Origin of the sequence: Micromonospora sp. CA-111912 (assembly GCF_050948415.1) — a bacterium.
In the GTDB taxonomy this organism is placed as follows: Bacteria; Actinomycetota; Actinomycetes; order Mycobacteriales; family Micromonosporaceae; genus Micromonospora.
The window spans coordinates 4,987,959-5,100,762 of record NZ_CP192007.1; the positions used below are offsets into that span (position 1 = coordinate 4,987,959).

Annotated in this window: 98 protein-coding genes, 3 pseudogenes and 1 CRISPR repeat array (2 of these 102 only partly in view); of the genes and pseudogenes, 41 read left to right on the plus strand and 60 right to left on the minus strand. The window is 73.2% G+C overall.

All coding sequences use genetic code 11. The features are described from left to right. Positions 1-1,354, minus strand: partial view of a CoA-acylating methylmalonate-semialdehyde dehydrogenase gene (locus ACQPZO_RS20495; protein WP_433351113.1) — the 5' portion only. The gene continues 131 nt to the left of window position 1, outside the view; the window shows 1,354 of its 1,485 coding nt (coding positions 1-1,354); its start codon is at positions 1,352-1,354; its stop codon lies beyond the left edge, outside the window. A 20-nt stretch (positions 1,355-1,374) separates the two neighbouring features. Further along, positions 1,375-2,682 carry an aspartate aminotransferase family protein gene (locus tag ACQPZO_RS20500; protein WP_433351115.1) on the minus strand — a complete coding sequence of 436 codons (1,308 nt, stop codon included), beginning with the start codon at positions 2,680-2,682 and terminating at the stop codon, positions 1,375-1,377. Between the two features lie 262 nt (positions 2,683-2,944). Here ACQPZO_RS20500 and ACQPZO_RS20505 point away from each other — a divergent pair, with 262 nt between their 5' ends. After that, the gene (locus ACQPZO_RS20505; protein WP_433343194.1) at positions 2,945-3,964 is read left to right on the plus strand and encodes a hypothetical protein; all 1,020 of its coding nucleotides are present in this window, start codon (positions 2,945-2,947) and stop codon (positions 3,962-3,964) included. A gap of 61 nt (positions 3,965-4,025) precedes the next feature. Here the strand turns inward: ACQPZO_RS20505 and ACQPZO_RS20510 are convergent, their stop codons facing one another. Beyond that, a complete protein-coding gene (locus ACQPZO_RS20510) occupies positions 4,026-4,700 on the minus strand; it encodes a Tat pathway signal sequence domain protein (protein WP_433343195.1) in 675 nt (224 codons plus the stop codon). 546 nt (positions 4,701-5,246) lie between these two features. Here ACQPZO_RS20510 and ACQPZO_RS20515 point away from each other — a divergent pair. Both ACQPZO_RS20515 and ACQPZO_RS20520 read left to right on the plus strand, forming a co-directional pair. After that, positions 5,247-6,029: a TetR/AcrR family transcriptional regulator gene (locus ACQPZO_RS20515; RefSeq protein WP_433343197.1), complete on the plus strand. Its 783-nt coding sequence runs from the start codon at positions 5,247-5,249 to the stop codon at positions 6,027-6,029. Between the two features lie 230 nt (positions 6,030-6,259). Next, a complete protein-coding gene (locus ACQPZO_RS20520) occupies positions 6,260-6,889 on the plus strand; it encodes a DUF6230 family protein (protein ID WP_433343199.1) in 630 nt (209 codons plus the stop codon). 18 nt (positions 6,890-6,907) lie between these two features. On the opposite strand, the gene ACQPZO_RS20525 is transcribed toward ACQPZO_RS20520, so the two are convergent. Beyond that, a complete protein-coding gene (locus tag ACQPZO_RS20525; RefSeq protein WP_433343201.1) occupies positions 6,908-8,116 on the minus strand; it encodes an RNA-guided endonuclease InsQ/TnpB family protein in 1,209 nt (402 codons plus the stop codon). A gap of 158 nt (positions 8,117-8,274) precedes the next feature. Between ACQPZO_RS20525 and ACQPZO_RS20530 the strand changes: the two genes are divergently transcribed. Then, the gene (locus ACQPZO_RS20530) at positions 8,275-8,856 is read left to right on the plus strand and encodes a DUF6114 domain-containing protein (protein WP_433343202.1); all 582 of its coding nucleotides are present in this window, start codon (positions 8,275-8,277) and stop codon (positions 8,854-8,856) included. A 156-nt stretch (positions 8,857-9,012) separates the two neighbouring features. Then, positions 9,013-9,990 (plus strand): NAD(+)/NADH kinase, encoded by a 978-nt coding sequence (locus ACQPZO_RS20535; protein WP_433343203.1) that lies wholly within the window; start codon positions 9,013-9,015, stop codon positions 9,988-9,990. Here the strand turns inward: ACQPZO_RS20535 and murD are convergent. Then, positions 9,987-11,336: a UDP-N-acetylmuramoyl-L-alanine--D-glutamate ligase gene (gene murD / locus ACQPZO_RS20540; RefSeq protein WP_433343205.1), complete on the minus strand. Its 1,350-nt coding sequence runs from the start codon at positions 11,334-11,336 to the stop codon at positions 9,987-9,989. The two genes, ACQPZO_RS20535 and murD, sit on opposite strands and share 4 nt — an antisense overlap. 87 nt (positions 11,337-11,423) lie before the next feature. On the opposite strand from murD, the gene ACQPZO_RS20545 reads away from it, so the two are divergent. After that, entirely contained in the window at positions 11,424-12,773 is a 1,350-nt protein-coding gene (locus tag ACQPZO_RS20545; RefSeq protein WP_433343206.1) for a hypothetical protein, read from the plus strand. A 192-nt stretch (positions 12,774-12,965) separates the two neighbouring features. Here ACQPZO_RS20545 and ACQPZO_RS20550 read toward each other — a convergent pair. After that, positions 12,966-13,400, minus strand: a pseudogene (locus ACQPZO_RS20550) (PucR family transcriptional regulator); the annotation flags it as partial. A 228-nt stretch (positions 13,401-13,628) separates the two neighbouring features. Continuing rightward, positions 13,629-15,053, minus strand: a pseudogene (locus ACQPZO_RS20555) (PucR family transcriptional regulator ligand-binding domain-containing protein); the annotation flags it as partial. Positions 15,054-15,175: 122 nt separating this feature from the next. Here ACQPZO_RS20555 and ACQPZO_RS20560 point away from each other — a divergent pair. Beyond that, complete coding sequence (locus tag ACQPZO_RS20560; protein WP_433343207.1) at positions 15,176-16,459, plus strand: serine hydrolase domain-containing protein; 1,284 nt, start codon at positions 15,176-15,178, stop codon at positions 16,457-16,459. Positions 16,460-16,548: 89 nt separating this feature from the next. On the opposite strand, the gene ACQPZO_RS20565 is transcribed toward ACQPZO_RS20560, so the two are convergent. Next, complete coding sequence (locus tag ACQPZO_RS20565; protein WP_433343209.1) at positions 16,549-16,797, minus strand: flavin reductase; 249 nt, start codon at positions 16,795-16,797, stop codon at positions 16,549-16,551. Continuing rightward, positions 16,794-17,075, minus strand: coding sequence for a hypothetical protein (locus ACQPZO_RS20570; protein WP_433343211.1), 282 nt, complete (start codon positions 17,073-17,075; stop codon positions 16,794-16,796). The genes ACQPZO_RS20565 and ACQPZO_RS20570 overlap by 4 nt, the downstream gene beginning before the upstream one ends. A 464-nt stretch (positions 17,076-17,539) precedes the next feature. On the opposite strand from ACQPZO_RS20570, the gene ACQPZO_RS20575 reads away from it, so the two are divergent. From ACQPZO_RS20575 to ACQPZO_RS20585, 3 genes are all read left to right on the plus strand, one after another. Continuing rightward, entirely contained in the window at positions 17,540-18,301 is a 762-nt protein-coding gene (locus tag ACQPZO_RS20575; protein ID WP_433351116.1) for a DUF5753 domain-containing protein, read from the plus strand. Continuing rightward, positions 18,288-18,476 carry a DUF397 domain-containing protein gene (locus tag ACQPZO_RS20580; RefSeq protein WP_433343212.1) on the plus strand — a complete coding sequence of 63 codons (189 nt, stop codon included), beginning with the start codon at positions 18,288-18,290 and terminating at the stop codon, positions 18,474-18,476. The genes ACQPZO_RS20575 and ACQPZO_RS20580 overlap by 14 nt, the downstream gene beginning before the upstream one ends. A gap of 99 nt (positions 18,477-18,575) precedes the next feature. Continuing rightward, positions 18,576-19,274: a CRISPR direct-repeat array (repeat unit 28 nt; unit sequence CTGCTCCCCGCGCACGCGGGGGTGATCC). 116 nt (positions 19,275-19,390) lie between these two features. Continuing rightward, positions 19,391-19,831, plus strand: a complete 441-nt coding sequence (locus ACQPZO_RS20585) for a hypothetical protein (protein ID WP_433343214.1) — start codon at positions 19,391-19,393, stop codon at positions 19,829-19,831. Positions 19,832-20,494: 663 nt separating this feature from the next. Here the strand turns inward: ACQPZO_RS20585 and ACQPZO_RS20590 are convergent. Beyond that, entirely contained in the window at positions 20,495-21,187 is a 693-nt protein-coding gene (locus ACQPZO_RS20590; RefSeq protein ID WP_433343215.1) for a hypothetical protein, read from the minus strand. 253 nt (positions 21,188-21,440) lie between these two features. On the opposite strand from ACQPZO_RS20590, the gene ACQPZO_RS20595 reads away from it, so the two are divergent. Next, positions 21,441-21,581 (plus strand): hypothetical protein, encoded by a 141-nt coding sequence (locus tag ACQPZO_RS20595; RefSeq protein ID WP_433343216.1) that lies wholly within the window; start codon positions 21,441-21,443, stop codon positions 21,579-21,581. Between the two features lie 249 nt (positions 21,582-21,830). Beyond that, the gene (gene helR, locus ACQPZO_RS20600; protein WP_433343218.1) at positions 21,831-23,984 is read left to right on the plus strand and encodes an RNA polymerase recycling motor ATPase HelR; all 2,154 of its coding nucleotides are present in this window, start codon (positions 21,831-21,833) and stop codon (positions 23,982-23,984) included. On the opposite strand, the gene ACQPZO_RS20605 is transcribed toward helR, so the two are convergent. The 4 genes from ACQPZO_RS20605 to ACQPZO_RS20620 form a co-directional block, all read right to left on the minus strand. Further along, a complete protein-coding gene (locus tag ACQPZO_RS20605; RefSeq protein WP_433343219.1) occupies positions 23,971-24,141 on the minus strand; it encodes a hypothetical protein in 171 nt (56 codons plus the stop codon). The two genes, helR and ACQPZO_RS20605, sit on opposite strands and share 14 nt — an antisense overlap. Then, entirely contained in the window at positions 24,138-25,838 is a 1,701-nt protein-coding gene (locus tag ACQPZO_RS20610) for an ABC-F family ATP-binding cassette domain-containing protein (protein ID WP_433343221.1), read from the minus strand. Before ACQPZO_RS20610 ends, ACQPZO_RS20605 begins: the two co-directional genes overlap by 4 nt. A 263-nt stretch (positions 25,839-26,101) precedes the next feature. Further along, positions 26,102-27,553, minus strand: coding sequence for an argininosuccinate synthase (argG, locus tag ACQPZO_RS20615; protein ID WP_433343223.1), 1,452 nt, complete (start codon positions 27,551-27,553; stop codon positions 26,102-26,104). A 61-nt stretch (positions 27,554-27,614) separates the two neighbouring features. Beyond that, the gene (locus ACQPZO_RS20620; protein ID WP_433351118.1) at positions 27,615-28,553 is read right to left on the minus strand and encodes a TrmH family RNA methyltransferase; all 939 of its coding nucleotides are present in this window, start codon (positions 28,551-28,553) and stop codon (positions 27,615-27,617) included. Between the two features lie 80 nt (positions 28,554-28,633). Here ACQPZO_RS20620 and ACQPZO_RS20625 point away from each other — a divergent pair, with 80 nt between their 5' ends. Next, the gene (locus tag ACQPZO_RS20625; RefSeq protein ID WP_433343225.1) at positions 28,634-30,472 is read left to right on the plus strand and encodes a thiamine pyrophosphate-requiring protein; all 1,839 of its coding nucleotides are present in this window, start codon (positions 28,634-28,636) and stop codon (positions 30,470-30,472) included. Positions 30,473-30,485: 13 nt separating this feature from the next. Here ACQPZO_RS20625 and ACQPZO_RS20630 read toward each other — a convergent pair whose 3' ends face one another. The 4 genes from ACQPZO_RS20630 to ACQPZO_RS20645 form a co-directional block, all read right to left on the minus strand. Beyond that, positions 30,486-32,753, minus strand: a complete 2,268-nt coding sequence (locus tag ACQPZO_RS20630; protein ID WP_433343226.1) for a transglycosylase domain-containing protein — start codon at positions 32,751-32,753, stop codon at positions 30,486-30,488. A 76-nt stretch (positions 32,754-32,829) separates the two neighbouring features. Further along, a complete protein-coding gene (locus ACQPZO_RS20635; RefSeq protein WP_433343227.1) occupies positions 32,830-33,648 on the minus strand; it encodes a hypothetical protein in 819 nt (272 codons plus the stop codon). A 151-nt stretch (positions 33,649-33,799) separates the two neighbouring features. After that, the gene (locus ACQPZO_RS20640; protein ID WP_433343228.1) at positions 33,800-34,906 is read right to left on the minus strand and encodes an SPFH domain-containing protein; all 1,107 of its coding nucleotides are present in this window, start codon (positions 34,904-34,906) and stop codon (positions 33,800-33,802) included. Between the two features lie 5 nt (positions 34,907-34,911). After that, positions 34,912-35,385 (minus strand): NfeD family protein, encoded by a 474-nt coding sequence (locus tag ACQPZO_RS20645; RefSeq protein ID WP_433343230.1) that lies wholly within the window; start codon positions 35,383-35,385, stop codon positions 34,912-34,914. Positions 35,386-35,499: 114 nt separating this feature from the next. Here ACQPZO_RS20645 and ACQPZO_RS20650 point away from each other — a divergent pair, with 114 nt between their 5' ends. Next, complete coding sequence (locus ACQPZO_RS20650) at positions 35,500-36,816, plus strand: serine hydrolase domain-containing protein (protein ID WP_433343232.1); 1,317 nt, start codon at positions 35,500-35,502, stop codon at positions 36,814-36,816. 85 nt (positions 36,817-36,901) lie between these two features. Here the strand turns inward: ACQPZO_RS20650 and ACQPZO_RS20655 are convergent, their stop codons facing one another. Then, entirely contained in the window at positions 36,902-37,717 is an 816-nt protein-coding gene (locus ACQPZO_RS20655; protein WP_433343233.1) for a DUF3097 domain-containing protein, read from the minus strand. A gap of 186 nt (positions 37,718-37,903) precedes the next feature. On the opposite strand from ACQPZO_RS20655, the gene ACQPZO_RS20660 reads away from it, so the two are divergent. Beyond that, positions 37,904-38,698 carry a hypothetical protein gene (locus tag ACQPZO_RS20660; protein WP_433343234.1) on the plus strand — a complete coding sequence of 265 codons (795 nt, stop codon included), beginning with the start codon at positions 37,904-37,906 and terminating at the stop codon, positions 38,696-38,698. A gap of 81 nt (positions 38,699-38,779) precedes the next feature. Here the strand turns inward: ACQPZO_RS20660 and ACQPZO_RS20665 are convergent, their stop codons facing one another. The 4 genes from ACQPZO_RS20665 to fabG all read right to left on the minus strand — a co-directional run bounded on the left by ACQPZO_RS20665 (position 38,780) and on the right by fabG (position 42,276). Beyond that, positions 38,780-39,559 (minus strand): HAD-IIA family hydrolase, encoded by a 780-nt coding sequence (locus ACQPZO_RS20665; protein ID WP_433343235.1) that lies wholly within the window; start codon positions 39,557-39,559, stop codon positions 38,780-38,782. Between the two features lie 76 nt (positions 39,560-39,635). Continuing rightward, entirely contained in the window at positions 39,636-40,667 is a 1,032-nt protein-coding gene (locus tag ACQPZO_RS20670; RefSeq protein ID WP_433343237.1) for a ferrochelatase, read from the minus strand. Positions 40,668-40,765: 98 nt separating this feature from the next. Continuing rightward, complete coding sequence (fabI, locus tag ACQPZO_RS20675) at positions 40,766-41,533, minus strand: enoyl-ACP reductase FabI (protein WP_433343239.1); 768 nt, start codon at positions 41,531-41,533, stop codon at positions 40,766-40,768. Between the two features lie 38 nt (positions 41,534-41,571). After that, the gene (fabG, locus tag ACQPZO_RS20680) at positions 41,572-42,276 is read right to left on the minus strand and encodes a 3-oxoacyl-ACP reductase FabG (protein WP_396674637.1); all 705 of its coding nucleotides are present in this window, start codon (positions 42,274-42,276) and stop codon (positions 41,572-41,574) included. A gap of 415 nt (positions 42,277-42,691) precedes the next feature. On the opposite strand from fabG, the gene ACQPZO_RS20685 reads away from it, so the two are divergent. Next, entirely contained in the window at positions 42,692-42,859 is a 168-nt protein-coding gene (locus tag ACQPZO_RS20685) for a hypothetical protein (protein ID WP_433343240.1), read from the plus strand. A gap of 437 nt (positions 42,860-43,296) precedes the next feature. Here the strand turns inward: ACQPZO_RS20685 and ACQPZO_RS20690 are convergent, their stop codons facing one another. The 3 genes from ACQPZO_RS20690 to ACQPZO_RS20700 are packed head-to-tail and all read right to left on the minus strand — an operon-like array spanning position 43,297 to position 46,360. Then, positions 43,297-44,247 (minus strand): VWA domain-containing protein, encoded by a 951-nt coding sequence (locus ACQPZO_RS20690; protein WP_433343242.1) that lies wholly within the window; start codon positions 44,245-44,247, stop codon positions 43,297-43,299. Beyond that, on the minus strand, positions 44,244-45,266 hold the full coding sequence (locus ACQPZO_RS20695; RefSeq protein WP_433343243.1) for a DUF58 domain-containing protein: 1,023 nt from the start codon (positions 45,264-45,266) through the stop codon (positions 44,244-44,246). Before ACQPZO_RS20695 ends, ACQPZO_RS20690 begins: the two co-directional genes overlap by 4 nt. After that, a complete protein-coding gene (locus tag ACQPZO_RS20700; RefSeq protein WP_433343245.1) occupies positions 45,245-46,360 on the minus strand; it encodes an AAA family ATPase in 1,116 nt (371 codons plus the stop codon). Before ACQPZO_RS20700 ends, ACQPZO_RS20695 begins: the two co-directional genes overlap by 22 nt. Before the next feature lie 238 nt (positions 46,361-46,598). On the opposite strand from ACQPZO_RS20700, the gene ACQPZO_RS20705 reads away from it, so the two are divergent. Genes ACQPZO_RS20705 through ACQPZO_RS20715 form a run of 3 tightly spaced genes read left to right on the plus strand, consistent with a single transcriptional unit; the run spans position 46,599 to position 48,920 of the window. After that, the gene (locus ACQPZO_RS20705) at positions 46,599-46,829 is read left to right on the plus strand and encodes a hypothetical protein (protein WP_396674645.1); all 231 of its coding nucleotides are present in this window, start codon (positions 46,599-46,601) and stop codon (positions 46,827-46,829) included. Between the two features lie 22 nt (positions 46,830-46,851). Next, positions 46,852-47,433 (plus strand): PH domain-containing protein, encoded by a 582-nt coding sequence (locus ACQPZO_RS20710; RefSeq protein WP_433343246.1) that lies wholly within the window; start codon positions 46,852-46,854, stop codon positions 47,431-47,433. Next, complete coding sequence (locus ACQPZO_RS20715; protein WP_433343247.1) at positions 47,430-48,920, plus strand: PH domain-containing protein; 1,491 nt, start codon at positions 47,430-47,432, stop codon at positions 48,918-48,920. The genes ACQPZO_RS20710 and ACQPZO_RS20715 overlap by 4 nt, the downstream gene beginning before the upstream one ends. Before the next feature lie 112 nt (positions 48,921-49,032). Here ACQPZO_RS20715 and ACQPZO_RS20720 read toward each other — a convergent pair whose 3' ends face one another. Next, on the minus strand, positions 49,033-50,127 hold the full coding sequence (locus tag ACQPZO_RS20720; protein WP_433343248.1) for a phosphatase PAP2 family protein: 1,095 nt from the start codon (positions 50,125-50,127) through the stop codon (positions 49,033-49,035). A 60-nt stretch (positions 50,128-50,187) separates the two neighbouring features. Here ACQPZO_RS20720 and ACQPZO_RS20725 point away from each other — a divergent pair. Both ACQPZO_RS20725 and ACQPZO_RS20730 read left to right on the plus strand, forming a co-directional pair. Then, positions 50,188-50,577 (plus strand): annotated as a pseudogene (locus ACQPZO_RS20725) (thioesterase family protein); the annotation flags it as partial. A 92-nt stretch (positions 50,578-50,669) separates the two neighbouring features. After that, positions 50,670-51,500: an MBL fold metallo-hydrolase gene (locus tag ACQPZO_RS20730; protein ID WP_433343250.1), complete on the plus strand. Its 831-nt coding sequence runs from the start codon at positions 50,670-50,672 to the stop codon at positions 51,498-51,500. A gap of 10 nt (positions 51,501-51,510) precedes the next feature. On the opposite strand, the gene ACQPZO_RS20735 is transcribed toward ACQPZO_RS20730, so the two are convergent. Beyond that, the gene (locus tag ACQPZO_RS20735) at positions 51,511-51,957 is read right to left on the minus strand and encodes a MarR family winged helix-turn-helix transcriptional regulator (protein WP_433351120.1); all 447 of its coding nucleotides are present in this window, start codon (positions 51,955-51,957) and stop codon (positions 51,511-51,513) included. A 176-nt stretch (positions 51,958-52,133) separates the two neighbouring features. Between ACQPZO_RS20735 and ACQPZO_RS20740 the strand changes: the two genes are divergently transcribed. Then, complete coding sequence (locus ACQPZO_RS20740; RefSeq protein ID WP_433351122.1) at positions 52,134-53,396, plus strand: multidrug effflux MFS transporter; 1,263 nt, start codon at positions 52,134-52,136, stop codon at positions 53,394-53,396. Here ACQPZO_RS20740 and ACQPZO_RS20745 read toward each other — a convergent pair. After that, entirely contained in the window at positions 53,376-54,311 is a 936-nt protein-coding gene (locus ACQPZO_RS20745) for a PfkB family carbohydrate kinase (protein WP_433343252.1), read from the minus strand. The two genes, ACQPZO_RS20740 and ACQPZO_RS20745, sit on opposite strands and share 21 nt — an antisense overlap. Before the next feature lie 415 nt (positions 54,312-54,726). On the opposite strand from ACQPZO_RS20745, the gene ACQPZO_RS20750 reads away from it, so the two are divergent. Continuing rightward, positions 54,727-55,842: a lytic polysaccharide monooxygenase gene (locus tag ACQPZO_RS20750; protein ID WP_433343253.1), complete on the plus strand. Its 1,116-nt coding sequence runs from the start codon at positions 54,727-54,729 to the stop codon at positions 55,840-55,842. A gap of 66 nt (positions 55,843-55,908) precedes the next feature. Here ACQPZO_RS20750 and asnB read toward each other — a convergent pair whose 3' ends face one another. After that, positions 55,909-57,870 carry an asparagine synthase (glutamine-hydrolyzing) gene (asnB, locus tag ACQPZO_RS20755; RefSeq protein WP_433343254.1) on the minus strand — a complete coding sequence of 654 codons (1,962 nt, stop codon included), beginning with the start codon at positions 57,868-57,870 and terminating at the stop codon, positions 55,909-55,911. Between the two features lie 111 nt (positions 57,871-57,981). Here asnB and ACQPZO_RS20760 point away from each other — a divergent pair, with 111 nt between their 5' ends. The 3 genes from ACQPZO_RS20760 to ACQPZO_RS20770 all read left to right on the plus strand — a co-directional run bounded on the left by ACQPZO_RS20760 (position 57,982) and on the right by ACQPZO_RS20770 (position 63,950). Next, positions 57,982-59,463 (plus strand): aminopeptidase P family protein, encoded by a 1,482-nt coding sequence (locus ACQPZO_RS20760; protein WP_433343255.1) that lies wholly within the window; start codon positions 57,982-57,984, stop codon positions 59,461-59,463. A 326-nt stretch (positions 59,464-59,789) separates the two neighbouring features. Continuing rightward, positions 59,790-61,643, plus strand: a complete 1,854-nt coding sequence (locus ACQPZO_RS20765) for a hypothetical protein (RefSeq protein ID WP_433343257.1) — start codon at positions 59,790-59,792, stop codon at positions 61,641-61,643. Positions 61,644-62,243: 600 nt separating this feature from the next. Further along, positions 62,244-63,950, plus strand: a complete 1,707-nt coding sequence (locus ACQPZO_RS20770; RefSeq protein ID WP_433343259.1) for a hypothetical protein — start codon at positions 62,244-62,246, stop codon at positions 63,948-63,950. 183 nt (positions 63,951-64,133) lie between these two features. On the opposite strand, the gene pulA is transcribed toward ACQPZO_RS20770, so the two are convergent. The 3 genes from pulA to ACQPZO_RS20785 all read right to left on the minus strand — a co-directional run bounded on the left by pulA (position 64,134) and on the right by ACQPZO_RS20785 (position 71,060). Then, entirely contained in the window at positions 64,134-69,635 is a 5,502-nt protein-coding gene (gene pulA / locus ACQPZO_RS20775) for a pullulanase-type alpha-1,6-glucosidase (RefSeq protein ID WP_433343260.1), read from the minus strand. Positions 69,636-69,926: 291 nt separating this feature from the next. Then, positions 69,927-70,316 carry a hypothetical protein gene (locus ACQPZO_RS20780; RefSeq protein ID WP_433343262.1) on the minus strand — a complete coding sequence of 130 codons (390 nt, stop codon included), beginning with the start codon at positions 70,314-70,316 and terminating at the stop codon, positions 69,927-69,929. A 78-nt stretch (positions 70,317-70,394) separates the two neighbouring features. Further along, a complete protein-coding gene (locus tag ACQPZO_RS20785) occupies positions 70,395-71,060 on the minus strand; it encodes a hypothetical protein (protein WP_433343264.1) in 666 nt (221 codons plus the stop codon). Between the two features lie 69 nt (positions 71,061-71,129). On the opposite strand from ACQPZO_RS20785, the gene ACQPZO_RS20790 reads away from it, so the two are divergent. Both ACQPZO_RS20790 and ACQPZO_RS20795 read left to right on the plus strand, forming a co-directional pair. Then, a complete protein-coding gene (locus tag ACQPZO_RS20790; protein WP_405116861.1) occupies positions 71,130-71,309 on the plus strand; it encodes a hypothetical protein in 180 nt (59 codons plus the stop codon). A 365-nt stretch (positions 71,310-71,674) separates the two neighbouring features. Beyond that, the gene (locus tag ACQPZO_RS20795; protein ID WP_433351124.1) at positions 71,675-72,289 is read left to right on the plus strand and encodes a GNAT family N-acetyltransferase; all 615 of its coding nucleotides are present in this window, start codon (positions 71,675-71,677) and stop codon (positions 72,287-72,289) included. 146 nt (positions 72,290-72,435) lie between these two features. Here the strand turns inward: ACQPZO_RS20795 and ACQPZO_RS20800 are convergent, their stop codons facing one another. Beyond that, positions 72,436-73,050: a hypothetical protein gene (locus ACQPZO_RS20800; RefSeq protein WP_433343265.1), complete on the minus strand. Its 615-nt coding sequence runs from the start codon at positions 73,048-73,050 to the stop codon at positions 72,436-72,438. An 883-nt stretch (positions 73,051-73,933) separates the two neighbouring features. Between ACQPZO_RS20800 and ACQPZO_RS20805 the strand changes: the two genes are divergently transcribed. After that, positions 73,934-74,596, plus strand: a complete 663-nt coding sequence (locus ACQPZO_RS20805; RefSeq protein ID WP_433343267.1) for a C39 family peptidase — start codon at positions 73,934-73,936, stop codon at positions 74,594-74,596. Positions 74,597-74,681: 85 nt separating this feature from the next. Here ACQPZO_RS20805 and ACQPZO_RS20810 read toward each other — a convergent pair whose 3' ends face one another. Together ACQPZO_RS20810 and ACQPZO_RS20815 are read right to left on the minus strand one after the other, a co-directional pair. Beyond that, a complete protein-coding gene (locus tag ACQPZO_RS20810; RefSeq protein WP_433343268.1) occupies positions 74,682-75,347 on the minus strand; it encodes a DedA family protein in 666 nt (221 codons plus the stop codon). A 101-nt stretch (positions 75,348-75,448) separates the two neighbouring features. After that, positions 75,449-75,595, minus strand: a complete 147-nt coding sequence (locus ACQPZO_RS20815; protein WP_433343270.1) for a hypothetical protein — start codon at positions 75,593-75,595, stop codon at positions 75,449-75,451. 159 nt (positions 75,596-75,754) lie between these two features. Here ACQPZO_RS20815 and ACQPZO_RS20820 point away from each other — a divergent pair, with 159 nt between their 5' ends. After that, positions 75,755-78,607: an aconitate hydratase gene (locus ACQPZO_RS20820; RefSeq protein ID WP_433343271.1), complete on the plus strand. Its 2,853-nt coding sequence runs from the start codon at positions 75,755-75,757 to the stop codon at positions 78,605-78,607. A gap of 98 nt (positions 78,608-78,705) precedes the next feature. Here ACQPZO_RS20820 and ACQPZO_RS20825 read toward each other — a convergent pair whose 3' ends face one another. The 8 genes from ACQPZO_RS20825 to ACQPZO_RS20860 form a co-directional block, all read right to left on the minus strand. Next, positions 78,706-79,314: a GTP-binding protein gene (locus tag ACQPZO_RS20825; RefSeq protein WP_350888155.1), complete on the minus strand. Its 609-nt coding sequence runs from the start codon at positions 79,312-79,314 to the stop codon at positions 78,706-78,708. Then, positions 79,295-79,681, minus strand: a complete 387-nt coding sequence (locus ACQPZO_RS20830) for a DUF742 domain-containing protein (protein WP_433343273.1) — start codon at positions 79,679-79,681, stop codon at positions 79,295-79,297. Before ACQPZO_RS20830 ends, ACQPZO_RS20825 begins: the two co-directional genes overlap by 20 nt. Before the next feature lie 5 nt (positions 79,682-79,686). Beyond that, positions 79,687-80,109, minus strand: coding sequence for a roadblock/LC7 domain-containing protein (locus tag ACQPZO_RS20835; RefSeq protein ID WP_350888154.1), 423 nt, complete (start codon positions 80,107-80,109; stop codon positions 79,687-79,689). 88 nt (positions 80,110-80,197) lie between these two features. After that, on the minus strand, positions 80,198-82,762 hold the full coding sequence (locus ACQPZO_RS20840; RefSeq protein ID WP_433343275.1) for a nitrate- and nitrite sensing domain-containing protein: 2,565 nt from the start codon (positions 82,760-82,762) through the stop codon (positions 80,198-80,200). 98 nt (positions 82,763-82,860) lie between these two features. Next, positions 82,861-84,594, minus strand: a complete 1,734-nt coding sequence (locus ACQPZO_RS20845; RefSeq protein WP_433343276.1) for a prenyltransferase — start codon at positions 84,592-84,594, stop codon at positions 82,861-82,863. Continuing rightward, positions 84,591-85,505, minus strand: coding sequence for a terpene synthase family protein (locus ACQPZO_RS20850; RefSeq protein ID WP_433343277.1), 915 nt, complete (start codon positions 85,503-85,505; stop codon positions 84,591-84,593). The genes ACQPZO_RS20845 and ACQPZO_RS20850 overlap by 4 nt, the downstream gene beginning before the upstream one ends. Then, a complete protein-coding gene (locus ACQPZO_RS20855; protein WP_433343279.1) occupies positions 85,502-86,890 on the minus strand; it encodes a cytochrome P450 in 1,389 nt (462 codons plus the stop codon). The genes ACQPZO_RS20850 and ACQPZO_RS20855 overlap by 4 nt, the downstream gene beginning before the upstream one ends. 161 nt (positions 86,891-87,051) lie before the next feature. After that, a complete protein-coding gene (locus ACQPZO_RS20860) occupies positions 87,052-87,969 on the minus strand; it encodes a GNAT family N-acetyltransferase (protein ID WP_433343281.1) in 918 nt (305 codons plus the stop codon). Positions 87,970-88,073: 104 nt separating this feature from the next. Between ACQPZO_RS20860 and ACQPZO_RS20865 the strand changes: the two genes are divergently transcribed. Beyond that, the gene (locus tag ACQPZO_RS20865) at positions 88,074-88,319 is read left to right on the plus strand and encodes a DUF2630 family protein (RefSeq protein ID WP_350888148.1); all 246 of its coding nucleotides are present in this window, start codon (positions 88,074-88,076) and stop codon (positions 88,317-88,319) included. A 52-nt stretch (positions 88,320-88,371) separates the two neighbouring features. On the opposite strand, the gene ACQPZO_RS20870 is transcribed toward ACQPZO_RS20865, so the two are convergent. The 3 genes from ACQPZO_RS20870 to ACQPZO_RS20880 form a co-directional block, all read right to left on the minus strand. Beyond that, positions 88,372-89,325, minus strand: a complete 954-nt coding sequence (locus ACQPZO_RS20870; RefSeq protein WP_433343282.1) for a serine protein kinase RIO — start codon at positions 89,323-89,325, stop codon at positions 88,372-88,374. A gap of 223 nt (positions 89,326-89,548) precedes the next feature. After that, positions 89,549-90,193 carry an HAD family hydrolase gene (locus ACQPZO_RS20875; protein WP_433343283.1) on the minus strand — a complete coding sequence of 215 codons (645 nt, stop codon included), beginning with the start codon at positions 90,191-90,193 and terminating at the stop codon, positions 89,549-89,551. 64 nt (positions 90,194-90,257) lie between these two features. Continuing rightward, on the minus strand, positions 90,258-91,115 hold the full coding sequence (locus ACQPZO_RS20880; RefSeq protein WP_433343284.1) for a carbon-nitrogen hydrolase family protein: 858 nt from the start codon (positions 91,113-91,115) through the stop codon (positions 90,258-90,260). Between the two features lie 147 nt (positions 91,116-91,262). On the opposite strand from ACQPZO_RS20880, the gene ACQPZO_RS20885 reads away from it, so the two are divergent. The 6 genes from ACQPZO_RS20885 to mug all read left to right on the plus strand — a co-directional run bounded on the left by ACQPZO_RS20885 (position 91,263) and on the right by mug (position 95,600). Beyond that, complete coding sequence (locus ACQPZO_RS20885; protein ID WP_433343286.1) at positions 91,263-91,835, plus strand: TetR/AcrR family transcriptional regulator; 573 nt, start codon at positions 91,263-91,265, stop codon at positions 91,833-91,835. 114 nt (positions 91,836-91,949) lie between these two features. Then, complete coding sequence (locus tag ACQPZO_RS20890; protein ID WP_433343288.1) at positions 91,950-92,861, plus strand: TIGR04222 domain-containing membrane protein; 912 nt, start codon at positions 91,950-91,952, stop codon at positions 92,859-92,861. Next, a complete protein-coding gene (locus ACQPZO_RS20895) occupies positions 92,858-93,751 on the plus strand; it encodes a DUF692 domain-containing protein (protein ID WP_433343289.1) in 894 nt (297 codons plus the stop codon). Before ACQPZO_RS20890 ends, ACQPZO_RS20895 begins: the two co-directional genes overlap by 4 nt. After that, positions 93,748-94,230 (plus strand): hypothetical protein, encoded by a 483-nt coding sequence (locus ACQPZO_RS20900; protein ID WP_433343290.1) that lies wholly within the window; start codon positions 93,748-93,750, stop codon positions 94,228-94,230. Before ACQPZO_RS20895 ends, ACQPZO_RS20900 begins: the two co-directional genes overlap by 4 nt. A 33-nt stretch (positions 94,231-94,263) precedes the next feature. Beyond that, positions 94,264-95,025, plus strand: a complete 762-nt coding sequence (locus ACQPZO_RS20905) for an SDR family oxidoreductase (protein ID WP_433343292.1) — start codon at positions 94,264-94,266, stop codon at positions 95,023-95,025. Continuing rightward, positions 95,025-95,600, plus strand: coding sequence for a G/U mismatch-specific DNA glycosylase (gene mug, locus ACQPZO_RS20910; RefSeq protein ID WP_433343293.1), 576 nt, complete (start codon positions 95,025-95,027; stop codon positions 95,598-95,600). The genes ACQPZO_RS20905 and mug overlap by 1 nt, the downstream gene beginning before the upstream one ends. A gap of 33 nt (positions 95,601-95,633) precedes the next feature. On the opposite strand, the gene ACQPZO_RS20915 is transcribed toward mug, so the two are convergent. The 3 genes from ACQPZO_RS20915 to ACQPZO_RS20925 all read right to left on the minus strand — a co-directional run bounded on the left by ACQPZO_RS20915 (position 95,634) and on the right by ACQPZO_RS20925 (position 98,806). Continuing rightward, positions 95,634-97,613, minus strand: a complete 1,980-nt coding sequence (locus ACQPZO_RS20915) for an ABC transporter ATP-binding protein (protein WP_433343295.1) — start codon at positions 97,611-97,613, stop codon at positions 95,634-95,636. A 151-nt stretch (positions 97,614-97,764) separates the two neighbouring features. Further along, positions 97,765-98,532, minus strand: coding sequence for an enoyl-CoA hydratase/isomerase family protein (locus ACQPZO_RS20920; RefSeq protein WP_433343297.1), 768 nt, complete (start codon positions 98,530-98,532; stop codon positions 97,765-97,767). A 46-nt stretch (positions 98,533-98,578) separates the two neighbouring features. Next, positions 98,579-98,806: a helix-turn-helix domain-containing protein gene (locus ACQPZO_RS20925; RefSeq protein ID WP_007462679.1), complete on the minus strand. Its 228-nt coding sequence runs from the start codon at positions 98,804-98,806 to the stop codon at positions 98,579-98,581. Between the two features lie 208 nt (positions 98,807-99,014). Here ACQPZO_RS20925 and ACQPZO_RS20930 point away from each other — a divergent pair, with 208 nt between their 5' ends. Next, positions 99,015-99,608 carry a cadmium resistance transporter gene (locus ACQPZO_RS20930; protein ID WP_433343298.1) on the plus strand — a complete coding sequence of 198 codons (594 nt, stop codon included), beginning with the start codon at positions 99,015-99,017 and terminating at the stop codon, positions 99,606-99,608. 109 nt (positions 99,609-99,717) lie between these two features. Here the strand turns inward: ACQPZO_RS20930 and ACQPZO_RS20935 are convergent, their stop codons facing one another. After that, on the minus strand, positions 99,718-101,322 hold the full coding sequence (locus tag ACQPZO_RS20935; protein WP_433343299.1) for an ABC-F family ATP-binding cassette domain-containing protein: 1,605 nt from the start codon (positions 101,320-101,322) through the stop codon (positions 99,718-99,720). A gap of 246 nt (positions 101,323-101,568) precedes the next feature. On the opposite strand from ACQPZO_RS20935, the gene ypfJ reads away from it, so the two are divergent. Then, a complete protein-coding gene (gene ypfJ / locus ACQPZO_RS20940) occupies positions 101,569-102,489 on the plus strand; it encodes a KPN_02809 family neutral zinc metallopeptidase (RefSeq protein ID WP_433351126.1) in 921 nt (306 codons plus the stop codon). Between the two features lie 76 nt (positions 102,490-102,565). On the opposite strand, the gene ACQPZO_RS20945 is transcribed toward ypfJ, so the two are convergent. Continuing rightward, complete coding sequence (locus ACQPZO_RS20945; RefSeq protein WP_433343301.1) at positions 102,566-103,903, minus strand: carbohydrate-binding protein; 1,338 nt, start codon at positions 103,901-103,903, stop codon at positions 102,566-102,568. A gap of 193 nt (positions 103,904-104,096) precedes the next feature. Between ACQPZO_RS20945 and ACQPZO_RS20950 the strand changes: the two genes are divergently transcribed. Then, positions 104,097-105,056, plus strand: coding sequence for a helix-turn-helix domain-containing protein (locus ACQPZO_RS20950; RefSeq protein ID WP_433343303.1), 960 nt, complete (start codon positions 104,097-104,099; stop codon positions 105,054-105,056). Between the two features lie 78 nt (positions 105,057-105,134). Continuing rightward, a complete protein-coding gene (locus ACQPZO_RS20955) occupies positions 105,135-105,983 on the plus strand; it encodes a carbohydrate-binding protein (protein WP_433343304.1) in 849 nt (282 codons plus the stop codon). Positions 105,984-106,075: 92 nt separating this feature from the next. Here ACQPZO_RS20955 and ACQPZO_RS20960 read toward each other — a convergent pair whose 3' ends face one another. The 8 genes from ACQPZO_RS20960 to ACQPZO_RS20995 all read right to left on the minus strand — a co-directional run. Further along, positions 106,076-107,392 carry a helix-turn-helix domain-containing protein gene (locus tag ACQPZO_RS20960; RefSeq protein WP_433343306.1) on the minus strand — a complete coding sequence of 439 codons (1,317 nt, stop codon included), beginning with the start codon at positions 107,390-107,392 and terminating at the stop codon, positions 106,076-106,078. 70 nt (positions 107,393-107,462) lie between these two features. After that, complete coding sequence (locus ACQPZO_RS20965) at positions 107,463-108,788, minus strand: helix-turn-helix domain-containing protein (RefSeq protein ID WP_433343307.1); 1,326 nt, start codon at positions 108,786-108,788, stop codon at positions 107,463-107,465. A 58-nt stretch (positions 108,789-108,846) separates the two neighbouring features. Continuing rightward, complete coding sequence (locus ACQPZO_RS20970; RefSeq protein ID WP_433343309.1) at positions 108,847-109,506, minus strand: acVLRF1 family peptidyl-tRNA hydrolase; 660 nt, start codon at positions 109,504-109,506, stop codon at positions 108,847-108,849. An 84-nt stretch (positions 109,507-109,590) separates the two neighbouring features. Continuing rightward, positions 109,591-110,217, minus strand: coding sequence for a LysE family transporter (locus tag ACQPZO_RS20975; RefSeq protein WP_433343311.1), 627 nt, complete (start codon positions 110,215-110,217; stop codon positions 109,591-109,593). Positions 110,218-110,544: 327 nt separating this feature from the next. Beyond that, positions 110,545-111,135 (minus strand): TIGR03086 family metal-binding protein, encoded by a 591-nt coding sequence (locus tag ACQPZO_RS20980; protein ID WP_433343312.1) that lies wholly within the window; start codon positions 111,133-111,135, stop codon positions 110,545-110,547. 208 nt (positions 111,136-111,343) lie between these two features. Further along, positions 111,344-111,784 carry a metal-sulfur cluster assembly factor gene (locus ACQPZO_RS20985; protein ID WP_433343314.1) on the minus strand — a complete coding sequence of 147 codons (441 nt, stop codon included), beginning with the start codon at positions 111,782-111,784 and terminating at the stop codon, positions 111,344-111,346. 76 nt (positions 111,785-111,860) lie between these two features. Next, on the minus strand, positions 111,861-112,334 hold the full coding sequence (gene sufU, locus ACQPZO_RS20990) for a Fe-S cluster assembly sulfur transfer protein SufU (RefSeq protein ID WP_350888128.1): 474 nt from the start codon (positions 112,332-112,334) through the stop codon (positions 111,861-111,863). After that, positions 112,334-112,804, minus strand: the 3' end of a protein-coding gene (locus ACQPZO_RS20995; RefSeq protein ID WP_433343316.1) for a cysteine desulfurase. It continues 834 nt past the right edge of the window; only the last 471 of its 1,305 coding nucleotides appear in the window; its start codon lies off the right edge, out of view — the gene reads right to left on this strand; the stop codon is at positions 112,334-112,336. Before ACQPZO_RS20995 ends, sufU begins: the two co-directional genes overlap by 1 nt.

Here is a 112,804-nt window from a genome sequence, read left to right on the forward strand (position 1 = left end):
ACGCCTTCCAGCCGCCGAACGAGTAGTACGCCATCGGCACCGGGATCGGCACGTTGATGCCGACCATGCCGACCTCCACCTCGTGCTGGTAGCGCCGGGCCGCGCCGCCGTCGTTGGTGAAGATCGCCGTGCCGTTGCCGTACGGATTGGCGTTGACCAGGTCCACCGCCTCGTCGTACGAGCCGACCCGCAGGACGCCGAGCACCGGGCCGAAGATCTCGTCGGTGTAGATCGACATGTCCGGGGTGACCCGGTCGAACAGGGTCGGGCCGAGCCAGAACCCGGCCGGGTCCCCGTCCGGGGCGACGTCCCGCCCGTCGACCACCGGGACCGCCCCGGCGGCCACCCCCGCCTCGACGTACCCACGCACCCGGGCCGCGTGCGCGGCGGTCACCAGGGGGCCCATGTCGCAGCCCCGCCGGCCGTCGCCGGTGCGCAGCCGGGCCATCCGCTCGGCGATCCGCGCCACCAGGGCGTCGGCGACCGGCTCCACCGCGACCAGCGCGGAGATCGCCATGCACCGCTCCCCCGCCGAGCCGAACCCGGCGTTGACCGCCGCGTCGGCGGCCAGGTCCAGGTCGGCGTCCGGGAGCACCACCATGTGGTTCTTCGCCCCACCGAGGGCCTGCACCCGCTTGCCGGCGGCGGTGCCGCGCTGGTGCACGTGCCGGGCCACCGGGGTGGAGCCGACGAACGACACCGCCCGCACGTCGGGATGGTCGAGCAGGGCGTCGACCGCCTCGGCGTCGCCGTTGACCACGTTGAGCACCCCGTCGGGCAGGCCGGCCTCGGCGAACCACTCGGCCAGCAGCAGCGCCGCGCCCGGGTCCTTCTCGCTCGGCTTGAGCACCACCGCGTTGCCGCAGGCCACCGCGACCGGGACGAACCACAGCGGCACCATCACCGGGAAGTTGAACGGGGAGATCACCGCGACCACCCCGAGCGGCTGGCGCAGGCTGTACGAGTCGACCTCGGTGGAGACGTTCTCGCTGAACCCGCCGCGCAGCGCCGAGGGGATGCCGCAGGCGTACTCGATGACCTCCAAGCCGCGCTGCACCTCGCCGGCGGCGTCGGCGAGCACCTTGCCGTGCTCGGCGGTGATCACCTCGGCGAGCCGGCCCCGGCGGGCGTTCACCAGCTCGCGGAAGGCGAACAGCACGGCCGTCCGCTTCGCCAGGGAGGCGTCCCGCCAGCTCCGCGCGGCCCGCCCGGCGGCCCGCACCGCCACCGCCACGTCCTCGGCGCAGGCCAGCGCCACCTGCCCGGTACGCCGGCCGGTGGCCGGATCGAAGACGTCGCCGCGCCGGGTGGACGTGCCGTCGACCCGCTCGCCGTCGACGAAGTGCCCGATCACCGGCCCGTCCCCCGTCGTGCTCACGCCGCCGCCCCGGGCGCCGCCGCCGAGCTGCGGATCGCCTCGACGAGGATGGCCAGCCCCTCGCGGGCCTCGTCCTCGGTGAGGGTCAGCGGCGGGCCCATCCGCAGCACGTTGCCGTACAGGCCGCCCTTGCCGACCAGCAGGCCGCCGGCCCGGCACGCCTCGAACACGAGCGCCGTCAGCGTCGGGTCGGGCTCGACGCCGCCGGGGTGGACGAACTCGACGCCGAGCATCAGGCCCTTGCCGCGTACCTCGGCGACGCAGTCGAGGCCGCCCACGGCGGCGCGCAGGCCGTCGCCGAGGATCGCCCCGGTGCGGGCGGCGTTGGCCTGGAGGTCGTGGTCGAGCAGGTAGTCCAGGACGGCGTTGCCGGCGGCCGTGGAGACCGGGTTGCCGCCGAAGGTGGAGAAGCTGATCGCCGGCACCGACTCCATGATCTCGGCCCGGCCGACCACCCCGGCCAGGGCGAAGCCGTTGCCGATGCCCTTGGCGAAGGTGAGCAGGTCCGGGGTGACGCCGTGCGCCTGGTACCCCCAGAAGTGCTCGCCGGTGCGCCCCCAACCGGTCTGCACCTCGTCGGAGATCAGCAGGATGCCGTGGGCGTCGAGTTCCTTCTTCCAGGCGGCGAACAGGCCGTCCGGGCCGTGCACGAACCCACCGACGCCCTGGATCGGCTCGGCGATCAGGCAGGCCACGTCGCCGGCCGTCTGGGTGGCGAGCACCTCGCGCAGGTCCTCCACCGCGGCGTCGACCCGGTCGGCCGGGTCGAGCCGGGACAGCATGCCGCGCAGCCGCTCGCCGGAGTGCAGCCAGGCCACCTGGAGAGGGTTGAGCGCGCTGGCCGACCAGCTCCGGTTCCCGGTGACGCCCATCGCCGCGTACGACCGGCCGTGGTAGCTGTTGCGCACCGCGAGGATCTGGTGCGAGCGGCGGTGGTTGGTGGCGGCCAGCAGGGCGGCCTCGTTGGCCTCGGTGCCGGAGTTGGTGAAGAACACCCGGGCGTCGGGGATGCCGGAGAGCCGGGCGATCTTCTCGGCCAGCTCGACCTGCTGGCGGATCAGGTAGAGCGTCGAGCTGTGCACGACGCCCGTGCGGAGCTGCCGCTCGACGGCCTCCCGGATCTCCGGGATGTCGTAGCCGATCATGTTGGTCAGCACGCCACCGAAGAAGTCCAGGTAGCTGCGTCCCCGCGCGTCGGTGACCCGGCGACCGGAGCCGGCGACCAGCTCGATCGGCTCGGCGTAGTAGAGCGGCATCCAGGAAGGCAGCACGGCCCGGTGCCGGGCCAGCAGGTCGTCGGTCATCGTCGCACCCTCCAGGGCGTTGGCGGTCACCGCACGCTCCCATCCGGACGGCGCGGGGACAACTGCCACTGTGTAGCGCACCGCCGACCACCGCCTGACACCACGTCAACCGACCACCACGATTTCCGGCTCGCTTCGGGCACCGGAGCGGCGATTCCGGTAGTCGGATCCGGCCGAGACGACTCTTTCCGCAACGGGGGCCGGGCGGCGCGCCGATGGGGCCGCGGCCTCCGGGCAGGCGGCTGCCGGTACGATCCGGCGAGTGCCGATCATCCCGGACGACCTGTCGGCGCCGCGCCAGCGGCACACCGGCGCCCACGGGGCGCTGCCGAGTGGCGGGGCGGGCACGACCCCGCAGGAGATCGCCGACGGCGTGCGGTCCTGGGTGACCTCGCCGCCACTCCGGGAGCTGGTGGCGCGCTTCGGCGGGGACTGGCCGGCCGGGAACCTGGCGGCGGTGCTGGCGTGGCTGGACGACTTCTCCGCCCGGCACTGGGACTTCCGGGGCGGCAGGGAGCGCCCCGAGGCCCGGGAGCCGGCCCTCGACCCGCGCACCGCCGGGCTGGTGCTCGCCGCGGCGTCCGCGCTCGGCCTGGTCCGCCCGGTCCCGCCGGCCCGCCCCGGCTACGCCCATCTGGTCGTCCTCGGCGGGCTGGCGCACGCCTGCCTGCGCCGGGTCGGGTACGCCGCGCACCTGCTGCGTTCCGGCACGCGGGTGGCCGGCGAGGTGGCCGTGCTGGGCAGCTTCCGTCCGCTGTCCGACGCCGAACTGCGGGCGCTGGCGGAGGCGGGCGTGACGGGCGGTGAGACCGAGGTGGACGCCCTCGACGCGGCGGTCCGGCTGGCGTTCCGGGTGGCCGGGCCGGCCGCGTCCGACGGAACGGACGCGGGGCACCCGCACCACTCCTGGTCCTCGCGGACCTACCGGCCGGCGGGGCTGCCCCCGGTGCGGGTGCTCGCCGCCCCGTCCAGCGAGCCGGACCGGCGGCGGGCGCACACGGCCGACACCCAGCGGTTCTGGGCCGAGCACGTGCGGCTCTCGCCGGGCGATCCGGTGCTGGTGGTCACCGCGCCGATCTACGTGCCGTTCCAGCACTGCGACGCGCTGCGCACCCTCGCCGTGCCGTACGGGTGCGCGATCGAGACCGTCGGCGTCGACCCGGAGGTGCCCGACCTGGCCCGGCTGCCCGAGCCGGCGCTCACCCCGGGCCGCCACCTTCAGGAGATCCGCTCGGCTATCCGGTCGATGCGCGCCCTGCACACCAGCCTCGCCGCCGGCTGAGGCGGCGCGGGCCGACGCCCGACGGGGATGTCGGACGCCGACCCGGACCGGGTGCGCGGGGTCAGTTCACGTAGACGATCGGGCTGCCGGCCTGGGTGGTGTCCCGGACCGGGGAGTACGTGGCGCTGAAGTACGCGGCCGAGAAGCAGGTGCCCGGCCCGGCGGACTTGGTGAAGGGCTGGTTGACGAAGGCGATCGAGGTGGTGGCGTTGGACGCCGTCCCCTTCACGGTGTTGCCGTTGGCCTTGTAGACGCAGGTGATGTTGCCGAGCAGGGTGCGCAGCGAGACGGTGCTCTGGATCGCCCCGGTGAGGGTGACCGCGCCGGCGCTGGTGACGGAGACGGAGTACGGCAGGTTGTTGACGAGCACGCTGTTGACGCCGAGCGTGCCGACCACGTTGGTGGTGCAGCTGGTGAAGGTCTGCCCGGTGAGGCTCTCGGTGGCGGTCCCCGGCGCGGCCGGGTTGGTCAGCACCTTGGCGGTGAAGGCGGACGCGGCGCACTTCACGCCGGTGGTGCCGGTGGCGGAGGAGTAGAAGTTGGCGGTGGTGGTGGCCGCCAGGCTGGCCTGCAGGACGTCCCCGACCGCCGCGGCGGTGCCGGCCGCGCTGCCGGTGGTGAGCACCGTGTTGGCGAGGGAGGCGGGCGGGGCTGCGGCAGCGGGGGCCGCCGCGACGAGGGAGCCGAGCAGCGCGACGGCGGCGAGGCCGACGACGGCGCGTCCGTACCTGGGCATGGTGGATCCTTTCGACGGTGGTGCGACGGTGGCGGCCGGCCGGGGTCGACCGTGCCCGGCGTGGACCGGGCGCGACCGGACGGCCGCTAGGGGGACGGCCGCGTAGGGACGCATCGCGGCCGATGGGCCCGTCGCCGGGGGACGGCCTCGGCGGCGGGTTGAGCCCGTCGCCGGGGACAGCCTCGACGGCGGGTTGGACGCCGCCGGGGACAGGCTCGGCGGCGGGTTGGACGCCGCCGGGCGGCGCGACGTGCGCGCCTCGGCGGCCGGGCGACCGGTGAACCACCGGGCCCCAGAGCTTCCTGCTCGTCAGCGGGCGGTGCGGGCTGGTGCACTGCGGCGCAGCCGCGTCACCTGCGATCTTCCGGCCTTGGGTACGAGGGTGCGGTCAGCGATAATGGCGAACATCGAGCCCTCCTTCGGCGCTGCTCGGTGCGGCCGTCCGGCGAAGATGACCATGAGTGACACGACCGGAACTCAACGTGGTGAAGTTATAAACCCCGGAGGGTCGCAAAGTCAATCGTCGATTCAGGGAGGTCGATGTCAATGTCGCTGGCACCGCACCCGGCGGCCGGGGCGACCCCCCTGCCCGGAGCCCGCCCCGGGCGCGATCCCGAACGGGCGATCAAACGCGGCCCGCGCCGCCTGTCCGCCGAGGTGGTGGCGGCGACCCAGCGCGACCGGCTGTTCGACGGACTCGTCCACGAGGTGGCGGCGAGGGGCTACGACAACGCCCGGGTCACCGACATCTGCCGCGCGGCCGGGGTGACCCGCCCCGCCTTCTACACCCTCTTCGCCGGCAAGGAGGACGCCTTCCTGGCCACCTACCGGCACGGCACCGCCGTCCTGCTGCGCCTGATGGACGACGCCTACGCCGCAGCCGGCCCGGACTGGACGGACACCGCGCGGGCCACCCTGCGGACCCTGCTGGAGGTGCTGGCCAGCGTGCCCGCGTTCGCCCGGATGGCGCTGGTGGAGATCGACGCCGCCGGCCCGGCCGCCCGGGGCGAGCGGGACCTGCTACTGGCGGAGTTCCACCGGTTCTTCCGCCCGCCCCGCCCCCGGTCCCCGCTGACCGAGGAGGACGACGAACTGCTGGTCACCGCCGTGGTCGGCGGCATCCACACCACCGTCCGGCAGCGGGTCGCCCAGGGACGCACGGCGGAACTGCCCCAGCTCCTGCCGGCGCTGACGTACGCCATGACGGCACCGTTCCTCGGCCCGGCCGCCGGCGGGCGGGCCGCTCAGGACTCCGGCGCGGACGCCACCCCGAGCGTCACGGCCCCTTGCGCGGCCGACCCGGCCCACTCGCGCAGGCCGGGCGCCTGACCGACCCGGCGGCCACGATCAGAAACCGCTGCGGTTTCTCACTATTGGCCGCATTTCGCAGATCCGTCGATTCCACCGGACGTCAATCTTGACCCGCCCTTTACTCGGCGGTAACTTCGCGGGGCAGCGACCCGAACAGCACAACGCGCAACCAATTCAGATCATCCCCCATGATCCGCGGCGCGTTCATCGCATTGTCGCGGACGAATCGATCTCGAAGAGGAGCCGTCATGTCGGACGACACCGTACCCATCGAGCCGGTCCCGCCCCAGGGCGGCGTGCGCTGGCGGCGGTTCGCGGCCAGCCTGGCCGTCGTCGGGGCCGGCGCCGCAGGAATGGTGATGCTGACCGCCCAGGGAGTGCTCAGCGCCCAGTTCGCGATCTCCGGAATGCCCTTCGTGGTCACCGCCGACAAGCTCAGCGGGACCGGGTTCGAGCAGTTCGCCACCCTCGACCAGATGATCGAGGACAGCCCCAACCAGGGCGACACGGGCGGCCAGGTCGTCGTGATCGTCTCGGCGATCGACAAGGCCGAACTCACCAACCTGTGCCAGAGCATCAACCTCGGCGGCATGTACATGAAGCTCACCGCCGGCGGCGACGGCAAGCCGGTCAGCGCCCGCACCCTGGTCGTGGACTCGGACGAGCTCTCCGGCAACGCCTCGTTCCGCAACATCGACATCGGGCAGGACGCCAGCACGCTGGATCAGGTGCCCGGGGTGCGGGGCAACCCGGGGGTCTTCGGCCAGCAGGCCGACACGGTGACCATCACCGACCTGCGGCAGAACAACTACGCCACCACGGCCGCGGTCTTCACCCTGCCGAACCTGCGGATGCGGTTCACCTCCGAAGGGTGCTGAGTTGACATCCTCCCCGCCCTAAAGAGCGGGGATTCCCTGGGTCGCCCCAGGGGTTTCCTGCTTCGTCGCCGACCGCCCTGTCCGGGAGGATTCCCGTTGAGGTCTTACACCGGTTCCACAGGCCGTCACCGCCAGCCCGGCGGCCAGAATGGTGCGCGCCGCGTTGACGTCGCGGTCGTGGGTGGTGTCGCACCGGCACGTCCACGACCGCACGCTCAACGGCATGGTCTCCGCGACCGCCCCACAGGTCGAGCACGTCTTGGACGACGGGTACCAGCGGTCGATCACGACCAGGTCCCGGCCGTACCAGGCGCACTTGTACGTCAGGAACTCACGGAACTGCCGCCAGGCTGCATCGGAGATGGCCCTGGCGAGCGAGTGGTTCTTGACCATGTTGCGGACGGCCAGGTCCTCGATCACGAGCGTTTGGTTGTCACGCACGAGTCGGGTGGTCAGCTTGTGCAGGTGGTCCCGGCGGCGGTCGGCGATGCGGGCGTGGATGCGGGCGACGGTGACGCGGGCTTTGGCCCGGTTCGCCGAGCCCTTCTCCTTACGGGCCAACACCCGCTGAGCCATCGCGAGGCGCTTGCGGTCGGCACGTTCGTGGCGGGGGTTGGTGATCTTCTCCCCGGTGGACAGGGTCAGCAGCGAGTCCAGACCGGCGTCGATACCGACCACCGCGCTGGTGGCCGGTGCGGGGGTGATCGTGTCCTCGCACAGCAGAGACACGAACCACCGGCCCGCGCTGTCGCGGGACACCGTCACCGTGGACGGGGTCGCACCGTCGGGCAGCGCCCTCGACCAGACGACGTTCAACGGCTGGCCCATCTTCGCCAGGACGAGTTGGCCGTCGCGGTAGCGGAACGCGCTGGAGGTGAACTCGGCCGACGCCCGCGACCGCTTTTTGCTCTTGAAACGCGGGTAGCGGGCACGCTTGTCCCAGAACACGACGAACGCGCCCTGCAGATGCCGCAGCGTTTGCTGCAACGGCACCGACGACACCTCGTTGAGGAAGGCCAACTCCTCGGTTCCCTTCCACTCGGTGAGCATCGCGCTGGTGGCGTTGTAGGTGACCCGCTCCTGCCGCTGCTGCCACGCCTCGGTCCGCGCGTGCAGGGCCATGTTGTAGACCTTGCGGACACACCCCAACGTCCGGTTCAGCAGGCCGGCCTGCTCGGGGGTCGGGTAGAAGCGGTACTTGTACGTCCGCTTCACCACCGAGGTCACGCTTCGGAAAGTACCAAATTGGACTGGAAACGGAGGACGCGGGCGACGCGGCAACATCTGTCCGCCTTGCCGGCGGACAGATGTTGCCCTGACCTGCTCCGCAGGACGTTCCGTCTCCTCCCCGGCCTGAGGGCCGGGGTATCCACGGAAGGAAACTGATGACCGACGGGGACATCCCGGCGCGCGCCGGCCGGGCGGCGCGGCCACCGGCGCGGCTGACCGGCGCGGGGCCGGGGGCGACGCGGCGACGGTGGCGTGCCTGGCGGCGCAGCCGCCCCTTCTGGGGCGGGCTGCTGGTCGCCCTCGGCGGCGCCGAGATCCTGGTGACCCTGCGCGCCCCGCTGCCGGTGATCCTGCACATCGGGCCGCAGGGGCTGGCCGGCTACCTCGTGCCGGTCATCCTGCTGCTCTGCGGCGTGCTGCTGGTGGCCCACCCGCCCCAGCGGCTCTTCTACGCGCTGGTCTCCCTGGTGCTCGCCCTGGTCTCCTGGCTGACCTCCAACCTGGGCGGGTTCTTCGTCGGGCTGCTGCTCGCGCTCGTCGGCGGCTGCCTGGCGTTCGCCTGGACCCCGGCCAGGAAGCCCCGCCCCGGCACCGCCCCGGCGACCCACCCCGCCGCGACGGACCCGGTGGACCCGGTGGGCGACCCGGAGCCCTCCGCCGACCCGGAGCCTCCCGCCGTGCCGGAACCCATTCCCGTGACCGAGGGGCGGCACTGGCGGGGCGTCGACCAGACGTAGCACGCCGGCTGGCGCACCGGACGGCGCCAGGTCCGGCGGGGTCCGGCCGGGAACGGCTTTCCCGGTGCTGCGGACCCCCGGGCCGTCCGGTGCGTAACCTGTGCCCTGATCGGGTGGCCCTGCGGACAGACCGGCCCCGCCCGGGACGGGAGAGGCATGACCGACGTGTCCACACCAGGCCGGGAGCCGTTCGTCCTGGGCCTGGTGGTTCACCCGCGCAACGACGTCAGCGAGTCGGTCGCGACGGTGACGCAGGCCGCCGCGCGTCACGGCTCACCCGTCGTGGCGCGCCCGGGCGACGCCGCCCGGCTGGGCGACGGCGTGCTGGCCATGGACGACCAGGAGTTCGTCGAGCGCGTCGACGCAGTGATCAGCCTCGGCGGGGACGGCACCATGCTCGGCGCCATGCGCCTGATGGCCGGGCGGCAGACTCCCGTGCTCGGCGTCAACCACGGCAACCTCGGGTTCCTCGTCGAGATCTCCCCGGCGCAGCTGCCCGCGGCGCTCGACGAGATGGTCAACGGTCGGTTCAGCCTCGAACCGCACAGCTGCCTGGAAGTCGACGGCCACACCGGCTCGCTCGGACCGGCGACCGCGTTCAACGACATCGTGCTCACCTGCGAACAGCCAGGGACAGCGGTGACCCTGGACCTGGAGATCAACGACGTCCGCCACGGCTACTACCGTTGTGACGCGGTGATCGCGTGCACACCCACCGGTTCCACCGCCTACAACTACGCCGCGGGAGGGCCGGTCATCTCCCCGGCGATCCCCGCGATCGGGCTGACGCCGGTGGCGCCCATGTCGGGCGTCAGCCGCACCATCGTCCTCGGCGGCGAAGAAACCGTCACGCTCCGCAACCCCTCCGAGGAGGAGACCCTGCGGATGGCCCTCGACGGCGCGGCCGTCAGCCGGGTCGGGCCCAGGGGCCACGTGACCCTGCGACTACGGCCGAACGTCGTCAACGTGGTCCGGTTCGACGCCGCCGCCCTCGGGCGACGCAACCGCATCAAGCTCAGCCTCCTCAACCTGCCGCTGCGCCCCGACCAACTGCTCGAACTCGTGCCCGAGCACCTGCGGGAACGCGCCAGGCAGATGCGGCGGTCGCGGGACGAGGCGGCCTCGGCGGACTAACCGGCGGCGGTGTCCCGGACCGCCTCGGCGAAGACCTCGGAGCGGTGCTCGAAGTTGCGGAACCGCCCGTAGCTGGGCGCGGCCGGGGAGAGCAGCACCACCCCGTCGGCCGGGGTCAGCGCCCGGGCCCGGCGCACGGCGGCGACCAGGTCCTCGACCACCTCGGTACGCACCTTCGGCAACCCGGAGAGGGCGCCCACGATCCGCTCCCCGCTGTCCGGGATGCCGAGCACGGTCAGCTCCCGCTCGGCCAGGTGCTCGCGCAGCGGCGAGTAGTCCAGCCCCCGGTCGGTGCCCCCGACGATCACCGTCAACGGCCGCCCCTCGTACGCGTCGATCGCGTGCATCGCCGCGTACGGGCTGGTGGCCAGGGTGTCGTCGACGAAGGTCAGCCCGGACGGGTCGGCGATCTCGGTGAGCCGGTGGGCCAGCCCCTGGAACCCGGCGACCGCGACGGCGAGGGTGTCCTTCCGGGCCACCACGTCCACTCCGATGGCGTCGAGCACGGCAAGTGCGACACACAGGTTGCCCTCGTTGTGCCGGCCCACCAGGGGCAGCACGGCGCGGGGGAACAGCGGCCGGTCGGCGAGGTGGAACCAGGGCGCGCCGTCCGGGCCGGTGGCCACGTGGGTGGTGCCCGGGGATCCGGCGCGCACGGCCGACCGGTCGCCCAGCTCGGCGGCGAGCCGCGGGTCGGCGCCGTTGACCACCACGGTCTCCGGCCCGTACGCCAGCAGGTTGAGCTTGTCCCGGTAGTACTCCCGCTCGCCGCCGTGCGCGTCCAGGTGCTCGGGGAAGAGCGAGGTGACCACCGCGACCCGGGGCGAGTCGGTCAGGTCGGTGCACTGGTAGCTGGACAGCTCCAGCACGTACAGGTCGGACTCGGGCAGGTCCAGCAGCGGCACCCCGATGTTGCCGCCGAAGACGTTCGGCCGGTCGACTGCGGTGAGCAGGTGGCTGATCAGGCTGGACGTGGTGGACTTGCCCTTGCTGCCGGTCACCCCGACCGTACGCCGGGCGTGGTCGGCCATCCACAGCGCGCTGCCCTGGGTGACGGTGACGCCCCGGCGGCGCAGCTCGACCATCCACGGGTGGGTGTTCGGCACCCCGGGGGAGCGCACCACCACGTCGGCGGCGGCCAGTCGGGCGAGGCCCTCGTCGCCGGTGACCAGCGGGGCCGCCTCGGCCAGCGGGCCGTCCCACGGCAGGGCGAGGAAGTTGGCGCTGTCGTCCACGGCGACCAGGCCGGCCGGGCCGTGCGCGGCGATCGCGGTCACCGCCGCCCGGCCCTCCCGGCCGGCGCCCCAGACGGCGACGGCACGTCCGCGCAGGTCAGACAGGCGCACAGGTGTTCTCCTCGGGCTCAGGGACGGTCGGCGGCCCGGTCCGGCGCAGCCGGGCACGGCCGGACGAACCAGGGCCTAGTATGGCGTGTGCCCAACGAGCAGCTCCGGCGGATGGACGCCTTCACCTTCCCGTCCTACTCGATCGACCTCGCCACCGGAGAGGCGTTGTTCGACTACGCCCTGACCGGCCCCGACGGCGAGCAACGGTTCACCGAGGTGATCACCCTGCCGCTGCCGGCCGGGCCGCCCTCGGACGAGACGGTGGCCACCCTGGGCCGGGTCCTGGAGTTGCTGCACGTCGTCGCCGGCGTCAGCTACTACAAGGCCGCCGCGCCGCCCCGGCTGGTGCTGCCGGCGCCGCTCGGCCCGGCCGCCGCCGAGCTGGTCACCGCCGTCTACACCAGGGGCCTCGCCGAGTACGCGTACCGCAACCAGCTCCCGCACGTGCTGGAGCTGGTCCCGGAGATCCCCCCGGGCTCGGTGTCGCCCGCCCGCGAGTACGACAACTCCGACCTGCGCCCGCTGTCGGCCGTCGGCGGCGGCAAGGACTCCATCGTCAGCCTGGAGGCGCTGCGCCGGGCCGGCCTCGACCCGGTGCCGTTCTCGGTGAACCCGAACCACGTCATCGTCTCCGTCAACGAGGCGTCCGGGCTGGCCACCCTTGCCGCCCGGCGACGGCTCGACCCGGTGCTGTTCGACCTCAACGCGGCCGGCGCGCGCAACGGCCACATCCCGGTCACCGCGATCAACTCGCTGATCGCGGTCGCCACGGCGGTGCTCAACGGGCTCGGCCCGGTGGTGATGTCCAACGAGCGGTCCGCGTCCGACCCGAACCTGGTCTGGAACGGGCACGAGATCAACCACCAGTGGTCCAAGGGGGTCGAGGCGGAAGGGCTGCTGCGGGCGGCGCTGGCCGAGCACGCGGGGCTCACCGAGCCGTACTTCTCGCTGCTGCGCTCACTGTCCGAACTGCACATCGCCCGGCTGTTCGCCGCGATCGACCGGTACGACGACGTGGTGACGAGCTGCAACGCCGCGTTCAAGCTGCGCGACGCCAGCGAGCGGTGGTGCCGCGACTGCCCGAAGTGCCGGTTCGTCTTCCTGGCCATGGCGCCGTTCATGCCGCGCGAGCGGATCATCCACATCTTCGGCGGCGACCTGCTGGCCGACGAGGCCCAGATCCCCGGGTACCGGGAGCTGCTGGGCGTGGACGGCCACAAGCCGTTCGAGTGCGTCGGCGAGGTCGAGGAGTCGGTGGTGGCGCTCAGCCTGCTGGCCGAGCAGGACCAGTGGCGCGAGGCCCCGATCGTCCGCGCCCTGGTCGACGCGATCCCGGAGGCCGCCTGGTCAGCGGCGGCATCATCGGACGTCTTCACCCCGGGCGGCCCCAACCACATCCCCACCCCCTACGCCAAGGCCCTAACCACCCAAACCTGACCCACCCCGGCCCCGCGCGGCCCGGCCCCGCGCGGCCCGGCCCGGCCCGGCCCCGTTGATCATGAAGTTATTGCCGTCCGGCCCCGCGTGTCGTAGCAATAACTTCATGATCAACGGGCTCGGGAAGGCCGGGCTCGGGGAGGGCCGGGCTCGGGAGGGCAACGGCTCGGGGAGGGCCGGGGGCGGGGTGGGTCAGGGGGTGCGGACGGCGTCCAGGGCGAGCAGGGCGACGTGTAGGGAGATGCACGCCTCCACGGAGTCGAGGTCGACGTCGAGGATCCGGGCGATGCGGGCCAGCCGCTCGTAGAAGGCGGGGCGGGACAAGTGTGCCGCGGCGGCACCGGCCGACTTGTTCCGGCCCTGCTCCAGGTACGCCCGCAGGGTGCCGAGCAGCTGCTCCCGGGGGTGCCGGGCGTCGTACGCCAGCAGTGCACCCAGCTCGCGCTCGACGAAGGTCTGGAGGCGCGGCTCGTCCCGCAGCAGGTGCAGCAGGCCGGCCAGCCCGACGTGCGGCAGCCGGAAGATCGGCAGGTCCCGGCGGTCCCGGCGGGCCGCGTCGGCGACCTGCCGCGCCTCGACCAGCGAGCGGCGTGCCTCCCGCAGGCTACCCACCCCGGACCCGGCGGCGACGATCACCGCAGCCGGCCCGCCGGTCCGGAGCAGCGACGGCGGCGTGCCGGGCCCGGCGGTCCGGGCGTGCGGGGGCGCGCCGAGCCCGGCCGGTGCCGCAGGGCCGGCGCCGCCCGGCCGGGCGGACCCCGCACCCGCAGCGGTCGTACCGGGTCGGGCGGACCCCGCACCCGCAGCGGTCGTACCAGTTCGGGCGGACCCCGCACCCGCAGCGGTCGTACCAGTTCGGGCGGACCCCGCACCCGCAGCGGTCGTACCGGGTCGGGCGGACCCGGCACCCGCAGCGGTCGTACCGGTACGGGTGGGGGTAGCACCCGGGGCGGATGCGCCGGGGCGGACGGGGACGGCGTCGGGCGGGCGAGGCGGGGCGGCGTCCATCCGGTTGCGGCGCAGCGCGGCGGCGAAGGCGGCCAGCGCCCGCTCCTCGGCCGCCGCGTCGGGCAGGGCCAGCAGCACGCCGACGGCCTGGTCGTCGATGGCGCTGCTCAGCCCGGTCAGCTTCGCCTCGCCCAGGGCCTGGCCGACCGCCTCGGACAGGTCCCGCAGCCGGGCCGGCCCGGCCTCCGGGTCGACCTGGCCGGACTCGCCCGGGCTGCCGACCTCGGCGGCCGGCTCGTCGGCCCGGTACCGCACCACCGCACCGACCAGGTGCCGGCGTTCCAGCACCACCCCGAGCGCCCGGGCCCGCAGGGCCACCTCGTCGACGGGGCGGGAGTGGTCCAGCAGGGCGGTGAGCAGGGTCCGGTGGATCTGCCGCTCCAGCCCTTCCGCGTCGCGGCGGATCAGCCGTCCCAGCGCAAGGGCGGAGGCGGCCCGCTCGACGAGGATGGTCAGCCGGGTCGGCGGTGCACCCGGCATCTGCCCAGCCCGACCCGCCTCCGGGTCCGGCACCCCGTCGGGGACCGGCGCGGGGGTGGTCAGCTCACCGCCGCCCGGCCAGCGCAGCAGCAGCCGGCCCCAGTCCTGCCCCCGGGCCCCGACGGTGGTCACCAGCCAGCCGCTGTCCGGGTCGTACGCGGTGCGCCCGGCCGGGCTGATCCGCCGCGAATGCTGCTCCCAGCCGTCCAGCAGCAGCTCGGCGCTCTCCCCCGCCGGGTCGTACGCGAGCACCTGCCGGGACAGGTTCTCCAGCACCACCGGGCAGCCGGACAGCTCGGCGGCCTGCCGGACCACCTCCGCCGGGCCGGCGCCCTCGACCGACAGATCGGTGAACCGCTGGTGGATCTCCTCGGTCGCCCGCAGCTCGGTGAGCTGGGCGTCGACGATCAGCGCGTGCACGGCCTCGGTCACCCGGACGAACGGGGTGGCCCGGCGCAGCTCCACCAGCGGCAGGCCGCGCCGTTCGGCGGCGGCGGCCATCACCCGGGGTACGCCGCTGACGTACCGGCGACCCAGCTCGACCACCAGTCCGGAGACGCCGACATCGGCCAGTGCGCCGATGAACACGCGCAGGCCGGCGTCGTCGGCGGGCAGCCCGATGCCGGTGGTGAGCACCAGTTCGCCGCCGCGCAGCAGGGTGGCGATGTCCGGCACCTCGGCCACGTGCACCCAGCGCACCGGCCGGTCCAGGCCGGCCTCCCCGGCGATCAGGCGGGGCGCGCCATGGCGGACCGGGTCCAACGCAAGGACCTCACGGACGGTAGGGAACACGGGCGACACGCTACCGTCCGTGACGTCGATCCTGTACCACCAGTCGGCCCGGCCGTGCCCCCTCGACATCGATCTTGTGCAGTACGGTGCCTTTTCGACCACGACCAATCTGAAGGAGCGGCATGGACGGGACAACTGTCAGCCGGCGCGGGTTCGGCAAGCTGGTGGGCGCCGCCGCAGGGGCGGGGGCGCTGGGGGCGCTCGGGGTGGGCGCAACAGCGGCCCAGGCGGTGCCGGATACCTGGACCGCCACCGGCACCACGGTCGCCGCGCTGAGCGCGTTCGACAACGCGATGAAGGCGTTCATGCAGGCCAGACACATATCCGCCGGGCAGCTCGCGGTCACCTATCAGGGGCGGTTGGTGCTCGCCCGGGGGTACGGCGACAACTCCCCCCAGCCCATCCAGCCGACCTCGCTGTTCCGGGTGGCCAGCCTCTCCAAGTCGCTGACCGCCGCCGCGCTGGTCCGGCTGGCCCAGGACGGCAAGCTGGGCCTCGACGACCCGATCACGAAGTTCCTCCAGTTCACCCCGCCGGCCGGCCAGGCGACCGATTCCCGGCTGCCCCAGGTCACCCTCCGGCGGCTGCTCCAGCACACCAGCGGTTGGAACCGGGACCTGACCGCGTTCGACCCCCTGTTCAAGGACCAGGTCATCGCCAGCTCGCTCGGGGTGCCGATGGAGCTGACGCACGCCAACGTCATCCGGTACATGTCCGGCCAGCCGCTGTCGCACGCCCCGGGCTCGACGGTCTCCTACAGCAACTACGGCTACCTGCTGGCCGGCCGGATCGTGGAGAAGGTCAGCGGCCTGCCCTACGAGACGTACGTGCGGCAGAAGCTGCTCGCGCCGCTGGGCATCACCCGGATGGCGACCGGCTGGACGATCAGCCCGCACAGCGGCGAGGTCGGCTACGAGTCCCAGTACACGGGCCCGACCGTGCTGGACAACTCCGGCACGATCGTCAACGCCCCGTACGGCACGTTCAGCATGCGGCTGCACGACGCCAACGGCGGCTGGCTCGCCTCGGCGGTCGACCTGGTCCGTTGGGCACGCGCGTTCGAAAGCGGCAGCACGGTGCTCAACAGCACCTCGACCGGGCAGGTCTTCGCCACGCCCGCCGGGCTGGGGGTGAATCCGGACGGTTGGTACTACGGGATGGGCTGGGCGGTCCGCCCGGTCACCGGCGGCACCGGACGCAACATCTGGCACACCGGCAGCTTCGCCGGCACGTACAGCCTGCTGGTCCGCACGTACCACGGGCTGAGCTGGGCGGCGGTGTTCAACCGGCGCGACGATCCCTCCGGGCTGAGCTACGCCCCGATCGACTCCGCGCTGTGGACGGCGTCGAGTGCCGTGACGAGCTGGCCGACCCACGACTTCTGGTCGACGTACTTCACCCCCTGACTCGGCCGCCGGCGGTGGGCGGAACGCCGCCCGCCGCCGGCGCGGGGACGGGGACGCCCCGCCGCCGCTCAGCCTCGGGCCCGCGCCGCTCAGTCCCGGGCCCGCGCCCAGTTGAGGAAGCGTTCCTGCAGGTTGAGGACGCGTTCGGGGTTGAGCTGTACGAGTTGGGCACGGGCCTCGGCCATCAGCCCGCTCAGGTAGCACAGCAGGGCGGTGCGGTCGCCCCGGTACTCCACCAGCAGGCCGAGCCGGGCCGGCTGGCAGGGCCACTCCGCGCCGCAGTTGCGGCACCGCCAGAGCGGGCGCATCGGTACGTGCGGAATCATCCGGTGCGTCATCGGCTCATCCGCAGGGCGATGGCGCGGGCCTCCTCGTGGCTCAGCGGCAGCCACCAGAGGAACCGCCGTACCACGTCTATCGGGTCGGGGCCGCCCGGCCGGCCGCGAAGGTCGTGGATCGCGGTGGTGATCAGGGTCGAGACCACCGGAAGCAGGTCCCGCGTCGCGAGGTTCGGCATCGCCCGAAGCTCGGGGCAGGGCCAGGGCTCCGCGCATCCCCGGCACCGCCAGTCGGGCGAGCCGGCCACGTGGCCGGCGACCTGGACTGTCGTCGTCATGAGAGACGACCCCCGGTCGCCCGCCCGCAGCGGGTTGGGGTCAGACGCCCAGCACGCTCTGGGGTTCCGCGCCGACATCAACCGGGCCGGCGGGGACACCGGCTCCGGCGGGAGCATCCGCTCCCAATGACGTACGCCCGGCGCGCGTCCGGGCAGGTTGGGCAGCACCCCGAATAAGCGCTGGTACCAGGGAACACACACGTCGACCTCCATCGGCAGGAACAGGCCGCCCGGGAGCGGGGTGGCCGGGGGCAGGACCCGCCCGAGCCCTCTCCGGCGACGGGCGGGTCCGCCTGCGTGACAGTCTGGTGAGCGCGCGACTACCGTCGGAAGCATTCAGCCCGGTCATGGCCGCGCTTCGACGGTGGTACGTCATCCCGGAGTCCGAGTGGAATTCACGTGACCTGTGTGGAGGAACTGTGGAGGAACCGGGTGCCGACCTGATTCGCACCCAGCTCCGGCGGATGGGGATGAACGCCAACCTCAGTCAGGAGGAGTTCGGCCGGATGGTGCACTACTCGGCGTCGCTGGTGTCCGCCGTGGATACCGGCACCCGCCCGCTCGACCGGGTGTTCCTGGCCCGTGCGGACGAGGCGCTCAAGTCCGGCGACCTGCTCGTGACGCTGCTGCGGATCGCCGAGCGAGACCGCGAGCCCTCGTGGTTCAAGCCCTGGCTGGAGGCGGAACGCACCGCCAGGCAGCTCCGGCTGTACGAGACGACGCTGGTTCCCGGCCTGTTCCAGACGGAGAACTACGCCCGCGCCGTGCTGCGCTTCAACGACACCTTTTCCGAGGCCGAAGTAGAGCGGCAGGTGGCCGCCCGGCTGGCTCGGCAGGACATCCTGACCCGGCAGGACCCGCCGCAGGTCGTCGTGGTCCTCGACGAGGGCGTGCTGAGCCGGACGGCCGAGGGGCTGAGCGGGATCATGGTGGAGCAGGTCGGCCGGCTGATCGAGCTGGCTGAACTGCCCCACGTCCACATCCACCTCATCCCGAGGGTCACCGGGCTGCGCATCGGGTCGTCGGGCCCGTTCGCGCTGGCCCGGTCCGCCGACGGCGGGTGGGTCGGGCACCTGGAGCACCAGCTCGGCGGGGCCGTGGTCGACGACGAGGACGGGGTGGCTGCCCTCCTGGCAAGGTGGGAGAATGTCCGGACCGAGGCCCTGCCCCGCCGGCAGTCCATCGACCTGACGAAGGAAATGCAGGCTCACCATGAACCTCAGTGACGCCCGGTGGCGCACGTCCACCCGCAGCGGGTCGAGCGGCGGAAACTGCGTCGAGGTCGCCGACAACCTGCCCGGCGTCGTCGCCATCCGCGACAGCAAGGACCCGGCAGGCCCGGCGCTCACCTTCGACCCGGCCACCTGGACGGCGTTCCTCGGCCTCACCAAGCGCACCTGACCGACACCGTCCAAGCGAGTCACCGCCCAGGAGACGATCTTGCAAAGCAAAGTGAAGGAAAACCCGAATGTTGATCTTTAGGACCCCAGGTCAGCAGGTCTGCTCCCCGCGCACGCGGGGGTGATCCCCGCCGGATAGTCCGGTGGACGGACCCCGGCCGCTGCTCCCCGCGCACGCGGGGGTGATCCGGTCGGGGTGAGTGGCTGGTAGCCCTCGGCCGCCTGCTCCCCGCGCACGCGGGGGTGATCCCAGACGGCCTGACGCTGCTGCCGACCCCGGCCGCTGCTCCCCGCGCACGCGGGGGTGATCCCGGGCATGTACTGCGGGGAACGTGACTGAGGCGCTGCTCCCCGCGCACGCGGGGGTGATCCGCCGATCGCGGTGAGTCCGGTCGCGATCGGGATCTGCTCCCCGCGCACGCGGGGGTGATCCCCAGCGGCTCGTCGACGAGGCGTTGGACCTGGCCTGCTCCCCGCGCACGCGGGGGTGATCCCGCGCTACCCATGATCAGCGCCCGTCCCCGCTACTGCTCCCCGCGCACGCGGGGGTGATCCCGAGTCGGGGTCGCTCCGCCAGAGTTCGAGGATCTGCTCCCCGCGCACGCGGGGGTGATCCCGGCCCGCCGCCAGGTGGGGGCGAGCCGGTCCCCTGCTCCCCGCGCACGCGGGGGTGATCCCTGCTTGTGCACAGCGGTGGGGCCGATACCGCCCTGCTCCCCGCGCACGCGGGGGTGATCCCCGGCGGCCCGGCCGCGCAGCGCGTCACAGGGGCTGCTCCCCGCGCACGCGGGGGGGTGATCCGGCAGACCGACGCTTGCTGTCCTCATCCCGATCCGTCGGCCACGCCCGGTGGCCTCGTGAACTGCTGAACTGCCGGAGTCGCAGCTGCTGTCGGCGACAGGCTAGTTTGCTCGGATGAGTCTCCTCGATGACGTCGCGAAGCGTGACAGCTGGCGATGCTGGGTGTGCGACGAGCCGGTCGACGCCGACATGTCGGTGAACGACCCGCGTGGTCCCAGCGTCGACAGCCGCACCGCCGACAAGAAGGCCAAAGTCGCCGAGCGACTCGCGCACCGTGCCTGCAACACCCGCAAGGGCGCGGTCAAGGTGGTCATCGCCTGGCCGGACCGTCTGCACGTGGTGGAGCCCGCGCCGCTGATCGCCGTCGCCGAGCGACTCGAACGCAAGGGTGGCCGCGAGTTGGTCGCCCGCTGCCCGAGCAAGAAGGACGCCCAGGAGGCGGCGGACTGGCTGGTCGACCGGTTCTCCCGGCTGGTGCCCGGACTGCCGGTGACCGCAAGCGTCGACGCGGGCGGCGGACAGTACCTCGTCGCTCTGGCCGCCGGCCGCCGCTGACCGGTGGCCCTGGTCGGCGGGCCAGCGCCTTGTCAGGCTGGCTGATGTCTCCGACCATAGCGTCGTCAGTCCGGCGTGCCCTGCGGTGAATGTGGGGCGATTCCAGGGCCCCGGCAAAGTCGCGGAGTGTCCGATCCCGCCCGACGTTCATCCACCTTCCGGGAATCCCGTTCCGCTCCTTGCGGATGACCCAAGATCCCGGCCAGGGCCCCGGTCTCACCGGCCCTCAGCTATACCCGCCCCGGGAGGTCGCCGCTACGCCGCCCCGAACACCGGGCAGCCGGGCGGCGACCTGAACAATGCCCCCACCCGGTCGGGGACCTGCCCTTCAGCCCCTATGGAGCTGCCCCGTCCACGCTCCCACCCCACCGACAGCACAAACGGGGCAGCTCCAAAGGAACCAACGCAGGGCACCCCGACCCGGCAAAGACCGACCCGGCAAGGGCCGATGGCGTCGGCAGCACGCATCCCACCCATGGGGCCTGCCAAGCCGGAGACCCTCACGACTTTGCCCGGCCCTGGGGGCGATTCCGGCTGGATACGGTCCGCGACGAGCCCGGGAGGGCATGTGGGGCGACTCTGGCTCCAGCGCGGCCGGCTAAAACCTGATGATGGAGACTCGGGCAAGTCACTTCCCGGGCCTGCAGTCAACCAGCTGAAGCACTACACCCCCCGTTCACCACTTGGCACAGAGGGGTGCCTGCTTAGTCTGACGAACCACAGGTAGGCGCCGACAAATAGTGTCAGAATCAACGATATGCCAAGAGAAGCGGCGGCCGCGATGGTCGGAATTCTCGGATCCCTGAACAGGGTGACAAATATGTATATTTGAAAAACTGCGAGAGCGGCGGTGCCCGCCCAGGCGTCAACGATTCTCATCGCCTGGTGTAAGCGGTCAACTCCAGGATGTTCATTCACGTCGAGACGTACTGGGCTGGCATGAGTCGACATCGGGCCTCTCCATGGGCTGAGCAGCGGTATCAGCCCGGAAGCCTGCCAGTTCGGTAGGTGTTTACCGGTCACCTCGTCGAAGAGGCGACGATAGAAGATGGAGAGTTGCAAGACGGTGACGGCGCGAAGAACCAGCAGCATCATGGCGACTGGGATAATAAGCCTCAAGGGTGAGACGTCATGAATTTTCATTCCCAGCAGCTCGGCTTCCAGGAGCTTGCTGTACGTCAGGATGATGAACACAACTGCGAGGCCGAATCCACGTAGTAGTGCTCGGCTGGCGTCTCGCCCCTGGTCTTCCTGAATTTGTAAGAGGCGCGACAAGAAAAAGCGTAGATCATCTTTGTCAACGTCATCGCCCTCAAGGATCTTTGCCGCCCGCCGCTCAATCGAAAGTTCATCCACAGAAATGGATGTTATCGGGTGCGGGCAAGTAGGATGCGGCGCGCGCCGACGAGCTAGGTTTCGTTCCGCACCACGTAACCGTAGGCACCCTGGGACTGGCCGCTGTCGCCAACCAACGCGCCAGCGATCAGACCGTCGACGTCCCCCTGACATACCTCGAAATCTCTGGAGAACCGTCCCACCTCGGTTCCCGCTCCCCGCGCACGTGGGGGTCATCCCGTCGACCACGGTGGTCGCCACAGCAGATTTCGGGATGGCTGCGAAGACGGCACCCGTCGCGCTGCCCGACGTGTCTGCGGCGGCCTCGCGACCGGACTTCCTCACGGTGGCTGAAAGCCTGGCCGTGGTCGCCGACGATGCCGGGAAGGAGGACACTCACTCCTTCCACTCCTAACGTATAGCGCACCGGGGGGCTTGCGGCAAGACCCGGGGCGTGCCGCAGAATCGCTGGCCAAGGCCAGGAACTGGGGAAATGGGAGCCGCGAAATGCGAGTGTTTGTTGGCGACGTATGACTCGCGCGGGTGCGTCACACCGCTGGCGGGACTCGCGGTGCGGTTGCGGGCAGCATCGTCGGGCCAGGACCCGGAACAAGAGAACCTGCGCGCAGTGGGTCGCAAGCGACCCCAGATCGGAGCGGATGACGTGAACCCCCCGGCTACCAGCCTGTTCGACCTTCCTGACCGCCTCTCCCCCAAGGCCGATCCGACGCTGATCTCGCGCGACGAGCACCACTTCGCGGCCATCGCGGAGAGCCTCGAGCAGTTGTCCGCCGACCTGTCCGACCGCCTCGACGTCGCGCGCAGGGCACCCGGCGGCAAAGGCCGGCAGGCGGTGGACCGGGACACGGAGGTCCGCCGGCTGACGGCTCGCCTCCGTACGCTGGGTCGCTTCGGTGTGGACCTGTGCCTCGGCCGCATGGTCAGCGCGGACAGCCCCGAGCCCGTGTACGTCGGGCGGCGTGGCCTCACCGACAGCGAGGGTCGTCGGTTGTTGCTCGACTGGCGATCTCCTGCGGCCGAGCCGTTCTTCGGAGCGACCCACGCCAATCCGATGGGTCTGGCGAGCCGCCGCAGGTATCGCTGGACCCGCGGCCGGATCAGCGACTACTGGGACGAGGTGTTCGCCTCGGACGGGCTTGAGGGGCACGCCGCGCTCGACGACCAGTCCGCCTTCATCGCCAGCCTGGGCGGCAGCCGGTCGGCCCGGATGCGGGACGTGCTCGGCACGATCCAGGCCGACCAGGATGCCATCATCCGCGCGGGGTCCCGTGGCGCTCTCGTCGTGGACGGTGGCCCGGGTACGGGGAAGACCGTCGTCGCCCTGCACCGCACCGCCTACCTTCTCTACTCCGACCCTCGCCTGGGTCAACGCCAGGGTGGCGTGCTGTTCGTCGGTCCGCACCAGCCCTACCTGGCCTATGTCGCCGACGTCCTGCCCAGCCTCGGAGAGGAGGAGGTGCAGACCTGCACCCTGCGGGACCTCGTGGCCGAGGGCGCTGCGGCAACCATCGAGACCGACCCGACCGTGGCCCTCCTGAAGTCGTCCGCGAACCTGGTGGAGGCGATCGAGGCGGCCGTCAGGTTCTACGAGGAGCCGCCGGCCGAACCGATGACGGTCACGACCGACGAGTCCGACCTCTGGCTGAGCACCGACGACTGGGCCGAGGCGTTCAAGGCGCCGGGGCCCGGTGCCCCGCACAACGAGGCGCGTGACGAGGTCTGGGAGGAGCTGCTCACGATCCTGATGGACAAGTACCACCGCGACGAGCCGGATGACCTGGTCCGCAGGTCGCTGCTGCGGAACAGGGAGCTGCGCACCACCTTCAACCGCGCCTGGCCGCTGCTCGACGCGGCCGACCTGGTCGGGGACCTGTGGTCGGTGCCCGCCTACCTGCGCAGGTGCGCTCCCTGGCTCAGCCCCGACGAGGTCCGCAAGCTACAGCGCGGCGACGCCCATGCCTGGACGGTGTCCGACCTGCCGCTCCTGGACGCGGCACGGCAGCGGCTCGGCGATCGGGAGGCGTCCGGGCGTAAGCGTCGGCATGACGCCACCGTCGCCACCGAACGCGCGCGGATGGCCACGGTCGTCGACGAACTGATCGAGGCCCACGCCTATGACGACGGCGAAGGTGTGCTGTCGAGCCTGCGCCAACTGGATCTCCAGGACGCCCTGGTCGACGAGGCCGTACTGCCCGGCACCGAACCGGACCTGCTCGCCGGCCCGTTCGCGCACATCGTCGTGGACGAGGCTCAGGAACTGACCGACGCCGAGTGGCAGATGTTGTTGCTCCGCTGCCCGTCCCGGAGCTTCACCATCGTCGGGGACCGCGCCCAGGCCCGGCACGGGTTCACCGAGTCGTGGCGGGAACGGCTCGAACGGATCGGGCTCGACCGGATCAACCTGGCCACCCTGAGCATCAACTACCGGACGCCGGAAGAGATCATGGCGGAAGCCGAGCCGATCATCCGGGCCGTGCTCCCGGACGCCAACGTGCCGACCTCCATCCGCAGCGGCGGCGTCCCCGTCGTACACGGATCTGCCTCGGATCTGGGTTCGATCCTCGACACCTGGCTCGCCGCGCACGCCGACGGGACCGCCTGCGTCATCGGCGATCCCACCTTCCGGGCGACGTCCCGGGTCCGGTCGCTGACCCCGGAGCTGTCGAAGGGGCTCGAATTCGACCTGGTCGTCCTCATCGACCCCGAGACGTTCGGCGACGGCATCGAAGGAGCCGTCGACCGCTATGTCGCGATGACCCGAGCGACCCAGCAGCTTGTCGTCCTCACGAGTCGTTGACGCCGGGATGCCCGTACCGGGAGGGCGACCGGGCGGACGCGTACGGCCGGTCGGCGACACCGGCCGCGTTCGGGGCACGGGGATGTGCGAACAGGAGCCGGTAGTTGCGGTGTCGCAGCGGGGCGAGGGCGGAGAGGCGGGGGCGAGTGGTGGTCATGACAGGTCCTTGCCGTCGGCGGAGAGCGGCAGGGTGGGCCATGCCGCGAGGTCGTTGAGCAGCTGACGGTCGTGGGTGGCGACGACAACCGCCGCCGGCGTCGTGAGCAGGGCGGCGGTCAGCTCGTCGACCAGGGGCGCCGACAGGTGGTTGGTGGGTTCGTCGAGGATCAGCAGGTCAGGCAGCTCGGCCAGCCGCAGCGCGAGGTTCAACCTGCGTTGCTGCCCCTGGGACATTCGACCGACGGGGGTACGAAGGGCCTCCCTGTCGAGCAGGTTGGTCGCGGTCAGGGGCAGGACGTCCCTGTCGCCGAGCTGTCCTGCGGACCGGAGCCGGCCGACGTGCTGGTCGTACAACTCGCGGGCGAGCACGGTCGCCGGCCAGTCCGGGACTTCCTGCCCGAGGTACGCCACGCGCGCCCGGGAGAGGTGACGGACCTCCCCCGTCGACGGTTCGAGGTCTTCCGCCAGCACCGCGAGCAGCGTCGACTTGCCCGTCCCGTTCGGGCCGGTCACCAGCAGGCGGTCCCCGCCATCGAGGGTGCGCGTGACGGGTCGGTGGAGGCGCCCGGTCACGGTGACGTCGTGGCAGCGCAGGATGGGCAGCCCGGGACGGGTGCCGACGTCGGGCCAGCGCAGTGGCAGTGGCGGCTCCGGCACGGTGATCCGGTGGGCGTCGAGCGCCTCCTGCCGGCGCCGGAGCGCCTGGACGAGACCAGGGGCGCGGGACTGGCGCTGGTGTTTGCCGTGTCCCTTCTCCGGGCGCCAACCAGTGCTGAGCCGGCCCTGTGCCTCGTGCACCGCGCCGGCCAGCCGCTGTTGTTCGGCCTGTTGCGCCTCGTAGTCCCGGACCCAGCGCCCGCGGTCACGCAGACGCCCGTCCTGCCAGCCGGCGTACCCGCCGGCGAACAGGCGCGGCCGTCCGTCCTCACTCGGGTCGAGGTCCAGGAACTCCACGGCCACGTCCCTGAGCAGGGCACGGTCGTGGGTCACGATCACCACCCCGCCCGAGTGCTCACGCAGCCGTGCGGTGAGGAACGCCAGACCGTCGGCGTCGAGATGGTTGGTCGGCTCGTCCAGCATCAGCAGGTCGTGCCGCGCCCCTAGGAGGCACGCCAGGCGGACCCGGTAGCGCTGACCGACCGACAACGTCGACAGCGCACGCCCCCGGTCGGTACAGGCATCGAGTCCGGCCAACGCCATGTCGACCCGGCGCTCGGCGTCCCAGGCGTCCAGCCGGGTCGCCGCGTCGAGCGCGGTGGAGTACGCGGTGTCCGCGCCCTCCCGGCCCTCGGTCAGCGCGGTCGCGGCGTCGTCGAGCGCCCGCAGGGCGCGCTTCGACTCCTGTGTCGCTCCCGCGAGGAGGGTGCCCACCGTCTCGCCGCCGCGCGCTTCCAGGGCCTGCCGGGCAACGCCGATCGTGCCGACCCGTTCCACCGTGCCCTGGTCGGGCGGGAGTATGCCGGCCAGCACGTGGAGCAACGTCGTCTTGCCGCGGCCATTCTCGCCGACGAAGGCCAGGCGTGCGCCGGCGGAGACGGTCACGCTGACATCGGACAGCACCACCCGTCCGCCCAGCACGACGCGTACGCCGTCAGCCCGGACATGTGCCCGGTCCCCGGCCGGCAGCCGGCCGTCCCAGGTGAGGTCAGGCCCCGCAGTCAGGTGCTGCGATGACGCTTGTTCAAGATTTTTCATTTCTGCGCTCTTCGGCTCGTCATGGAGCCGGGCAGCACAAGGAGACCGCCCGGCGGGAACGCCAGGACGGCGGAGCAGAGCTACATCAGAGGAAGTTGGTCAACCCTGCCGCCGTCAGCGGAGGGACCAAGGCTTCATCATGCCGATACCTGAGTACATGCCGAGAACCATATCCCGCCCGGCCCAGGGTTTCCTGGGCCGGGCGATGTCGGGGCGGCGGATTCGAACCCTACGGCCTTACTGATCTCGTCCCGAGGCGTCGCTCAGTCGACGCCGAACTCCATCGCGGCGCGGTCAAGTGCCTCGTCGTCGGCGGAGGAGACGCCCCGGGAGGCGATCGCTTCCGCGCCGCCCTGTGGCATCGCACCGATCAGCCCGGTCGAGGCTGCCTGTGCAGCGCCGACCATCCGCGCAGGGGTCGTGCCGCCGACCATGCCAAGGGTGGCGTACTGCTCCAGCTTCGCCCGCGAGTCGGCGATGTCCAGGTTGCGCATGGTGAGTTGGCCGATCCGGTCCGACGGGCCGAACGCCGAGTCCTCGGTGCGCTCCATCGACAGCTTGTCCGGGTGGTAGCTGAACGCCGGGCCGGTGGTGTCCAGGATCGAGTAGTCCTCGCCCCGGCGCAGCCGCAACGTCACCTCGCCGGTGACCGCCGTGCCGACCCAGCGCTGCAACGACTCGCGCAGCATCAGCGCCTGCGGGTCCAGCCAGCGTCCCTCGTACATCAGCCGACCGAGGCGGCGGCCCTCGTTGTGGTAGTTCGCCAGGGTGTCCTCGTTGTGGATGGCGTTGACCAGCCGTTCGTACGCGGCGTGCAGCAGCGCCATGCCGGGCGCCTCGTAGATGCCCCGGCTCTTGGCCTCGATGATCCGGTTCTCGATCTGGTCCGACATGCCCAGGCCGTGCCGGCCGCCGATGGCGTTGGCCTCCAGCACCAGATCGACGGGGCTGCCGAACTCCTTACCGTTGATCGTCACCGGACGACCCTGGTCAAAGCCGACCGTGACATCCTCGGTCGGGATCTCCACCGACGGGTCCCAGGACCGGACTCCCATGATCGGGTTGACCGTCTCGATGCCGGTGTCGAGGTGCTCGAGGGTCTTCGCCTCGTGCGTGGCGCCCCAGATGTTGGCGTCGGTGGAGTACGCCTTCTCGGTGCTGTCGCGGTACGGCAGGCCGCGTTCGAGCAGCCACTCCGACATCTCCTTACGCCCGCCCAGTTCGGTGACGAAGTCGGTGTCGAGCCACGGCTTGTAGATGCGTAGCTGCGGGTTGGCCAGCAGGCCGTACCGGTAGAACCGCTCGATGTCGTTGCCCTTGAAGGTCGAGCCGTCGCCCCAGATCTGGACGTCGTCCGAGATCATCGCCCGCACCAGCAGGGTCCCCGTCACGGCCCGGCCCAGCGGGGTGGTGTTGAAGTACGCCCGCCCGCCCGAGCGGATGTGGAAGGCCCCGCAGGTCAACGCTGCCAGGCCCTCCTCGACCAGGGCGGCGCGGCAGTCGACCAGGCGGGCGACCTCGGAGCCGTAGCTGAGCGCGCGACCGGGCACCGAGGCGATGTCGGGCTCGTCGTATTGGCCGATGTCAGCGGTGTAGGCGCAGGGAACGGCGCCCTTGTCGCGCATCCAGGCGACCGCGACCGAGGTGTCGAGGCCGCCGGAGAAGGCGATGCCGACACGCTCGCCGATGGGCAGGGAGGTGAGAACCTTGGACACGAGTAAAACTATGCACTAGACCGCATCATCATGCAAATCGAAGTGCTCCGCTGGACCGGCGTCAGCCCGGTGGGTCGTCGCGACCCAGTTCCCAGAACGCCACCGCCGCAGCGGCGGCGACGTTCAACGAATCCACTCCGCGCCGCATCGGGATGACCACCCGTACGTCGCTGGCGGACTGGGCTGCCGCGGTGAGGCCGGGACCCTCAGCTCCCAGCAGCAGCGCTGCCCGCTCGCGCTGCGCCGGAGTCAACCGCTGGATCGGTACGGCGTCCGGAGCCGGCGTCATGGCAAGCACGGTGAAGCCCGCTTCCCGCACCTGGTCCAGACCCGCAGGCCAGCGCTCGAGCTTGGCGTACGGAACCGCGAAGACCTCCCCCATGCTGACCCGCACGCTGCGCCGGTAGAGCGGGTCGGCACAGGACGGCGACAGCAGCACCGCGTCGATGCCAAGCGCGGCGGCCCCCCTGAAAACCGCGCCGAGGTTGGTGTGGTTGTTGACGTCCTCCAGGATCACCACCCGCCGGGCGTCGGCGAGCACCTCGGCCGCGTCCGGCAGCGGCTTGCGGTGGAACGAGGCGAGCACCCCCCGATGCACGTGGAAGCCGGTGGCTTGCTCCAGCACCTCCTGGGTGGCCGCGTACACGGGGGCGTCACCCGTGTCGAGGTCGGCGAGCTGGTCGGCGCGCTTGGCGTCGACCAGGAACGACCGGGCGGGGTAGCCGGCCCGCAGCGCCCGGCGCAGCACCAGCTCCCCCTCGGCGATGAACAGGCCGTGCGGCGGTTCCCACCGGGTGCGCAGCTCCACGTCGGTCAGGGCGCGGTAGTCGGCGATCCGGTCGTCGTCGGGGTCGGTGATCTGGTGGACGGGCACCCGGCGATTCTGCCGGACCGCGCCGCCGGCCCCGCGCGCCGGTCGTCCCGCGGCGTTTTCCGCCGGTACGAACGGGAACGACGCCCCAGGGAACGGGGACGCCGGCCCGGGGAACGGGGACGCCAGCCCGGGGAACGGGGACGCTGCCCCCGAGGAACGGGAACGCCGGCCCGGGGAACTCGGACTCGACCGGAGGGACGGGACAGGTGGGCGCAGGCCAGACACCGGACGGGCGGATCGCGCTGCCGAAGGGCGCCACCGTCGCCGACCACATAGTGGCCCGGCTGGCGCAGTGGGGCGTCCGCCGGTACTTCGGCTTGCCCGGCGACGGCATCAACGGCATGACCTCGGCGCTGCAACGCGCCGCCGGGCGGGCGGAGTTCGTCCAGGTGCGGCACGAGGAGACCGCCGGTTTCGCCGCCTCGGCGCACGTGAAGTACGGCGGCGGCCCGCTCGGCTGCGCCCTGGTCACCAGCGGCCCCGGGGCGGTCCACCTGCTCAACGGCCTGTACGACGCGAAGCTGGACCACCAGCCGGTGGTGGCCCTGGTCGGGAACACCGCGCTGACCGCCGAGGGCGGCGGCTACTACCAGGAGATCGACCTGCTCGCCCTCTACAAGGATGTCGCCTCGGCGTTCCTGGCCCAGCTCGACGACCCGTCCCAGGTGCGGCACCTGGTGGACCGGGCCTGCCGGACGGCGCTGGCCCGGCGTACCGTCACCGCGCTGGTGCTCCCCCTGGACGTGCAGGACCGGCCGGCGGTGCCGGACCCCCCGCACGCGCACGGCTACTACCACACCAGCGCCGTGCCGAGCAGCGCCACCACCGTGCCGCCGGAGGCGGACGTGCGCCGGGCCGCCGAGGTGTTGCGCGGCGGCGAGCGGGTGGCGGTGCTGGTCGGCCAGGGCGCGCTGGGCGCCGAGAGCGAGGTACGCCGGGTCGCCGACCGGCTCGGCGCCGGGGTGGCCGCCGCCCTGCTCGGGTTCGCCGCCGTCGACCACCGCGAGCCGTGGGTCACCGGGGCGATCGGGCTGCTCGGCACCCGGCCGAGCTGGCAGCTCATGCGCGACTGCGACCGGCTGCTGATCGTGGGCAGCAACATGCCGTACTCGGAGTTCTACCCGCCCGAGGGGCAGGCCCGGGCCGTGCAGATCGACGTGGACGGCAGCCGGATGGGGCTGCGCTACCCCACCGAGGTCAACCTCACCGGCGACGCCGGGCCGACGCTGCGGGCGCTGCTGCGCGAGTTGGGCCCCGGCCCGGCCCCGACCGCCTGGCGGCAGAAGATCGTCGACGCCACCTCCGCCTGGCGGCGTGCCCAGCGGGAGATCGCCGGCCAGCCCGCCGACCCGGTGAACCCGCAGTCGCTGTTCACGGCGCTGGACGACCAGCTACCCGGGGACGTGATGCTCTCGGTGGACTGCGGCACCAGCACCGCCTGGTACGCCCGGCACGTGCGGGTCCGCCCCGGGATGCTGGCCAGCCTGTCGGGCACCCTGCTGTCCATGGGCGGGGGCATGCCGTACGGGATCGCGGCGAAGTTCGCCCACCCGGACCGGCCGCTGGTGGCGCTGCTCGGCGACGGGGCGATGCAGATGAACGGGGTCAACGAGCTGATCACCGTGGCGAAGTACTGGCGGAGCTGGTCGGACCCCCGGTTCGTGGTGCTGGTGCTGAACAACCGGGACCTCGCCTTCGTCAGCTGGGAGCAGCGCTCCACCGAGGGCACACCGGCGTTCCCGGCCAGCCAGGACCTGCCCGACGTCGACTACCACCGGTGGGCGGACGTGCTCGGCCTGCACGGCGTCCTGGTCGACTCCCCCGACCAAGTGCCGGACGTGTGGCAGCGCGCCCTGACCGCCGACCGGCCGACGGTGATCAACGCGGTGGTGGATCCGGCGGAGCTGATGCTGCCCCCGCACTTCACCGCCGAACAGGCGCGCAACACGGCGGCGGCGATGCTGCGCGGCGACGCCGACCGGGCGGGGATCATCCGGCGCGGCCTGCCCAGCGCCGTCGCCACCTGGCGTCCCCGCCGCCGCTGAGCGCGCCTCAGCCTCAGCCGCGGCCGCGATTGAGCCAGCGGAGCACGTCCGGCGGGAGGTTCTGTTCCTGCTGCCGGCGCTGCTGCTGCGGGGGGCTCGGCTCCGGGGCCGGGCGGCGCACCTCGCCGGCCAGCTCCCGGCTGGGCGGGGTGAAGTCGCGCACCGGCTGGCCGTTGACGGCCGTGCGGATGGTCCGGGCCACCGCGTCGATCACCTTCGCCTGCACGGCCGAGCCGACCGAGTCGCCCGGGTCGTCCGGGTTGGCGGCGATGCCGGCGACGGCGACCTGTGGGGTGAATCCGACGAACGTCTCGGTGGCGTTCTTCTCCGAGCTGCCGGTCTTGCCGGCGACCTGGCGGCCGACGATCCGGTCCACCGAGGTCGCGGTGCCGCCGTCGCACTGGCCGAACGTGGTCTGCTGGCCGACCGGGCAGCGCGCCGCGTCGGTGGCCGCCCGGGCCACGTCGGCGTCGAGCACCTTGCGGCAGGACGGCTCGCCGACCGGCACCCGGTCGCCGTTTGCGGCGGTCACCGAGACCACCGGCAGCGGGGCGCAGTACGTGCCCTCGGCGGCCACGGTCGCGTACGCGTTCGCGAGGTCGAGGGGGGTGGTGGCGGCCACGCCGAGGGTGAACGAGCCCCAGTTGGCCGCGTTGTCCTTCGCGAAGGCGGCGTCCGAGTCGGCCCGGAAGGTGATGCCGAGGCGCTGGGCCATCTCCACCACCTTCGCCGGGCCGACCTGTTCGGCGAGCCAGACGAAGTAGGTGTTCACCGAGCGGCCGAAGCCGTCCCACATGGTGCGGTAGCCGTCCATCCACTGCGGGTTGGCGTTCGCCGGGCACCACTTGCCGTCGCAGCTCGCCTCGCCCTCGGCGGCGTACCGGGTGGGCAGCCGGCTGGGCGCGTCGAAGCCGGTGGCGAGCTGCTTGCCGTTCTCCAGCGCGGCGAGCATGGTGAACAGCTTGAACGTCGACCCGGCCTGGTACCCGTCGACGCCGCCGCCACCGGAGATCAGCGGGTTGACGGTGTTGGGATGGTTGGCCTGCCCGTCCGGGTTGTCCTCGAGGCTGTAGTGCCGGTTGACCGCCATGGCGAGCACCCGGCCGGTGCCGGGCTGCACGGCCGCGATCGGCAGGGCGCGCTTGTTGTCGTACCCGTAGACGGCGGTGGCCTGCTGCTGCGCCGTGGCCTGGATCTTCGGGTCCAGGGAGGTGACCACGGTGTAGCCGCCCCGGCGCAGCGCCTGCTCACGCTCCTCGACGGTCTCGCCGAACGCGGGCTGGGTGAGCCACCACTGGCGCAGGTAGTCGCAGAAGAAGCCCCAGTCGTCGTGGCCCTGCGCCACGGCGGTGCAGCCGTTGGGCTGCCGGGTGGGGCTCAGCGCCAGCTTCTCCGCCTTGGCCGCCGAGGCCTGCTCGGCGGTGATCGCGCCGGTGTCGGCCATCGCGTCGAGCACGTACCCGCGCCGGTCCAGCGCCGCGTCGGCGTCGCCGTCGATCGGGCTGTACGCGTCCGGCGACTGGACCAGGCCGGCGAGCAGGGCCGCCTCGGGCAGGGTCAGCTCGGCCGGGGACTTGGCGAAGTAGCGCTGGCTGGCCGCCGCGATGCCGTACGCGCCGGAGCCGAAGTACGCGATGTTGAGATAGCCGTTGAGGATCTCGTCCTTGCTGAGCCGCTGCTCCAGCGCCGTGGCGTACCGGATCTCCTGGAGCTTGCGCCCGACGGTCTGCTCGGTGGCGGCCTGCCGCTCCTCGGCGGTGCGGTTCGGGTCGGTCTTGAGCACGTTGCGGACGTACTGCATGGTCAGCGTGGAGCCGCCCTGCTCGGTGCCGCCGCCGGTGACGTTGGCGGCCAGGGCGCGGGCGAGGCCGCGCAGGTCGGCACCCCCGTGCGAGTAGAACCGCCGGTCCTCGGCCGCCACGATGGCCTGGCGCAGCACCGGGGCGATCTCGGCCAGCGGCACGTCGGTGCGGTTGACGTCGTAGAACGTGGTGATCAGCGTCTTGCCGTCGTTGGCGTAGAGGTACGACCGCTGCGGGGTGATCGGGGTGCGCAGCGCCTCGGGCAGCACGGCGTACGACCCGATCGCCGACTTCGCGGCGTACCCGAGCAGCAGGTTGCCCGGCAGCGCCGCGACCGCCAGGACGAGGCCGGCGAGCACGCCGGCGAGGAGCACGGTGAACAGCCGCGACAGCGGCGACCGGGGTGGCGGCATGGAGCCAAGGATTGCCACGAAAGCCGCGATCCGGCCAGCCCCGGGGGCGATTGTCAGGTAATTCACCGCGTCCCGCCAGGCACTTCCCCACCTGGTCGACAGGTAGCGGGACGAACCTCCCGAACGGTCGGCGGAAACCGGGTCAGCCTGCGGCGAGCGGGCCGCCGCCGGGACCCGGCGTCGCGCCGCCGCCCGGGGCGGTGGCGGTGGCGACGCTGGCGCTGGCCGCGTCCCGGGCGATCGCGGCGGGGACCAGGCGGCCGGAGCGGTACCCGATGCCGATGCCGGCGATCAGCACGAAGATCGCCCCGAAGGTCTGCAGGGACCCGATCAGCGCGCCGCCGATGCCCACCAGCGGGGCGGCGATCATCAGCATCGTGCCGTCGCCGATGCTGAACATGCCGGAACGGGCCACCGCCCATCCGGTGAGGAACCAGCCCACCGTGTAGCAGGTGGCCCCGAGCAGCACGAGCGTGCGGGCCGTGGTGCCGAAGACCGGGGCCTGCGCGGTCAGCCCGGCGAAGGGCAGCATGAGCACGGTGCCGGCGATGCTGACCAGCAGCCCCGCGGCGGCCACCCGACGGCTGCGGGTGGCGGCGAGCAGACCGGTCAGGGCCAGCAGGGCGAGCAGCCCGAGCCAGACGGCGGCGACCCAGCCGATCAGGTAGAGCTGCCCCCCGTCGGCCGGGTACGGGGCGTTGCCCACCCCGCCGTCGCTGGCCATCGCGACCACGCCGTACAGCACCGCGTACGCCGGCAGCAGCCACACGGCGGCGCGGCCGAAGCGGCGCAGCGACCAGGCCCAGGTGGCGTCGGTCGCGGGACGGGCGGGCGTCGGCTCGCCGACGAACGGCAGCACCCCGAACCCGCCCCCGGTGCGTCGGGTGCCGATCGGCCCGGCCGGGTCGTGCGCGCCCGGCACCGGGGTGCTGGAGAAGAGCTTGTCCGCGGGATCCTTCATGCGTCACCTCGCTGCGCTGGTCGGCGGAGCGGGACGCGCCGCGGCGCCCCGGCTCCTGGTCACCACCCGTCCTTCGGACCGATCGTGTCAGGTGCCGGAGCGCCGCATGAGGGTTATTCGCATTCCGCCCCGGGCCCCGCCCGGGTGGTCGTCAGCCCCGCTCGCGCTGGTCGGCCGGGTCGAGCAGCAGGCTGCCCGGGGACACCGGCTCGGGGGCCGGCAGTCCCTGCGGACCATGGCCGCCGGTGGCCTGCGCCTCGGCGACGCGTACCTCGTCGTGGATCTGCTGGGCGGCGGCGGCCGCGGCCTCGGCGGCCTCGGCGGCCTCCCGCTCGACGGCGCTCGCGTGGCCGGCCGCCTCGGGTGCGGGCTGGTCGCCGACCATCTGGCTCAGCCCGCCCAGCGCCCCGCCCATCCCCTCCAGGGCCTTGGTCAGCTCGGCCGGGACGATCCAGACCTTGTTGGCCGTGCCGTTGGCGATCTGCGGCAGCGCCTGGAGGTACTGGTAGGCGAGCACCTTCTGGCTCGGGTTGGCCTGGTGGATCGCGTCGAAGACCGTCCGGATGGCCTTCGCCTGGCCCTCGGCCTGGAGGATCCGGGCCTGCCGGTCACCGTCGGCCCGCAGCACCGCGGACTGCTTGTCACCCTCGGCGGTGAGGATCTGCGACTGCTTGTGGCCCTCGGCGGTCAGGATCGCCGCCCGGCGGTCCCGCTCGGCGCGCATCTGCTTCTCCATCGAGTCGCGGATGCTCGCCGGCGGCTCGATGGCCTTGATCTCCACCCGGGTGACCTTGATGCCCCACCGGCCGGTGGTCTCGTCCAGCACACCCGAGAGGTGCCGGTTGATCTCCTCCCGGCTGGTCAGCGCCCGCTCAAGGTCCAGCGAGCCGATCACGTTACGCAGGGTGGTGACGGTGAGCTGCTCGATGGCCTGGAGGAAGTTCGAGATCTCGTACGTCGCCCGGGCCGCGTCGATGACCTTGAAGTAGAGCACCGTGTCGATCGACACCACCAGGTTGTCCGAGGTGATCACGGGCTGCGGCGGGAAGCTGACCACCTGCTCCCGCATGTCGACCTTGGTGCGGACCGCGTCGACGAACGGGACCAGCAGGTTCAGGCCCGGGTTCAAGGTGCGCTTGTACTTGCCGAGCCGCTCGACCACGTCCTGGCGCTGCTGCGGCACGATCCGCACCGCCTTGACCAGGGTCACCATGACGATCAACGCCACGGCGACCAACAGCACCGTCACAAATTCCATGCCTTTCACCCTCTCGCTTCGGGCAGCTCACCCGAGGTGGAAACGTCGTCATCCCATACCAGGGCCGTCGCGCCCTGGATCTTGATCACCCGCACCCGCCGACCGGGGGCGAAGCTCTGCGTCGCGTCGAATGACCGGGCGGTCCACAGCTCCCCGTCGATCTTGACGAGGCCCTGGTCGGCGTCGACCCGTTCCAGCACCAGGGCGGTGGACCCCTCGATCGCCTCCACCCCGAACGGCTGCTCGCCGCTCTCCTGGGCGGAGCGGGCGTGCCGGCGGATCGCCGGCCGGGCCACCGCCACGGTGAGCGCCGAGACCACCGCGAACACCAGCGCCTGGACGGCGGTCGGCGCGCCCAGGGCCGCGGCCCCGGCGGCGGCGAACGCGCCGACCGAGAACATGATCAGGAACAGCGTCGTCGTGAAGATCTCGGCGACCGCCAACACCACACCCAGTACGACCCAGAACACCGCGTCCACCACCCAAGAGTGACACGTCGGAGCACGCGCGGCCCCTCGACAAGATCAGTAAGCTCGGCGGGGAGCCATTCTGGGAGGACGCTGACAGCCGTCCCGCGAGCCCGTGGAGGAGCCGTGTCACTGCCATCCGAGACCGTCCGAGAGGTCGACGCCGCAGTCGCCCGGGCGCAGTCCGCCGGGCGTACCCCGTCGCTCGTGCTCGGCGTGGTGCGCGACGGTGAGTTGGCCCACGTCGCCGCAGCCGGGGAGCATCCCCGCCCGGATTCCGATCGGCAGTACCGACTCGGCTCGATCACCAAGACGATGACCGCGGTGCTGGTCATGCAGCAGCGCGACGCCGGGACGCTGGCCCTGGACGACCCCCTCGACGCGCACCTGCCCGGCACCGGCGTCGGCGCGCTCACCCTGCGCCAGTTCCTCGGCCACGCCAGCGGCCTCCAGCGCGAGCCCGACGGCCCCTGGTGGGAACGGGTCGAGGTCGGCGACCTGGCGTCCGTGCTGGCCGGCGTGGGCGAACACAAGATCGCCTACCCGCCGCACCGGGCCTACCACTACTCCAACCTGGCGTACGGGCTGCTCGGCGGGGTGCTGGAGGCGGTCACCGGGACGGGCTGGTTCGACCTGCTCCGGCAGCGCATCCTGGAGCCGCTGGGCATGACCCGCACCACGTACCAGGCCACCGAGCCGTTCGCCCGGGGGTACGTGGTGCACCCGTGGCACGACACGCTGCGGGAGGAGCCGCGCACCGACACCGGGGCGATGGCCCCCGCCGGGCAGCTCTGGTCGACGATCACCGACCTCGGCCGCTGGGCCGCGTTCCTGGCCGACCCCGATCCGGCCGTTCTCGCCCCGACGACACTCGCCGAGATGTGTGCGCCGGTGGTGATCAGCGACCTCGACTCGTGGACCAGCGGGCACGGCCTCGGCGTCGAGCTGAACCGGGTCGGCGACCGGGTGTACGTCGGCCACGGCGGGTCGATGCCCGGGTACGTCGCCGGGCTGGCCGTACACCGCCCCACCCGCACCGCCGTGGTGGGCTTCGCCAACTCGTACGGCCTGCGGGTCGGCCACGTCGGCGGCCTCGGCCGGGAGGTGCTGACCACCGTGCTGGACGCGCTGCCGGACCCGGTCGAGCCGTGGCACCCGGCCGACGCCCCGCCCCCGGCCGAGCTGGCCGAGCTGACCGGCCGCTGGTGGTGGATGGGCGCGGAGGTCGAGTTCAGCGTCGACGCCGTCACCGGCGAGCTGCGGGCCGGCGCGGTCGGCAACCCGGTCATGCGGTTCACCCGGGAGGGCCCGGACCGCTGGCGGGGCATCTCCGGCCCGCAGGACGGCGAGATCCTCACCGTGCTCCGCGACGCCGAGGCGCACCCCGTCGCCCTGGACATGGCCACCTTCGTCCTGACCCGCACCCCCGACGAAGAGCCCTGACCCCCGGTGCCGGCAAGTTCGCGGAAAGCGTGGCTGTTCCTCGGCGAATGGCCACGCTTTCCGTGAATCTGCGCGGCCGGTGGGGTCAGGACGGGGGGGCGGTGACGAAGTCGATCAGCCGTTCCATGGCGTTGATCAGCGGGGTCTCCACGTCGGCGAAGCTGTCCACCCGGGACAGGATGTGCCGCCACATGTCGGCCGGCTCCGCCACCCCGAGGGCCGCGCAGACCCCCTCCTTCCACGGCCGCCCCGGCGGCACCACCGGCCACGCCGCGATGCCCAGCGAGGCCGGCTTGACGGCCTGCCACACGTCGACGTAGGGGTGGCCGGTGACCAGCACGTGCGGGGAGTTCACCCGGGCCACGATCCGGCTCTCCTTCGAGCCGGGCACCAGATGGTCGACCAGCACGCCGAGCCGCCGGGACGGGCCGGGGGCGAAGTCGCGCACCTGCGCGGAAAGCTCGTCGATGCCGTCCAGCGGCTCCACCACCACGCCCTCGACGCGCAGGTCGTCGCCCCAGATCCGCTCGACGAGGGCGGCGTCGTGCACGCCCTCGACCCAGATCCGGCTGGCCTTCGCCACCTGCGCCCGCACGCCGTCGACCGCGATCGAGCCGGACGCGGTACGTCGGCGGGCCGCCGGCACGGGCGCGCGGGCCGGGCGGCGCAGCGTGACCTGCCGGCCGTCGAGCAGGAACGCCGCCGGCAACAGCGGGAAGTTGCGCCGCCGGCCGTGCCGGTCCTCCAGCACCACCGCCCCGGACTCGAAGCCGACCACCGCGCCGCAGAACCCGGAGTCGGCGTCCTCGACCACGAGATCGGGTTCAGCGTCCACCTCGGGGGTCGTCTTCCGCCGCCGCCAGTCCCCCGCCAACACGTCCTCGCCGTACCGCCCCACCATCCCGCCACGCTAACCCCCGCCCCACCCCGGGGGCGCGTCAGCCGCGCCGATCATTGAGCCGGAGTACCCCCGCAAAGAGCGCACGAGCGGAAAATCCGGTCAGCACGAGTCCATGATCGACGCTAACCGGAGCGGGGCACGCGGCAGTCGAGACAGGGGCGGCGCACACCACGTACCCTCTCTTGCATGTCCTCCCCCGCAGTGGGCGCGGTCACCCTCGCGCCCCGCCGGTCGAGCCGGTTCGTTGCCTGGGTGCGCGCCTGGCGCGCCGGCCTCGTGCCGTACGACGAGGTCGCCGAGGAGATCGCCGGCGACGAGGAACACCTCGTCTCGGACGCCCCCGGAACCTGGACCGACGTCCCACTACGGGACGCGCTGCCCACCCTGGCGAAGCTCTCCCCGGACGAGATCCGGCTGGTGCTGCCCGCGCCCGGCGATCCTCGGGGGCTGCCCGGGCCGGGCGACTTCACGGGCACCGCGCTGGTCACCGGCGAGGCGGTGGTGGCCGGCGGGATCGGGCTGATCCCGCAGGTGCGCACGCACACCTCGGGCTCGGGGATGACCTTTGAGACGGTGCTCTGGCGGTGCTACCCGCTGCCCGCCGACGCCCCGGCCGCCTCGCTGGCCTCGCCAGGCGCCGCCGAGGCGGAGGCGGAACTGGCCAGCGCGCTCGCCGAGACCACCGCGGCACTGACCCGGCTCGACGTGGCCCAGTGGCGGCCCGAGCTGGCCGGCGCGCTGGCCGCGCTGCGCCGCCCCGACGGGACCACCGACCTGCCGCCGGGCTTCGACCCCCGGGCGCGGCGGCTGTTCGCCCGCGCCGCCGTGCTGGACCGGGTGCTGGCGCTGGCCGGGCACAGCGCGCTGGGCGGCGCGATCAACAACTACGAGGCCCAGCAGCGCGACGCAGCGCTACGCCCGCTCACCACCGCCTGCCGGCAGGCCCTCGTCGCCGCCTGCAACGCCCCGCTGCGCCCCTGACCCCCGCCGGCCCTCAGCGCCCTGGCACCCGCCGGGCCCGACCCCTGGCCAATTCGGCCACCGAGTTGACGACCGGCGGGGTCAGATGTCGTCCATCAGGTCGGCCACCGAGTCGACGATCCGCGACGGCCGGTACGGGTACCGCTCGGCCTCGGCCCGGGTGCTGATCCCGGTCAGCACCAGGATCGTCTCCAGCCCGGCCTCCAGGCCGCACAGCACGTCGGTGTCCATCCGGTCGCCGATCATGGCGGTCGTCTCGGAGTGCGCGTCGATGGTGTTCAGCGCCGAGCGCATCATCATCGGGTTGGGCTTGCCGACGAAGTACGGCGCCACCCCGGTCGCCTTCGAGATCATCGCCGCGACCGAGCCGGCGGCCGGCAGCGCGCCCTCGACCGACGGGCCGGTGACGTCGGGGTTGGTGCAGATGAACCGCGCCCCCTCGTTGATCAGCCGGACCGCCTTGGTGATCGCCTCGAAGCTGTACGTCCGGGTCTCCCCCAGCACCACGTAGTCGGGGGCGAAGTCGGTGAGCACGTAGCCGACCGCGTGCAGCGCCGTGGTCAGCCCGGCCTCCCCGATCGCGTACGCGGTGCCGCCCGGCCGCTGGTCGGCCAGGAACTGGGCGGTGGCCAGCGCCGCCGTCCAGATGGCGTGCTCGGGCACCTCGAAGCCCATCCGGGTCAGCCGGGCCCGCAGGTCGCGTGGGGTGTAGATGGAGTTGTTGGTCAGCACCAGGAACGGCTTGCTGGAGGAGCGCAGCTTGTTGATGAACTCCGGCGCGCCGGGTACGGGCTGGCCCTCGTGCACCAGCACGCCGTCCATGTCGGTCAGCCAGCTCTGCACCGGCTTACGTTCGTGCATTCGTCGTCCCAGGGGATGTCGGGGCGGGGCCGTCGGACGGTGACCCGCACGGGTGTCGGAGGTGGCGGGCGGCGGGTCAGGGCCGGCGGGTCGGCACGCAGCACACCGTCGGGCAGGTGTCCCACAGCGGCAGCTCGCCGAGGCGGCGGCGCAGCCGCTCCCCGCCCGGCTCGGTGCGCTCGGCGACCAGCTCGCGCGCCATGGCCACGAAACGCGGATCGGTGCCCGGGGTGCCGGCCCGGACGAAGTCCAGCCCGAGTTGTTTGGCCGTCTCCGCCGCCTCGGTGTCGAGGTCCCACACCACCTCCAGGTGGTCGGAGACGAACCCGATCGGGCTGACCACCACGGCGGTGGTGGTGCCGGCCTCGGCGAGGGCGGCCAGGTGGTCGTTGACGTCCGGCTCCAGCCACGGCACCTGGGGCGGGCCGGAGCGGCTCTGCCACACCAGGTCGTACGGCAGGTCGGGCGCGGCGGCGGCGTGCACCAGCCGGGCCACCTCCGCGAGTTGGGCGGTGTACCGGCCGCCGTGCGGACCGGCGTTCGCGGCCGCCGAGACGGGGACGGAGTGTGCGGTGAAGACCAGCCGGGTGGTGGCCCGCTTCGCCGGGTCGAGCCGGCCCAGCGCCGCCCTGACCGCGTCGGCGTGCGGCTCGACGAAGCCCGGGTGGTCCCAGAACTGGCGCAGCTTCTCGATCACCGGGGCGTCCGGGCCGACGGCCGCGCGGGCCTTCGCGATGTCCTCCTGGTACTGGCGGCAGGAGGAGTAGCCGCCGTACGCGCTGGTCACGAGCGCCAGGGCGTTGGTGACCCCGTCGTCGCGCATCCGGGCCACGGTGTCGGCGAGCATCGGGTCCCAGTTCCGGTTGCCCCAGTAGACCGGCAGGTCGACACCGTGGGCGGCGAAGTCCGCCCGGATGGCGGCGAGCAGGTCGCGGCACTGCTGGTTGATCGGGGAGACCCCGCCGAAGTGCTGGTAGTGCTCGACGACCTCCGCCAGCCGCTCCGGGGGCACGCCCCGCCCCCGGGTCACGTTCTGGAGGAAGGGCAGCACGTCCTCGGGCCGCTCCGGGCCGCCGAAGGAGACCAGCACCAACGCGTCGTACGCCATGGGCCTATTCTTCCCCGCCCCCGTCGGCGGCCGGGCGACGCCCCCTGGTCCGGGGTGTGCAGGGGCGGGCCCCCGCGTCGGCGGGCCCGCCCGCGACGTCAGGCGCCGATGGCGTGGTAGCCGCCGTCGACGTGGACGATCTCGCCGGTGGTGGCCGGGAACCAGTCCGACATCAGCGCCAGGCAGGCCCGGGCGGCCGGCTCCTGGTCGGTGAGGCTCCAGCCCAGCGGGGCGCGCTCGGCCCAGGCGTCCTCGAACTGCTCGAAGCCGGGGATCGACTTCGCCGCGATGGTGCGCAGCGGGCCGGCGGCGACCAGGTTGCTGCGGATGCCCTGCTTGCCCAGGTGCATCGCGAGGTAGCGGGAGGCGGACTCCAGCCCGGCCTTGGCCACACCCATCCAGTCGTAGACCGGCCACGCCTTGGTGGCGTCGAAGGTCAGCCCGACCACCGCGCCGCCCGGCTGCATCAGCGGCAGCGCCGCCATGGCCAGGGACTTGTATGAGTACGTCGAGACGTGCAGCGCGGTGGCCACGTCCTCCCACGGCGCGTCGAGGAACCCGCCGCCGAGGCAGCTCTGCGGTGCGAAGCCGATCGAGTGCACCACCCCGTCGAGGCCGTCGACGTGCTCCCGGACCTTGTCGGCCAGGCCGGCGAGGTGCTCGGCGTTGGCCACGTCCAGCTCGATCACCGGGGCCGGCTCGGGGAGCCGCCTGGCGATCCGCTCGACCAGGGAGAGCCGGCCGTAGCCGGTGAGCACGACCTGCGCGCCGTTCTCCTGGGCAAGCTTCGCCACGGAGAAGGCGATCGAGGCGTCGGTGATGACGCCGGTGACCAGCAGCCGCTTACCGGCCAGCAGTCCGGACATGTCGAGGTTCCTCCGTTGAGTCGGTGCGATGAGCAGCGTCAGTGGCCCATGCCCAGGCCGCCGTCGACCGGGATCACGGCGCCGGAGATGTAGCCGGCGGCGTCCGAGGCCAGCCAGGCGACCACCGCGGCGACCTCGTCGGGAGTGGCGAACCGGCCGGCGGGGATGGACTTGAGGTACGCGGTCCGGCGGTCCTCGGGCAGCGCGGCGGTCATGTCGGTGTCGATGAAGCCGGGTGCGACGACGTTGGCGGTGATGTTGCGTCCGCCCAGCTCCCGGGTGATCGAGCGGGCCACGCCGACCATGCCGGCCTTGCTCGCCGCGTAGTTGACCTGACCGGGGCCGCCGTACAGGCCGACGACCGAGGAGATGAAGATCATCCGGCCCCACTTGGCCCGGAGCATCTTCGTCGAGGCGCGCTTGGCGCAGCGGAACGCGCCGGTGAGGTTGGTGTCCACCACCCGGGTGAACTGCTCCTCCGACATCCGCATGATCAGGGTGTCGTCGGTGATGCCGGCGTTGGCCACCAGCACCTCGACCGGGCCCAGCTCGGCCTCGATGGTGCCGAAGGCCGCGTCGACGGAGGCGGAGTCGGTCACGTCGCACCGCACCCCGAACAGCCCCTCGGGCGCGTCGCCACTACGGTGCGTCACCGCCACCCGGTCACCCTGCTTGGCGAAGGCCTGCGCGATGGCCAGGCCGATCCCCCGGTTGCCGCCGGTCACCAGCACGGTTCGGGCCACGGGTCCCCCTCGGTTCGATGATCTCCCAGTCGGTCGGAGCCTAGGCGTTACCGGCAGGTAAGCGCTAACGCCGCCCTGGTGGCCCCCCAGTCGTCAGGGTCTCCGGCTCGGCAGGCACCAGGGGATGTGCGCGCTGCCGACATCATCGGCCTGTGCCGGGGCGGCCCGTGCCGGGGCGGCCCGTGCCGGGGCGGCCCGTGCCGGGGCGGCCCGTGCCGGGGCGGCCTAGCCTCCGTTGGCCCTATGGAGCTGCCCCGTTTGTGCTGTCGGTGGAGCGGGAGCACAAACGGGGCAGCTCCATAGGGGCCGAAGGGCAGGTCCCCGACCGGGTGCGGGGCGCAATCGTCAGACCGCCGCCCCGACTGCCCGGCGTACGGGGCGGCGTGGCACGGCGGCAAGACCCATCATCGGGCGGGTGCTGACCAAACTCGACCTGCGCGACGACGGCCAACTGGCCGTCGTCCTCGCGCTGCTGCTGCTGCGTCACCGGCGGGTCGCGGACCGCCCGGCGGCGGGCCCGCAGGAGCCACTCAGGCGACCCGTCGGCCGAGTGCCGTCCGGCGCCCAGCCCCGTGTACGATGATCCACGTTTGCGGGCCGTGTGGTCCGCGTTCCGGGCCCCGCCGAACGCAGGAGGTGATCGCTGTGCGAGATAGCGATCCTCCCAGTCGTGGCCGGGCCGAACGTCAGCCCCGCTGAGCCACGACTCAGCAGGTGAGCTGACCAGCTCTGCTCCCCGCCTCCGCCCGGTCACCGGCCCCGCGCCGAATGACCGAGCCGCGTCGGGAGCCGCCCGGTCACGACTTCGTGTGCGCGTCCTGATCCACCCCCCTGCGGTCCGCCCCCGCATGCGCGGACCGTCCAGTCGCCACCCGGAGCCTTCCCATGAGCCGTTACGTCGCCCCGCTGGGCTTCACCCTCGCCGCCGTCTGGGTGGCCGTCGTCTTCGTCCTCACCTCCGCCGGCCACTGAACGCCCGCCCCACGCCGACCTCCACGGGTCGACGCGGGCCGGGGTGGGTCAGAGCAGGCGGGAGGACCACAGGAGACTCGTGGCGCCCGCGCAGAGGGCCAGCAGCAGCGCGATACCGGCGTACCACTGGGTGATCTCGCGGGGCTCGGTGCGGAACCCGATCGAGCTGCCCATGTCCTGGTAGACCTGCTTGAGTTCGCTGACCGAGGCCGCCTCGTAGAAGTACCCGTCGGTGGTCTCCGCCAGGTCGGCCAGCGCCAGTCGGTCCACCGGCACCCGCTGGAGCTGCCCGCCGATGTCGACCTGGCCGGCGTCGGTGCCGAAGGCGATGGTGGAGACCGGCACGTTGGCCGCCTGGGCGGCGGCGGCAGCCTCCTCCACCGCCCGCCCGGAGGTGCGGAAACCGTCGGAGAGCAGCACGATCCGGGCCGGCGGGATGCCCGCTGCGCCGTCGGCCGGCACCGATCGGATCGCCTCCAGGCAGGTGAACACCGCCTCGCCGGTCGCCGTCGCCTCGGCCAGCACCAGCCCGTCGATCGCGCTGGTCACCGCGCCCCGGTCCTTGCCGGGCGGCACCAGCACGTTTGCCGACTTGGCGAACGAGACCAGGCCGAGGTTGTAGCTCTCCGGCAACTCGCCGACGAACTGCTTGGCCGCCTCCTGGGCGGCCTCCAGCCGGTTCGGCGGCACGTCGTCGGCCTGCATGGACAGCGAAACGTCGATGGCCAGCATGACGGTGGCCCGCTCCAGCGGCTCCCTGGTGTCGATCGCCGGCCGGGCCAGGGCGGTGGACAGCACCAGCAGGCAGAGCAGGAACGCCACCGCCGGCACGTGCCGCCGCCAGCCCAGCCCCTTCGGCGCCAGGGTGCGCAGCAGGTCCACGTTGGTGAACCGCATCGCGTACGCCCGGCGGTGCAGCTGCCGCCACACGTACAGCGCGGCGAGGGCGAGCACCGGCAGCACGGCCAGCAGCCACCACGGTTGCAGAAAACGGATCATCGTGTCGTCCCCCGGGTGCGGGCGTGCCGCTGAGCGGCCACGAAGCGCACCATGTCGAGCAGCCAGTCGGTGTCGGTCCGCAGTCGCAGGTGGGCCGCTCCGGCGGCGCGGAGCTGGGCGGAGATCTCCGCGCGCTGGGCGGTGGCGGCCTCGGCGTACCGGCGGCGCAGCCGCGGGTCGGCGGTCTGCACCTCGTGCAGCTCCCCGGTCTCCGGGTCGACCACCGGCAGCACCCCCACGTCGGGCAACTCCAGCTCGCGCGGGTCGACCACCTCGATCGCCAGCACGTCGTGCCGGACCCGCAGCTTACGCATCGGCCGCGCCCACTGCGGCGGCGGCGCGAGGAAGTCGGAGATGACCACCGCGACCCCCCGTCGGCGGGGCGGCCGGTTCAGCATGTCGACCAGCGCGCCCAGGTCGCTGCGCCCGGGCCGGATCTCGGTGCCGGCGATCGCCCGCAGCAGACCCTGCGCCTCCTTCCGCCCGGACCGGGCGGGCAGCCGGACCAGCCGGCCGGGGCCGGGCGGCGGCGTGCCCCGGCGGCGGCCGGCCGGGGCTGCCGCAGCGGCTCCGCTGCCGACCACCGCCCCGATCCGGTTGCCACCGCGCACGGTCAGGTGGGTCAGCGCGGCGGCGGCGGCCACCACCACGTCCCGCTTCAGCCATTGGCCGGTGCCGAAGTCCAGGCTCGCGGACAGGTCCACCGCGAGCCACGTCTCCAGCTCCCGGTCGGCGACCGTACGCCGCACGTGCGGCGTCGTCGTGCGCGCGGTCACCGGCCAGTCCATCCGGCGTACGTCGTCGCCCGGCCGGTACTCGCGCGACTCCCCCGCCTCGCTGCCCGGGCCGGGCAGCAGTCCGGCGTAGTCGCCCTGGAGCAGGCCGTCGAGCTTGCGGGTGACCATCAGCTGGAGCCGGAGCAGCAGCGCGTCACTGCGGGGGGCGGCGGGTGAGGGCGACCACCGCGTACCCCCGGTGGGGGTGGGGGTGGGTGAGGTCACGGCCGCTGCCCGGGCCACCCGGCGGCGGCTGGCGGCGGGCCGTTCGGGGTGGCCTGCTGGCGCGGGGCCACCGACGGCAGCGGGATGGTCGACATCACCCGGTGCACCACGTGGTCGGCCGGCACGTCGTCGGCGAGCGCGTCGTAGCTGAGCACCAGCCGGTGACGCAGGATGTCCGGCGCGATGTCCTGCACGTCCTGCGGGAGGGCGTAGTCCCGGCCACGCAGCAACGCCAGCGCCCGGGCGGCCCGGACCAGTCCGAGCGAGGCGCGCGGGCTGGCGCCGTACTGGATCAGTTGCGCGACGTCGGGCATGCCGTGCTCGGCGGGGGCGCGGGTGGCCAGCACCAGCCGAACCGCGTAGTCGACCAGCGCGTTGTGCACGAAGACCTGGTCGGCCTTGCGCTGCAGGGCGATCAGGTCCTCGGTGTCGAAGACCCGCGTCGACTGCGGCGGGGTCACCCCCATTCGGTACACGATCTCCCGCTCCTCGGCGTCGGTCGGATACCCGACGACGATCTTCATCAGGAAGCGGTCCCGCTGCGCCTCCGGAAGCGGGTAGACGCCCTCTTGCTCGATCGGGTTCTGGGTGGCCATCACGAGGAACGGGTCCGGCACCCGGTGGGTCTGGCCGCCGATGGACACCTGCCGCTCGCCCATCACCTCCAGCAGGGCCGACTGCACCTTTGCCGGGGCCCGGTTGATCTCGTCGGCGAGCAGGAAGTTGACGAAGACCGGACCCAGCTCGACGTCGAACTTCTCGCTGGACTGCCGGTAGATCCGGGTGCCCATGATGTCGGCGGGGACCAGGTCCGGGGTGAACTGCACCCGGGCGAAGGATCCGCCGACCACCCTGGCGAGGGTCTCCACGGCGAGGGTCTTCGCCACCCCGGGCACCCCCTCCAACAGGCAGTGCCCCCGGGCGAGCAGCGCCACGAACATCCGCTCGACCATCCGGTCCTGGCCGACGATCACCCGCTTGATCTCGAACAGCGCACGCTCCAGCAGCGTCGCGTCCTGGGCCGGGGTGGTCGTCGGCGGCGCCGACGTCGGGGGGATGTCCGGCGCGCTGCCGTTCGGCGTCGGGGTGTCGGGCGTGGTCGGCTGGGCCACCGGTCCTCCACAGCATGATCGATTGTCGCGGCGTGGTGCGTGTCAAGACTCGCATGCCCGGCTGAGTGCCGAGGCGGGGAGAAGCCGTTTTCCGCCACGCCGTCCCACCGCCCCGAATCGCCGGTCACGGGTTTACACCAGGGGGTCCGGCGTGTGTACCATTCACCCCGTCGCCGGGCGGCTCCCCCCGTGGCCGCCCGGCGCTCAGCCTTCTCGTCGCGCGCCTAGACTGGCCCGGATGAGCCTCCCCCTCCCCGCCGACGCGGCACCGATTTGCTCGGCCCGAGGCTGTCGCGCGCCCGCCGAGTGGGCGCTGCGCTGGAACAATCCCCGCCTGCACACCGCCGACCGGCGCAAGACCTGGCTCGCCTGCGCCGACCACCGGTCCTCACTCGGCGACTTCCTCGACGCACGCGGCTTCCTTCGAGAGGTCACGCCGCTCGCCGGATCGCCTACGCTCGACTGGTGAACGCGCAGAGCGGACCCTCCCGGTGACCGGCGACCCCGTCGGCGGCCCACCGGCCGTCCCACCCGGCCCGCACCCCGCGCCACCGCCGGCCCCGGCCTGGTCGGCGCCGTCCCCGCACGGCCCGCTGGAGCCGTGGCCGGACACCGTGCGGTGGCAACCGGTGTCCGGCGACCTGATCTGGGTGGAGCTGCTGCGGCTGGCGGCGCTGCTCGGGGTGCTGCTGCTGGGTCTCGCCGTCGGTTGGGCGTTGAGCGGGCACTGGCTGTTCGGTGCCGCCCTCGGCGCGGTCGTGCTGGCCGGGGCGTGGCGGGTCGTCACCATCGTGCGCGCGGTGCACGCCTGGGGGTACGCCGAGCGCGAGAACGACCTGCTGGTGCGACACGGGCTGCTGGTCCGCCGGCTGTCCATCGTGCCGTACTCGCGAATGCAGTTCGTCGACGTCAGCGCCGGCCCGCTGGAGCGGGCCTTCGACCTGGCCACGGTGCAGCTGCACACCGCCGCCGCGGCCAGCGACGCCCGGGTGCCGGGGCTGCGCCCGGCGGAGGCCTCCCGGCTGCGCGACCGGCTCACCGCGCTCGGCGAGGACCGCGCGGAGGGCCTGTGAGCCAGGGCCAGCACAACACCGACCCCGCCGGCGCCCAGCACCCCCCGCAGTTCCCGACCCCCGCGCCTGCCGCGCCGCCCACCGCCCCCCCGTACGGGCCCGAGGTGGCCGTCGCCCCGCCCGGCGGGCCGGGGCAGCAGCTCCCTGACCAGCGGGCCGGTGGCGGGGAGCCCCGGCAGCGGTTGCACCCGCTGAGCCCCGCGCTGCACGGGGCCAAGTCGCTGGTCGTGGTCATCGCCGGGCTGTCCTGGTCGACCCTGTCCCGGGTCGGCTTCAGCTGGTTCGCGGCGATGGTGGTCGTGCTGGCCCTCGGCGCGACCGTGCTCGCGGTGGTCAGCTGGTACAACACCGGCTACCACGTGGTCGGCCGCGAGCTACGGGTGTACGAGGGCCTGCTCTGGCGGCGTACCCGGGCCATCCCGCTGGAGCGCCTCCAGGCCGTCGAGGTCGTCCGCCCGCTGCTCGCCCAGCTCACCGGCCTGGCCGAGCTGCGGCTGGAGGTGGTCGGCGGCGGGAAGACCGAGGCGCCGCTGGCGTACCTGGGGGTGGCCGAGGCCGCCGCCCTGCGGCAGCGGCTGCTCGCGCTCGCCGGCACCGGGACCGCCCCCGGGCCCCAGCCGGCGACCACAGCGACGGACGGACCGGGGGTGCAGCACGCGGCCTCGCCGGTCCCGCAGGGGCGGACGCTGCACGACGTGTCGAACCGGGACCTGCTGGTCAGCCAGCTACTCACCCCGCAGGCGCTCCTGCTCCCCCTCGGCGTGGCCTTCGTCGTGGCCCAGTTCCTCTCCGAGGACTCCTGGTCGTTCATCGCGGTGGCGAGCACGCTCACCGCGATGGCCGGCGTGCTGCTGCAACCGGTACGCCGCGTCCTCGACGACTGGAACTTCCGGCTGGCCCGGGACGAGGGCACCCTGCGGATCCGCAACGGCCTGCTGGAGACCCGGGCGCAGACCGTGCCGCTGAGCCGGGTGCAGACGGTCGGGGTCACCTGGCCACTGCTCTGGCGCACCAAGGGCTGGCTTCGGCTGCGGTTGGAGGTGGCCGGCTACGCGGCCGGCGAGCCGGACGACCGCAACCGGCCCGACCGGCTGCTGCCGGTGGGCGACGCGCACATCGGGGAACGGATCGTGACAGAGGTGCTGCCGGGGGTGCGGCTGAGCGGGCTGGCGACGAGCCTCCCGCCGGCCCGGGCCCGGTGGCTGCGCCCGCTGAGCCGCCGGGCCGTCGGCGCCGGGCTCGACGAACGGGTCTTCGCCGCCCGGTCCGGGCTGATCACCCGGCAGCTCACCGTCGTGCCGTACGCGCGGATCCAGAGCGTGCGGGTGACCCAGGGCCCGGCGCAGCGGCGGCTGCGGCTGGCGACCGTGCACGCGGACACCGCGGGCGGCGCGGGCGCTGCCGCCCTCGACCGCGACCTCGCCGAGGCGTGGTGGCTGGCGGCGGAGCTGACCGCGCGGGCGCACGCCGCCCGCAACCCCGGCTGAGCCGGCCCGCCGCGCGGCCGGAACCGCCGGCCGCAACGGGTCCGGCAGGGGCCTCAGCGCGCGGCCGGGACCGCCGGCCGCAACGGGTCCTGCGGCAGCCCGCGCAGGGGCCTCAGCGCGCGGCCGGGACCACCGGCGGATCGCCGGCGGCGGCGGGACCGACCGGCTCGGGCCCCCCGTCGCCCGGCTCCGGACCACCCGGCCCCCCGCCGGCCGGCTCCGACGTGACCGGTGCCCGGCGCGACCGGCGGGCCGCCCACCAGCGTTCGGCCAGGCCGACCACGAGGAAGGTCATCCCCACGTACGCCCAGCCGACCAGCACGTCGATGACGTAGTGCTCGCCGGAGTAGACCAGGGTGAAGGTCATCGCCAGCGGGTACGCCAGCAGCAGCGGCCACCACCGGCGGCGGGTCGCCCCCAGGAAGAACAGCACCACGAACAGTGCCCACGCGGTGTGCAGCGACGGCATCGCGGCCACCGGGTTGGAGGCGATCTGCCCGGCGTTGAGCAGGTTGCCCGCGCCGTGCATGCCGAACGCCTTCCAGCCCCGGGTGGAGATCCGGGCGACCTCGGTGAGCAGGCCGTTCTGCGCCGCCCACCAGGGCGGGGCGGCCGGGTAGAGGAAGTACGTGACCAGCCCGGCCGCGCAGAGGAAACCGAAGCGCCGCATGTACGCGGCCCACCGGCGCCGGTTGCGCATCCAGAGCACCGCGGCGGCGGCGAGGGTCACCACGAAGTGGGAGAAGTAGACCCAGCTGGCGAGCACGTCCCACCAGCGCACCTCGGGCCGGTAGAAGTGCTCCTGCAACCAGACGGTCGGCACCTCGCCGCCGGTCGCCCAGCCGAACATGAACCGGTCGGCGACGATCAGCTCCATCGCGTGCGGGGTGGCCCCGTTGTCGGCGAACCCCCGGGACAGGTTGTAGGCCGCGAGGAGCAGCACCACCGGCACCCAGTCCCGGGCGAACAGCAGGTGGGTGCGCCACGGGCGGTGCGAGTTCCAGGCGACGGTGCCCGCCCAGATCCAGAGGAACGCGTACGCCGGGTCGGTGGGCAGGCCGATGCCGAGCCAGCCGACCACGAAGGCGACGGCCCAGACCGACATGGCGATCACCCGACGGCGACCGCCGTCGGGCGGGGCGGGCGGCGCGGGCGGTCCGGGCGGTCCGGCGGGGGCGGGGGTCTGTGGGTCAGTCACGACGGCCATCGCCGTCCAGGTTAACGGCGGCACCGCGACCCGCCGACGGCGACCACCTAGGGTGGGCGCATGCAGGAGCAGTCGGAGCAATCCCTCGCGCCGGGCCTGTCGGCCCGGGTCGAGCTGACCGTGACCGACGCCGACACCGCGCGGGCCCTCGGCTCCGGCGACGTGCCGGTGCTGGGCACGCCCCGGGTGCTCGCCCTGGTCGAGGCGGCCACGGTCGCGGCCACCGCCGACGACATGCCGCCGGGCCGGACCACGGTCGGGCTCCGGGTCGAGCTGGACCACCTGGCCCCCACCCCGGTCGGCCGCACGGTGGCGGCGCACGCCCGGCTCGCCACGGTCGACGGACGACGGCTGCGGTTCGAGGTGAGCGTCACCGACGGCGCGGAGACGGTCGCCCGGGGGCTGGTGGACCGGGTGCTGGTCGACCGGCAGCGCTTCGTCGAGCGGGCCGGCGGGACCCGGCCCGGCTCTCCGGCCGACGGGGGGCCCGCCGATGCTCCGGCCGGCGGTCGCCCCGGTGACCGCGCGGCGGCGGCCGGGTCGTGACGCTGCGGTTCGTCGAGGTCGCCGACGGGGTGCACGTGCTGCGGGAGCCGCTGCTCGACGTCAACGTCACGCTGGTCGTCGGCGACGGCGCGGCGCTGGTGGTGGACACCCTCTCCACCACCGGGCAGGCCAACGAGCTGGCCGTCGCAGCCCGCGCGGTCACCCCACACCCGTGGACGGTGGTGAACACCCACCACCACTTCGACCACTGCTTCGGCAACGCCACGCTCGCCGCCGACCCGGCCCGCCCGGTGTACGCGCACGAGGTCGCCGCCGCGGCGCTGCGCGAGCGCCCCGACGAGCTGCGCCGGGCGGCGTACGAGGAGATGCGCGGCGAGCGGCCGGGGCTGGCCGCCGAACTGGCCGGCACGGCGCTGCTGGCCCCGACGCATGTCGTTCGCCGGGAGACGGTGCTGGACGTCGGGGGCCGGCGGGTGCTGCTGCGCCATCCGGGGCACGGGCACACCGACGCCGACCTGATGGTCCACGTGCCGGACGCGGACGTACTGGTCGCCGGGGACCTCGTCGAGCAGGGCGGGCCGCCGGCGTTCGAGGAGTCGTACCCGTTGCGGTGGCCGGACGCGGTGGCCGAGCTGCTGCGGCTGACCACCCCGGGCACGGTCGTCGTGCCGGGGCACGGCGAGCTGGTCGACCCGGAGTTCGTCCGGGCCCAGCACGGCGAACTGGTCGAGCTGGCCTGGCTGATCCGGGCCGGCCACGCCGGGGGCGCCCCGCCGGAGCGGGTGGCCGCCGAGGCCCCCTTCGGTGCCCGCGCCGCCCTGTTCGCGGCCCGCCGGGGCTACGCCGAACTCGACGGCACCGGCTGACCCGACCGGGTCAGTCGGCGGGGGTGATGAGGGCGGCCAGGCGGGGCAGGTGGGGCATGGCCTCCGCCAGGGCCCGGCGGCCGGCCGGGTCGAGGGCGGCGAGGGCGGCGGCGAGCAGCTCGGCGCGGTGCCGCTCGTAGTCGGCCATCCGCTGCCGCGCGGCGTCGGTGAGGCGCAGCAGGACCAGCCGCCGGTCGCCCGGGTCGCGCTCGCGGTGCAGCAGCCCGGCGCCGGCCAGGTCGCCGACCAGGGTGCTCACCGTGTTCGGCGCGGTGCCCAACCGCCGGGCCGTCTCCTTGATGCTGATGTCCGGGTGGGCGCGGACCACCAACAGCAACTCCACCTGCGCCTCCGGCAGCGCCGGCCGGTTGGCCCGCCGGACGGTCGAGCGGCGCAGCAGCCGGTGCAGCTCCGCCACGGCGGCGCTGAGCCGCGCGGGGGTCTCGTCGCTGGACAGGGGTCACCTACTTCACAGCGCAACATCTCTGATGACAGAGCTAAGGTTACCCGAATCCGACTTTTTCTGGGGGCCTCGTGGCGCGTGTGGTGCAGTCGACCGGCAGTCCGACGCCGGCCGCCGGTCGGCGGGGCTCCGGCGTCCCGGCACCCGGCGGGCGGACCGCGGCACCCGGGGTGCCGCACCAGCGCGCCGGGGCACCCGTCCCGGGGACCGGGACCGGGACCGCCGACCGGGGCACCGGGATCGGGCTGCTGGTGCTGCTCGGGGCGCTCACCGCAGTCGGCCCCCTCTCGCTGGACATGTACCTGCCGGCGTTCCCAGCAATGGCGGACGAGTTGGGGGCCAGCCAGGCCCAGATCCAGCTCTCGCTGACCACCTGCCTGATCGGCATGGCCCTCGGCCAGCTCGTCACCGGCCCGCTCAGCGACCGGTGGGGCCGCCGCCGGCCGGTGCTCGTCGGCCTCGTCGGGTACGCGCTGCTGGCCCTGGTCTGCGCGGTCGCCCCGAACGCCGGCACGCTCGCCGCGGCCCGCTTCATGCAGGGCTTCGCCGGCGGGACGGGTGTGGTGGTGGCCCGGGCGATCGTCCGGGACCTGTACGCCGGCCGAGCCGCCGCGAAATACTTCTCCCGGCTCACCCTGATCTTCGGGGTGGCCCCGGTGGCCGCGCCCGGCGTCGGCAGCCTGGTGCTGCGGTTCGGGTCCTGGCGGGCGGTCTTCGTCACCCTCGCGGTGATCGGCCTGCTGCTCGCCGCCGCGGCGGCCTGGCGGCTGCCCGAGACGCTTCCCGCCGAGCGGCGCAGCACCGGGGGCGTGGCCGGCATCGCCCGGACCATGGGGTCGCTGCTGACCGACCGGGTCTACCTCGGGTACGTGCTGACCCAGGGGCTGGCCTTCGCCGCCATGTTCGCGTACATCTCCGGCTCGCCGTTCGTCTTCCAGGACGTGTTCGGCGTCTCCAGCGGCACGTTCAGCCTGATCTTCGGCCTCAACGCGCTCGCCCTGGTCGCCGCCGGGCAGGCCAACGCCCGGCTGCTCGACCGGTTCAGCCCGCGCGTCCTGCTGGTCGCCACCCTGCTGGTCGGCGCCGTGGCCGCCGTGGGCGTGCTGACCGGCGCGGTGGCCGGCAGCCTGTGGCCGCTCGCCGTGGCGTTGTTCGTCTTCGTCGGCACGATCGGCATGGTGATGCCCAACAGCACGGCGCTGGCGCTGGACCGGCACGCCAGCCACGCCGGCACGGCCGCCGCGCTGCTGGGGGCGCTCCAGTCGGTGATCGGCGCGCTGGCCGCGCCGCTGGTCGGGCTGGGCGGCGAGGGCAGCGCCGTGCCGATGGCGGCGGTGCTTGCCGGCGCCGCCGCGCTCTCCCTGGCCGCCGTGCTCACCCTGGCCCGGTCCGCCGGCCGGAGACGGCCGGGGTCAGCCGGCGAAGCGGCGTAACACCTCGGCGCGGGTGGGCATGGCCACCGCGCCGCCCGGGGACTCGCAGACCAGTCCGGCGACCCGCAGCGCGAACGCGACCCGCCGGTGCCAGTCGGCCGGGTCGGTCGGCTCGCCGTCGACCAGCAGGTCGGCGACGAGCGCCCCCATCACCGAGTCGCCGGCGCCGGTGGCGTCCACCGCGCGCACCCTGGGCGCTGGCACGCGTACCGGATCGGCGCCTGCGGCGGCGACCACCGCGCCGGCCGGGCCGAGGGTGACCACCACGGTCGCTGCCCCCAGTTCGCGCAGGTACGCCGCGACCCCCTCGACCGGCTCGCCGGGGTAGAGCAGTTCGGCGTCGGCGGTGCTCAGCTTGACCAGGTGGGCGGAGGCGGCGAACTCGGCCACCGTCTCGCGCAGCCCGGCCAGCGCGGCCGGCCCGGCGAGCAGCCGGGGCCGCACGTTCGGATCGAAGACCCGCAGCCCGGACGCGATCCTCCAGGCCCGGCGCGCGGCGGCCAGCACCGGCGGCTGGAGCAGCACGACCGACCCGCAGTAGACGACGTCGGCGCCCGCGACCAGGTCGGTGTCGAGGTCGTCGGTACCGAACAGGCCGTAGGAGGGCGGCTCGCCGTAGAACCGGAAGTCGGGCTCGGGACCGGCGAAGGTGGCCACCGCCAGCGCGGTCGGCACGGGGACGGTGGCCACCCCGGCCAAACCGACGCCCGCCCCGGTCAGGAAGTCGCGGATCCGCCCGGCCAGGACGTCGTCGCCGAGCGACCCGACGAACTGCACCGCACCGCCGAGCCGGGCTACGGCGACCGCCACGTTCAGCGGCCCGCCGCCGACGGCCTGCCGGTAGACCGGCTCGCCGGCGTGCTCGGTATCGAGCAGGTCGACCAGTGCCTCGCCGAGCACCACCGCGTATCCCATTCCGGTCCTCCGTCCACGCCGCGCGCCGAACGATCTTGTCCCACCAGGCTGGCACAGTACGCGCCACGACGAGCGCCGAAGCCACCGTATTGGCCTACGGGCGAGCCGGGCGAGGGGCTGGGAGACCCAGCCGCGAGCACCTCGCCGAGCGCAACTGACACATCGAGCAACAGCTATTGCGCGCCGTCGGCGTCCGTGGTGGGATGGCGCTTGCCGGGCGGTGCGGGGGCTGCCGCGCCGCCGGCGCCGGGTTCACATCCACGCGAGGGCACCGGTCCGCGAGTCGGACCGCCGACGGCGCACGTACGCCGGCCACCCGCCGGGGCACGTCCGCCTCAACCGCCGTATCCGCGTCGGGCGGCGCTGCCGCCCGCGTTGCCCGCGGGCGCCCGCGTCCCGCGAGTGAGGAGAACCCGTGTCCCACCGTTCGCGTACGGCCGCGTTGCTCACCGCGGCCACCACTCTTCTCATGGGCGCCGTCGCTCTGACGGCGGGGCCCGACCCCGCCGTCGCGCACGGCGCCGCGATGACCCCCGGCAGCCGGACCTACCTGTGCTGGAAGGACGGCCTCAGCCCCACCGGTGAGATCAAGCCGATCAACCCGGCCTGCACGGCGGCGGTCGCCCAGAGCGGGGCGAACTCGCTGTACAACTGGTTCAGCGTATTGCGCTCCGACGCCGGCGGCCGGACCGTCGGCTTCATCCCCGACGGCAAGCTGTGCAGCGGCGGCAACCCTGGCTACACCGGGTACGACCTGGCCCGCACCGACTGGCCGTTGACCCACCTGACCGCCGGGGCCCGACACAACTTCAAGTACAGCAACTGGGCCCACCACCCGGGCACCTTCTACTTCTACGTGACGAAGGACAGTTGGAGCCCGACCCGGGCGCTGGCCTGGAGCGACCTGGAGGAGCAGCCCTTCCTCACGGTGACCAACCCACCGCAGAACGGCGGGGTGGGCACCAACGAGGGGCACTACTACTTCAGCGGCAACCTGCCGTCGAACAAGAGCGGCCGGCACATCATCTACTCACGCTGGGTCCGTTCGGACAGCCAGGAGAACTTCTTCGGCTGCTCCGACGTGGCCTTCGACGGGGGCAACGGCGAGGTCACCGGGGTCGGCAACGGCGGCTCGCCCGGCCCGACCACCCCGCCGCCGAGCCCGACGACTCCCCCGCCGAGCCCCACCAGCCCGCCGCCGAGCCCGACCACCCCGCCGCCGCACGGCGGGGACTGCATGGCGGTCTACAAGGTGGTCGGCGCCTGGTCCGGCGGATTCCAGGGCGAGGTGACGATCATGAACCACGGCGCGACGTCGTTCGCCGGCTGGAAGGCGACACTGACCTGGCCGAGCGGGCAGACCATCCAGAGCCTGTGGAACGGCTCGTACACCACGTCCGGGTCGACCACCACGGTGACCAACGCGGCCTGGAACGGCACGGTCGCCCCGGAGGGGACGACCGCGTTCGGCTTCGTCGCCAGCAGCACCGGGACCAACGCCCTGCCCACGGTGAGCTGCACCCGGGCGTGACCCCGCCCGGATGAAGCGGAGGGCACCCTGCCACGCGGGCGGCGGCAGGGGGCCCTCCGCACCGGCTCAGCGGACCATGGAGCCGACCACCGGCTTGGTCAGCAGCGCGGACTGGTTGCGCTGGATGCCCGGGTCGAGCGTCTTGGCCACGAAGATCGCGTGCCAGATGCAGAAGATCAGCACCGTCCACACCTTGCGGGAGTGGTCGGCCTCCTCCCGCTTGTGCTCCTCCAGCAGCCGCATCGCGTACGACAGGTCGATCAGCTCGCCCGCGCCGGAGTTGGAGATCACCCAGCGGGCCCACTCGTACATCTCGCCGCGCAGCCACACCCGCGTCGGGGTGGGGAAGCCGAGCTTCTTGCGGTTGACGATGGCCGGGGGCACCACACCCTGGAGGGCCTGGCGCATGGCGTACTTGGTGGCCTCGGAGCGCGGCGGGAGCTTCAAATCCACCGGGATGGTGGCCGCCACGTCGAACACCGCGCGGTCCAGGAACGGCACCCGGACCTCCAGCGAGTGCGCCATCGAGATCCGGTCGGCCTTGACCAGGATGTCGCCGCGCAGCCAGGTGTACAGGTCGATGTACTGCATCTTGGTGACGTCGTCGAGCTCGGTGCACTCGGCGTAGATCGGTGCGGTGACGTCGGTGTAGCGCACCGAGGGGTCGTAGCGGCGCATCAGGTGCTGCTTCTCCTCCTCGGTGAACATCCGGGCGTTGCCGTAGTAGCGCTGCTCGATCGGGGTGGTGCCGCGCTCCAGGAAGCTCTTGCCCTTCACCCCCTGCGGGATGGCCTTCGAGACCGCACGCAGGCCCTTCTGCACCCCGCCGGGCAGGCCGTTGACCGTGCCGAGGGAGAGCGGCTCCCGGTAGATGGTGTACCCGCCGAAAAACTCGTCGGCGCCCTCACCGGAGAGGACCACGGTGACGTGCTCGGCGGCCTTCTTCGCCACGAAGTACAGCGGCACCAGCGCCGGGTCGGCGACCGGGTCGTCCAGGTGCCAGACGATCTTCGGCAGCGCGTCGATCATGTCCTGCGGGCCGATCTTGGTCGGCATGATGGTCACGTCGAGGTGCTGGGCCGACTCCTGGGCGACGTCGATCTCCGAGTACCCGGGGACGTCGTAGCCGACGGTGAAGGTGAGGATGTGCGGGTTGAACTCCCGGGCCAGGGCGACCACGGCGGTGGAGTCGATGCCGCTGGACAGGAACGAGCCGACCGGCACGTCCGAGCGCATGTGCACCCGGACGCTCTCGCGCAGCGTCTCCCGGATCTCGTGGTAGAGCCGCTGCTCGTCGCTGACCGGGGCCGGCCGGAACACCGGCCGGTACCACCGGCGCACGTCGATCCGGCCACCCGGGGTCCAGGTCAGGTACTCCCCCGAGCCGATCCGGTTGATCCCCCGGTGCAGGGTGCCGGGCTCCGGGACGTACTGGAGGGTCAGGTAGTGGCTCAGGTTCGCCGGGTCGATCCCGGCGTCCCCGGCGTACGCGGACTGCGCGAACGGCAGCAGCGCCTTCTTCTCCGAGGCGAGGTAGAGCCCGTCGGCGGTCTCCAGGTAGTGCAGCGGCTTGATGCCGAAGTAGTCGCGGGCGCCGAACGCGCGGCGCTCCTGCCGGTCCCAGATCACGAACGCGAACATGCCGCGCAGCCGGGTGAGCACCTGCTCGCCCCAGAAGTGGTAGCCGGCGACGATCACCTCGCCGTCGCCGGCGGTGGCGAACTGGGCCCCGTAGGTGCGTACCAGCTCGTCGCGCAGCTCGATGTAGTTGTAGATCTCGCCGTTGAAGGTCAGCAGGTAGCGTCCGCCCGCGTACGGCAGCGGCTCGTGGCTGGACGCCACGTCGATGATCGCGAGCCGCTTGTGCCCGAACACCCCGTCCGCGTACTGGCCGGTCGCGTCGCCCACCACCTCGACACCTGTCTCGTCCGGTCCGCGGTGGTGCAGGCACTCCAGCGCCCCCGCGATGTGGTCGCGGTGGGCGGCGGCGTTGCCGTTCGCGCTGAAGAAGGCCAGGAGTCCGCACATGCCGGTCATCTTTCCACGCGGCCGGGACGGACGTCGCAGGCACCGCAGGCACCCCACATCCGCGCGCGAGGGGTAGCGTCTGGGCCAGCGGCGTGGCGGAGGGAGCGGATCATGAGCGAGAAGCGGGCGGGCGACCAGCCTACGGACGGCACCGAATCACACGACCCGGACTTCCCGGAGGCGTTCCTGTCGTTCATGCGCCAGGGCTGGCGGGACGCGGCCCTTCCGGTCGGCCCCCGGGTGGAGGTGCCCAACCACGCCAAGCGGCGGGCCGCGCTCTCCGCGGCCTTCCCCGGCGAGACGCTGGTGATCCCCACCGGCGAGGAGAAAGTACGCGCCAACGACACCGAGTACCGGTTCCGGCCGGGCAGCGACTTCGCGTACCTGACCGGCGACCACGACCCGGACGGCGTGCTGGTGCTGCGCCCGAACGGCTCGGGCCACGACGCCACCCTCTACACGCGGCCCCGGTCCTCCCGGGAGACCGACGAGTTCTTCCGCAGCCGGCACGGTGAGCTGTGGGTGGGCCGGCGGCACACCCTGGCCGAGAAGTCGACCGAGCTGGGCCTGCCCACCGCCGACCTGACCGAGCTGGACGCGGCGCTGGCCGAGCTGGCGCCGGGGCGTACCCGGGTGCTGCGCGGCTTCGACGCCCGGGTGGACTCGGCCGTGCGCCCGTACGACGGGCCGCGCGAGGAGGGGCAGCCCGCCCGGGACCGGGAGCTGGCGATCGCGATCTCCGAGGCCAAGCTGGTCAAGGACGAGTGGGAGATCGCCCAGCTCCAGGACGCGATCGACGCCACGGTGCGGGGCTTCGAGGACGTGGCCCGGGTGCTGCCGGCCGACCGGGCGGTCTCCGAGCGGCTGCTGGAGGGAATCTTCGCGCTGCGCGCCCGGCACGACGGCAACGACGTCGGCTACGGCTCGATCGTCGGGGCCGGCGAGCACGCCACGATCCTGCACTGGGTGCACAACCACGGCGTCACCCGGCCGGGCGAGCTGCTGCTGATGGACATGGGCGTGGAGAACCGCAACCTCTACACCGCCGACGTGACCCGGGTGCTCCCGGTCGACGGCCGGTTCACCCCGCTGCAGCGGCAGGTCTACGACATCGTGTACGCCTCCCAGCAGGCCGGCATCGACCTCATCAGGCCGGGGGTGCAGTTCAAGGACGTCCAGCTGACGTGCATGCGGGTGCTGGCCGAGGGCCTGCACGACCTGGGCCTGCTGCCGGTGAGCGTGGACGAGGCGATGGACGAGAAGTCGACGGTCTACCGCCGGTGGACGCTGCACGGCTTCGGGCACATGCTCGGCATCGACGTGCACGACTGCGCGAACGCCCGTAAGGAGACGTACCGCGACGGCGCGCTCGGCGAGGGCTACGTGCTCACCGTCGAGCCCGGGCTGTACTTCCAGCCGGAGGACGAGCTGGTCCCCGAGGAGCTGCGCGGCATCGGCATCCGGATCGAGGACGACGTGCTGGTGACCGCGACCGGCGCGGTCAACCTCTCGGCCGGGCTGCCGCGCCGGGCCGACGAGGTGGAGACGTGGCTGGCCGAGCAGCGCGAGGCGGGTCCGCGCCTGCCTGGCTGATCCTCAGGTACGACCACGGCGGGCTCCGCCGCCGGTACGCGACGTTTCGACCGTCGACGCACCGGTGGCGGGGCCCGTCGCCGTTTCCCCCTGCGGCACCTTCGTGTACGGCATCGCCCGACTGCGGACTCCCGACCGATCCGAGAACAATGCGGGGTTTTTTCGGATACGTCCTCCTCGTGAGGAACGCTCTCATACGGTGGGGATCAGAAGGCTGCAACCCATTTGTAGCTGGTCGCGCCCCTTCGGGCGGTGCGGCCCCGTCTGGTAGCAGGAGAGGGCGGAAGGTTCTGATGTCCAACGACGAAACGACTCCCGGCGGCGGGGTGCACGCCACCCCGCCGGCGAAACGACGGCGGGCTCTCTGGGTCGCCACCGGCGTTGCCGGCCTGACCGGCGTCGTCGGCCTCGCGGCGCTCGGCGGACTGGCCACCCGCGAAGACAAGTCCGACGACGCGAACCGACTGTCGGATCAGCACTCGGCCACCGCGAAGCAGAACGTCAGCGACGCCGGCCGGGCCGACGAGGAACGCGGCAAGGAGAACGGCGGCCAGGACCCCGGCAAGCAGGACGACTGGAGCGATGCCGAGTGGTCCGGTCAGGACGACCGGTCCGGCAAGGACGACCGGTCCGGCAAGGATCGGGACAAGGACCGGGACGGCCGGGGTGAGCGTGACGAGGAGGGCCGGGTCCGCGAGGTGCCCTGCGACGACGACGCGCTGGTCGAAGCGGTGGTACGGGCCAACAACGAACTCGGCGGCACGCTGAAGCTCGCCCGGGACTGCAAGTACGAGCTCAGCGACCACGACCGCAAGAACGGCTCCGCCCTGCCCACGATCCGCCAACGGATCATCATCAAGGGCGACAAGTCCACCATCGAGCGCGACTCCAGCGACGCATTCCGCATCTTCACCGTCGGCGAAGGCGGCGAACTCACCCTCAAGGGCGTCACCGTCAAGGACGGCAACGCCGCCCGCGAGAAGAAGAAGGAACAAGAACCCTGGCCCACCACACCCGACAACACCACCCCATCGGCGGTTGGTGAGGCGACCAAGGCAGACCCGGCAGCCGCCGCGCCGGCCCCCGAGATCGCGCCGGTCGCGCCGGTCGCACCGGGGATGCCCGGTAAGCCGGGTGGAGAGCTGCCCGGCAAGCCGGGTGGCGACACGCCTGGCACCTATGACGAGGGTGCCGACGGCGGCGCGATCCTCGTCAAGCCCGGCGGCAGCGCCTTCCTCGAAGACAGCAACCTGTTCAACAACAACGCCAGCGGCAACGGCGGCGCCATCGCCAACTTCGGCCGCGTCCACCTCGACCGCACCACCATCGAAAACAACCACGCCAAAGACAACGGCGGCGGCATCTTCAACGCCGGCATCCTCAAGATCAAGGAATCCCACATCACCAACAACACCGCCGGCAAAAACGGCGGCGGCATCGCCAACGGCAACACCCACGAACCCAAGACCAACACCTACGAACCCAAAATCACCATCGGCACCACCGCCACCGGCACCGTCGAAATCACCAAGAGCACCATCAACAGAAACACCGCCAACCACAACGGCGGCGGCATCTACACCGCCAACGGATTCCTCGACATCACCTCCACCGACATCAAGGACAACACCGCCTGCCACAGCGGCGGCGGCATCTACGCCACCGACACCAACCTCCACCTCCGCCACGTCACCATCGACAACAACAAAGCCAGCGAAGACGGCGGCGGCATCTACAACACCAGCACCACCAACAAACCCAAAACCACCAAAGACAACGACAAAGACCACGACGACAACAAAGACCGCGGCAGCGCCACCATCGACGACAGCGCCATCCGCGGCAACACCGCCGGCCGCCGCGGCGGCGGCATCTTCAACGGCGACCCCGACCTCAAACCCGGCCCCAACAAAGACAACCGCGCCACCCTCACCCTCCGCAACAGCGAGGTCAAGGGCAACACCGCCGGCAACGGCGGCGGCATCTTCAACAACCGCGGCCGAGTCAACATCACCAACACCAAAATCACCAAGAACACCGCCACCGACACCAACAAGCCCTACGACATCGCCGGCGGCATCGTCAACAACGACGGCAAAGTCCGCCTCGACGACGAATCCATCGTCATCGACAACGACCCCACCAACTGCACCGGCCACATCCCCAACTGCTTCGCCTGACCGAGGCTGAACCACATAGCGGAGACAGGGCCCCTCCCAGCGCCGACCGGCGGCGGGAGGGGCTCCTCGCGCCCTGACAGCTACGTCCGGATTAGGGCCGCCCTGAGCATGCTGTACCCCTAATGTGCGGTTTCTTCGGATCTGACCGCGCTACGAAGAACATTCTCATAAGGTGTTCTTAAGTAGCTACAACCGATTTGTAGCCAAGGGGCCTCGCGATGGCGAAGCACCTTGTCTGGTACGAGGAGAGAGCAGAGAGCTCCGATGTCCAACTACCTTCCGAAGAGCACCGATACGGCGCGGGAAACCGGGGCGGCGCCGCGCCACCGCAAGCTGTGGCTCGTCACCGGCGTGGCCGGCCTGACGGGCGTCGTCAGCCTCGTCGCCGTGGGTGCCGCCACCGGCGCGGGGGCGGCGGGATTGAACCGGCTGGACAACCTCAAGTGGTCCACCGCCGAGCAGGTCGTCAAGGACGACGGGCCCGGCAGGGACGCTCGTGACGAGCACCGCGACAAGGACCGGGACAAGGACCACGACAAGGACCGCGACAAGGACCAGGACGGCCGGGGTGAGCGTGACGAGGAGGGCCGGGTCCGCGAGGTGCCCTGCGACGACGACGCGCTGGTCGAAGCGGTGGTACGGGCCAACAACGAACTCGGCGGCACGCTGAAGCTCGCCCGGGACTGCAAGTACGAGCTCAGCGACCACGACCGCAAGAACGGCTCCGCCCTGCCCACGATCCGCCAACGGATCACCATCAAGGGCGACAAGTCCACCATCAAGCGCGACTCCAGCGACGCATTCCGCATCTTCACCGTCGGCGAAGGCGGCGAACTCACCCTCAAGGGCGTCACCGTCAAGGACGGCAACGCCGCCCGCGAGAAGAAGAAGGAACAAGAACCCTGGCCCACCACACCCGACAACACCACCCCACCGAAGACCGACACCCCGCCGACCGGTGCCAAGCCAGACCCGGCGGCCGCACCGGCCGCCAAGGCAGAGCCGGCCGTCGCGCCGGCCGCCAAGCCGGGCCTGGCAGCCGCGCCGGTGGTCAAGGCAGACCCGGCCGCCGCACCGGTAGCCGCACCGGCCGCCAAGCCGGTCCCGGCCGCCGCCGCACCGGTAGCCGGGACCACTCCGGCCACGCCGACCGCGCCGGCCATGCCGGGGATGCCAGCCGCGCCGGTCGTGCCGGTCGTGCCGGTCGTGCCGGTCGCACCGGTCGTGCCGGTGGTGCCGGTGGTGCCGGTCGCCCCGGTCGTGCCCGGTGAGTCGGGTGAGTCGGGTGGGGGTTCGCCCGGGACCTATGACGAGGGTGCCGACGGCGGCGCGATCCTCGTCAAGCCCGGCGGCAGCGCCTTCCTCGAAGACAGCAACCTGTTCAACAACAACGCCAGCGGCAACGGCGGCGCCATCGCCAACTTCGGCCGCGTCCACCTCGACCGCACCACCATCGAAAACAACCACGCCAAAGACAACGGCGGCGGCATCTTCAACGCCGGCATCCTCAAGATCAAGGAATCCCACATCACCAACAACACCGCCGGCAAAAACGGCGGCGGCATCGCCAACGGCAACACCCACGAACCCAAGACCAACACCTACGAACCCAAAATCACCATCGGCACCACCGCCACCGGCACCGTCGAAATCACCAAGAGCACCATCAACAGAAACACCGCCAACCACAACGGCGGCGGCATCTACACCGCCAACGGATTCCTCGACATCACCTCCACCGACATCAAGGACAACACCGCCTGCCACAGCGGCGGCGGCATCTACGCCACCGACACCAACCTCCACCTCCGCCACGTCACCATCGACAACAACAAAGCCAGCGAAGACGGCGGCGGCATCTACAACACCAGCACCACCAACAAACCCAAAACCACCAAAGACAACGACAAAGACCACGACGACAACAAAGACCGCGGCAGCGCCACCATCGACGACAGCGCCATCCGCGGCAACACCGCCGGCCGCCGCGGCGGCGGCATCTTCAACGGCGACCCCGACCTCAAACCCGGCCCCAACAAAGACAACCGCGCCACCCTCACCCTCCGCAACAGCGAGGTCAAGGGCAACACCGCCGGCAACGGCGGCGGCATCTTCAACAACCGCGGCCGAGTCAACATCACCAACACCAAAATCACCAAGAACACCGCCACCGACACCAACAAGCCCTACGACATCGCCGGCGGCATCGTCAACAACGACGGCAAAGTCCGCCTCGACGACGAATCCATCGTCATCGACAACGACCCCACCAACTGCACCGGCCACATCCCCAACTGCTTCGCCTGACGGCAGGCAGGGCTGGTAGCCGGCAACGGTGACACCGGCCACGGGCAGTCCACCGGCCCCGCTCGGGAAGGATCCGCACACGGATCCCACCGGGCGGGGCCGGCGGCCGTCTCCGGTGCGGACGGGCCGGACACGGGCCGGCCCCCTCCCGCCACGGGCGGAAGGGGGCCGGTCGGTCGGCGGCTACCTCTGGACGAAGACCGCCACGCTGCGCGCCGGCACCGTGAAGGTGCCGGTGCCCCGGTCGAACGACGCCGTGCGCAGCACCGGGTCGGCGGAGGCCCTCAGCACCGGGTGCAGCGCCACGTCCGCCCCGCGCAGCCCGGCGACCCGCTGCCGCGCCGCCTCAGGGGTGGCGTTGAAGACGACGGTCACCGACCGCCACTTCCCGTCGAGCCCGCGGGCGTCGAGGGTCATGGTGAGCACACCCGGGGTCTCAGCGGTGCCGGAGAGCGGGAAGGCGACCCGCTTCTGCACCTGGTCGGCGGTGGCCAGCCCGAACACCGGCGAGGACTCGCGGATGCGCAGCAGCTCCGCGTACCGGGCGTCGGCCAGGTCGATCGCCGCGCAGCCCGGCACCAGCGACGGATCGGCCAGCAACGGCTTCGCGTACGGCCACTTGTCCTGGTTGTCCGCCGCCGGCGGGAGGCCGGCACCGAAGCCGTTGCCCTCGGCGCAGTCCCAGCGGATCTGGTTGAACCAGTCACCGGAGTTGAACGAGTTGCGGTCCAGCGACTTCGAGCGCAGCCGCTCCGAGCCGGCCGTCACGAACCCGGTCCCCTGGCCCATCACCACCGTGGAGAGGGCGAGCACCTGCATCCGGGCCCGGTCCGCCGCCGAGGTGGCCTGCGGCAGCTTGTACGCCAACGCGTCGTACAGGATCTCGTTGTCGTGCGCGTCGACGTAGGTGACCGCCTCCCCCGGCGCGGCGGTGTAGCCGGCGGGCGAGCCGTTGTAGTCGACCTGGCCGCCGGTGACCTGCCGGCCGGCCGAGTCGGTGAACCGGTAGCCGCGCAGGTTGCCCGTCAGCCCGACCTTGATCAGGTCGTGGGCGTGCAGCAGCCGGGCCTTCTGCTCGGCCGCCGACCCGTTCACCGGGTCGCCGTTGGGGTCGGTGAACAGGCCCGACGCGAAGCCCTGCACCTGCGGGTTCGGGTCGAACGGCCCGCCGCCGCGCACCGCGTCACGGAGCCGGTCGTTGAACGTGCCGATCCCGGTCCCCGCCATGTTGGCCTGGGTGGCCTGCACGAACCGGGCGTCGTCGGCCACCTCGCCGAAGTTCCACCCCTCGCCGTACAGCAGGATCTTCTGCCCGTCCACGCCGTCGCGGGCGACGGTGAGCCGGTCCAGGGCGGCCCGCACGGCCAGGATGTTCGCCTTCGGGTGGTGGCCCATCAGGTCGAACCGGAACCCGTCCACCTTGTACTGCTTCGCCCAGGTGACCAGGGAGTCGACCACCAGCTTGCCCATCATGGCGTGCTCGGGGGCGGTGTTCGCGCAGCAGGTCGAGTTGGCGACCGTACCGTCGTCGAGCAGCCGGTGGTAGTAGCCCGGCACCACCTGGTCGAGCACCGACTTGCCGTCGGTGCCCGATGCCGACGTGTGGTTGTAGACCACGTCCATGACCACCCGCAGGCCGGCGCCGTTGACCCCGGCGACCATCTGGCGGAACTCGGTGGTCCGCTTCGCCCCGGCCGGGTCGACGGCGTAGCCGCCCTCCGGCACGGTGTAGTGCAGCGGGTCGTACCCCCAGTTGTAGCCGTCGGACTCCGCCACCGCCGCCACGCACTTCTGCTGCTCGTCGGAGTCCGGGGGCAGCTTCGCCAGGTCACAAGCCGGCTGCCGCTGGTCGGCCCGGCGCTCGGGGATGGTGGCGAAGTCGAACGCCGGCAGCAGGTGCAGGTAGTCGACCCCGGCGCCGCCGAGCGCCCTCAGGTGCCTCATCCCGGCCGTGTCCGGGTCGGTGAAGGCGAGGTAGGTGCCCCGCCGCTCGGCCGGCACGGTGCTGTCGGCGATGGAGAAGTCCCGGACGGAGACCTCCTGGACCTGCGCCTTCGCGGCGGGCGGCGCGGCGGGCTTGCGCAGGTTCGCCCACCCCTTCGGGGCCAGCGCCGGGTCGGCCAGGTCGACGACCTGGCTGTGCGTGGAGTCCGGCGCGAGCGCCACCGAGTACGGGTCGGTCACCGAGGCGGTGACCACCTTCTGCGCCGCCGGCTGCCAGGCCTCGACCCGGTACCGGTAGTACTTCCCTTTCCAGCCCCGCTCGCCGCGCGCCGACCAGACGCCGGTGCGGTCGTCGCGGCGCATCGACACGGTGCGCGGCGCGGCGGTCGGCGAGTCGAACAGTTCCAGCGCCACCGTCCGCGCGGTGGGCGCCCACACCGCGAGGGTTGGCACCCCGCCGGCGAAGGTCGCCCCGAGCCTCGCGTCGGTGGCGGCGGCGTAGACGTCGTCGAGCACGCCCGGGACCTGCACCCCGGTCGCGCCGAGCAGCGCGCCCCGCGCGTCCCGCTCGGTCACCACGAGCTGCCCGCGCAGCGCCGCCGGGACCTTCGCCAGGTCGCTCCGGTCCAGGCCGAACGCCTGGTACGCCCACAGGTGCGGGTGCTTCGCGCGCTGGGCCTCGGTGAGCCCGTTGCGCTGCGCCCGCAGCGGCAACGTGGTGTACGTCCCGGACAGCTCCCCGTCGACGACGCTCAGCCCGCCGGCCGGGGCGGCCACCAGGGCGTACGTCCGGCCGTCGGTGGGACCGGCCTGCCAGGCCACGGTGGACCGGTCGATCCACTGTGCCTTCTGCTGGGTGATGTCCACGTCCTTGGACGCCCCGGACGAGGTCGACGGCAGCAGCCGGCCCGGCGTGCCGGCGAGCAGCCACACCTCCCGGCCTGCCGCGGCGAAGTCGAGCCGCTGGTCGTTCGGCAGGTCCTTGGCGTCGCCGTTGTGGATGATGTAGCTCAGCCCGGTGGCCCCGGCCGCCAGCGGCACCCGGAAGACCGCGCCGAACGCGTCGGTCCGCTCCGGCTTGAGCGGGGCGGACCACTCGGTCGGGTTGGCCGCGCCGTCCCACAGGTGCAGGCCCCAGCCGTCGTAGTTGTTGTCGGCCCGGCGGTAGTGGATCAGTGCGGTGCCCTCGTCGACCGGCGGGTCCGGCTCGCCGGTGGCCGCCTGCCGGGTGGGGTAGAGCGCGGCGTCGCCCTGTTTCACCCACACCTCGCCGGTCCGCGTGACGTCGATGGTCCGGTCGTTGGCGACGTCCTTGTTCCCGTCGGAGTCGACGACCAGGAAGCCGACCGACTTCGCGCCCGGCTTCAGCTTCACCCAGGCGAACCGGCCGAACGAGTCCTCACCGGCGAACGGCTGCCCCTTCGGCCACTCGGTGGCGTACCCGGGGTCGATGTCGCCCCAGGCGTACAGGCCCCAGTCGTCGTACCCGCCGGCCGGGCGCTGGTAATGCACCACCGCCCAGTCCCGCGACGCGCCCTGCGCCGGGGTGCCGACGGTGGCGGTGGAGCGGGTGCTCGCGGTGCGCCCCCTGCCGTCGCGGACGACGGCCTTGTACTCGATCCTCGTGCCGCCGGCCAGGCCGGTCAGGTCGTGGTGCACAGTGTACGGGGCCCGGTGGGCGCTGCCCAGCAGTGTCCACCTGCCGCCGGCGACCCGGGCGGCGACGGTGACGGTGGCCAGCGGATCGCCGGTGACCTGGGCGGTGACGGCGGCACGGGTGGCCACCGGGGCGTCCGGGGCGGGGGCGGTGATGCCGATCGACGGCTTCGAGTCGGCCTGCGGGATCGCCCGGCCGGCCCGGTACGCCACTGCGGACAGCGCCGGCACGGTCACCGTCAGCCTGCCGTCGGCCCCGGCGGTCGCGGTCGCCGCACCGCCGTAGATCCCGGCGAAGGCCGCCCCGGCCGACCAGGTGTCCACGGTGACGGTCTGCGCGGTGCCGGCGTTGTTCACGGCGACGACGTACTCGGTGCGCTGCTTCGGGTCGATCCGGGAGAAGGCGAAGACGCCGGGGCCGTCGGCGGCGTACCGGGTGACCTGGACGCCGTCGCGCAGCGCCGGGTGGGCCTGCCGGAGCCGCCCCAGCTCGGCGATGGTGCGGTAGAGCGGGTGCGTCGGGTCGAACTGGTCGCCGGCGTGGGTGCGGTCGGTCCCGATCAGGTCGTCGTCGAGGTAGTCGGGCACCTTCGACGCGAACATGTCCTGCCGGGCGTCCTTGTCGCCGCCCGGGCCGGTGAAGCCCTGCTCGTCGCCGGAGTACACCACCGGCTGGCCCCGGGTGAGGAACATGAGCTGGTGGGCGAGCTGGTCGCGGCGTAGCTGCGCGGCGTCGTCGCCGCCGGAGGCCGCGATGAACGAGCCGATCCGGCCCATGTCGTGGTTGCCGAGGAAGGTGGTCAGCCGGTTGGCGTCGGTGTCCCGGGAGGCGTAGAGGTCGTCGCGGGCGTACACGTCGGCGAGCGCCTTCGCGGAGCCGTCGGCGGCGGTGTAGCCCCGGGCCGCCTCCTGGAACGCGAAGTCGAGGGTGGCCGGCAGGCCGCCGCGCCGCACATAGCTGGAGGTGATCTCCGGGTCGGCACTGTAGACCTCGCCGAACATGAAGAAGTCCTTCTTTCCGGCGGCTTCGGCGGCCCGCTGGATGCCCCGGCTGAACTGCGGCCAGAACTCCAGGTTGGTGTGTTTGACGGTGTCCAGCCGGAACCCGTCGACGCCGGTGCCGCCGATCCAGTCGCCGTAGACCTTGGTCAGGCCGCGCACCACCTCGGGGCGCTCGGTCCACAGGTCGTCCAGGCCGTAGAAGTCGCCGTACTCGCTGTTCTCGCCGGAGAAGGTCGAGTCGCCCCGGTTGTGGTACATGGTGGCGTCGTTGAGCCACGCCGGGACCTTGGCCTTCGCGTCGGCCGGGGTGTCGAAGGTCGGGGTGTACGGGAAGGAGCCGGTGTTCACCTTCGGGAAGTCCCGGCTGCCGTCGGCGTAGTTCCTGTCCTCGAAGGCCCGCCCCCGCGCGTCGGTGTACGGCGCGGTCTTCTTGTCGATGTACGCGTACTTGCCCTCGGCGTACTTGATGACGTCGGCGGTGTGGTTGACGATGACGTCGAGGTACACCTTGATGCCCCGCTGGTGCGAGAGCTTTACCAGCTTCTTCAGCTCCTCATTGGTGCCGAAGTGCGGGTCGACCTGGGTGAAGTCGGTGATCCAGTAGCCGTGGTAGCCGGCCGACACGTCCGCGCCGACGCCCTGCACGGGCCGGTTCTTGAAGATCGGGGCGAGCCAGATCGCCGTGGTGCCGAGCCCCTGGATGTAGTCGAGCTTGTCCAGCACCCCCTTGAGGTCGCCGCCGTGGTAGAAGCCCTTGTCCTTGGGGTCGAGGCCGGTCTTCAGCCGGTCCCCGGCGAGCCCACCGGAGTCGTTGCGCGGGTCGCCGTTGGCGAACCGGTCCGGCAGGACGAAGTAGAACTGCTCGGCGCGGGCGTCGCCGGAGCCTGCCTTCAGCAGGGCCTCGACGGAGGGTTCGGAGCGCCACTGCGCCGCCCCGGCGGCGGCGAGAGGGTCGGTGCCGGTCGGGGTCGGGGCGGCCTCGGCGGCGAGTTGGTGCGCGGCGACGGGGGTGCCGACGAGGGCGAGGGTGAGGGTGGAGACCAAGGCGAGCAACGCCTTACGGGACATCGGCGATCGTTTCATCGACGGCCTTCCTCTGGTCGTGATTCGCCCGCACGCTAGCCCTTGCGGAAACGATCTGCAATACCTTGCAAACGAGAGCGCAACAATGCAGACATCTTGCAAGCGCCGGCTCACGGGTGGACGCCATCGCGGCCGGCGCGGGCGGCGGGCGGCAGGCCATCACGGCCGGCGGGCGGCGGGCGGCGCGGGCAACGGCGCGGCCGGCGCGGCCGGCGCGGGCGCGGGCGGCGGGCAGCCGGCAGCTACCGGGCCCGGCTGCGGCCCCGGCGGGAACTTTGCGGCTCGGCGGGGTCAGGCGATGCGGATGACCGTGCAGATGGCGGGGCCGTTGTCGGTGCTGCGCAGCAGGTACCGGTAGCGCTCGCCGGGCACCCGCCGCCCCTGGCTGTCCAGGAACTCCCACTCCACGGCCACCTCGATGAGCAGCGCGGAGATCCGCTGCACATCCTCGATGAGGGCGTTGGCCGCCACCAGCTCGCGCTCCTGGTAGTCCGGGGCCGCGCCGACGAAGGAGAGCGCCACCGCGGCCGGGGAGACGAACGAGAAACTGTAGGTGTCGGCGACCACCAGCCCGGGCAGGGCGTAGCAGCCGGCCACGGCCGCCACGTCACCGGTGGTGAGCGCGGCGCCGTACCGGTCGAAGAAGTCGGTCAGCGCGTCGAGATCGGCGGGGGCTGTCACGAGGACTGTCAATTGCCACCCGGCCGACCCGGCAAACCGGCCCCGGGGCGGCACCCCGGCGGGCGACACCGCCGTCGCTCAGCGTTGCGGGATGTGTACCTCGATCTCGGCGCCGAGCTGGGCCCCGGCTGCCAGGCCGAGGTCGTCGCCGCTCCAGAACCGGCCCGGGTCGTACCAGTTCGGCCGGCGGCCCGCCGGCAGCAGGCCCATCGCCTCGTAGGTCACCGCGACCACCTCGGCGCAGTACGCCGTCTCCAGCGCCCGGTCGCGTACCGCGACGTCGCCGGGGGTGTCCCGCCGGGCCGGCAGGGGCAGCCGCACCCGTGGCATCCGGCCCCGCGCCCAGCGCCAGGCGAGCTGGGCGGTGGAGGGGAACGGGGTGCCGTCGAGGCGGGCGACGGTACGCAGCACCGCCTTCTCCATCTCCGCGTCGGCGGACGGTTCGAGCTGCCGGAGCCAGGCCCGCTGGCCGTACCGGTTGGCCCAGACGCAGACCGCGTCTCGCAGGTCGTGCAGCTGCACCCCGCGCTGGTGGGTGCCGGTCCACATGTCCCGCAGCGACCGGCCCAGCTCGGCGTGCCACATCAGCGGCGGCATGTCGTCCAGCACCACCGCCATGCCGACGTGGTTGACCGGGCTGTTGGTGGTGAACTGGATGGCGCGGTCGGGCGCGCTACGGCCCCGGAACACCCATACGTCGCCGGTGCGGGTCAACTCCACGGCCTCGTCCAGGCTGATGCTCATACCCTCACCCCGGCGCCGTCGGCGCTCTGTTCGCTCATGGGGGTCTACCCTAAGCGGATGCGGCAAAGGATGCGGTGGTGGAAGGTGCTCGGGCTGGCTGGTCTCGCTGGTGTCGCCGCGACCGGGGTGGTCGTCGCCCGGGCGGAACGGCGGCGGCGGGCGTACACCCCGGAGGAGATCCGGGCCCGGCTGCGCGACCGGCACGCGGAGGCCAGCGCCCCCGGCACCGGCCCCGACACCCCGGCCTGAGCCCTCCTCCCGTTTCCCAACGGTGCGCTGCACCCACCACCGCGTGTCACCCCCTTGGGGTGCGCGCCCACCCCGGCCGCGAGGTTGCGCCGGGCACTTCCGGCCCCGGGTCTCCGGTCCAACGCCCACGCCGCCGGCATCATGATGGACACCGCCGAAACTCCCCTCCGCATGCTCGACACCTCGGTCTCGACTGCTGACCGTGGCGGCGGTGCTGATGCAGTGGCGGCTGATCCGCCGCTACCGGGCGTTCTGCCGGCTCTGAGCACCCAGGGGCCAGCCCGATAATCCCGGGTGCCGACCCCGGGCGGCGTGGCATGATCGCGCACTGCGTCGACCGGGTGGCGGCGCGCGAGGAGGACGGTATGGAGTTCGACGTACGCCCGATCGGCCCGGAGTCGATCGCCGAGGCGGCCGACGTGCTCGCCGACGCCTTCGACGGGTACCCCTGGATGGCCTGGACGGTGGCCGCCGACCGGCACCGCGAGCGGCTGGAGGCGATGTTCGCCGGCACCGTCGCCGCCGTCGGGCTGCCCTACGGCGACGTCTGGGCGGCGGTGGACCCCGCCGGCCGGCCCGCGGCGGTGGCGGTCTGGCTGCGCCTGGACCGGCCGGTGCCGGACGAGGTCTGGGCCGGCGTCGCGGCGCGCAACGCCGAGCTGGCCGGCGACCGGTACCCGGCGCTGCGCGCCGCCGACGAGGCTTGTGCCGCGCTGCGGTCGGCCGAGCCGGCGTTGCTGCTCGCCACCGTCGGCGTGCGCCGCGTCGACCAGGGCCGAGGGCTGGGCGCCCGGGTGCTGCGGCCGGGCCTGGCCGAGGCCGACCGGGCCGGCCTACCGGCCGTGCTGGAGACCTCGTCGGAGCCGAACGTGCGGTTCTACCAGCGGCTCGGTTTCGCGGTCACCGGCCAGGCGCGGGTGCCCGACGGCGGGCCCGACGTCTGGGCGATGCGGCGGCCGGCCGCCGGCGAGCGGGTGTAACGACCGCCCGCCCGGGTAGCCGCCGCGGCAGACGCGAGCGGGGCACCTCGCCGTGACGGGAAGCCGAACCCGTCGGCCGTCACCGCGCCTGCTCCGGGCTGCGGCGGCGCTTCGCGGCGTCCAGTTCCTGGCGGGCCGTCACGGGATCACCTGGCACGGTGTGTGAGATGGCGGTGGTGGTCGATCGCGGCGCGGTCGAACAGCGGTCTCGCGGGGCAGTCGGTGCACTCCACCAAGTCGTTCATGTCGACGCCGGCCCGCTGCTGGCAGTTGCTGCACAGTCGGCCGTTGCCGTCCATGTCCGCCGGGTACGGCGGGGTGCCGGTGGGGATGGCACCGCCGCAGTCAGCACAGGTGCGCTCCCCCAGCGCCACAGCGAGGATCTCCTCGACGCGGTCGTGGGCGCGGGCCCGGTTCTCGATGAGCCCCTCCCCCCACATCCACCGCTGGCCATGCGACCATTCCCGCCAAGTTGCCGCCAGCTCCTGCGGGGACATGCCGGCGGCGGTGGCCAACTGGCCGACGGTACCGCCGGCGAGGAGCGCCTTATTGATCGCGATCGGGAGCCACTGGACCAGGCACTTACCCAGCGCCGCCATCGTGGCCAGCTCGTCGATGTCGTAGGCGAGGTGCCGCGTCTCGAACCCCGAAAACTTGGCCAAGGACGACACGTCGGACCAATGCCGTGCCAGCTCGTACGGGTTGGCCTCTCGGGCCTCCTCGAACGTGGTGAGCAGGCCAAAGTTCCTCCCGTGGGTCACGGCCGACCCCGGTTGATTGCGGCCTTCGCCTCGATGATCGCCATGAACATCCGGCTGCGTTGCTTGGCTTCCACTCGGGCTCCTGTTGGATCGGGATGGGTGTGAGGGTACGGGGGCGGGCCGACATCGGCCCGCCCCCGCGCGGGCAGTTCGTGTCGGACAGCGGGACGCCCATGGACGCGAGCCACTGGTCGATCACCGTGACGGCTTCCGCGCCCGGAAGATCCTCTCCCTCCATGAGTCCGACGAGGTCCTTGCGGAGCGAGAGGATCACCCGCCCGTCCGGGGGGGCCGGGTACGGGCTGGCCCCCTTGGCCGGCGTGGTATCGCCGAGAATGGTTCGCTGGACGGCCAACCGGTGGTGCTCCTCGGTCAGCTGACCGAGGAGCACCACGACCTGCTCGTTGAGCCGCGCGGGCCGTCGAGGCGGCCGAAGACGACCTGAACCCTTTGTTCGTCGGTTTTTGTAGCGGGGCGGCGGGCTGGATGGTGAACGCGCCGATGGCGGTGACCTGGTGATCAAGAGGTTTGTGTCGGGTTGTGCCGTCCGGTTGACGTGAGCCTCTTGATCGGCGGGGTGGTGGGTGGTTTGGGGTGGGGTGTCCGGTGGTCGGGGTCACTGTGGTGGTGGAATCGGTGGGGGGTCGGGGGCGTTGTACATGGTTCACCCGGGCGAGACCGGCCCGGGGCAGCTCTCGGGACCGGGGCCGTGTGTGGAATGCGGGGCCGGCCGGGATGGTTACACCCTTCGGACAACGCGAGCAGGTCAGTTCCCCCGTGCCGCCGTGGTTGTCCTCCCGATCTGATTTCCCCTTTCGCGGTTGCATGCGTCGTTTCATGGCGGGTGTTGCCGTGTGTCCCCCGACCAGAGGAGCACGCCATCATGCGTACCGATCTGATCCGTAGGACCGCTCTGACCGCTGGTGTTCTCGCCGCCACCGCTGGTGGGATCGCCGCTCCCGCCGTCGCCGCCCACGCCGCCCCCGCCGCTAAGGCCCCCGCCGCGTCGGTGCAGGCCGACCGTAAGCCGGCCGGTGAGCGGCAGCTCGACGTGCGGTACGAGGCGCAGCCGAACTTCTACTTCTGTGGGCCGGCCGCTGCCCGTAATGCGCTGTCGGTGCAGGGCAAGGCCATCAGCGTGGATGCCATGGCCGAGGAGATGGGCACGACCGAGGACGGCACCGATTCGATCAACGACATCACGCCGGTGTTGAACAAGGAGACCGGTAAGGGCGACGCGTACCGCAGCGTCGAGATCAAGACGGGTAAGGCTGATGATGGGCAGACCGACAAGCTGCGTGCCGATGTCGTCCGTACGGTGGACAGCGGCCGGGCTGTGGTGGCCAACATCGCCGGCACGGCCACGGACACCGACGGGGTGGTGCACTCCTTCGAGGGTGGCCACTACATCAGCGTCGTGGGTTACCGCGACGACGGCCGGACGGTGAAGATCGCCGACTCCGCGAACCCCGCCCAGGCCAGCTACGACATCACGGTCGACAACCTTGCCGACTGGATCGCCACCCGCGGCTACGCCACCTCCTGACCCACCCACAACGACAAGGGCCGACCCCACCACGGGGTCGGCCCTTTCGTCGTACGAGAAGGACGTGGGGTGGCACCCCCAGGGGTCAGCGGTCGGTGCCCGCGCGGACCGGCTCGGCGGCGTCGTCCGCGTCGGCCGGCCCCACCGGCTCCAGCCGTCGGGCCCGCCGCCGCAGCCACCAGGTGCTGCCCAGGCCGGCGAGCACCGCGAGGACCAGCCCGGCCCAGGAGATGTCCTTGAGCCAGTGCTCGGCGGCCCGGCCGACGCTGTACAGCAGGTAGGTGGTGCCAAAGGCCCAGACCAGGCCGCCGGCCGCGTTGGCCAGCAGGAACCGGCGGTACGGCACGTGCAGCGCACCGGCCAGGGGGCCGGCGAGGATCCGCAGCAGCGCCACGAACCGGCCGAAGAAGACCGCCCACACCCCGTGCCGGGCGAAGCTCTGTTCGGCGCGGGCGAGGTGTGCGGGGCCGAGATGTTTGGGGAAGCGTCGGCCCAGCCGGGCCAGCAGCGGACGGCCGCCCCGGCGGCCCACCGCGTACCCGATCGAGTCGCCCGCGATGGCGCCGAAGGCCGCGGCGATGGCCACCCACTCCGGCTCGACCACGCCGGCGGCCGCGAGCAGGGCGGAGCTGACCAGGACGATCTCGCCAGGCAGCGGGACGCCCATGCTCTCCACGCCGATCACCCCGGCGACGATCAGGTAGACCGCGACCGGGGGCAGAGCGGACAGCCAGTGCGACACATCGATCACGGCCCCCCCTCTCAGGTCCGGGCCTCGAACCCTACCCGCGCCGTCGGGGCACCGCGGCCCCTCGCCGCCGGCACCACCCGCTCGTGCGGCCCGGCGGCTGGTCAGAGCGGGGTGACGAACTCCAGCCGGTTGCCGTGGGCGTCCTCGGTGGGGTTGGGCTTCTCGGTCATGCCGAGCAGCCCGCCGTAGAACGCCCGGGAGGCGGCCTCGGAGCCGGGTGGGCAGGCGAGCAGAACGTGATGGATCATGGTGGCACCTCCTCGTCCCGGAGCCTGGCACGAGGTTGCGCCGATAGCAAGACGGACGTACGGTTTTGTAGGAAGCGGGAATCACGGTAAGTGTCACCTAACCGGGGCGTCGTCCCGGACGGTGCGAAAGACTGCTCAGGACTACTCACGGTCGCTGGTGTGAAGGAGTACGACGTGGCGAGCCTCGACACCTTCGGTGCGAAGACCCAGCTACGCGTCGGAGACGCGAGCTACGAGATTTTCAAGATCAGTAAGGTGGAGGGGCAGGAGCGGCTGCCATACAGCCTGAAGGTCCTGCTGGAGAACCTGCTGCGGACCGAGGACGGCGCGAACATCACCGCCGACCACATCCGCCAGCTCGGCAGCTGGGACGCGACGGCCGACCCGAGCGTGGAGATCCAGTTCACCCCGGCGCGGGTGCTCATGCAGGACTTCACCGGCGTGCCCTGCGTGGTCGACCTGGCCACCATGCGCGAGGCGGTCCGCGACCTCGGCGGCGACGCCACCAAGGTCAACCCGCTCGCCCCGGCCGAGCTGGTCATCGACCACTCGGTCATCGCCGACCTGTTCGGCCGCGCGGACGCCTTCGAGCGCAACGTCGAGCTGGAGTACGAGCGCAACAAGGAGCGCTACCAGTTCCTGCGCTGGGGCCAGAGCGCGTTCAACGAGTTCAAGGTCGTCCCGCCGGGCACCGGCATCGTGCACCAGGTCAACATCGAGTACCTGGCCCGTACGATCATGGAGCGCAACGGCCAGGCGTACCCGGACACCGTGGTCGGCACCGACTCGCACACCACGATGGTCAACGGCCTGGGTGTGCTCGGCTGGGGCGTCGGCGGCATCGAGGCCGAGGCCGCGATGCTCGGCCAGCCGGTCAGCATGCTGATCCCCCGGGTCGTCGGCTTCAAGCTGCACGGCGAGATGCCGGCCGGCACCACCGCCACCGACCTGGTGCTCACCATCACCGAGATGCTGCGCAAGCACGGCGTGGTCGGCAAGTTCGTCGAGTTCTACGGCCCCGGCGTCAGCGCGGTGCCGCTGGCCAACCGGGCCACCATCGGCAACATGTCCCCGGAGTACGGCTCCACCGTGGCGATCTTCCCGATCGACGCCGAGACGATCCGCTACCTGGAGCTGACCGGCCGGGACCCGCAGCAGGTCGCGCTCGTCGAGGCGTACGCCAAGGAGCAGGGCCTCTGGCACGACCCGGCCGCCGAGCCGGAGTACTCCGAGCGGCTGGAACTCGACCTGGGCACCATCGAGCCGTCCCTCGCCGGCCCGAAGCGCCCGCAGGACCGGGTGCCGCTGGGCAGCGCCAAGACCCTGTTCCGCTCCGCGCTGACCGACTACGTGGCCGACGACTCCGCCGGCGAGCGGGACCTCAAGCCGGGCGTCGCCCGCGAGCAGCTCCCCCGGGGCGCCAACGGCCCGGCCGACGAGGCCAGCGCCGAGTCGTTCCCGGCCAGCGACCCGCCGGCCAACGAGTTCAGCGACCCGGCCGACGAGCCGCGCGACCTGGAGACCGCCGCCGTGGGCTCGGGTGGCCGGGCCAGCAACCCGATCCAGGTCACCAGCCCCGACGGCGTCTCCTACGAGCTGGACCACGGCGCCGTGGTGATCGCCGCGATCACCTCCTGCACCAACACCTCGAACCCGCAGGTGATGATCGGCGCGGCGCTGCTGGCCCGCAACGCGGTCGACAAGGGCCTGTCCCGCAAGCCGTGGGTGAAGACCACGCTGGCGCCGGGCTCCAAGGTCGTCATGGACTACTACGACCGCGCCGGCCTCACGCCGTACCTGGAGAAGCTCGGCTTCAACCTGGTCGGCTACGGCTGCACCACCTGTATCGGCAACTCCGGCCCGCTGCCGGAGGAGGTCTCCGCCGCCGTCAACGAGGCCGACCTCGCCGTCGTCTCGGTGCTGTCGGGCAACCGGAACTTCGAGGGCCGGATCAACCCGGACGTCAAGATGAACTACCTGGCGTCCCCGCCGCTGGTGGTCGCGTACGCGCTCGCCGGCACCATGGACATCGACCTGGCCAACGAGCCGATCGGCGAGGACAGCCAGGGCGACCCGGTCTTCCTGCGCGACATCTGGCCGAACAGCGCCGAGATCCAGGACGTCATCGCCCAGGCGATCGGCGCGACCGGGTTCAGCGCGGCGTACGCGGACGTGTTCGCCGGTGACGAGCGCTGGCAGTCGCTGCCGACCCCGACCGGCGACACCTTCGCCTGGGAGGGCGAGAGCACCTACGTCCGCAAGCCCCCGTACTTCGAGGGCATGGAGCGGAAGCCGAAGGCGGTCGTCGACATCGCCAACGCCCGGGTGCTGGCCAAGCTGGGCGACTCGGTGACCACCGACCACATCTCCCCGGCCGGCTCGATCAAGGCCGACTCCCCCGCCGGGACGTACCTCGCCGAGCACGGCGTGCCGCGTCACGAGTTCAACTCGTACGGCTCGCGCCGGGGCAACCACGAGGTGATGATCCGGGGCACGTTCGCCAACATCCGGCTGCGCAACCAGCTCGTCCCGGGTGTGGAGGGCGGCTTCACGGTCAACCACCTGACCGGCGAGCAGACCTCGATCTACGACGCCTCCACCGCCTACCAGGAGGCGGGCGTGCCGCTGGTCATCCTGGCCGGCAAGGAGTACGGCTCCGGCTCGTCGCGGGACTGGGCGGCCAAGGGCACCATGCTGCTCGGCGTCCGGGCGGTCATCGCCGAGTCGTACGAGCGGATCCACCGCTCGAACCTGATCGGCATGGGCGTCCTGCCGTTGCAGTTCCCGGTCGACTGCACCGCCGAGTCACTCGGCCTCACCGGTGCCGAGACCTTCTCGATCACCGGCGTGACCGCGCTGAACGACGGCGAGACCCCACGCACCGTGAAGGTCACCACCGACACCGGCGTCGAGTTCGACGCCGTGCTCCGGATCGACACTCCCGGTGAGGCGGACTACTACCGCCACGGTGGCATCCTGCAGTACGTCCTGCGCCGCATGATCGCCAACTAGACCCGTACCCGCACGACGAGGGGCCTCTGCCGCAGCGGCAGGGGCCCCTCGTCGTGGAACGGAGTGGCTGCCGGCGACACGCGCCGGCCGGAGCTGAACTACTCGGCCGACGCGGCGCGGCGGGCGTCGCGGGTCTTCATGGCGTGCTCCATCAGCGTGATGAGCACCTCCTTGCTCGACTCCCGCTGCCGGGCGTCACAGAGCAGCACCGGCACCCCCGGGTCGAGGTTGAGCGCGGCCTGTACCTCGTCCAGCCGGTACTGGCGGGCCCCCTCGAAGCAGTTGACCGCCACCACGAACGGGGTGCCGCGCCCCTCGAAGTAGTCGATCGAGGGGAAGCAGTCGGCCAGTCTGCGGGTGTCGGCGAGCACCACCGCGCCGAGCGCGCCGAGCGCCAACTCGTCCCAGACGAACCAGAAGCGGTCCTGCCCGGGCGTGCCGAACAGGTAGAGGACCAGGTCGTCGCTGATGGTGATCCGGCCGAAGTCCATCGCCACCGTGGTGGTGGTCTTGCCCTCCACCCCCGACAGATCGTCGATCCCGACCCCGGTCTCGGTCAGCACCTCCTCGGTGCGCAGCGGCCGAGTCTCGCTCACCGCGCCGACCATGGTGGTCTTGCCGACGCCGAAACCGCCCGCGATCAGGATCTTGATCGCGGTGGGCAGCGGCACGGCTCCCGCCGGCCGCTCAGAGTGCCCGTAGTCCATTGATAACCGCCTCGAAAATGCTGTCGTCGGGAAGGCCCACGGTGACCCGGGGCTCGCGCACCTCGACCAGGTCACGGGCCACCAGGTCGCCGAGCAGGACCCGGATGGTGCCCACCGGCAGGTCCAGGTGGGCGGCGACCTCGGCGACGGACTGGATCCGCTGGCAGAGCGCGACGATGGCCAGGTGCTCGGGGCCCAGCCCGACCTCCGGTGACGCCTCCACGCGGGTGGCCGTCACCAGGGAGATCAGGTCGAACGTGCCGGTGACCGGCCGGGCCCGGCCGCGCGTCACCGCGTACGGGCGGACCACCGGGCCTGCGTGGTCGTCGACCCACTGTTCCTCCGTGGACTCCCCTGGGGCCGTCATCGCGGCTACTTCTCGCCGACCGGCGGCTCGGGGAGCCGGGTCGGGGAGGCCACGTACTTGCCCACCCGGGTGACCAGCATGGCCATCTCGTACGCGATGAGACCGACGTCGGCGTCCTCGGAGGCCAGCACCGCGAGGCAGGCGTTGCGGCCGGCGGCTGTGACGAAGAGGAAGGACGACTGCATCTCGATGATGGTCTGCTGCACCTGCCCGCCACCGAACCGCTTCCCCGCGCCCCGGGCCAGGCTCTGGATCCCGGCCGCCATCGCCGCGAGGTGCTCGCCGTCGTCCCGGCCCAGCTCCCGCGACGACGCCATCAGCAGGCCGTCTGTGGAGAGCGCGACAGCGTGTTCGGCCTGCTTCACCCTGCCGACCAGATCATCCAGCAACCACGTCAGGTCGGCACTCGATGCCGTCTTCTGCCCCACTCGTCGTCCTCTTCTTCCCGGCTGGTGTCGCCGTTGTCGTCTGGGACCTGCCGTCCCGCCAAGGGTGCGGGATCCTCCGCGCCGCCCCTCAGGTGGCCTCGCGCCCACCGGCGTCGCCGTCGGCGGGCTCCGTCCCATCGGTCCCGCCGGCACCGTCGAGCAGCCGGGCCGCGTCGGTGCGGCCACGGAGGGTACCGGTCTGGTAGGAGCTCATCATCCGGCGGACCTGCTCCGGCGGCCGGATCGTGTCCTCGTCGTCGTCCACCTGCTGCGCGGACGGATCCTCCCGCAGCTCGGGCACGATGTTCGCCTGCCGGACCCGCACCGGCAGCCCGGAGCCGGTCCGCTGCGCCGGGGTCAGCCCGGCCGACGCGTCCGGGGCGTGCGGGCTGTCCGGGGCCGGCGGGCCGGCCTCGTCCGCGACCGGCCGGGGCGCGGTCATCGGGAACCCGCCCGGCACGGTCGGCGCGTCCAACGCCGACTGCCCGGCCGGGCGGCGCGGGCGTACCGGCAGCCCCGCGCCCTCCCCGGCCGGCGCGTCCAGGGTGGCCGGAGCCGTGCGCGGGCGCGCGCGGGTGGGCAGGGCCGGTCCGCCGCCGGCCGCGGCGGGCTCCGGTGCCGGCGGCGCGACCGGGGCCGTCACGGGCTCCGCCACCGCGACGGGCGCGGCCGGGCGGGCGGCGGGCCTCTCGGCCGTCGGGACCGGCGGGGCCACCGCGAGGGGGGCGGACGTCCCCGGCAGGCCGGGACGCTCCGGGGCGACGGCGTCGCCGTTCGGGTCGGCGACCATGTCCGGCGGGATCAGCACGACCGCGGTGGTGCCGCCGTACGGCGACTCCTTGAGCTGCACCCGGACGCCGTGCCGCTCGGTGAGCCTGCTGACCACGTACAGCCCGAGCCGGGCGGCGTTGGCCAGGTTCAGCTCGGACCGGTCCACGATCCGGTGGTTCGCGGCGGCGAGGTCATCGTCGCCCATCCCGAGGCCCCGGTCCTCGATCTCCAGGACGAAGCCGTTGGCCACCATCTGGCCGCGCACCTCGACGGTGGTGTGCGGGGGCGAGAAGGACAGGCCGTTCTCGATCAGCTCGGCCAGCAGGTGGATGACGTCGCCGACGGCCCGGCCGGCCAGCGACACCGCCCCCAGCGGCAGCACGTTGACCCGGGTGTAGTCCTCCACCTCGGCGACCGCGCCGCGCACCACGTCGACCATCGGAACGTTGCGTCGCCAGGCCCGGCCCGGGGTGGAGCCGGAGAGCACGATCAGGTTCTCGGCGTTACGCCGCATCCGGGTGGCGAGGTGGTCGACCCGGAACAGGTCCTCCAACTCCTCGGCGTCATGCTCGCGCCGTTCCATCGCGTCGAGCAGGGTGAGCTGGCGGTGCACCAGGGCCTGGGTGCGCCGGGCCAGGCTGAGGAAGACCTCACGGACGTTGCGGCGCAGCTCGGCCTGCTCGACTGCGGTGCGCAGCGCGGTCTCCTGGACCGCGTTGAACGCCTTGCCCACCTGCCCGACCTCGTCGTCGCCGAACTCCAGCGGTGGCGCCTCCTTGGCGACGTCCACCTCCTCGCCGTGGCCCAGCCGCTCGACCACGCTGGGCAGCTGGTCGTTGGCGAGCGTGAAGGCCGCCTCGCGCAGCCGCTCCAGCTGCCGTAGCAGCGCCCGGGCGGTGGTGATCGACACGATGATGGACGCCACGACGGCGAGCAGGCCCAGGCCGGTGGCGAGCACCAGCCGGATGACCACCATGACGGCGACCGGGACGGCCCGATCCACGACGTCGTCGCCGCCCTCGACCACCACCTCGCTCCACCGGGCCAGCGCCGGCGCCACGGACTCGTCCCACTCGGGGGCCTCGAACCCCAGCCGGGGGTCGCTGCCCCGGCTTTGGAGGATGCCGTCCTCCAGGGCGCGCAGCTTCTCGAACGCCGAACCGCCGACCATGGCGTCGTACCGCTGACGGTCGGCGGCCGGCAGCCGGCTCACCGCGAGGTCGGCGGCGAACCGCTGCGCGCCGATGATCTGGGCGACCTGGGCCCGCTCGGCGTCGGTCACCCGGCCCGCCGCGAGCACGCCGGTGAGCAGGGCGTCCTCCTGGGAGAGCAGCTCGCGGGCGCGGTTGAGCTCGATCAGCGCGGTGGTGTCCTCGGCGACCTGTTCGTCGTCGAGCAGGCCGAGGGCCGTGTAGACGTCGAAGATGGACCGCACCACACTGCCGTACGCGGTGAAGGTGGATGCCCGGTCCGCGCTACGGGCGTCCACCTCGGAGCGGGCCTGTCCCAGCCGGGACAACTGCCCGTAGGCCAGGTCGAGCCGCTGTTCCAGGGTGTCGCTGGCGGCCACGGCGGTGAGCCATTCGCCGGACGACTCGCGGAACGCCGCCGCCAGCTCGTCGGTGCGCCGCCGCTCCGCGCCCAGCGTTTCCCGCCGCGCGTCGTCCGGTCGCCCGAGGTACGCCAGCGATGTCCGGCGTTCCCGCTGCAACTGGAGCACCAGCGTCTCGCTCGGCTCGGACACCGACTCGTTGAGCGTCTGCACACCGAGGAGGTTGAACCCGTCCCGCACGGTCACCCACGCCGCGAAGGCCCAGAGCGCGACGAGCGACGCCAGCAGAGCGACGACTTTGGTACGGAGATTCGTACTGCGGGAACGCATCACACCGTCCTGGCCGGGTGTTCGAGGGGGATGCCGGAGCGCCCGTGGCCGGTACACCGTCGGCCACGGGCGCACGCTAGCAGCGTCCGATTGTTCACTCAAGCGGCACTGATCAACGAGGGCGTCCGATTCCCGGGTCCCTCGGCGGTGCCGTCGCCGGCCCCGGCGCGGACGAGATGGCGGGCGGCGATGACGGCGGCGCGGACGATCACGGCGGGCCGGTACAGGTCCTTGTCGTGCCAGAGCGCGGGCTCCCCGTCGCGTCCCTCCATGGTGGCCAGGTAGCACCGGGCGTGCCCGAGCGCCGCCCCGACGCCGGCCGGCGCGGCCGGCCCGGCGGCGTGCAGGGCGTGCACGGCGTACGCGGTCTCCTCGACCGTGCCGCCCCAACGCCCCCAGGAGCCGTCGGCGCGCTGCCCCGCCAACACCCACCCGGCCGCCCGGGTCACCGCGCCCGCCACGGCCGCCCCCCGGCCGTAGCCAGCCAGTGCGAGCACCGCACAACTCGTGGCGTAGTACGGCGAGGCGTGCCAGCGGTCGGACCACCGACCGTCGGGCTGCTGCCGCTCGACGAGCCAACCGGTGAGCCGCCGCACCACCTCGGCGAGCCGGGCGTCGTCCGGTGCCCGGTGCCCCAGGTGCCAGCCGAACGCGTCGAGCACGTGGGCGTTGGTGGTGACCGAGGCCCCGTCCTCCCCCCGCCAGGTGCAGAAGTGCTCGCCGGTGTCGTATCCCCAGAGGCTGTCCGGGCCGACCGGGCGGCCGAGCCGGGCCAACGCGTACAGGGTCACGGCGGTGGTGTCGGCGTCGGCGGGCAGGCCGGGGGCGGTGGCGGTGCCGGCGGGACCGACCGTCGCCACCAGGCCGGCCAGCAGCCGGGGCGGGACCGGCAGCGCGATGCCGGCCCGGCTCATCGTGCTCAGCGCCCAGGCCCGCTCGAACACGGTGATCGGGGTGGCGCAGGGCACCGGCCCGCCCTGCTGACGGGCCACGTCCTCCAGGTAGGACACCGCCGCGCGGACCCCGGCCCCGGGGACGGGCACGCCGAGCCAGGCCGCGGTGGCCGCCGGCGAGGCACCGACGGTGCCCGGCCCGACGGGGGCGACGTCGGCGGCGCGGTGGGCCGCCGGGCCGCCGACCTCCAGGGCGTGCAGCAGCTTCTCCGGCAGCGGCCGGCCGGCGGTGAGCAGCGCGCGGACCCGGTCGAGCCGTACGCCATCCAGCCCCGACGGCAGCGGCAGCGCCCGGGAGTCGCGCCAGGCGGTCAGGCCGGGCAGCGGGTCGGCACGCAGCGCGTCGAGGTGCGCGTTGAGCGAGCCGACCAGCGCCGGGACGGTCAGGTCGGTGGCCGGCAGGTCGGGCAGCTCGGGGCCGGCCGGGCCGGTGAGCCGGGCGTACAGGACCCGCAGGCCGCCGTCGACGGCCCGGGTCAGCCGCTCGGCGGCGCGGGGCTCGCGCAGCCAGGCGGCGTCGCCGCGACGTAGGGCGGTGAGCAGCGCCTCGGTGGCGCTCAGCGTCGGCACCAGGGCGTACCCCTCCGGGCCGCCCCACGCCCCGTCCGGGCGCTGGGCGTCCAGCAGGTACGCGATCCGCTCCACGTGGTGGGTCAGCCACGGCGCGAGGCCGACCAGGCGGGCGGTCTCGTAGACCGACACGGAGGACTGCCCCGAGGAGGTGAGGGTCATCGCGGAGACCAACTCGCGGGCGTCGGTCGCGGACTCCGGGTCCCGCGGGGGCGGTTGGGCGGCTCCGTCGCCGGTGGCCTGCGAGGGCCGGTGGGCGGTGCTCCCGGACCCGCCGTCGCGGCGGGTCCACGACCGGACGGCCGTCACCGTTCCCCCCAGAAGTCGGCCGACCGGTAGAAGCCGCTGCTGAAGCCGATCTGCCGGGACAGGTACGCCGCCTGCAACGGGCAGCCGCCGGCCAGCGGGGCGAGCAGCTCGGTGCACCGCTCGACCAGCTCGACGATGCGCTGGTCCACCTCGGCGCGGTCGGCGACGAGGAGCAGGGCGTTCAGGTCCCCCCACTGGAGGTCCCGCTCGTAGGTGGCCAGGTCGTTGACCAGCCGCAGCACCCGCTGAACCTCGTCGCTGACCGTGACCAGCCGGTCGAGCCGCCGGTGCGTCTCGGCGTCCCCCGTCCAGATCCAGTGCGCGACGTTGACCACGGTGCAGGCGAGGTTGTCGGCGTTGTCGAGGTACTCGGCGAAGCCGGGCAGCGGCGCGCCGTCACGCTCCCGGCCGGTCTTCCAGTCCCACTCGCGGGCCATCGCGGTGACCGTCCGGCGTACCGCCGCACGCCAGGCGTCGCCCAGTTCGGCGAAGGCCGGGACCCCGGCCAGCTCGTCGCGCAGCTCGGCGAGCAGGCGGCCCAGCGGGTCGTCGGCGTCCGGGCTGGCGCCGTCGGCGACCGCCAGGGCGCCGGCCACCACCCGGTCGACGTCCGCCCGGGACTTCGCCAGGTAGTCGATCTGAAAGTCCAGGGCGAACCCCCACAGCACGGCCCGGTTGGTCAGTCGCAGCTGCTCGGCGGTGCACCAGGGTGCCCCGAAGGCGATGGCCAGGGCGATGTTGCTGAACAGGGTGCCGTCGAAGGGCGGGCCGGAGAAGAGGTCCGGGTACCGGGCGGCCTGCCGTTGCAGGTCCCGCTGCCCCTTGGCGGCGAGCGCGCAGATCCGGCCCTGCTCGGCGGCGGCGGAGAGCTGGTCGGGCAGCACCGCCGAGGGGCGGGCGGAGACGTTCATGCGACGCCCACGGGGTGGGTCGGGCGCAGTTCCAGCTCCACGCGGTCCTTGGTGCGCAGCGCGGCGGCGAGTTGCATGGTGGGCAGGCGTGGGCTGTGCACTCGCAGCCGGTAGCGGCTCAGCATGTTGGCCACGATCAGTTGTGCCTCCAGATAGAACAGGTGCATCCCCAGGCACTGGTGCGGCCCGCCGCCGAAGGGGAAGAAGGCGTACCGGTGCCGGGCCCGGACCCGGTCCGGGGCGAACCGGTCCGGGTCGAAGACCTCGGGTCGCTCCCAGTACCGCTCCAGCCGCTGGGTGATCAGCGGGCTGACCAGCAGCGTCGCCCCCTCCTCCAGCTCCACCCCGCCGAGGGAGACCGACCGGACCACCTGTCGGGGGGCCAGCCAGGCCACCGGGTAGAGCCGGATCAGCTCGTCCAGCACCATCCGGGTGTAGCGCAGCTGCGGCAGGTGCTCCGGGCCGACCCGGTCGCCACCGACCACCTGGTCGATCTCCTCCTGGAGCCGGGCGGCGACCTCGGGCGAGCGTTCCAGGTGCGGCCAGAGCCAGGTCAGCACGTTGATGGTCGTCTCGGTGGTGACCGCGACCATCGCGACGGTGTCGTTGCGGACCTGCCGCTCGTCCAGTGGTTGCCCGTCGTCCGTGGTGCCCCGCCACAGGGTGGAGATGATGTCGTCGCCGCCGTGCGCGGCGGTGGCCCGCGCCGAGCGGACGATGGGCACCAGCACCTCGTCGATACGCCGGACGGCCTCGCGGAAGGTCCGGTCGCCCGGCATGGGCAGCGAGAGCGGGACGAACGGCACCAGCACCCGGGGGATGACCGAGGTGGCGATCGAGTCCTGTGCCTCGATGACGCGCAGCGCGTCGGAAACCGAGATGCGGTCGGCGAACAACGCCTTCATCATCGCCCGGCAGACGATCCGGGCCTGTTCGGCGCCGATGTCCACCGGGCGGCCGGCCAGGGCCGGGGCGTCCAGCTCGGCGACCGCGTCGGCGATCGTCTCGGCGATCCCGCCCATCATCGCCTCGACCCGTCTGGCCGTGAACAGGGGCTGGAGGATGCGCCGGCTGTCCGACCACGCCGGACCGTCGCTGAGGATGCCATCGCCGAACAGCCGGCGCAGCGGGCCCCAGAACGGGCCGTCACCGGCGCGGCCGAAGTTGTCGGCCCGATCGCCCAGCACCTGCTGCACGTGGGCCGGGTCGGTAACCAGATAGGGGCGGAACGAACCGAGGTTGAGCCGGATGACCTCGCCGGCGGCGCGCTCGCCGAACCCGAGCAGGGCCCGAACCGGGTCTCGTGCCAGGCCCGGCAGTACGTGCCACGGTGGAACGGATCTCGCTCGCCGGGCGCGGGTCGGGGCGGTGTGTGGGGTTGCCACGGCTGGTTGAGCTCCCCTTATCGCAATGCGTCGCGGGACGACTGTGCAAAGTCACGGTCTGCCCGAGCATGCCATTGAGCAGGGCAACTTCTCCATAGGCAAGGGGAGAAATTTTCGCGGACGAAATTTGACGAGTCCACAAAAGGCCCGGCGTGGGCCTCCTACCAGTGCAGATCCCGCCGGCAGCGCCACTGGTCCGCGACCGGCCGGTAACCGAGCCAGGCGTTGAGGCCGAGCATCGCGTCGTTGCCGGCGTCGTTGACCGTCACCGCCTGGCGGAACCCGGCCGCCCTGGCCCGGGCCAGGGCGGCGTGCTTGACGAGCCGGGCCAGGTCGCGCCGCCGGTACGCCCGCCGGGTGCCGGTCATCCCGGACTGGTGCCGGTCCCGGCCGTCGGTCAGCGCCACGGTGAACGCGGCCACCTCCCCGTCCACCACGGCCACCGTGGTCAGCGCCCGGTCCAGGTCGGGGCGGTCCCAGTAGGCTGCCAGCCAGTCGGCATACCCGATCTCGTCCATCCCGACCTCGCCCGGTTCGTCCCGCGCCGCGTCCAGGTCGACCTCATACAGCGGGCGCGGGTCGGGCAGGTCGGCTGCGCTGAGCACCCGGACGCCCCGCGTCGGCACCGGCGCCGGCGGCAGCGGCGCCGCCAGGTCGCGGACCAGCAGCCGGGAGCGCCGGCCGCGCCGGTATCCGCGCCGCCCGGCGAAGGCCAGGTCCGCAGGCACGTCGGCGACCGTCGCGTACGCCGTCCGGACGCCGAGCCCGGCCAGCCGACGCTCGGCGGCGGCGAGCAGGGCCGACCCGGCCCCCCGGCCCCGCCGGTCCGGGCGCACCGCCAGGTTGACGAACCCCAGCCCGGGCTCGGCGCTCTCGTGCAGCAGCCCGGTGCGCGCCAGCCCGACCGGCACGCCGTCGACCTCGGCCACCAGGGCGCCGAACCGCTCGGCGGCCCGGACGCCGCCGACCTGCCAGCGGATCAACGCAGGGGTGGCCACCCGGTGCGGCTGGGTCGCCCGGAGCACCTCGACGGCGGGGTCGGTGTCGGCATCGGTGAACGGCCGCACGGTGAGCGTCATGGTGTGGCAACGTATCGTAGCCGCCCGGCCCGCGCGACAGCTCTCGGCGGGCCGGCGCGCGGGAGAGGCGGGCACGCCCCCGGCCGCTGTGCCAGGCTCAGGGCATGGACGACAAGACCATTCTGAACCGGATCTCCGAGCTGGTCGACGAGGAGCACCGGCTCCGCTCGACGGCGCAGGCCCACGAGTCCGGCACCGAGGGCGACCGGGACCGGCTGCGCGCGCTGGAGGAGTCCCTGGACCAGTGCTGGGACCTGCTGCGCCGGCGGCGGGCCGCGCGCGAGACCCACGGCGACCCCGACGCCTCGGGGGTACGCCCCAGGCCGGAGGTGGAGCGGTACCTGCAGTAGCCGACCCCGGGGACGGACGGCGCACCGCCCGTCCCCGGAGCCAACGGCCGACTCAGCGGATGCCGGCCTCGCGCAGCAACAACCCGGTCAGGGCGGCCGGGTCGGTCCGCTCGGCCGGCAGGCCGCGCGCCGCGAACCAGGCCGCCACCACCCGCACGTCCCGGGCCAGGAACTCCGGGCCCTGCGGGTTGGCCACCACGTCGACCACCTGCGGCAGGTCGATCATGACCAGCCGCCCGTCGTGCACCAGCAGGTTGTACGGGGACAGATCCCCGTGGGCGTGGCCGGCCCGGGCCAGCACCACCAGTGCGTCGACGAGCTGCTCCCACAGGGAGCACAGCTCGGCCGGCTCGGGGCGACACTGGGCCAGCCGGGGCGCCGCCCGCCCCTCGGCCGGGTCACCCACGAACTCCAGCATCAGCTCGGTGCCGATCAGCTGCACCGGATACGGCACGGCGATCCGGCCGTGCGCCGCGCCGATCTCCCAGAGCCGGGACAGGGCGGCGAACTCGGCGGCGGCCCACTGCCCCGCGATCATCTGCCGGCCGAACGCGGTCCGCCCGGCCATCGCCCGGTTCTCCCGGGACCGGCGCACCCGGCGGCCCTCCAGGTAGCCCGCGTCCCGGTGGAACATCCGGTGCTGGGCGTCCCGGTAGCGCTTGACCGCCAGCAGGCAGGACCGGTCGGTCTCCGGCACGGCGCGGCGGACCAGGTGGACGTCCGCCTCCTTGCCGGTCTTGAGCACGCCCAGCTCGGTGTCCCGGGCTGCCAGCTCGGTGACCAGCCAGGCCGGGTGCGGCTCGGGGCCGTGCACGGCCCGGTCCCAGCTCGACCAGGCGTCGTTCGGGGCCTGGTCGCCGGGGACGTCGTCGTCGGGGGTGTGGTCCGGATCGGTCAGGACCGGCTCGGCGGGCCGGCCACGCTTCAGGAACTGCGGTTCGTCGTCGTCGAAGCGGCTCTTGCCGCGGGTCCGGCGCCCGCGCGCCGGGAAGTCATCGTCACGCACTGTGCTGGTGATCCCTTGATCGAGGCTGGTGGAGGCAGGTGGAAACGCCCTGCGAAGACGGCCATGACCGACCTCCTCTCCTCGACCGGGAACACCCCGGCTGCGCACTCGCGCGGCACCATGCTCGGCCGCGCCGACCCGATTTGCAACCGGTTTACCCGCCCGCCGACGCCGGCCCGGAACGACGGGGCCCGGGCGGGCGCACCGCCGCAGCCCGGAGGACTCAGGCGGCGAGCACCGTGGCGACGGCGGCGATCAGGCCGTCCACGGTGAACGTCGGGGCGAAGCGGGTGTCCGTCCAGGCCCGGCCCCGGTGCAGCCAGACGCTGGGCAGACCCACCGCCGCCGCCCCGCCGATGTCCGCCTCCGGGCTGTCCCCCACCACCCAGGCACCGTGCAGCGGCATCCGGACCCGCCGGGCCGCCAGCGCGAAGATCCTCGGGTTGGGCTTACTGACCCCGACCTCCTCGGAGATCACCCAGTCGGCGACAAACCGGTCGAGGCCGGTGCGGCGGATCATCGCGTCCTGCTGGCGTACGGCGCCGTTGCTGACCACCACCGGCATCCAGCCGGCCCCGTCGGCGATGCGCAGCGCGCAGGCCACCAGCGGGTCCAGGCGGCTGTTGGCCAGTACCCCGTCGTGCAGCTGCTCGACCATGTCGATCGAGGGGATGAGCAGCCCGTACCGGTCCCGGATCGCGTCCGCGACGTCCCAACGGTCGGTCAACCCGTCGGCGTCGACGGACAGCAGCCAGTCGATGTCGGTGGCCGGGGCGCCCACACCGTCGAGAAAGCGCTCGCCCCAGGCACGGAACGGGCCGGCCCGGTCGAGCAGGGTGTTGTCCAGATCCAACAGGAGCAACGGCACTCGGGCACCATAAGGCAGAGGAGCCGCCGGCCGACAGGGTCAGCCTGCGGCCACCTCGGTCAGCTCAGCCGCGCAGCGCCGCGCGGGTCGCCCCGGCGTCGGCGGGAAGATCGGCCAGCATGGAGTGCTCCGCCCGGGTGTCCGCGAGCACCGCCGGGTCGAGGACGGCCACCAGCACGTCCTCGCCGGTGTCCGCGCCCCGGGCCAGCGGCCGGCCCTGCGGGTCGTAGACCGCCGCACCGCCGTTGAACCGCCACGGGTCCACGCCGTCGACGGCGTTGGCGAACACGACGAACATGGTGTTGTCCAGGGCCCGCGCCGCGTAGTAGAGGTCCCTGCGATGCGCGGAGCCGGTGAGGTAGCCGCTCGGGCAGAGGTAGCCGTGCGCCCCGTCGGCCGCAGCGGCGCGGGCGTGCTCGGGGAAGCAGCCGTCGTAGCAGATGCCCAGGCCGAACCGCCAGTCGTCGACGAGCAGGGTCGCCCCACGCCGGCCGGGCTGGAACAGCTCGCGCTCGTCGCCCCAGAGTTGCTGCTTGTCGTACGCCGCGCGGGCGACGCCGCTGCGGTCGACGACCAGGGCGGAGACGGTCCGCCGGCCGTCCGGGTGCCGGACCGCCGCGCCGACCACCACGACCGCGGCGCCGTCGCGGGCCGCGGCCCGCAGCGGGTCGAGCCGGGCGTCGTCCACCGTGCCGTCCCCGGCCGCCGCGAGGTCGGTGCCGGCCGGGTCGGCGGCCAGCGTCGGCAGGTGGTACGCGGGCAGGAACAGCTCCGGCAGCACCACCACCCGCGCGCCCTCGGCGACGGCCCGGCCGGTGAGCCGGGCGGCGGTGGTGGCGTTGCCGGCGACGTCCCCGGGCACCGGGTCGGCTTGGACGGCCGCCACGGTCAGCGGCGCGGCGGGGGTAGCGGGGGGCGTCATCACCGGGCGATCGTAGCCGGCCGCAGGGCGGTCGATCATCGCGCGCGGCCCGCCGGCACCCGTCGCCGCTGCGGGCGGCCTCCCGCCACCGCCTCCAAGCCGTACGTACGGTTTGCAGAGCGTCCGGGCACCTGACACGATCAGCCCGTGCCCAGAGTAAGTCAGGACCAGCTCGACGCCCGCCGGCAGGAGATCCTCACCGCAGCCCGGGCGTGTTTCGCCCGGCACGGATACGAGGGCGCCACGGTTCGGCGGCTCGAGGAGGCCACCGGGCTCTCCCGCGGCGCCATCTTCCACCACTTCCGGGACAAGGACTCGCTCTTCCTGGCGGTGGCCGAGGACGACGCGGCGGCCATGGTGGAGACGGTCGCCCGCAACGGCCTGGTCCAGGTGATGCGGGACCTGCTGGCCCGGGCCGTCTCGCCCGACACCACCGGCTGGCTGGGCAGCCAGCTGGAGGTGTCCCGGCGGTTGCGCACCGACCCCTCGTTCGCCCGGCGCTGGGCCGAGCGCTCCGCCGCCATCGCCGAGGCCACCCGGGAGCGGTTGGTCCGCCAGCGGGAGGCCGGCGTGCTCCGCCAGGACGTGCCGATCGACGTGCTGGCCCAATTCCTCGAACTCGCCTACGACGGCCTGGTGCTGCACCTGGCGATGGGGCGCCCGGCCGGCGACCTGGGCCCGGTGCTCGACCTGGTCGAGGAGGCCGTCCGTCGCCGCTGACCGGCACCCGCCCGGCCCGGTCTCGGTCCGGTAACTGCGCTTTCCGGCCGAGGCCCACCATGGCGGGCCTGTTCCACAATGGGGTCGCGTTCCCTCGCGCGACAGGAGAGCAGCATGACCGTCATCGCGGCGCCCGGCGACACCTGGGGCATCTCCGGTCCCACCTTCCTCTGGGTCTACCTGCTGGCGGCCCTCGTGGTCGTCGTCGGCTCGATCGTGCACCGGCGCCGGGTCCTCGCCGGCCCCCCGGCCGCCGACGTCGGCCAGCTCGGTCCCCAGCAGGTGGCCTTCCTCAACGGCGGCAACCAGCTCGCGATCTGGACCTCGCTCGGCGGCCTGCGCGGCACCGGGATCGTCGGCGTCAAACCCAACCGGCGGCTGTCGGTCGGCGGCCAACTGCCGCCCGGGTCCACCCCGCTGGACCGGGCGGTCCACCACGCCGCCAGCCGCAACCTGTACGCCAGCGAGCTGGGCCGCGACGGGTGGGTGCTGCGGGCGCTCGAACAGCTGCGTGACGGCCTGCAGCGGCAGGGCCTGGCGCTGACGCAGGCGCAGCGGCTCTCCGCCCGACGCGGGTCGTTCCTGCTGCTCTCGCTCGTGCTGCTCGGCGTTGCCCGGGTCGTCGCCGGGCTGGCCAACGACCGCCCGGTCGGCTTCCTGTTCCTCGTCCTGCTCCCGGTGGCCGTCGCGGCCGCGCTGATCGCCCGGGTGCCCTGGCGGACCCGGGCCGCCGACGTCGCCCTGCGCGAGCTGCGCCGGCGCAACCTGCACCTCGCCCCCGATTCCGCCCCGGCCTACGCCACCTACGGAGCGGCCGGTGCGGCGCTGGGCGTCGCCCTGTTCGGTACCGCCTCGCTCTGGGCGATGGACCCGGGCTTCGCCGAGCAGGCCGAGATCCAGCGGCAGGCGCTCTCCTCCGGTGGCTCCTCCAGCGGCGGCACCTCGTGCGGCGGCGCGGGGAGTTCGTGCAGCGGTGGCAGCTCCTGCGGCGGCGGGGGCGGTTGTGGAGGCGGGTGCGGCGGATGACCGGCCCGGCAACCGCCACGACCGACCCGGGTGCCCGGGCGGGCCGGGACGCGGGCGAGGCGGCCGGGGGCGGCCCGGGTCCCGCCGGGGTCGGCATCGGTTGGCGGCCGGAGATCGCCGGCTTCGTGGCCGAGCTGCCGGGGCTGCGGTTCGTCGAGGTGGTGGCGGAGGCCATCGCCCCGCAGGGGCCGCCGCCGGCCGGTCTCGCCGAACTGGTCGAGCGCGGCGTCACCGTCGTACCGCACGGTGTGCGGCTCTCCCTCGGCAGCGCGGAGCCGGTCGACCCGGCCCGGGTCGCCCACCTCGCGCGGGTCGCCGAACTGGTCGGGGCACCGCTGGTCAGCGAGCACATCGCCTTCGTCCGGGCCGGCGGGCTGGAGGCCGGTCACCTGCTGCCGCTGCCGCGCAGCCGGGAGGCCGTCGCCGCGGTGGTGGCAAACGTCCGCCGGGCGCAGGCCGAGCTACCGGTCCCCCTGGCGCTGGAGCCGATCGCGGCGCTGTTCGACTGGCCGGACGACGAGCTGGACGAGGCGGACTTCCTCACCGAGATCCTGGACGCCACCGGCGCGACGCTGCTGCTGGACATCGCCAACGTGCACGCCAACGCCCGCAACCGGGGCACGGACCCGCTCGCCCTGCTGGACCGGCTGCCGCTGGACCGGGTCGCGTACGTGCACGTCGCCGGCGGCGCCGAGCAGGGCGGCTTCTACCACGACACGCACACCGACCCGGTGCCGCCGGTCGTACTCGACCTGGTCGGCGCGCTGTGCGCCCGGCACCGCCCACCGGCGCTGCTGCTGGAGCGCGACGGACACTGGCCGCCCGCGCCGGAGCTGCGCGCCGAACTGGACGCGATCGCCGCCGCCTCCGGGTACCCGGTGGTGACGTGAGCCACGACCGGGGCCGCCCCGCTGCGTCCCACCGGCCCGGCGCCCTGGCCGCCCGGCAGGCCGAGCTGGTGGCGACCCTGGTCGCGGGCGGGCCGCTGCCGCCCGGGTTCGCCCCGGGGCCGGTCGACGCCGCCCGCCGGGCCCTGCTGCGCAAGCGGGCCGGCGACGTGGCCCGGCACTGGCCACTGCTCGCCGCCGGCCTCGGTGCGGCCTGGCCGGCGACGTTCGCCGGATGGGCCGCCGGCCGGCCCACCAACGGCTCGCTGCGCGACGGCTGGGACCTGGCCCGGGAGCTGCGCGAACGGGGCCAGCTGCCGCCGCTGGGCGCCGAGGAGCTGGCCGCCCGGGAAGCAGCCAGCCGTTACGACGGCGCGGGGGCGCCGCGCCGCCGCCGGCTGCCGGCCGTGGCCCGCACCGGCGGCGCCGTCGCCGTGCAGCTCGCCGGCCGGGTACGCCTGCTGCGCCCGGCCCGTCGCTGACCGACTCCCGCGTCGTACGGCAGGATCGGTCCCATGGATCTGGGACTCACCGACCGGGTGTACGTGCTGACCGGCGCCTCGCGCGGGCTGGGCTTCGCCACCGCCGAGTGTCTCGTCGCCGACGGGGCGCGGGTGGTCGTCTCCGCCCGGGCGCCCGAGCGGGTGGCCGAGGCGGTGCAGCGGCTCGGCGGCCCGGAACGGGCCATCGGGCTGGCCGCCGACCTGGCCGACCCGGCCACCCCCGACCGGCTGGTCGCCGCCGCCCGGGAACACTTCGGCCGGCTCGACGGCGCGCTGGTGTCGGTCGGCGGCCCACCCCCGGGCACGGCGGCCGGGGCGACCGACGCGCAGTGGCGCGAGTCCTTCGAGACCGTCTTCCTCGGCACCGTCCGCACCGCCCGGACGGTCGCCGCCGGGCTGTCCGACGGTGGCGCGATCGGACTGGTCCTGTCCAGCTCGGTGCGCAGCCCACTGGCCGGGCTGGGCATCTCCAACGGGCTTCGGCCGGGCCTGGCCGGGGTGGCCAAGGACATGGCCGACGAGTACGGCCCCCGGGGCGTGCGGGTCGTCGGCCTGCTCCCGGGGCGGATCATGACCGACCGGAACCGGGAGCTGCTCGCCGCCTCCGGGGATGCGGAGCGGGCCCGGGCCGAGGCCGAGGCCGGCATCCCACTGCGCCGCATCGGCGAGCCGGCGGAGTTCGGCCGGGTCGCCGCGTTCGTCCTCTCCCCCGCCGCCGGCTACCTGACCGGGATCACCCTCCCGGTCGACGGCGGCGCGCTGCGCGGCCTCTGATGCCCACCCGCGCCCCCGGGCCCAGCCGGCGGCCGACGCGGGAGGAGTTGGCCGCCGCGGCGGACCGGATCATCCCCGACGTCATCGCGCCGGGGCTGGCCGTGCTCTTCGTCGGGATCAACCCCGGGCTCTGGTCGGCGGCGACCGGCTGGCACTTCGCCCGGCCCGGCAATCGGTTCTGGCCGGCCCTGCACCGGGGCGGCTTCACACCCCGGCAGCTGCACCCGAGCGAGCAGGACGCGCTGCCCGCGTACGGGCTGGGCATCACCAACATGGTGGCCCGGGCCAGCGCCCGGGCCGACGAGCTGACCGCCACCGAGCTGGTCGACGGGGCGGAGCTCCTGGCCGACAAGGTGCGGCGGCACCGGCCTGCCTGGGTGGCGGTGGTCGGGGTGACCGCGTACCGGATCGGGTTCGGTCGGCCGAAGGCGGCCTTCGGGCCGCAGCCGGAACTGCTCGGCGACGCCCGGCTGTGGGTGCTGCCCAACCCGAGCGGGCTGAACGCCCACTTCACGGCGGAGACCCTGGGCGTGGCCTTCGGCGAGCTACGCGCCGCGACCGGCGGGCCGGCCTGACCCGGCCGGGTCAGGCCGGCAGACGGCCGCCGGTCAGTTGGCGGTGGCCGGGGGCATCGCCTCGTCGGCGACGTAGTTGGCCATCGGCATGGTGATCACCGTCTCCCGCCCGGTCGCGTCGACGTACGGCGCGGGCGACTCGGCCAACGCGAACTGGGTGCGGTACAGCTCGGCGTAGAGCCCGCCGACGGCGACCAGCTCCTCGTGCCGGCCCCGCTCGATGATCCGGCCCTCGTCGAGGACCAGGATCTGGTCGGCGTCCCGGACGGTGGAGAACCGGTGCGCGATCACCAACGCGGTACGCCCGGTCAGCGCCACCGACAGGGCCCGCTGCACCGCCGCCTCGCTCTCCGAGTCCAGGTGCGCGGTCGCCTCGTCGAGGATCACGATCGACGGGGCCTTGAGCAGCAGCCGGGCGATCGCGATGCGCTGCTTCTCGCCGCCGGAGAAGCGGTACCCCCGCTCGCCGACGGTGGTTTCCAGCCCGTCGGGCAACGACCGGACCAGGTCGGCGACCTGCGCCCCCGCGAGGGCCGCCCAGATCTCGTCGTCGGTGGCACCCGGTTTGGCGTAACGCAGGTTCTCGGCGATCGTCTCGTGGAAGAGGTGGGAGTCCTGGGTTACCACGCCGATCTCGTCGCGCAGCGAGGCGAGCGTGGCGTCCCGGACGTCGACCCCACCGACCAGCACCTGGCCCTCGCTGACGTCGTAGATCCGGGAGATCAGCATGGACAGGGTGGACTTGCCGGCGCCGGACGGGCCGACCAGGGCCACCATCTGGCCCGGCTCGACGGCGAACGAGACGCCCTTGAGTACCGGCTCGTTGACGGTGCGGTCCAGCGTGGTGACCTCCTCGAGGGAGGCCAGCGACACCTCGGCGGCGCTCGGGTAGCGGAACCGGACGTCGTGGAACTCGACCCGGCCGTTGCCGCGCGGCACGGCGACGGCGTCCGGCTTCTCCTCGATGCCGGGGCGCAGGTCGAGCACCTCGAAGACCCGGTCGAAGGAGACCAGCGCGCTCATCACGTCCACCCGGACGTTGGACAGCGCGGTCAGCGGGCCGTAGAGGCGGGTGAGCAGCAGCGCCAGCGTCACCACCGTGCCGGGGCTGACACTGCCGGTGACCGCAAGCCAGCCGCCGAGGCCGTAGGTGAGCGCCTGGGCCAGCGAGGCGACCAGCAGCATCGCCACGAAGAACGTCCGGGAGTACATGGCTGACTGGATGCCGATGTCGCGGACCCGCTCGGCCCGGCCGGCGAACCGGCGCGCCTCCACGTCGGGCGAGCCGAACAGCTTGACCAACAGCGCCCCGGCCACCCCGAACCGCTCGGTCATCGTGGCGCTCATCTTGGCGTTGAGGTCGTACGACTCGCGGGTGATGTCGGCCAACCGTCGGCCGACCCGGCGGGCCGGGATGATGAAGATCGGCAGCAGGATCAGCGACAGCACGGTGATCTGCCACGAGAGGGTCAGCATCACCACGGCGGTGAGCACCAGCTGGATGACGTTGCTGACCACCCCGGAGAGGGTGGAGGTGAACGCCCGCTGCGCCCCCATCACGTCGTTGTTGAGCCGACTGACCAACGCGCCGGTCTGGGTGCGGGTGAAGAACTGCAGCGGCATCCGCTGGACGTGGTCGTAGACCCGGGTCCGCAGGTCGAGGATGATTCCCTCGCCGATCCGGGCCGAGTACCACCGCTGGGCCAGCGAGAAGAGCGCGTCGGCGACCGCCAGGGCGGCGATGACCACGGCCAGCCGGACCACGGTCGACCCGGCGTCCGGGCCACTGCGACTGATTGCGTTGATCACGTCACCGGCGAGCACCGGGGTGGCGACGCCGATCACCGCGGCGATCACCACGGTGACCAGGAAGACGACCATGTCCCGCCGGTAGGGCCGGGCGAACTCGACGATCCGCCGGGCGGTGCCGCGCTTGAGCCGGTGGGCGGAGACCTCGTCCCGGTTGCGCATCGAGCGGATCATGTTCCAGCCGCCCATGCCGCCGTCAGACATCGCGCGTCACCTCCGGGTCGTGGGCGGACTCGTGCCGTCAGGTCGATTCTCCCGACGCGTACGACAACCTCGGCCGTAACCCAATTCTTCCCGGCCAGTCCTTACTGTCCGGGCCCGCCCGGCGAGACCGTTCCGGCCTGCCCGGGCGCGGCTATTCGCCGCGGCCGGCGAGGTCTCGGAGGCGGCGGGTCTGGGCCTCCCGCTCGGCCCGCTGCTGCTCGGCGTGGGACCGGCCGGCGGCGCCGGCGAGCAGCGCCTTGATCTCCACCACGGCGTTCCGGTCGTTGGCGAGCAGACCGGCGGTGAGGTCACGCACAGCGGCATCCAGCTCGGCGTTCGGCACCACCAGGGTGGCCAGCCCGAGCCGGTCGGCCTCGGCGGCGTCCATCCGCCGGCCGGTGGCGCAGATCTCCAGGGCGCGGGCGTAGCCGACCAGCTCGACCAGCCGCTTGGTGCCGGCCAGGTCGGGGACGAGGCCCAGGGTCACCTCGGCCATGGAGACCTTGGCGTCGGTGGCCAGCACCCGCAGGTCGCAGGCGAGCGCGAGCTGGAACCCGGCGCCGATGGCGTGCCCCTGCACGGCCGCCACCGAGATCACGTCTGGCCGATGAAGCCAGGTGAAGCCGCCCTGGTACTCCGCGATCCGGCCGGCGCACTCCTGCTCGGGCAGGGTGGCCAGCTCGGCGAAGGAGCCTGGGCCGGAGGCACCGGCCACCGACAGGTCGAGACCGGCGGAGAACGCCCGCCCCTCGCCGCGCACGACGACGACCCGCACGTCACCGGGCAGGTCGCGGGAGAAGTCGCTCATCGCGCGCCACATCGCCGGGGTCTGGGCGTTGAGCACGTCGGGCCGGCACAACGTGACCGTCGCGACCGGCCCGTCGCAGTCGAGTCGTACCCCGGCCGCGCCGGGGGTCACCGGGCGGCCCGGGGGACGGCGCTGGTGGACGACGTCGGTGGGCGGGTCACGCCTTCTTGCGACGCCGGGCACCGCCGCGCTGACGCAGCTGGACACCGGATTCGGTGAGCACCCGGTGGATGAACCCGTAGGAACGCCCGGTGGAGGCCGCGAGCGCGCGGATGCTCTCCCCCGAGGTGTACCGCTTTACCAGGTCCTTGGCGAGCGTCTGACGCTCGGCTCCGACGATCCGGCGACCCTTCTCAGTGCTGGTGGCTGTGCCAGTGGCTGCCATGCTGATTCCTCACGTCCCAGACTGTGCGGTTCGGATACGGTCCCACCTATTAGACCGCCTCGAACGATCATGCGCCAGATATCAACTATTCGCCAACCGACACGCTATGCAGTGTCGGTTAACCGATAGGGTGACGGTTGCGGACGGCTGACTGTGCCCCTGCGGGCGGCGGCCGGGGCGGGCGCGCGGCGGCCGTACCCTGCCTGGCGTGACCGACCTGATCGCGACCGCGGCCGCCGCGGCGCTGGTGTTCGCCGCCACCAACGTCGACGACGTCATCGTGCTGACCGTGCTCTTCGTGGCAGCCCGGAGCACCGGGCGGCCCCGGCCGTGGCACATCGTCGGCGGCCAGTACCTGGGCATCGGCGCGCTGGTCGCCGCCGCCGTGGTGGTCGCCGCCGGGCTGCTCGTGGTGCCCGACCCGTGGACCGGCCTGCTCGGCCTGCTGCCGATCGCGCTCGGCGTGCGCGCCCTGCTGGCCCGGAGCGGCGACGCCGAGCCGCCCGCCGTGGTCGGCGGGCTGCTGGGCGTGACCGGGGTGACGATCGCCAACGGCGCCGACAACATCGCCGTGTACGTGCCGGTGTTCCGCGCCCTCGACCCGGTCGACGCACTGGTCTGGCTGGTGGTGTTCGCCGCGCTGGTCGGGCTGTGGTGCGCGGTCGCCGCCGGCCTCGGCGGCCACCCGGCGGTGGTCCGGCTGGTCGGCCGGGCCGGCCACTGGCTGGTCCCGGCCGTCTTCGTCGCCATCGGCGTGGTGATCCTGGTCAGCTCCGGCGTGCTGACCCACCTGACCGCCTGATTCCGCCCCGCCGGGGGGTCATGGAGTGCGGCGCTTCGCGAAAGGTGCGTAAAGTCGCTTTCCGCCCAGCGCTGCTCCGCGATCTACGCGGGGGGCGGCTCCGGGCGGCTCAGGCCAGCTCGACCAGTTCGAGCAGGTCGTCGCTCCAGGCGTCCTCGTCGCCGTCGGGGAGCAGGATCGCCCGGTCCGGCTTGAGCGCCAGCACCGCGCCGGGGTCGTGGGTGACCAGCACGATGGCGCCCGGGTAGTTGGCGATGGCGTCGAGCACCTGCTCCCGGCTGACCGGGTCGAGGTTGTTCGTCGGCTCGTCGAGCAGCAGCACGTTGGCGCCGGAGCAGACGAGGGTGGACAGGGCCAGCCGGGTCTTCTCCCCACCGGAGAGCACCCCGGCCGGCTTGTCCACGTCCTCGCCGGAGAACAGGAACGCGCCGAGGATCTTCCGCAGCTCGGTGTCGGTCTGCTCGATGGCGGCGGCGCGCATGTTCTCCAGCACCGTCCGGTTCACGTCCAGGGTCTCGTGCTCCTGGGCGTAGTAGCCCAGCCGCAGCCCGTGCCCGGCGTGCACCTCGCCGGTGTCCGGCTTGAGCAGGCCGCCGAGCATCCGCAGCAGGGTGGTCTTGCCGGCGCCGTTGAGGCCGAGGATGGCCACCCGGGAGCCCCGGTCGACCGCCACGTTGACGTCGGTGAAGATCTCCAGCGAGCCGTACGACTTGGACAGCCCGGACGCGGTGAGCGGCGTCTTGCCGCACGACGCGGGATTCGGGAAGCGGACCTTGGCCACCCGGTCGGAGACCCGGACCTCCTCCAGCCCGGAGATCAGCTTCTCGGCCCGGCGGGCCATGTTCTGCGCGGCGACGGTCTTGGTGGCCTTGGCCCGCATCTTGTCGGCCTGGGCCATCAGCGCGCCGGCCTTCTTCTCGGCGTTGGCCCGCTCCCGGCGGCGGCGCCGCTCGTCGGTCTCCCGCGCCTCCAGGTACGCCTTCCAGCCCAGGTTGTAGACGTCCACCACGGAACGCGTGGCGTCGAGGAACCAGACCTTGTTGACCACCGACTCCAGCAACGCGCCGTCGTGGGAGATCACGATCAGCCCGCCCTTGTGGTTGGCGAGGAAGCCGCGCAGCCAGGTGATCGAGTCGGCGTCGAGGTGGTTGGTCGGTTCGTCGAGCAGCAGGATGCCGCCGCCGTTCTCCCCGGCGTCGCGGAACAGGATCCGGGCCAGCTCGATGCGGCGGCGCTGACCGCCGGAGAGGGTGCCGATGGTCTGGGCGAGGGCCCGGTCGGGCAGGCCGAGGTTGGCGCAGATCCGGGCGGCCTCGGCCTCGGCCGCGTACCCGCCGAGGGCGGCGAACTGGTCCTCCAGGGCGCCGTAGCGGCGGACCAGCTTGTCCTCGACGCTGTCGGCGAGCCTGGCCTCGACCTCCTGCATCTGGGCCATCAGCACGTCCAGGCCCCGGGCGGAGAGCACCCGGTCCCGGCCGGTGACCTCCAGGTCACCGGTGCGTGGGTCCTGCGGGAGGTAGCCGACGGCGCTGCGCCGATCGATCTGGCCGCCGTACGGCTGCCCCTCCCCCGCGAGCACCTTCAGGGTGGTGGTCTTGCCGGCGCCGTTGCGGCCGACCAGGCCGATGCGGTCGCCCGGCTGCACCCGCAGGGTGGTGTCGGACAGCAGGATCCGGGCGCCGGCGCGCAGTTCCAGGCCGGTGGCAGTGATCATCTGAGGGGCTCGCTCTCGAGGTCTGGAAGGGCTGACTCATGGGCACGCGAAAGCGCCGGCGGGTCGATGGTTCCCGTCGGCGCGGGGCGGTTCAGCCTTCGCAGAGCAGCACGCCGCAATTGTACCGGGCGTCCCCGGGGACGCCGCCACGGTTACCGATCAAGATCATCGGGTAGCAGAAACGCCGTCCGGACCCGGTCCGGTACCGCAACCGCCAAACGTGATGAATCGGTGATCGGGGTCAACATGGAGCTGAACGAGAACGCGCGGGCCGACACCAGTCAGGTGGACGACCGGCGGGGGTCGGGAGGAGGCGGCGGCCTGGGTGGCATCCCCATCCCGATCGGCGGTGGGCGCGGCGGCATCGTCGGCATCATCGTCGCGGTGCTGGTCGCCCTGGTCGGCGGCGGCTTCGGCCTGAACGCGATGACCGGCGGCGACGGCGGCTCTGAGCAGGGCGACAACACCTCGCTGACGCAGAAGTGCTCGGCCGACGACGCCCTCAAGCAGCTCGACTGCCGCAACACCCTCTACGTCAACTCGATCCAGGCGTACTGGCGCACCGCGCTGCCCGAGGTCCTCGGCAAGCAGTACCAGCCCTCGAAGACCGTCTTCTTCAGCCAGGGCGTCAACACCGGCTGCGGCCAGGCCGACTCCGGCGTCGGGCCGTTCTACTGCCCCGCCGACGACCTGGTCTACATCGACCTGACCTTCTACCAGCAGCTCGCCGACCAGCTCGGCGCGAAGGGCGAGTTCGCCCAGCCGTACGTGCTGGCCCACGAGTACGGCCACCACGTGCAGGACCTGCTCGGCACCGAGGCACAGATGCGCCGCCAGCAGCAGCGCGACCCGAACAACGCCAACGCGCTGTCGGTGAAGCTGGAACTCCAGGCCGACTGCTACGCCGGCGCGTGGGCCAAGAACGCCACCGGCACCGCCGACGAGAAGGGCCAGAAGATCTTCAAGAGCATCACCGAGCAGGACATCCGGGAGGCCATCGACACCGCCGAGAAGATCGGCGACGACGCCATCCAGAAGCGCTCGGGCCGGCCGGTGAACCCGGACGAGTTCACCCACGGCACGTCCGAGCAGCGCAGGCAGTGGTTCACCAAGGGGTACGACACCGGCGACCCGAAGTCCTGCGACACCTTCGGCGGCAGCCTCTGACCCGCCGCCCCGGTACACGCGGGACGGGCCCGGTCGCCGTGGTGGCGACCGGGCCCGACCCGTTTCTCGAGATGGCTCAGACCTGCTGCCACAGGGCGGGGACGATCGGCGGCTCCCAGCCCACCTGGGCCGTGTGCCCCTGCAGGCACCGGTACGACTGGCCGGCGTAGGTCACCGTCGCCCCGGTGGCGTACCCGGTGCCCGCCTGCCAGGTCGTGCCGCCCGGCGGGGTGCCGGTCGCGGTGGGCGTCGGGTCCGGGCCGCCGCCGGAGGTGATCAGGCTCAGCCCGTACGCGGCCAGGATCGGGTTCACCGGCTGGAAGTACATGGTGCCGCCGCTGGTGCAGTTGCCCGAGCCACCGGAGGTGACCCCCTGGGCCTGGCTGCCGGCCAGCCAGGAGCCGCCGGAGTCACCCGGCTCGGCGCAGGCGTTGCTGCGGGTCAGCCCGGAGACGGTGCCCTCGGGGTAGGTGACGGAGGCGTTCTTCTGCTGGATGGTGCCGCAGCGCCAGCCGGTGGTGGACCCGGACCGGCAGACCGCCGCGCCGACGGCGGCCTCGGTGCTGCCGGCCACGGCGACCGTGCCGCCGGTGTAGTTGTTCACCAGCCCGCGCGGGGTGTTGCCGGCGTCCACCTGCACCCAGGCGTAGTCCCGGCCGGGGAAGGTGGAGCCCCGGAACGTGCCGCCCGGCTGGGAGGTCCGGGCGCCCGTGCTACCGCAGTGCCCGGCGGTGACGAACCCGCCCTGCACGGAGAAGCCGATCGAGCAGCGGCTGCTGCCGATGTAGTACGCGTTGCCGCCGATCACGTCGGCGTACGGCCGGGGGTCCTCCGTGGTGGCCTGGACCCGGACCGTGCCGGCCGGCGCGCCGGCGGCGAACGCCTCGGCCTCGGCGTCGCCGCCGGGGCGGGCCAGCACCACGACGCTGTTCGTGGGCAGGTCGGCGTACCAGCCGGCCACCCCGTCGGGCGCGTCGCCGGCCCGCCGGTCCAGCCGGTCCACCACCGCCGCCAGGGCCTGCTCGCTGTGCCGCACCCGCGCCGGGACCGCGCCGAGGCCACGCACCGTCGCGGCGTCGGCGGCGGTGGTGACTCCGACGGTCACGGCGGCGCCGTCGGGCGTCACCCAGGCGCCCCCGTAGCGGCTGCCGAGGGTGGCCGTCAGCACCTGCTGGACCCGGCCGGCCCGGGCGTCGGTGTCGAGCCGGGTGCGGGCCTGCGCCGGGGTCAGCCGCAGGTCCCGTTGGAGCGCGGCGAACATCTCCGGCGCGATGCCGTCGGGGGCCGCCACGCCGACCGGGCCGCCGGCGGCCGGACCGGCACCGGGGTCGGCCTGCGCGGTCAGGGTGAAGGTGAGCACCGTGGCGGCGGCGCCCAGGAAGGCGGCGGCCATGGTGGCGGGTCGTCGGCGCATGGAATCTCCTCGCGGACCGGGGGGGGAGGGACCGGGTGGGCGGCGGGCGCGGTTGACCGCCCGCCCGCCGCGCTACCGGCGAGCCAACTTTTGTTGTTAACTCTGTTGCCAGTACGGTAAGTGAGGTATCCGGATGCGTCAATACGCTCCCCGATCGGCCGCATCCGGCTGCCGTGACCGCCTGGAGTGGCCGTTGTCCACCTCGCCCCGCCCCGCCCCGGCCCGCCGCCGGGCAGACCCCGGCCCGCCACCGGCTCTGCCCCGCCACGAGTTGGACGTCCCCGCGCCGGACGAACTCCCGTTCGCCGTCGGCTCCTTCGCCGAGCTCGGGCCGCTGTCCCGCGCCGACTTCCCGCACCGGCACACCTTCTACGAACTGGTCTACGTGACCCACGGGCACGCCACCCACGTCGTCGACCTCGTCGCGTACGCCGTCCGACCACCCCAGCTCTTCCTCGTCACCCCCGGCCAGGTGCACCACTGGCGCGACGCGGAAGACCTGCGCGGACACGTCGTGCTGTGCGCCCCCGAGTTCCTGCTGGCCGACCCGGGCGACCGGGACGCGCTGCACCGCTCGGGCCACCGCTCGTGGCACCCGCGCGACGCCGCACACGCGGGCCGGATCCGGTCGGTGCTGGAACGGATGGCCGGGGAGCAGGGCCGGGCCGAGCCGGGCTGCCGCAGCGTGCTGCGGGCGTACCTGCACATCCTCGTCGTCGAGGTGGGCCGCTCGAAGCCGGCCGGACCAGCGGGTCACCCGTGCGGCGACGCCCCGGCACACGCGGGCCGGGCCGCGGCGGTGGCCCGCCGCTTCGACGAGCTGCTCGCCGAGCCGGCCCTGCTCGGCGAACCGACCCACGCCTACGCGCGCCGCCTCGGCGTCTCGGTGCGGCACCTCAACGAGGCGGTCCCCCGGGCCACCGGCGCCACCCCGGCCCAGCTCATCCGCCGGGCCCGGGTGCTGGAGGCGAAGCGGCTGCTGGTCCAGACCGATCTCACCGTGGCACGGATCGCCGCCCGGCTGGGCTTCGCCGACGCCGCCTACTTCTGCCGGTTCTTCCGCCGCGAGGTCGGCGACACCCCCGGCGGCTTCCGTCTGCACGGTGGAAAACACCACGACCCGGGCATCGATCACATCGACGTGGACGGATAAATCTCCCTAGGGTCGGTGGCAGCGGCCGGCCCGACCGGGTCGGCTCGGAAGGTCACCACCGAGCGACAAGGAGCTGCCATGACCGGCGCATCCACCGGCGCGGACGAGCCCCGCGACACCAACGGTGTCACCCGCAAGACCGTGCTGAGGGCCGTGGCCCTCACCCTGCCCGCCCCGCTGCTCCTCGGCGGCGCGGCGCGGGCGCTCGCGACGAGCGGCAGCCCCGCCGGGCCGGCGCTGACGCCCACCCCGATGTGCGACGACGGCGACGACCCGACGCCGGCGCAGATGGAGGGCCCCTACTTCAAGCCCAACTCGCCGCGCCGCACCTCCTTGATCGAGGCCGGCACGGTCGGCACCCGGCTGACTGTCAGCGGTTACGTCTTCGGCCTGGGCTGCCGGGCGATCCCCAACGTGCTGCTCGACTTCTGGCAGGCCGACGCGAACGGCGGCTACGACAGCGCCGGTTACCGGATGCGCGGGCACCAGTTCACCGACGCCTCCGGCGCGTACCGGCTGACCACGATCGTGCCGGGCCTCTACCCCGGCCGGACCCGGCACATCCACGTCAAGGTCCAGGCCCCGGGTCGACCGGTGCTCACCACCCAGCTCTACTTCCCCGGCGAGCCCCGCAACAGCACCGACTCGCTGTTCAACCCGGCCCTGCTGATGACCGTGCGCGCGGTGGACGGCGGCCGGGAGGCCACCTTCGACTTCGTGCTCAACGTGTCGCAGACCCCCTCCCCCTCCCCCACCGCCAGCCCCACCGGCACCCCGCCGCCGTCGGGCACCTGGGCGGCGGGGACCACGTACCGGGCCGGCGACCGGGTGACGTTCGGCGGCTCCGGTTACCGCTGCCTCCAGTTGCACACCGCCCAGGCGGGCTGGGAACCGCCGAACACCCCGGCGCTCTGGGCCCGCGACTGAGCGGCCGACCAGGCTGCCGGGGCGGGGCGGTGCCCGGCGGGCGGCCCGCCACACCCGGCAGCAGGGGCGACCGAGGGGCAGTTGGTTGGGCGTCAGGTGGCCGGGCGCACCGCTGAGGGTGGGCGCTCGCCGAGCCGCTCCACCGCGCGCAACCCCTCACGCATCAGGTCCAACGCCTCGGCGGGCCGGCCGGCGGAGGCGAGGTGATCGGCCAGCGCCAGCACGGTGCCCGCCAGCTCGCGCCGCCGGCCGGCGGCGCGGAACCCCTCGGCCGCCGCCCGCAGGTAGCGCTCCGCCCCGGGCCGGTCGCCGGCGTCCGCGCGGAGCAGTCCGCGCACCCGCGCCGCCCGGGCGGCGCCGGGACCCTCGCCACCCCGGTCCAGCACCTCCCCCACCAGGGCGTCCGCCGTCGCCGGCCGCCCGAGCGCCCGGTACGCCTCGGCCAACTCGACCGCGGCGTCCCCGGCCAGCCCTGGCTGGCCGGCGGCGCGCAGCGCGTCGTACGCGGTGGTGAGATCCGCCAGCGCGCCCGGGACGTCCCCGGCGGCCCACCGGCCGCGCCCACGGGCCCGGTGGCACGACGCCAACTGCACGTCCAGCGTGGCCTGCCGGGCGGCCTGCCGGGCCTGTTCCACCGCCGTGGCCGCCTCCGCCGTGCGGCCCCCGGCCAGCAGGCTGCCCGCCACCGTCAGGTGCAGCCCGGCCACCCGGGCCGGCTCGGCCAGCACCGTCAGGGCCAGGGCCTCCGCCGCAGCCTCCGCCGCAGCCGGCTCGTCGTCGAGCTGCAGGTGGCAGACCGCGAGCTCCGCGTGCAGGGTCAGCAGCGCAGCGGGATCCGGATAACCGTCCCGCACCAGCCCGTCCCGGGCCGACGCCAGCAGGTATGTCGCGTACCGGAGGTCGCCACCGCGGCCCACCAGCACCGCGCGGACGGCGGTCGCCTCGGCGCGGACGTGCGGCGCTGCCTCCGCCAGCAACTCCTCGGCCCGTTCGAGCTGCGCCGCCGCCTCGCCGGCGTCCCCCCGCCGCAGGGCGAGGCCGGCGAGGCCGAGCCGGGCCCGGGCGACCAGGACCGGGGCGTCCAGGGACGCGGCGGCCGAGATCACCTCCCGGTAGCCCGTGCCCGCCCCGGCGGGATCGGCCGGCCCGGCGCAGTCGGCCTCGACCAGCCGCAGGTGCAGACACACCACCTCGGCCGGGGAGCGGCCGGTGGTCAGGTCGACCGGGGTGACTCCGAGCCGCTCGGCGAAGTGGGCGACGGCGTCTGCCGAGGGGGTACGCCGGCCGCCCTCCACCGCGGAGACGTAGGCCGCGGTGTAGCGCGGCTCGGCCAGGGCTCGCTGGGTGAGCCCCCGCGCGGCGCGCAGCCGCTGGAGGCGGGCACCCACCTGATCCCGCCGCTGCGTCACCACTGCCGCCCCGCCGCGCGCCGGCCGCCCGCGTCAGCCGTCCCACCGCGCCCCGCCGCGCGCCGGCCGCTCACGTCAGTCGCTCCGCCGCGCGCAGGCCCCGGCGCAGCACCTCGGCCGCCCCCGGGCGGTCCCCCTCGGCGAGCAGCGACTCGCCGAGGTGTCGACAGGCGACGACGACCTCCCCCATCAGCCCGGCCTGCTCGTACCGGTCGGCCGCCCGGGACAGCAACCGGCGGGCATCCTCGCCGGCGCCCCGGCCCGCGCGCACCAGGCCGAGCACGAGGTCGGCCTCCGCCATCAGCTCCCGGTGCCGGCACTCGGCCGCCGTCCGGGCGGCCTCCCCGGCCAGCTCCTCCGCCTCGTCCAGCGCGCCCTCCCGGCGGCGGGACTCGGCCAGCTCCAGGGTCGCCCCCGCGTGGTCGAGCACGGCACCGGCCGCGCCGAGCATCTCCCGGGCCCGGCGCAGCTCCGGGCCGGCCTCGCCGGGCCGCCCGGCCCGGCGCAGCACGTACCCCCGGGCCCAGTGGCACAGCGCGATCTCCCGGGTGAGTCCCAGCTCGGCGTAGCGGCGGACCGCCTCGCGCAGGTAGCGGTCGGCCTCGTCCAGCTCGCCGTCGCGCCGGAGCTGGCCCGCGACGGCGTAGAACTGGGCCACCCACTCTCCCCGGGTGGCCCGGCTCAGCAGCGGCAGCGCGTCCCGTTCCAGCCGGCGGGCCCGGTGTCGCCAGCTCAGTTCCAGGAACGTGTACATCAACGCGTTGGTCAGCCGCAGCTCGGCGTCGGGGTCCACCGGCGTCGTCGCCCGCAGCTCCCGCAGCCCCTCCTCCAGCACGGCCACCGCGCGGGGGGCGTCCCCGTCGACGAGCAGGCAGTAGGACTGCCGGGCGAGCACCGCCGCGCGCAGTGCGGAACAGTCCGCCGGCGGCTGCGCCGCCAGCCGCGCGTAGCCCGCCGCGGCGGCGGGGGCCCTGCCCCGGTGCAGGTCCGCCTCCGCCGCGTAGTACCGCGCCCAGCCGCCCAGCTCAGGCAGGTGGTAGTCGTCGGCCCGGCGACCGACGTCGGCGAGCGCGCGGTCTGCGGCGTCGAGGTCGCCGGCCGACAGTGCTCGCCGGGCCGCCGCCAACTCCCCGGCCAGCCGGGCCGCCGCGTCTGCCGGCCGCCCGTAGCGCAGGTCGTCGACCGGCAGCCCGAGCCGGTCCGCGACGTGAGCCAGCGCCTCCGGGCTGGGGGTACGGGTGCCGGACTCGATCGCGCCGAGGAACGCCCGGGTGTACCGGGGCACGGCGATCTGCTGCTGGGTCAGCCCCCGGGCGGTGCGCAGGCGGCGGATCCGGTCGCCGAGACGCTCCCCGCCCGGGCCGGCGCCACCGGAGACGCCGTCCGTCGTCTCCATCCCGACCCCCTTCGCGCGCTGCCGCCAGCCTAGTGGCCCGTACACGCGCGTCGATCGGTCAGGGGGCGGCCGGTCCGGGATCCCGGACCAGGACCCGCACGGCGCGGGCCGCGTCCACCGCGGAGACCAGCACCGCGTGCCGGGGCTCCGGCACGTCGAGCAGCCGGTCGGCGCGCAGCGCGGCCAGCGGGGCCAGCCGCCGGTCCGCCAGCACGGTGTCCACCGCCCGCCGATCGCCCCCGCCGACCAGGGCGGTGAGCGTGGCGGCCTCGGGCAGCAGCAGCCGGACGGCCAGCTCGACCGCGTCGCCCAGCGCCGCCTTCGCCTGGTTGTCCCGGCGGCGGGCGAAGCGCTGCTGGGACCAGCCGCCCGCGGCGGTGCGCCCCTGCACGTACCGGGTGTCGACCTTGGACACCACGATGTCGCCCCCCTCGGCGATCCCGACCGCCACCGCGCCCTTACGGGCGAGCAGCAGACCGATCCGGCGCGACGCGACGACGGCGGCCACGAACCCGGCAACGTCGGGGGTCGGGGGTACGCCCGGCGGGGCGTGCAGCTCGGCGGTCGCCCCGTCCGGGGCGGCGAGCAGCAGGCCGTACTCCTGGGTGGTGGTGGTCGGCGGGCCGTGCCGGTCGGCGAAGCCCTCGACCCAGCGGGCGACACGGGCCGGGTCGACCTCGACCCACCGGCCGCCCCCTGCTGCGGGTCGACTGGTCACCGCCCGACCGTACGGCACGACCGGGCCGCGCAGGGAGCGGCATCCGGTTCCGGTCGAGGCACCCGATCGGCCGAGCGGCCCCGGTCAGCGCACGAGCAGCATGACGACCGCGAGCGCCCCGATGATCGCGCTGGAGATCAGGGCGGTCACCAGCCTGCCCCGGGGCCCGGTCAGCGCCCGGCCGACCAGGGTTCCACCACCGGCGATCAGCAACTGCCAGCTCGCCGAGGCGAGGAACGCTCCGGCCACGAAGAGGGCGGCGGATGGGCGGTCCGGGCCGACCGCCTCGCCGTGCCCGAGCACGAGCGCCACGAAGTAGACCACCGTCGCCGGATTGAGCAGGGTCAGCGTCAGCACCCCGGCGAAGGCCCGCCCGGGGGTGCCGAGGCCCCGTCCGCCGCCCGCACCGGCGGACGGAGGGCGCGGGCGCAGCGCCCGCCACGCGGTGTGCCCGGCGAGGGCGAACAGCACGGCTGCCGCCACCAGCCGCAGCGGCCCGGCGATCGGGGTCACCACATTGGCGACCGCCACCCCACCGAGCACGGCGACGGCCGCGTAGAGACCGTCGGCGGTCGCCACGCCGAACGCGGCGGCGGCACCGACCCGGAACGACGTCCGCGCGCTGAGCCCCAGGATCAGCACGGCGATCGCGCCGACGGGCACGGCGACGCCATAGCCGGCCACCAGGCCGGCCAGGAAGGACGCGGTCACGACGGTCTGGAGTGGGCCGAGCCCGACCGGGGAGCCCCGCGCTGTCGCCCCGTGGTCACGGCCACGGCGACAGGGGCGAGGGTCATCCGGTACGTCTCGATCACGCGCTCATCATGCCCCGCGTCCCCCCTCCCCACCACCGCTTTCCTGCCCTGGCCCGGCGACCTTCGGGAATGAGTTCCACAGCCGGGCTGTCCCGGGCGGTGGCATCCATGCGCGGCCGGGCGGCCGGGCGCGGGGCCGAAGCCCCGCGCCCCGGTGCCGGGCGGAGTGCCGGTCGCGCCGGCCGCCGGTGCCGCCAGGCGGGCCTGCCTGCCACCGGTGCCGTCAGGCGGGCCGGCGGCCGAGGTAGCCGAGCAACTGGGCGACGTCGCCAGCGTCCGCGCCGGGGTCGATCGCCGGCGCGTACACCCCGTAGGCCCGCAGCGGCTCGACGATCTGCCGGGCGACGGCCAGCAGGGGGCGGGCCAGCGCGTCGGTGAGCGGGGACGGCTGCCCGGTGGCCACCGCGATGTCCCAGGCGTGCACCGCGGCGTCGAGGGCGCATGCGCCGGAGCCGACCTCGGCCGACAGCTTGCCCAGCGGCAGCGGCGTCGACACCTCGGGGTCCTCGTCGGCGACCCCTGCCCAGGCCGCGGCGGCGGCGTCGAGCGCGGCGCGGAGCTCGACCGCCGGATCGCCGTCGATCCGGCCGGAGGGCGCGAACGGGTCCTCCGAAGGCCAAGGCCCTCCGACGATCGCCGCGGCGTAGCCGATCTGGTCACCCATCGCGTGCTGGAGGACCTGGGCGACCGTCCACTTCTCACACGGGGTGGGCCGCTCCCACGCGTCGGCCGGCACCCCGGCGACGGTCGTCCGGAGCGCGCCGTGCGCCTCGTCCAGCACGGTCCGCCACTGTCCGGTAGCAATGTCGCTCATCGTCCTGACCCCCCTGTTGACGCTGTCGGCGGGCCAGCTGACCCCCCGTCTTAGAACGGAACCTTCCGCTCCGTTCTAAGATCAGCATAGCAGAGCGGAATGATCCGTTCCGATACAGGGTCCGGGGATCCCGGGTCCGGTCCAAAACCGTCGAGCGCGGCACCCGTTACGGGTGCCGCGCTCGACGGTTACCGGCGCAGGGCCGGTGTCAGACGTTGAAGCCGAGGGAACGGAGCTGGTCGCGTCCCTCGTCCGTGATCTTGTCGGGGCCCCACGGGGGCAGCCAGACCCAGTTGATCCGGATGTCGTCGACCAGTCCCCCGCCGGGGCCGGTGGTCAGCGCCTGCCGGGTCTGGTCCTCGATCACGTCGGTCAGCGGGCAGGCCGCCGACGTCAGCGTCATGTCCAGGGTGGCGACGTTGTCGTCGTCGACGTGGACGCCGTACAGCAGGCCGAGGTCGACCACGTTGATGCCCAGCTCCGGGTCGACGACGTCCTTCATCGCCTCCTCGACGTCGGCGACGGCGGCCTTGCCGCCGGCCGCCGCACCGTTGACCGCCGACGTGGCCGTGCCCTCGGTAGCCGGAGCCGCACCGTCGGTCGCCACGGCGCCGGTCCCCGGCGTGGTGGCAGTTTCCTCGCTGCTCATGCCGTCCCCTCGTTTCGCTCGGCTCCGGCGTGAGCTGTGCCGGCACTGTGCCGATGATTCGCTCGCTGACGCTCGCTCATGCCTTCACCTCCGGGCTCGCGCCCACCCCGGCGCGTGCCGCAGCGTCCTTGAACGCCATCCACGGCAGCAGCGCGCACTTGACCCGGGCGGGATAGCGCGCGACCCCCGCGAACGCCACCCCGTCACCGAGCACGTCCTCGTCCGGCGTGACCTGGCCACGGCCGGACATCAACTCGACGAACGCCTCGTGCACCGCGAACGCCTCACCCGCGCCCCGACCGCGCAGCAGCTCGTGCAGCACGCTCGCCGACGCCTGGCTGATCGAGCAGCCCAAGCCGTCGTACGAGATGTCGTGCAGCACGTCGCCGTCGGTGGCGACCCGGACGGTCACCTCGTCGCCGCAGGTCGGGTTGACGTGGTGCGCCTCGGCGACCTGGTCGGCCGGGTCCTCGGCGTCGCGCAGGCCACGGCCGTGCGGGCGCTTGTAGTGGTCCAGGATGATCTCCTGGTAGAGCTGGTCGAGCTGCATCAGTCGAACACCTTCCGCACCTGCTCCAGGCCGCCCACCAGGGCGTCGATCTCCTCGGTGGTGGTGTACAGGTAGAACGAGGCCCGCGTCATTGCCGGCACGCCGAACCGGGTGCACAGCGGCTTGGCGCAGTGGTGGCCGACGCGCACCTGCACGCCGAGCGAGTCGAGCACCTGGCCCACGTCGTGCGGGTGGATGTCACCGAGCGCGAACGAGATCGTCCCGCCCCGGCCAACCGGCACGGTCGGCCCGAAGATCCGCAGGTCGGGCACGGTGGCGAAGGCGTCCAACGCGTACGCCGTCAGCTCCTTCTCGTGCCACTGGATCGCCCGCATGCCGATCCCGGAGAGGTAGTCCACCGCCGCGCCGAGCGCCACGGCCTCGGCGATCGGCGGGGTGCCCGCCTCGAACCGGGCCGGCGGGGCGGCAAACGTCGACCGGGCCATGGTGACCGTCTCGATCATCGAGCC

What these genes read in the sequence shown, in the direction of transcription:
- ACQPZO_RS20500 (WP_433351115.1), bottom strand. Translation starts at nt 2,682, where the DNA reads ATGACCGACGACCTGCTGGCCCGGCACCGGGCCGTGCTGCCTTCCTGG.
- ACQPZO_RS20510 (WP_433343195.1), bottom strand. Translation starts at nt 4,700, where the DNA reads ATGCCCAGGTACGGACGCGCCGTCGTCGGCCTCGCCGCCGTCGCGCTG.
- ACQPZO_RS20515 (WP_433343197.1), top strand. Translation starts at nt 5,247, where the DNA reads ATGTCGCTGGCACCGCACCCGGCGGCCGGGGCGACCCCCCTGCCCGGA.
- ACQPZO_RS20520 (WP_433343199.1), top strand. Translation starts at nt 6,260, where the DNA reads ATGTCGGACGACACCGTACCCATCGAGCCGGTCCCGCCCCAGGGCGGC.
- ACQPZO_RS20530 (WP_433343202.1), top strand. Translation starts at nt 8,275, where the DNA reads ATGACCGACGGGGACATCCCGGCGCGCGCCGGCCGGGCGGCGCGGCCA.
- ACQPZO_RS20535 (WP_433343203.1), top strand. Translation starts at nt 9,013, where the DNA reads ATGACCGACGTGTCCACACCAGGCCGGGAGCCGTTCGTCCTGGGCCTG.
- ACQPZO_RS20560 (WP_433343207.1), top strand. Translation starts at nt 15,176, where the DNA reads ATGGACGGGACAACTGTCAGCCGGCGCGGGTTCGGCAAGCTGGTGGGC.
- ACQPZO_RS20565 (WP_433343209.1), bottom strand. Translation starts at nt 16,797, where the DNA reads ATGACGCACCGGATGATTCCGCACGTACCGATGCGCCCGCTCTGGCGG.
- ACQPZO_RS20570 (WP_433343211.1), bottom strand. Translation starts at nt 17,075, where the DNA reads ATGACGACGACAGTCCAGGTCGCCGGCCACGTGGCCGGCTCGCCCGAC.
- ACQPZO_RS20575 (WP_433351116.1), top strand. Translation starts at nt 17,540, where the DNA reads ATGGGGATGAACGCCAACCTCAGTCAGGAGGAGTTCGGCCGGATGGTG.
- ACQPZO_RS20580 (WP_433343212.1), top strand. Translation starts at nt 18,288, where the DNA reads ATGAACCTCAGTGACGCCCGGTGGCGCACGTCCACCCGCAGCGGGTCG.
- ACQPZO_RS20585 (WP_433343214.1), top strand. Translation starts at nt 19,391, where the DNA reads ATGAGTCTCCTCGATGACGTCGCGAAGCGTGACAGCTGGCGATGCTGG.
- ACQPZO_RS20595 (WP_433343216.1), top strand. Translation starts at nt 21,441, where the DNA reads ATGGCTGCGAAGACGGCACCCGTCGCGCTGCCCGACGTGTCTGCGGCG.
- ACQPZO_RS20605 (WP_433343219.1), bottom strand. Translation starts at nt 24,141, where the DNA reads ATGACCACCACTCGCCCCCGCCTCTCCGCCCTCGCCCCGCTGCGACAC.
- ACQPZO_RS20610 (WP_433343221.1), bottom strand. Translation starts at nt 25,838, where the DNA reads ATGAAAAATCTTGAACAAGCGTCATCGCAGCACCTGACTGCGGGGCCT.
- ACQPZO_RS20635 (WP_433343227.1), bottom strand. Translation starts at nt 33,648, where the DNA reads ATGAAGGATCCCGCGGACAAGCTCTTCTCCAGCACCCCGGTGCCGGGC.
- ACQPZO_RS20640 (WP_433343228.1), bottom strand. Translation starts at nt 34,906, where the DNA reads ATGGAATTTGTGACGGTGCTGTTGGTCGCCGTGGCGTTGATCGTCATG.
- ACQPZO_RS20655 (WP_433343233.1), bottom strand. Translation starts at nt 37,717, where the DNA reads ATGGTGGGGCGGTACGGCGAGGACGTGTTGGCGGGGGACTGGCGGCGG.
- ACQPZO_RS20660 (WP_433343234.1), top strand. Translation starts at nt 37,904, where the DNA reads ATGTCCTCCCCCGCAGTGGGCGCGGTCACCCTCGCGCCCCGCCGGTCG.
- ACQPZO_RS20665 (WP_433343235.1), bottom strand. Translation starts at nt 39,559, where the DNA reads ATGCACGAACGTAAGCCGGTGCAGAGCTGGCTGACCGACATGGACGGC.
- ACQPZO_RS20670 (WP_433343237.1), bottom strand. Translation starts at nt 40,667, where the DNA reads ATGGCGTACGACGCGTTGGTGCTGGTCTCCTTCGGCGGCCCGGAGCGG.
- fabI (WP_433343239.1), bottom strand. Translation starts at nt 41,533, where the DNA reads ATGTCCGGACTGCTGGCCGGTAAGCGGCTGCTGGTCACCGGCGTCATC.
- ACQPZO_RS20690 (WP_433343242.1), bottom strand. Translation starts at nt 44,247, where the DNA reads ATGATCCGTTTTCTGCAACCGTGGTGGCTGCTGGCCGTGCTGCCGGTG.
- ACQPZO_RS20705 (WP_396674645.1), top strand. Translation starts at nt 46,599, where the DNA reads ATGAGCCTCCCCCTCCCCGCCGACGCGGCACCGATTTGCTCGGCCCGA.
- ACQPZO_RS20720 (WP_433343248.1), bottom strand. Translation starts at nt 50,127, where the DNA reads ATGGCCGTCGTGACTGACCCACAGACCCCCGCCCCCGCCGGACCGCCC.
- ACQPZO_RS20745 (WP_433343252.1), bottom strand. Translation starts at nt 54,311, where the DNA reads ATGGGATACGCGGTGGTGCTCGGCGAGGCACTGGTCGACCTGCTCGAT.
- asnB (WP_433343254.1), bottom strand. Translation starts at nt 57,870, where the DNA reads ATGTGCGGACTCCTGGCCTTCTTCAGCGCGAACGGCAACGCCGCCGCC.
- ACQPZO_RS20760 (WP_433343255.1), top strand. Translation starts at nt 57,982, where the DNA reads ATGAGCGAGAAGCGGGCGGGCGACCAGCCTACGGACGGCACCGAATCA.
- pulA (WP_433343260.1), bottom strand. Translation starts at nt 69,635, where the DNA reads ATGAAACGATCGCCGATGTCCCGTAAGGCGTTGCTCGCCTTGGTCTCC.
- ACQPZO_RS20785 (WP_433343264.1), bottom strand. Translation starts at nt 71,060, where the DNA reads ATGAGCATCAGCCTGGACGAGGCCGTGGAGTTGACCCGCACCGGCGAC.
- ACQPZO_RS20790 (WP_405116861.1), top strand. Translation starts at nt 71,130, where the DNA reads ATGCGGTGGTGGAAGGTGCTCGGGCTGGCTGGTCTCGCTGGTGTCGCC.
- ACQPZO_RS20795 (WP_433351124.1), top strand. Translation starts at nt 71,675, where the DNA reads ATGGAGTTCGACGTACGCCCGATCGGCCCGGAGTCGATCGCCGAGGCG.
- ACQPZO_RS20805 (WP_433343267.1), top strand. Translation starts at nt 73,934, where the DNA reads ATGCGTACCGATCTGATCCGTAGGACCGCTCTGACCGCTGGTGTTCTC.
- ACQPZO_RS20815 (WP_433343270.1), bottom strand. Translation starts at nt 75,595, where the DNA reads ATGATCCATCACGTTCTGCTCGCCTGCCCACCCGGCTCCGAGGCCGCC.
- ACQPZO_RS20825 (WP_350888155.1), bottom strand. Translation starts at nt 79,314, where the DNA reads ATGGACTACGGGCACTCTGAGCGGCCGGCGGGAGCCGTGCCGCTGCCC.
- ACQPZO_RS20830 (WP_433343273.1), bottom strand. Translation starts at nt 79,681, where the DNA reads ATGACGGCCCCAGGGGAGTCCACGGAGGAACAGTGGGTCGACGACCAC.
- ACQPZO_RS20840 (WP_433343275.1), bottom strand. Translation starts at nt 82,762, where the DNA reads ATGCGTTCCCGCAGTACGAATCTCCGTACCAAAGTCGTCGCTCTGCTG.
- ACQPZO_RS20850 (WP_433343277.1), bottom strand. Translation starts at nt 85,505, where the DNA reads ATGAACGTCTCCGCCCGCCCCTCGGCGGTGCTGCCCGACCAGCTCTCC.
- ACQPZO_RS20860 (WP_433343281.1), bottom strand. Translation starts at nt 87,969, where the DNA reads ATGACGCTCACCGTGCGGCCGTTCACCGATGCCGACACCGACCCCGCC.
- ACQPZO_RS20865 (WP_350888148.1), top strand. Translation starts at nt 88,074, where the DNA reads ATGGACGACAAGACCATTCTGAACCGGATCTCCGAGCTGGTCGACGAG.
- ACQPZO_RS20880 (WP_433343284.1), bottom strand. Translation starts at nt 91,115, where the DNA reads ATGACGCCCCCCGCTACCCCCGCCGCGCCGCTGACCGTGGCGGCCGTC.
- ACQPZO_RS20890 (WP_433343288.1), top strand. Translation starts at nt 91,950, where the DNA reads ATGACCGTCATCGCGGCGCCCGGCGACACCTGGGGCATCTCCGGTCCC.
- ACQPZO_RS20895 (WP_433343289.1), top strand. Translation starts at nt 92,858, where the DNA reads ATGACCGGCCCGGCAACCGCCACGACCGACCCGGGTGCCCGGGCGGGC.
- ACQPZO_RS20905 (WP_433343292.1), top strand. Translation starts at nt 94,264, where the DNA reads ATGGATCTGGGACTCACCGACCGGGTGTACGTGCTGACCGGCGCCTCG.
- mug (WP_433343293.1), top strand. Translation starts at nt 95,025, where the DNA reads ATGCCCACCCGCGCCCCCGGGCCCAGCCGGCGGCCGACGCGGGAGGAG.
- ACQPZO_RS20915 (WP_433343295.1), bottom strand. Translation starts at nt 97,613, where the DNA reads ATGTCTGACGGCGGCATGGGCGGCTGGAACATGATCCGCTCGATGCGC.
- ACQPZO_RS20925 (WP_007462679.1), bottom strand. Translation starts at nt 98,806, where the DNA reads ATGGCAGCCACTGGCACAGCCACCAGCACTGAGAAGGGTCGCCGGATC.
- ACQPZO_RS20935 (WP_433343299.1), bottom strand. Translation starts at nt 101,322, where the DNA reads ATGATCACTGCCACCGGCCTGGAACTGCGCGCCGGCGCCCGGATCCTG.
- ypfJ (WP_433351126.1), top strand. Translation starts at nt 101,569, where the DNA reads ATGGAGCTGAACGAGAACGCGCGGGCCGACACCAGTCAGGTGGACGAC.
- ACQPZO_RS20945 (WP_433343301.1), bottom strand. Translation starts at nt 103,903, where the DNA reads ATGCGCCGACGACCCGCCACCATGGCCGCCGCCTTCCTGGGCGCCGCC.
- ACQPZO_RS20955 (WP_433343304.1), top strand. Translation starts at nt 105,135, where the DNA reads ATGACCGGCGCATCCACCGGCGCGGACGAGCCCCGCGACACCAACGGT.
- ACQPZO_RS20965 (WP_433343307.1), bottom strand. Translation starts at nt 108,788, where the DNA reads ATGGAGACGACGGACGGCGTCTCCGGTGGCGCCGGCCCGGGCGGGGAG.
- ACQPZO_RS20980 (WP_433343312.1), bottom strand. Translation starts at nt 111,135, where the DNA reads ATGAGCGACATTGCTACCGGACAGTGGCGGACCGTGCTGGACGAGGCG.
- ACQPZO_RS20985 (WP_433343314.1), bottom strand. Translation starts at nt 111,784, where the DNA reads ATGAGCAGCGAGGAAACTGCCACCACGCCGGGGACCGGCGCCGTGGCG.
- sufU (WP_350888128.1), bottom strand. Translation starts at nt 112,334, where the DNA reads ATGCAGCTCGACCAGCTCTACCAGGAGATCATCCTGGACCACTACAAG.